Raw genomic sequence first — 113,233 nt, forward strand, 5'->3', positions numbered from 1 at the left:
CAGACTCACCAGGCTCAACATCGCGCCGAGCGTCGCGGTCCGAGGGAGGAACAGCAGCAGCCCGCCGAGGACTTCCGCACTGCCGAGCAGGATCTCGTACGGATGTGAACTACCGACCTGCATCCACAGCACCGACATCGGGCTGAATTCGCCGTACGGCTGGAGCAAGGCAGCCAACGGCGGGCTCGACATCTGCGTCGGAATGACTTTCGCCATTCCGTAGAAGATCATCTGACCGGCCAGGCACAGGCGGATGAAGACCAGGAACCAGGCACTCGACCTGGTGTACTCGCTTCGGCCGCGGTCGAGGGCGGTCCAGAGGGCGGTGATCACCGCCGCAACCACCAACAGACAGAAAACCAGCACCCAGATGACCGCTTGATCACCACTGCCCGAATCGTGCAGGACGGCGTCGACCCCGAATACCTGTCGGCCGACCCAGCCGGTGACCGGGTCGAGTGCCTGCATCTGCCAGAGGATCGCGTCCTCGGGAAGCCACCGCCCTGCGATCCCAGCGAAGACGAAGGTGATCTGCGCGAACACCAGGCAGAACAGCCCGAAGTAGGCCACGCACATGCGGAAACCCACCCGCGTGATCGGATGCCAGCGCAGGTCGGTGGACGAATCCCATTGCGGCCGACCATGAGCCCGTTCCGGACTTACTACCGCACCCACGCGGACTCCCTGTCTGACGATGAAACTGTGTGGCTCGAAACTATCGAGACCCAGCGCACGTCGTCCTCAGAGCGAACCCCCGTCTCTGTCGTGGGGTTAACCGAACCATGATCGGGGTGCCCGCACGCTGTCACCGGAAGTACGGGTAGTCCTGCACCCAGTTGAATCCACGGCTACGCAGGGGGAATCGGTCGAGATCGACCTGTTCCAGGAATTCCCTGATTTCCACCCCTACCTCAGCGGTATGGGATATAGCCGAAAGGATGACTATTACGGTGCTGTCAAGCCCCGATGCCACCCAGTGAGCGGGTTACATTTTCTTGCCGTTTTCCTGGTCATTCATAACTAGAACGCGTTACATTCTGGCCGAGAGTTCATGGTGCAGGAGGACAAAATATGGCCGACGATCCCGATCCCACCGCGCAGCGGCAGCTGACTGTCAGCGACCGCGATCTCGATGCCCTCGCCGAGGATTTGTCCCGGTGGCTCGATTCGAAGGTCTCTGCCGACCATCCGCCGAAGATCTCGGCACTGTCGAAGCCGCAGGGCGCCGGGATGTCGAGCCCGACGGTGCTGTTCGACGCCGAATGGAGCGTGGACGGCAGGCACGAGGCCGGATCGTTCGTCGCGCGGATGACGCCGGAGGCCGAGTCGTTTCCGGTATTCGAAAACTATGATCTGGAAACGCAATACAAGATCATGGCCGGCGTCGCTGAGGCCTCCGATGTGCCGGTGCCCGAGCTGCGCTGGCTGGAAACCGACGAGAAGCCGCTCGGCACAAAGTTTTTCGTAATGAAGCGGATCGACGGCCGAGTGCCCGCGGATAACCCGCCGTACGTGTTCACCGGCTGGCTGTTCGACGCGACCCCCGAAGAACGCGCCCAGCTCACCGCCAATACCGTCGAGGTCATCGCCAAGGTGCACGCGATCCCCGATCCGGCCGCCCGATTCCCGATGCTCGACGGACCTGGCCAGGCGCTGCGCAGGCACGTCGAGTGGCATCGCAAATGGTATCGGTGGGCGCTGGCCGACGACGGGTACCCGATCCCGATCATCGAGCGCGCGTTCGACTGGCTCGATGCGCACTGGCCCGCCGATCCCGGCCCCGATGTGCTCTCCTGGGGTGACTCGCGACCGGGCAACATCCTCTACAGCGGATTCGAACCGGTCGGCGTGCTGGACTGGGAGATGGCCGGACTCGGCCCGCGCGAACTGGATATCGCCTGGCTCATCTTCATCCACCGATTCTTCCAGGACATCGCCACTCGCTTCGATCAGCCGGGTCTCGCGGACTTCCTGCGTCGCGACGACGTCGTGGCCGAATACGAAGAGATCACCGGATATACGGTTCGCGATCTCGACTTCTACATCGTCTACGCCGCGCTGCGGCACGCGATCGTGATGGCCAGGGTCAAGCGCCGGATGATCCATTTCGGCGAAGACACCGACACCCCCGACCGCGACGACTACGTGATGCACCGGGCGAGCCTGGAGGCGCTGCTCGCCGGAACCTACGAGTGGGATTGAGATCAGCAAATGCCTGTGCCCTTGGACGAATACCCGATCCATCAGACACACCTGTCGCTGGCCCGAGTGGCCAGTAGCGACCGGAACTTCTACGACAGAAGCTATTTCAACGGCCACGACCGCGCCGGTGGCACCTTCTTCGTCACCGGATTCGGCGTGTATCCGAATCTCGGCGTGATCGACGCCTACGCCGCCGTCCGGCGCGGTGACACCCAGCGCTCGGTCCGCTTCTCCGACGCGCTCGGCGATCGCAGCTTGGACCAGCGGGTCGGCGGCTACCGCATCGAGGTGCTCGAGCCGCTGCAGCGGATCCGGGTGATCTGCGAGCACGACGACCTCGGCTTCGATCTCACCTGGGAAGGCTCGTTTCCCACGGTTCAGGAACAGCCGCACCTGATCCTCAACGGCAACCGCCCGATCATCCAGGCGACCCGCTTCGCGCAGGTCGGCTCGTGGGCGGGGACGTTGCATGTCGACGGCACGGACTTCACCGTCGACCCGGATATCTGGATGGGCACCAGGGACCGCTCCTGGGGTATCCGCCCGGTCGGCGAGCCCGAACCGCCCGGCCGTGCCGCCGCAGAGCCGTCCGGTGGATTTTGGTGGATGTATGTGCCGATCCGCTTCGACGACTTCGCCATCGTCGTCATCGTGCAGGAGGAGCCGGACGGCACCCGCACCCTCAACGACGCGGTCCGCGTCTTCCCCGACGGCCGCACCGAGCAGCTGGGCTGGCCGCGCATTCACATCGATTACCGTTCCGGCACAAGGCATCCCGTTGGCGCACGGCTGGAACTCACGACACCCGACGGCAAACCGCTAGAGGTGGAAATCAAGACCGTCACCAACGTCGCCCTACATGTCGGCTGTGGCTACGGCGGCGACCCCGACTGGCTGCACGGCCGCTGGATGGGCCGCGACTGGTCCTCCAGCAGCACCTACGACCTCACCGACCCGGCCATCGCGAGCCGAGTCCCCTTCGGCGTCATCGACCACGTCGCCCACGCCCGCTGCGGCGACGCCGAAGGATGGGGCCTGTTCGAGCACGCCAGCCTCGGTCGCCACGACCCCACCGGCTTCGCCGACTGGGGCTCCGTCACACCGTAATCCGCACAACGCCGTGTGCGGGCACTCCAATGCGTGCCCGCACACGGATCACCCCCGCGCCCGTGCGGGTTCAGTTCTCGGGTCGAGCCAGGTCAGGGCGTTTGACGTAGTCCGTCAGCCCGATCACATTGCCCCACGGGTCGGCGACCTCGACGCTCCACCCAGTACCCACCTCGAACGGCGGGCCGAGCAATTGCACGCCATACCCTTCGAGTTCGGCTGCCGAGGCCAGAGCATCGGGCACCTCCAACCACAACCGCATCCCCGACAAGCCATTCGCCCCCGCACTCGGATCCGCCCGCACCATCACCCCGGCCACCTCGCCACCGACATCGAACACCGCGATACCTTCCTCCGGCAGCGTGAACTTCACCGCCATCCCCAACGCACCTTCGTAGAACTCCACCGCCGCACCCAGGTCGCCGACCGGAACAAGCACGTTGTCGATACCTCGGATCTCCATCCCGCCATGAAACCACGTCATACCGACCGCATAGGCAGTGCCGAGGAATAGCGATGTGCACCGAGCCGACCAGGCTGTCGGCACGCAACGTTTCGGGCTGTGGTGCAGTGGATTCCAGCCGGGCGGGTGTGGTCAGGCGGTGGGCGGGGCGGATTCCGGGACGGGCGGGTGCAGAGCGGCTGCGATGACGATGCGGTCGATGGTGCGCTTGGGGATCACGAGTGGGCCGCTGGCTGCCAGGATTGCGGCGGCTTCGGCGACGCTGGGGGTGCCGAGGAGGCTGCGGGTGCGGGGTGATGGGTTCGGGACTGGGACTCGAGCTAGTTCGGTGGCGGTGTAGGCGCGGATCGGGGTGTTCAGCTGGGCGGCTGCGGCGCGTACTCCGGGCTCGGTGGCGCGGCGGTCGAGGGTTGCCAGGCAGGCGATGAGGTTGTCGCCCAGTGCTTCTCGGATGGCGGACAGGATGCGCTCGGCCGAGGTCCCTGGGCGTATGCCCAGGCCGACAGCGAGCTCACGTGGCTGCACGGGTGCGTGCGTAGTCGACTGCGGCGGCGACGAAACGGCCTATGGCTTCGGGGTTTCCGGCCGGATGGGTGTGTAGGTAAGAGGCATGTACGCGATGGACGAGTGCGCCTTCGCGGACTCGTTCGCCGCCGGCGTGCCAGCCCCAGGCAGGAGTGTCCGTGTCGGTCGCGATCAACCGGGTGCGGTGGAACTCGTGTCCACGGACCCGCTCCCCCGCTCGCCATAGCGGAGAATCGGTCAGCGCCACCGCATCTCGATAGCCGAGGGTCAGGCGCGGTCCGAATTCCGCGGCCGCATCGACTACACCGGCCATCGTGTGGCCGTCGAGCGATCGGGTGAGATACAGCAGTCCCGCACATTCGGCGTGCACCGGCATCCCACGCCGAGCCTGCTCCGCCACCTGCGCGAGCAGCCTGGCGTTGGCGGCCAGATCAGCGGCGTGCTCCTCCGGGAATCCACCCGGCAACACGAGACCCGCTGTGCCGGTGGGCAGTTCGTCGTGCATCGGGTCGAAAACGACCGCCTGTGCTCCCGCCGCGATCAGCAGCTCGCGATGCTCGGCGTACCCGAAGGTGAACGCAGGCCCCCCGGCGATCGCGATCACCGGCTCGAACCCGGCCACCGCGGCAGCCTCGGCGGTGGGCCTATCTTCGGCAGGTATCGCCAGTTCCATTCTCGGATCCCATGCCGGACCGGCAACTGTCGAGTGGGCGAGTGCCGCGATTGCGCGCAGATCGAGATGGGCGGCAACGAGGTCCGTCATTGCTTCGACCGCGGCAGTCGCGGCCGCGCCGTGCTCGACGGCGGGGATGAGGCCGAGATGGCGGGAAGGGACTTCCAGTTCGGCCATCCGCGGCAATGATCCGAGGACAGGAAGGCCGACGCGGTCGCAGGCCGCGCGCAGCACCTGATCGTGGCGTTCGCTGCCGACGCGGTTGAGGATCACGCCGCCGAGGCGGATCGTGCTTTCGAAGGTCGCGAATCCGTGCAGCAGTGCCGCGAGGCTTTGGCTGTGACCGCGGGCGTCGACCACCAAAACCACTGGCGCGCCGAGTAATCCGGCGACCTGTGCGGTAGATCCCTCGGCAATCGGCCCGGCCTGGTTCTCATCGATGCGGCCGTCGAACAGCCCCATCACACCCTCGACCACCGCAAGGTCACACCCCTGCGCACCGTGCCGATACAACGGCACGACACGATCCATGCCGACGAGCACCGGATCGAGGTTGCGCCCCGGCCGCCCCGCGGCAAGTCCGTGATACCCGGGATCGATGTAGTCGGGCCCGACCTTGAACGGCGCCACCCGATGCCCCACCCGCCGCAGCGCCCCGATCAACCCCGTCGCCACCGTCGTCTTCCCGCTCCCCGATGCCGGCGCGGCAACAACAACCGCCGGAACAGTCCCCGCATTCGCAGCGAGGGTCACCATTCGATGCCTCGTTGGCCTTTTCGGCCTGCGTCCATGGGGTGTTTGACCTTGGTCATCTCGGTGACGAGGTCGGCGGCGTCGATGAGGGCTTGGGGGGCGTCGCGGCCGGTGATTACGACGTGTTGGTTGCCTGGGCGGTTTTGCAGGGCTTTGACCACCTCGTCGATGTCGACCCAACCCCATTTGAGCGGGTAGGTGAATTCATCCAGGACGTAGAAGCGGTGCTGCTCGGCTTCGAGCCTGCGGGCGATCTCCTGCCAGCCCGCCAGCGCGGCGGCGGCGTGGTCCTCGTCGCTGCCCTGCTTGCGGGTCCACGACCAGCCTTCGCCCATCTTGTGCCACTCGACCGAGCCACCAACGCCGGTCTCCTCGTGTAGACGGCCGAGCGTCCGAAAAGCGGCTTCCTCGCCCACTTTCCATTTGGCGCTCTTCACGAACTGGAACACCGCCACATCGAAGCCCTGGTTCCAGGCACGCAATGCCATCCCGAACGCCGCGGTCGACTTCCCCTTGCCCGCCCCGGTGTGCACCGCGAGCACCGGCTGATTCCGCCGCTGCCGCGTGGTCAGCCCGTCATCCGGAACGGTCTCCGGCACACCCTTAGGCATCGAAACTCCTTGGTAGTCCATTGATCAGAATGTCCACGCTCACGCTGGCTGTACCGCCATGCCTCCGCCCGCCGCGGGTTCGACCTCGAGCAGTCGGGGAGCCACGGTCAGGCGGCTCGTGTTCCGGTGTACGCGCCGAGACGGCCGGAGCCCGCGCGGACGACGTCGGCTACCGAATCACCGGTGAGCTCGCCGAGTCGCAGGTATCCGGCGCGGAGGATGTGGGCCAGGTCAGCGGCGAGACCGAGGCGGATCATGCCGCGTTCACAGTCGACGACGATGGAGGTCACCGCCTCGAGGGCCAGCATGGCGGCGGCTGCTCGGGCGCGTGGCACCGGATCGACGCCGCCGGTGGCGCGACCGTCGGTGAGGAGCACGAGCATGGGGCGACGGCGGGGATCGCGGACTCGTTCGCGGTGCACTACCTCGCGGGCCTTCAACAGGCCTGCGGCGAGCGGGGTTTTGCCACCGGTGCGCATGCCGGACAAACGGCGGACCGCGATATCGACCGAGGAGGTTGGGGGCAGCACGAGTTCGGCTTCCTGCCCGCGCACGGTGACCACGGCGACCTTGTCGCGGCGCTGGTAGGCGTCGCGCAGCAGGGCGACGACGGCGCCGGTGACCGCCGACAGCCGGTCCCGTGCGGCCATGGATCCGGAGGCGTCGACCACGAAGATGACCAGATTTCCTTCGCGCCCTTCGCGATACGCACCGCGCAGATCGTCGGCCGCCAGTTTCAGCGGGCCGTCGGCGCGGCCACGGGCGCGCTGGTGCGGGGCGGCGGCAAAGACGGTGCCGAGCAGGTGCAGTCCGGTGGAGGTGTCGGCGCTGGATCGGACCGTGCGGCCCTGTCTGGTCTGCGCCCGAGAGCGGCGGCCCGCCGCACCCTCGCCGACGCCGGGCACTTCCCAGCGCGGCGGTGTCACGACCGACGAAGCGGGAGCACCGGTTCGGCCCTCGCGAGCGGCAGGCGACTGCCCGCCGCCAGGCCCGCGGTCAGGGGAATCCGGACCACCGTCGGGACCGTCATCCGGACCACCGTCGGGTCCGTCGTTCGGAGAGTCCGACCCCTTGTCCGGGACGGGATCGTCATCTCGGCTCCGGTCGGCACCCTGATCGCCCGATGGAGGCTGCTGCGCCTGTTCCGATCCGAATTCGTCTTGTTCCGTGGCGTTTTCACTACCCGGCTGCCGCGCACGCGCCGCTTCCTCGCCTGCGTCGCGCATCGCGTCGTCGAGCTGCTCCTCGCTGATGCCGGGCTCATCGAACGGATCGCGGCGACGGCGGTGCGGCAGTGCCAGCTCGGCGGCGACGCGCACGTCTTCTTCGCTCACGGTGTCAGCGCCACGCCACGCCGCGTGTGCGGTCGCGGTCCTGGCCACCACCAGATCCGCCCGCATTCCGTCCACATCGAAAGACGCGCACAGCGCGGCGATCCGGCGCAGCTCAACGTTGTCGAGTGTCACTGCGGCGACGCGATCACGTGCGGTGAGGATCCGCTCGGCGACACCCCGGTCAGTGGCGGCATAACTCGAAACGAACCCGGCCGGGTCTGCCTCGTAGTCCAACCTGCGGCGCACCACGGCCATCCGCACATCCACATCGCGCGAGGCGGCGACATCGACGGTGAGCCCGAACCGGTCCAGCAGTTGCGGACGCAGCTCACCTTCCTCCGGATTCATGGTTCCCACCAGCACGAACCGCGCCGGATGCGAATGCGAGACACCGTCGCGCTCGACGTGCACCCGCCCCATCGCCGCCGCATCGAGCAGCACGTCCACCAAGTGGTCGTGCAGCAGGTTCACCTCGTCGACGTAGAGCACGCCGTGATGAGCGGCCGCCAGCAGCCCCGGCCGAAACGCCTGTTCTCCGTCCCGCAGCACCCGCTCCAGATCCAGCGAGCCGACCACCCGGTCCTCGGTAGCGCCGACCGGTAGCTCCACCAACCGAGCGGGCCGCGCCCCGGTCTCATCGACAACAGGCGGCAACAACTGCGCAAGCGCCCGTACCACGGTCGATTTCGCAGTGCCCTTCTCGCCCCGAACCAGCACGCCGCCGATCCCGGGATGCACCGCGCACAGGATCAGCGCCAACTGCAGCCGCTCCTGCCCCACCACCGCCGAGAACGGAAAACCCACCTCACCGTCCGCCCGCGAACGCGACCCGGTCAACGAAGCAGCTGATGATGCAGTTTCGGCGTGGGACAAAGACACGCCCCAACTCTATTCGCGCCACCCCGACCTTCCGGCAGCGCCCTCTCCCCGGGCCGGAAACGCCGCACCCGCCCCGGGAACCCGGGGCGGGTGCGGGCCCGGCGGGGCTACCCCTTGCGCATGGGGGTGTGCATGATTCCGCCGTCGTCGAATTCTTCGCCGTCGGGCTTGAAGCCGAACTTGGTGTACATGTCAACCAGGTAGGTCTGTGCGCTCAGTCGCACAGTTGCCGAACCGACCTCGGCCAATGCGGCTTGTACCAGCCGGGTGGTGTAGCCATGGCCCCGGGCGGGGACCACGGTGCACAGGCGGCCGATGCGGAAGGACTTCACGCCGTCGTGGTGCTCTTCGAGCAAGCGCAACGTCGAGATGACCTCACCCTCGTCGTCGAGCCAGAAGTGTCGGGTTTCCGGCAGCAGATCGAGCCCGTCCAGTTCCGGATAGGCGCACTTCTGCTCGACGACAAAGACTTCGACGCGAAGTTTCAACAGCTGATAAAGGGTGGCGGTGTCGAGATCCTGCGCCCATGACCGTTTGAGTGCAACCGTTGACATCATCGCGTTTTGGTACCACACCTACGCCGTCGGCGCGACCCCCATGCGATTCGGCGTGTTGGCCGACACGCCGGTGAGGTTCAACGTCTTGGACGTCCAATCCCACACTTCGCGGTACAGAGCCTGGTTCTCCGACAGCTTCACGCCCAGCGAGGGGACCATTTCCTTCAGCTTCGGCGTCCAGTCGGCGTACTCGCGGGGGAAGCACCGCTGCAGCACGTCGACCATGGCGCTCACACAAGTGGACGCGCCGGGCGAAGCGCCGAGCAGACCGGCGATGGAGCCGTCCTCGGCCGCGATCACGGCGGTGCCGAGCTCGAGCACGCCGCCCGCACCCTGGCGCCGGATGATCTGCACGCGCTGGCCCGCGGTGATCAGCTCCCAGTCCCGGCCTTCGGCCTTCGGGACGAACTCCTGCAGGGTGTGCACCTTGCCGGCCTCGGACTTCAACAGCTCGCTGACCAGGTACTTGACCAAGCCCAACTCGGTCACACCGACGCCGAGCATCGAGAACAGGTTGCCCGCCCGCACCGACTTGATCAGGTCGGTCAATTTGCCGTCCTTGAGGAACTTCGGCGTCCAGCCCGCGTACGGGCCGAAGAGCAGCCCGGGCTGGCCGTTGATGACGCGAGTATCCAAGTGCGGCACCGACATCGGGGGCGCGCCGACAGCGGCCTTGCCGTACACCTTGGCCTCGTGCAGCTTGATCAGCTCCGGGTTGGTGCAGCGGAAGAACTGGCCGCTGACCGGGAACCCCCCGAAACCGGCGATCTCCTTGATGCCCGACTTCTGCAGCAGCGGCAGCGCGCCACCGCCCGCCCCGACGAAAACGAATTTGCTGATGATCGTGCGGGTTTCACGGGTCCGCAGGTTGCGCACCTTCACCAGCCACGTGCCGTCGGACTGCTTGGTCAGGTTGCGCACCTCGTGGCCGAAGGCCAGATTCGCGCCGGACTTGCCGAGGTAGGCGAGCAATTCCTTGGTGAGCGAACCGAAGTCGATGTCGGTGCCCGCGTCGGTCCAGTTCAGCGCGACCGGGTCGGAGAAGTCGCGGCCCTTGGCCATCAGCGGTAGCCGCCGGGTGAACTCCTCGGGGCTGTCGATGTACTCCATGCCCTCGAACAGCGGGTGGCGCGACAGCGCCTCGTACCGCTTGCGCAGGTACTCGACGTCGTCGGCACCGTGCACGAAGCTGACGTGCGGGATGGGGTTGATGAAGCCCGACGGATCGCTGAGCAGTCCGTTCTCCACGCCATAGGCCCAGAACTGCCGGGAAACCTGGAAGCGCTCGTTGATGTCGATAGCCTTGGAGACATCGACCGAGCCGTCCGGCTGCTGCGGGCTGTAGTTCAACTCACACAGTGCCGAGTGGCCGGTGCCCGCGTTGTTCCACGGATCGCTGCTCTCCGCCGCCACGGCGTCGAGCCGCTCGAACAGGGAGATCGACCACTCCGGCTGCAGCTGACGAAGCAGCGCGCCGAGGGTGGCACTCATGATGCCGGCACCGATGAGTACCACATCGGTCTTTTCAGTCATGGCAGCGTTCGGCACGGGTAGATCGACTTCCTTGTCACTTCTGCGGCAGTTCACCGGCACGGTGGCCTGCCTGGGCACGGGCGCTATGTGGTTTTTTGCGAGCCTGGCGTGACTCGGCGGTGAGAAGGTTACCCGCCGTTCACCTCTTGCCAATTGTGCACCTCACCGGTTCGATCACCAGCAACGAACCTGCCGAATGTGACATAGATTCCTCCCCCGGCCCCAGCGACAGTGGAACTTCAATCCGACGCAAACGTCGCCTAGATTGGTTGTCGTGACGAACGAAACCTCGCTAAGCGTGTCGGACATCACGACCGGTGTGCAGTGGCAGCCCGACGTCCTCGGCGCGGGCTACGAGCAGCGGACACTGAACTTCGGCCCTGATCCCGATGGCGAAGGTGACGCCGTCGCCACACTGGTCAGGTACACCCCTGATTCCGCCACCACCACCGAGGCCGCGGTGCTGTATGTGCACGGCTTCACCGACTACTTCTTCCAGCAGCATCTCGCCGAGCATTTCGCCGAGCGCGGGCACCGGTTCTACGCCCTGGATCTGCGCAAGTGCGGACGTTCGCTGCGCGACGGGCAGACACCGCACTACGTGACCGATCTGGCGCTCTACGACGACGAGCTGAACGAGTCCCTGCGGATCCTGCGTGAGGAGACCGGCGGCGAGGTGCTGCTGGTCGCGCACTCCACCGGCGGACTGATCGTGCCGCTGTGGCTGGACCGGCTCAATCGGGCACGGGGCACCGTCGCGTCCGGCATCACCGGCTTGGTGCTCAACAGCCCGTGGTTCGACCTGCAGGGCCCCTCGTACTACCGGACCATCGGCACTCCCGTGATCAAGGCGCTCGGCAAGTTCCGATCGATGATCGAGCTACCCGGCGGGCAGATCAGCTCGTACGGCGACAGCCTGCACCACAGCGTCGCGGGCGAATGGGATTACAACCTCGATTGGAAGCCGCTGAGCGGCTTCCCGGTCCGCTTCGGCTGGCTGCGGGCGATCCGCAATGGGCATGCCCGGCTACAGGCGGGTCTCGATATCGGGGTGCCCTCGTTGATCCTGCGGTCCCGGATCACCAAGTTCGCGCGCAAGTACGGCCCCGCCGTCGATGTAGCCGACGCGGTACTCGATGTCAGGCAGATCCAGCGCTGGTCAGGTTGCCTAGGCGATCGCACCAATATCGTCCCGATCGACGGCGCGCGACACGATGTGTTCCTGTCCTCGGCCGAGCCGCTTGCGCAGGCCTTCACCGAGCTCGACAACTGGCTGGACTGGCTGGCTATCTACCTGCGCAAGTCCGGGTCACCAGAGGCTGGTGCGTAGCACGATCTCGGTGGCCATCTCGTGGTCGGCTTCGGTCGCCACGTTGTCGACGTCGATCTCCACCACCCGGAATTCGCCGTAGACGTAGCGACCGGAAGTGTCGGCGACCACACGCGGCAGGTTCTTGGTGACCAGCACGGTGACGGCCAGCTCGACGGGCCGGCACGCTGCGTCGAGCACGGTGCCGTCCGCGGCGGGTACCGCGGGGTGACCGCGATCGGCGACCACCAGGCTGATGAAGCGGCCGAAGCCACCCGCGCACAGCTGCCAGGCCAGCTCCGCGCCCGACCCGCGCCCGGCGACGTTCACCCATGGCACGCCGAGCTCGTCGAGGATGCCGTGCACAGCCGCGGGATCCAGGTCCGCTATCGATTCCACCGCGATCGTGCGCAGGTCCGAATTGTGCAGTCGAGCACAGACCTGGTCGTACACGTCGACCGGATCACCCGCGTCGGGCAGCAGCAGCACGCTGTGCCGAGATTCGGGCCCGTCGACCCGCACGGTCCAAGCCCGGTCACCGACCGTGATCCGCCGAGATTTCATGCCGGAGTACGGTACACGGCCTGGTTGAACAGAACCGCGTGTCGAACCTCACGTGCGAGTCAGACGTGGGAATCACCACTATCCGGTGGCGCTGCGCTCAACCGTTCGCCCAGCTCAGTGCCTCGCCTGTACGGCCGCGGCGGTGAGTGTGGGAAGGTCGGCGGGCGCACCGTCGACGATCAGACGTTCCAGTTGCGCGCCGTCGAGGTGGTCCTCTACGAGATCAGCGAGCAGATCCAGTTGGGCCGAGCGAATCGCGGCGACCGAAACATCATCGGCGACAACGAAACCCGTGCGTCCGGCGGCAACGGCGATCCGCCGCAGCCACATTCGACGGAACCCGTCCGACTCCAGCAGGCCGTGCAAGTGGGTACCCCAGACCGCGCCCCTGACGCTGCCCTCCAGTGCGCCGTCCAGCTCGAGCCAGCCGGGGTCGGTGCTGCGCCGCACCCTTCCGTGGTGAATCTCGTAGCCCCGCAGGGGTATTCCCTCCGCACCCGGCAGCTGGGTGCGACCGGAGACACGGCGCAGCACCTTCGGGTCGGCGAATTCGATGTCGAGATCGAGCAGCCCGAGGCCGTCGACGACACCCGCACCGGATTCGACAGTGTCGCAGATCCGACGGCCGAGCATCTGGTAGCCCCCGCAGATACCGAGGATCGGTTTGCCCACGGCAGCGCGAGCCGTCAACGCGTCGGCGAGCCCGGCGCGGCGCAACCAGGCCAGATCGTCGACCGTCGCCTTGCTGCCGGGCAGCACCACCAGATCCGCGTCGGAAAGCCGCGAGGGCTCGCTCACCCAGCGCACCGAGACGCCCGGCTCGCAGGCCAGGGCTTCGACGTCGGTGGAGTTGGAGATGCGCGGCAGTCTGATGGCGGCGACGGTCAGCCACTCGGCGCCGACGGGTGGGAGGGGACGGCCGACCGGTGCGTCCGCGACGGTGCCGAGCGAGTCCTCTGCGTCGATCCAGAGATCTTCGGCAAAAGGAATCACACCGAGCGTCGGACGGCCCGTGAGTTCGGTGAGTCGCTCGAGTCCCGGCCGGAGCAGTTCGACATCGCCGCGGAACTTGTTGATAACGAAGCCCGAAATCAGTTGCTGGTCTTCGGGATCGAGTACGGCCACGGTCCCGAACAGGTGGGCGAGCACCCCGCCGCGATCGATGTCGCCGACCACGAGCACCGGCAGTCGAGCCGACTGCGCCAGGCCCATGTTCGCCAGATCGGTGGCCCGCAGGTTGATCTCGGCGGGCGAGCCGGCGCCTTCACAGATCACCACGTCGAATTCCGCACGCAGGGAAGCTAGTTCGGCGGCAACGACCTCCCGCAATTCCTGTCGGTGTCGGAAATAGTCGCGGGCACCGACCGTGCCGACCGCCTGTCCCCGCACCACCAGCTGGGAGCGGCGATCGCTGCCGGGCTTGAGCAGCACCGGATTGAACCGCACGCTCGGCTCCAACCCGCATGCCAGCGCCTGCAGCGCCTGCGCACGCCCGATCTCCCCGCCGTCGAGGGTGACGACGGAGTTGTTCGACATGTTCTGCGCCTTGAACGGCGCGACCCGCACGCCCTGCCGCGCCAGCATCCGGCAAAGCCCGGCCACCACAACGCTTTTGCCCGCATCGGACGTGGTGCCCGCGATGAGCAATGCGCCCTTCACGCCGCGGCTGCCATGCCGCCCGAGTGTTCCGGCCTCGAACTGCGCGGTCCACCACTCACGGCAAGGTCAGGATTTCGGCACCGGTGTCGGTGACTACCAGGGTGTGCTCGAACTGCGCGGTCCACTTGCGGTCCTTGGTGACCACGGTCCAGTGGTCGTCCCAGATGTCGTAGTCGATGCCGCCGAGGTTGATCATCGGCTCGATGGTGAAGGTCATGCCCGGCTCGATGATCGAGTCGACGGCAGGCTGGTCGTAATGCAGGATGACCAGGCCGCTGTGGAAGGTGGGGCCGACGCCGTGGCCGGTGAAGTCACGGACTACGCCGTAGCCGAAGCGGTTTGCGTAGGACTCGATCACCCTGCCGATCACATTGAGCGCGCGACCGGGACGAACGGCCTTGATGGCCCGCGCGGTGGCTTCCTCGGTCCGCTCGACCAGCAGCCGGACCTCTTCGTCGACATTGCCCGCGAGGAACGTCTTGTTGGTGTCGCCGTGCACACCGTTGATGTAGGCGGTGACGTCGATATTCACGATGTCGCCGTCTTCGATCACGGTCGAGTCCGGAATCCCGTGGCAGATCACCTCGTTCAGCGAGGTGCAGCACGACTTCGGGAATCCCTTGTACCCGAGGGTCGACGGGTAGGCTCCGTGATCACACATGTATTCGTGTGCGATCCGATCCAATTCGTCGGTCGTGACGCCGGGCGCGACAGCCTTGCCCGCCTCTTCCAACGCCTGCGCCGCGATCTTTCCCGCGATCCGCATCTTGTCGATCGTCTCGGCCGTCTGCACCCAGGGCTCATTACCCTCGTTGACGGACTTCTTCCACGCATACTCCGGACGCTCGATCGAGCGCGGAACTTCCCGAGTCGGCGAGAGGGTCCCGGGAACAAGCGGCTGACGGGTGCGCACAGACATGGAAACCAGACTATCTGCACCACCGATTCCATACCCTCCGACATCCGCCCGCCGAGCCGCCGCCTATCGCTTGGACCATCCGAAACGATCAGACGGAATATCACCGGACCGTGGTCCGGGACTCCAGCCGTGGAATTGGGCCCTTGACGTTTGCCGAGTTGTACGCGGTCGGCGATCGCCCCGCGCCAACCGCCGGGGAACGGCTGCGAGGTGGTCGAGGAGGCGGTGGCGACCGAGACATCGGACCTCGACGTCTATGCCGTCGGCGAGCATCATCGCAGGGATTTCGCGGCGTCCTCGCCCGCGGTGGTACTGGCAGCATCTGATGCTGAGTTCGCCGGTCGGCGCGTGATGTCCGGCGAGCTGGTTGCTTACACTTCCTGCATGCCGGGAACGGACACCGCTGATGATGCCGAGTTGCTGGCGCGGTTGCGGGGTGGTGACGAGGCGGCGTTCGAGTTCTTGTTGGATGTGTGGTCGGGTGGAATGTTACGTCTGGCACGGGATTTCGTGTCCACCGCAGATTCCGCGGCCGAGGTTGTGCAGGAGACTTGGCTGGCGGTGGTTGTGGGTATCGACAAGTTCGAGGGGCGGTCGTCGCTGAAGACGTGGGTGTTCCGGATCCTGGTGAATATCGCCAAACGCCGTGGACTTGCCGAGCAGCGTTCGATGCCGTTCAGCAGCGTGTTACCCGCCGACGACGATGCGGGGCCGTCGGTCGATCCCACCAGGTTCCAGGGGCTGGGCGAGCCGTTCCCGCATCACTGGCGAGCGTTCCCGGCGCTGTGGCCGTCGCCTGAGCAGGCGCTGCTCGATGGGGAGTTGCGTGCGTGTGTCGCGGCAGCTCTGGAGGAATTACCGCGTCGGCAACGTATCGTCATCGGGCTACGCGATGTGCACGGATACGGTGCGGACGAGGTCTGCTCGATACTGGAGATCTCCTCGGCCAACCAGCGGGTGCTGCTGCACCGCGCCCGAGCATTCGTCCGGGGCAGAATCGAGGAGTACTTCGCTGATGTCGGGCCGCGGGGCCGCGGAGGAGAGGAGGTGTCGTAATGGCGGAGATGAATTGCGACGAGTTCGTCGAAGTGGTCACTGCCTACATGGAAGGCAGCCTCGACGAGTCGAACGAGCGCCGGTTCATCGACCACCTCGGGTCCTGCGACGGCTGCGATAGCTACCTCGACCAGATCCGGGACACCATCAGGGCGCTGCGGGAGCAGCCACGAGCCGCCCTGACGCGCGAGTCCAGGGACGCGTTACTGGCCGCCTTCCGCTCCCGTTCGAAATAATATTCGCGGCAGGTGTAACGCCCGGGGCCGGTTTCGACACTGTGCTGCCATGTTCTGTCAACGAACCATGGAGGCAATCGTGTCCACGAATAGGCTCGGTCCGAGCGAGAGTTTCCGGTCGGCATTCGCTGCGACGGTCAGGAGTTCCGATACGGCGCGGCGTGTCGAGGGTGCGGGGTTTCTCCTGGCTCGGTTCGGCCTCATCGTCACTCTTGGGTGGATCGGCGCGATGAAGTTCACCGTCGCCGAAGCCGCTGCGATCGAGTCGTTGATCAGCGGTAGCCCGTTCATGTCCTGGCTGCTCGATGTCGCCGACCTGCGAACGGTGTCCGCGTGGATCGGGGTGGTCGAGATCGTGACAGCGGTGTTCATCGCGTTCGGTGTGAAGAGCAGCCTGGCAGGCGTGATCGGTGGGCTGATGGGTACCGGGACGTTTCTTGTGACCTTGTCGTTCCTGTTCACCTCGACCAGCTACGAGCACACGATCCCGTTCCTGTCCCCGGGAGGCTCGTTCATCGTGAAAGACCTGGTGTTGCTCGGCGCGTCACTGATGGTGCTCGCGCGCTCCTGGGCGTGGCTCGCGGATTCGGCGGTGCGGGCATGACACACGTACTCGACGGTATCGAGCCCTCGACCCGCGCGACCCGCCGCGAGTGGTGGGGCCTTGCGGTATTGGCGCTGCCCTGCATCCTCTACTCGATGGACTTCACCGTCCTGCATTTAGCTGTGCCCGCCATGACGGCGGCGCTGCGACCGTCGAGCACTCAGCTGTTGTGGATCATCGACAGCTACGGTTTTTTGCTAGCGGGAGCACTGATCGCGATGGGTGTCCTCGGCGACCGGATCGGCCGCCGCAGGCTACTGCTCATCGGCTCGACGATATTCGGTCTGGTGTCGGTCCTCGCTGCGGTAGCGCCGACAGCTGAGCTGTTGATCGCGGCACGTGCATTGTTGGGTCTGGCGGCGGCGACGATGGCCCCGTCGACGCTGTCGCTCATTCGCAATATGTTTCTCGATCCCAAACAGCGCCGTGTCGCTATCGGCATCTGGGTTGCGAGTTTCTCTGCCGGCGCAGCGCTCGGACCGGTTATCGGTGGAGCTTTGTTGAGCGTCTTCTGGTGGGGATCGGTGTTCCTGGTCGCTGTCCCGGTGATGGTCGTGTTGCTGATCGTGGGCCCGAAGCTGTTGCCGGAATACCGCGACGACCATCCGGGACGCATCGACCTCACCAGCGCTGCCCTGTCGTCGACCGCGATCGTGGCGCTGGTGTTCGGGATCAAAGAATTCGCCACAGCAGGGCCCACGGGAGCCGCCGTGCTCGCCGCACTGACCGGTGTCGTGCTTGCCGCACTGTTCGTCCGCCGCCAGCAGACACTCTCCGTGCCGTTCATCGATCTGAAGCTGTTCCGGTCGGCACCGTTCGCCACGATGTTCGTCGTCTACCTGCTGGTCTTCGTGGTCAATTTCTCGGCGTTCTTTTACATCAGCCAAGACCTGCAGATCCTGCTCGGACTATCACCGATGCAGGCAGGGCTGTGGACCCTTCCTTGGGCGGTCAGTTTCATCGCCGGCTCGTTCGCCGGCCCGGCACTGGCAAAACGCATCCGGCCAACCTTCGTGGTCGCGAGTGGGCTCGCGGTCGCCGGAGCCGGTTTCGTGGTTGTAACCCTCGCTGCTGCCCACTCTTCGCTCGGCCTGTTCGTGCTCGGGTCGGTGGTGTTCCCGCTCGGACTGGCACCTGGCATCGCCTTGATCACCGACCTCATCGTCGGCAGTGCGCCACCGAAACGCGCTGGCATGGCCTCGGGACTCAGCGAAGCGGGAGCGGAGTTGGGTGGCGCACTGGGCATCGCGTTGATCGGTAGCGCCGCCACGTTCGCTTACCGTCGGGATCTCGCACCGATCGCCGACCGGCTGCCGAACGACGCTGCCACCGCTGCCCGCGACACCATCGGCAGCGCACTCACCACCGCCCAACACCTCGCTGCACCGGTCGGCAACGAGCTCGTGACCGCCGCCACAGCCGCTTTCGCCTACGCATCAGTGCTCGCGTTCACCCTGTGCGCGCTCGCCTCGTTGATCGGTTCCCTGTTGGCCGGCTTCGTCGGACGAACGAAGCCGGCAGCCGGTACGACCGAATCGACAGATGTCCCCTGCGTCGACGGTAGCGACGACCCGCCGTCTGCGAGGGTCGAACCATGACACGCCTCCCGCAGAGGTACGCCACGCGCCGTGTCGTCACCGCGACAACAGATCTCGCCCGCCGGCTCGGGTGTCGGGTCACCGACCCGCACGTGTTGTCCGACGGCAGCAATGTGCTGATCCATTTGAGGCCCGCACCCATCGTGGCCAGGGTCGCCACCACGAGCGCCCTGATACGCCCTGGCGTTGCGGCCTGGCTGGCCCGCGAGATCGATCTCGCACGCTACCTGCACGCACACCGCATGCCCGTCGCAATGCCGGCCTGCGACCCGCCTGCCGGCCCCCATCACCACGCTGGGCTCGACATCTCTTTCTGGCAGTACATTCCGCACGAACCCGAGCGGACACCAAGCGCGGCGGAGTTGGCGCCCGCATTGGCTGAACTCCACGAGGTGCTACGCGGATACCCGGGTGAACTGCCGACCGACGGACCGCTCGGGGACATCACACGGTTGGTCGACCTCGTCGACCGGCAACAGCTGCTGACCGGCACCGAATTGTCGACATTACGAGCCGAAACCGAAACGCTCCGCGACGCACTCGCCGGATTCCCGGTCCAGCCGCTGCACGGTGACGCACATCAGGGCAACGCACTGGCCACACCGAATGGTGTGGTTTGGATCGACTTCGAAGACACCTGGCGCGGACCGATCGGCTGGGATCTCGCCTCCCTCGCCGACCAGGGCGGCACGAATTTCGCGGTGTCGGCATGGCAAGCCTATCCCGACCGCCCCAGCGACGATGAACTCACAACCTGCATTCATCTTCGGCAGCTGTTCGGCCTGTGCTGGCGACTGCTGATGCTGCACCGCTACCCCCACGGCGAAGCAAACGCTCGTGCCCACCTCGACGCGTGGCTCGACACAGCACACGCCCGCCGGTGAGACCAATCACGTCAGCCACTCGTACGGCGATCCTCACCCCATCGAGCTGCGCGAGCTTGCTGATCACCTCCGCCCGCCGCACCGCGATCCGCCACCGAGGTTCCGCTGCGGTCACCACACCCCAGTCCACCACCACCTGGCTCGCCCGCCATCGGGCAACCCCTACCGTCGTGAACATGAGTACGAGCGAAAAGCGCTGTACTGCACACGAGTTAGGGACAGCCCGATGTTCGAAGTCCCGTTCATCGGTGAACAGATTTGTGCGACGACACGTCACAGGCCGGGAGTTCGGGCCGGAGGACTGGCGGCCGCGGGATGCTCGATCGCCCAGGCGCAGATGGCTGCCAGAGGTGTCTCCAGGGATTTCCCGAGTTCGGTGAGGGAGTACTCGATGTGCTGCGGGGCGGTCTGCTTGTAGACGTGCCGCTCGACCAGGCCGTCGGACTCCATGCCGCGCAGAGTCTCGGTCAGTACCTTCTGGGTGATGCCGGGTAACCGTTGCCGGAGTCGGGCCGGGCGATGCGGTCCGTCCAGCAGCGCGTAGATCAGCAGGATCCGCCACTTCGCTGCTAGCCGCTCCAACGTCTGCCGGGTCGTGCACGATTCTTCGAGCACATCCGGGATCAGCAGTGACATCTTGCCTCCGTCCCGAAGGGCACCGCAAAGTGCCTTCTACCAGTGGCCGCCTACCGCGCCTACCGTCTCCACCGTAGTGGAGGGAATCTCCGACAATGACCGACGAGAGAACGGCAGAAATGACAGTCAGTACAGTTCCGTTCACCTTTACCCGTGCAGGCGATCGGCTTGCGGGCACGCTGTACCTGCCGACGAACGCGCCGACCGCGGTCGTGGTCACGACTGGGCCGTTGACCTCGGTCAAGGAGCAGGCGGCGGGTGTATACGCGGCGGCGATGGCGCGACGGGGATTTGCGGCGCTGGCTTTCGATCACCGAACCTTTGGTGAAAGCGAGGGCGCGCCACGGCAGTTGGAGGATCCGCTGGGCAAGGCTTCAGACATCGGTGCGGCGGTGTCGGCACTGCAGGCCGATGAGCGGCTCGCGGGGAAGGCGGTGGTCGCGCTCGGTGTGTGTGCCGGCGGCGGTTACATGGCGCGGGCGGTCGCCGACGACTCGCGGATCCGGGCATTCGCTGGGGTGGCCGGGGTCTACCCGGACGCTGCGGCCGCTGCGCCGGACCCAGCCGTGGTCGAGCGCGGCCGCCGGGCCCGGGAACGCCGCCTGTCCACCGGTGTCGTCGAGACGATCCCGGCGGTGGCGGCGGACGACGGCGACGTGGCGATGCCGCTGCGCGAAGCGTTCGAGTACTATGGCACTTCGCGCGGTGCGGTACCCAACTACACCAACGCCTTCGCCGTCGAATCCTTCTGGCACACTGCCGGTTTCGACGCCCACGAGGCGGCCGCACGGCTGGTGGTCCCGTTCCTGCTCACGCACTCCGATCACGCTCTGGTCCCGCCACTGGCCCGCACGTTCTACGCCGCCGTGACATCCCCGAAGTCCGAGCTTTGGCTGGACTCGATCGGCCAGATCGACTTCTACGACGATCCCCGCTTGATCGAGCCCGCCGCAGACGCCGCAGCCGCCCTGTTCGGCAGCGTGGTGGGCTGACCACCCATGCTCGGACTGTCCCGTGCGGATCGCTGAAGGTCACCAAAAGATGAGCACTGACAGAGCGGGGCTCAGCGAGCAACGGGTGACCTGGGCCGAGTTGTTCTTCGACCTGGTCGACCCTTCGGAGCGAGGTGGTTGCCTACCTGAACAGCTGGGCCTCGAAAGCGATCCTGTCGCCGCGATACAGCGACCGCACCCGCTCGATCGGCTCACCCTTCCCATCGACACTACGGCGGTTCAGCAGCAGTAGCGGTAGGGCTGTGGTGCATTCGAGTAAGGCGGCTTCGCGCGGGGAGGCGAGGACCGTTTCGATGCGTTCGGTCGCCTTGCCCAACTCGACTCCGGCCGCACGCACCGCCGCATACAGCGACGTGGTCGGGTCATAGATGTCGTACAGGGCGCGAAATCGGGACAGCGGAAGGAAGGTGCTCTCCAGTCCGATGCGCTCCCCGTCGGCCAGCAGTACACGCTCGAGATGCATCACCGGAGCGCCGAGCGCGAGGCCGAGCGCGCCGGCGGTGTCGGCGTCGGCGGGCACGTCCTCCCAATTGACGAGCAGTCGGCCGGGCACCCGGCCGAGACTGATCGCACCTTCGGTATAGGACCGCAACGACAAGGGCTGCACCATCTTCGGCCGCGACACCACGGTGCCACGGCCCTGCCGCCGAATCCTGCCCTCCACCAACAGCTCTCGCAGCGCCTGCCGGACGGTTTCGCGCGCGACCTCGAACCGGATGGCCAGATCGCGCTCGGAGGGGACGGGATCGCCCTCGGACATGTCGCTCAGGATCTCTTCGAGCTCCGTGCGCACCAGATACGACTTCGGCAATCTTGGCTGAGCCGAATCAATACGCCCACCGCGCCTTTCATCGACTTCAGGTGTCGCCGCCGCTCGGGCGTCGACCCCCGCCACGTCCGCTCCGTTCATGCCGACAGCCTACCCGCAATTGGTCTATACCAATTGTTAACCTGGCGTTTGCGTAGGAAACACCCATCGGTCTAGACCATTGCCCAGTATGTGTCCATGCGATTGGTCATCATCGGAGGCGGAATCCTCGGCACCGCTCATGCCCTGGCCGCGATCGGCCGTGGGCACGAGGTCGTGCAGTTGGAGCGGGAGCCGGAGGCTCGCGGGGCGACGGTACGCAACTTCGGTCTGGTGTGGGTCTCCGGGCGCTCGGCTACCGAGCTCGATCTCACCCTGCGTTCTCGGCAGCTGTGGGAGGAGATCGGCGGCCGCGTCCCCGGCGTCGGATTCCGCCCCGCCGGATCGATCACCCTGGTGCGCACCCCCGCCGAGCTCGCCGTCGCCGAGGCCGCCGCGGCCGACCCGAGCGCGGACGCCCGCGGCTTCGAATTGCTGGAGCCGGTGCAGGTGCGCGCGGTCAACCCCGCGCTGCGTGGCAAATTCGTTGCCGGACTGCATTGTTCGACCGATGCCGCAGTGGAGTCACGCCAGGCGCTGCCCGCGCTGCGCGCCCACATGGCGGCGTCGAGCCGCTACACCTTCCACGCGGGCACCGAGGCCAGGTCGATCACCGACACCGGGACCGGCGCCACCGTCATCGACGACCAGGGCCGCAGGTACGACGCCGACCTGGTGCTGCACTGCCCGGGCGCGGCGCACTCCGGCCTGACCCGCGAGCTGATCGGAGCCATTCCGGTCCGCCGCGTCCGGCTGCAGATGATGCAGACCGCGCCGCTGGACGAGCCGCTCACCACCGCCATCGCTGACGGTGACAGCTTCCGGTACTACCCCGGATTCGCGGGCGCCGAAACCGACGCGCTGAACCTGGAGCAGTCACAGACCGCTATCGCCGCCGAGCACAAGATGCAGCTGCTGTGTGTGCAGCGCCTGCACGGCGGCCTCACCATCGGCGACACCCATGAATACGACGAGCCGTTCGACTTCGACGTGGACGAGGCGCCCTACGAGCACCTCACCGCGGTCACCGAGGAACTACTCGGTCGCAAACTGCCGCAGGTGGTTCGACGCTGGGCCGGGGTCTACAGCCAGAGCATCGACCCCACCACGATCGTCACCCGCGCCAAGGCCGACGAGCACGTCTGGGTCATCACCGGTCCCGGCGGGCGCGGCATGACCCTCGGCCCCGTCATCGGCGAGGAAACCGCCGACTTACTCAACCTGTGAGGTTGCTTTGTCGAACAGAAACATCCAGCTCGCCGTGCTCGACATGGCCGGGACCACGGTCGCCGATGGCGGACTCGTACTGCGCGCCTTCGACATCGCCGCCACCGCCGCGGGCATCGAAACCGAAGGCCCAGAACGCGATAGGGCTCGCCGGTACGTGCTCGACACCATGGGTCAGTCGAAGATCGCGGTGTTTCGCGCACTACTCGGCGACGAGGACCGCGCCCAGCAGGGCAACCTCGCCTTCGAAGCCGCCTACGACGCACTGATCGACGAGGTCGGCGTCACGCCCATTCCCGGTGCGGCCCAGGCGATCGACGCGCTCCGGACCGCGGGCGTCAAAGTCACGCTTACCACCGGCTTCAGTCGAGGCACCCAGGACCGTCTGCTGAATGCGCTGGGCTGGAACGACATTGCCGATCTGACGTTGGCGCCATCGCAGGCAGGGCGTGGTCGCCCCTATCCCGACATGGTGCTCACCGCGCTGCTGCGCCTCCGCATCGACGCCGTCGATCAGGTTGCGGTGCTCGGCGATACGACCAGCGATATCGGCAGCGGCCTCGCCGCGGGCGCCCGGATCGTGGCGGGAACCCTGACCGGCGCACATGACAAAGACCAGCTGCGTGCCGCTGGCGCCACCCACGTGCTGCCCTCGGTCGGCGAGTTCGCGGAACTGATCCTCGCCAGCCGAATCTGAGCCCCGTCGCCCAGCGACGGAGGACCCCGCCCCTTCGACACCCCATTCGACACGAACCGAAAGTTGCAGCAATCGTGCGTATTTCGAACACGCAGGGCCGACTGGCACGCACCATCTCCCGCACCGCGCTGACCTTGGGGTCCGTCGCCGCCGTCGCGCTCACCGCGGCATGCGGTGGCACGGGCACCGATAGCGGCGACGGCAAGACCATCACCGTCTACTCCGCCGACGGCGTCGGCAGCTGGTACACCACCCAGTTCGCCGAATTCGAGAAGCAGACCGGCATTTCGGTCAACCTGGTCGAGGCGGGCTCCGGCGAGGTCGTCAACCGGGTGGACAAGGAACAGTCCAACCCGCAGGCCGATGTGCTCGTCACGCTGCCGCCGTTCATCCAGAAGGCGAAAAGCGCTGGACTACTGCAGGACAGCGGTGTCGACACCGCAGCGGTCGCGGCCGCCGACAAGGACGCCGACGGCAAATACGTCACCCTGGCCGGCAACTACCTGAACTTCATCGCCAACCCTTCGGTCGACACCACCAACCTCACCTGGGACGACCTGCTGAAGCCGGAGTTCAAGGGCAAGCTGCAGTACTCGACCCCCGGACAGGCAGGCGACGGTACCGCGGTGCTGATCTTGCTGCAGAACCTGCTCGGCAAGCAGGGTGCGCTGGATTACCTCGGCAAGCTGCAGGCCAACAACGTCGGCCCGTCGTCCTCCACCGGCAAGCTGCAGGCCAAGGTCGACAAGGGTGAGCTGGTCATCGCCAACGGCGACATCCAGATGAACCTGGCCAACGTCAAGGACAAGGGCTCCAAGTTCACCCTCTTCTTCCCCGCCGCCGCCGACGGCAAGCGCTCCACTGTGGCCGTTCCGTACGTAATGGGCATGGCCAAGGGCGCTCCGCACAAGCCGGAGGCCAAGAAGCTGATTGAGTTCCTGCTGTCGGCCGATGCGCAGAAGACGCTGCCCGACGCCTTCGCGGTGCCTGCCCGCGCCGAGCTGCGTGACGCGCCCGCGACCGGCACCGGGCCCTCGGCAGCCGCGACGCTCAAAGGTGTCGAGATCGTGAATGTCGATTGGAACAAGGTGCTTCGAGAACTGGACGGCGATGTTGCCGCGTACCAGAAGGCCACCGGTAGCTAGTTCACCAGAAGTGAGGAGCCGCAACATGTCCGACGGTGACGCGCCCCCGAAATCGTCCCCCGTGACCACCACCATGACCGCGACCGCACCGGTCACCGTGCCCACAAGCGTCGAACCCGCCATCGTGTTCGACCGAGTCGGGGTCAGCTACGGCCGCGGTCGCAAGACCGCCGTCGCACTGACCGATTTCACCCTGCGCGTCGCCGCCGGCGAGACGGTCGCGCTCCTCGGACCGAGCGGCTCGGGCAAGTCGACCGCGCTCAAGGCACTGGCCGGATTCGTCCGGCCTACCTCGGGTGCGGTGCGACTGTCCGGCCGCGACGTCACCGATCTTTCCCCCGCCAAGCGCGGGCTCGGCGTCGTAGTGCAGTCCTACGCACTGTTTCCGCATATGAGCGTGCACAGCAATGTCGCCTTCGGCTTGAAGTCACATCACGTGCCGCGCAAAGACATTGATGGGCGGGTAGCCGAGGCGCTTGCCATGGTCGGTATGGCCGCCTACGCCGAGCGCCTGCCCCGTCAGCTGTCCGGTGGCCAGCAGCAGCGCGTCGCGATCGCCCGGGCACTTGCGATCCGACCGAAAGTGCTGCTGCTGGACGAACCGCTGGCCGCGCTCGACGCCCAGCTGCGGCAGTCGATGCTCGGCGAGCTCCAGGAGCTACGAAAGGCGTTGCCGGACACTGCGATGCTGTATGTCACCCATGATCAGTCCGAGGCGCTGGCGCTGGCGGATCGGATCGCGGTGATGCGCGATGCGCGGCTTGTCGATATCGACACCGCCGAAAACCTGTGGCAGCGCCCGCCCACCAGGTTCACCGCCGACTTCCTCGGCGGCGCAAACCTGGTGCCGTGCACCGTCAATCGAGTGTCCGGCACCTCCGCTCTCGTCACGGTCGGCACACACACCCTGCGCGCCGATGCGCCGCAGCCGGGTGTCGGACGCCCCGGTTGGGCGGTGGATTCAGCAGCGCTGCTGTGCATCCGGCCGCACACCGTGCAGATCGGCGCGACCTCGGAGCGCAGTGCCGTGCGCGGCACCGTGGCTTCCAGCGTCTGGCGCGGCGCGGCCACGCGCGTGAATCTGACGATCGACGGACTCACCGACCAGATCAGCGTCGACGTACCCGGCCACCTCGACACCGAAGCCGGAGCGGTACTCGGCGTCCGGTTCCCGGACCCGGCCGGCGTACTGATCCCACCTACGCTCGGAACCGAATCTGAGTGTTCCACAACCGATTCCGTTGCGGACGAGCTGGGAGCGCAAGTATGAGGGGCTGTGCGCTCCCGGACCGGCCGGTCGGCGCGCCCGCGTCCGACCCGGCCGGTGCCCCGACTCTCCCCCGACCGAGCTCGGACTCGGGCCGATGCAGTGGACCGGATCTCCGACTCGCGACGCCTGCCGCCATGACCTGTGTCCCTGCGGGCGGCGGGTGGCGACCATGAGCGCCTTCGCGGTCCTCGAGTCCCCTGCCGAGACCGTCCCCGCGCCGTCGCCCACCCGGCGGCGTACCTGGCGGCCGGTGCTCTGGAGTCTGCCGCCGCTGGTGGTGGTCCTGGTCATCGCGGTGTACCCGATCGTGCGAGTGCTCGCCGAATCCACGGTCCCCCCGGAAGGTCACGGCACGGCCGCCTGGTCACAGGTACTCGGCTCGGAGTCGTTCCGTGATGCCTTGTGGCGCACCATTTCCATCGCGGTCTTCTCGACGGCCGGGTGCCTGGTCCTCGGCACCTTCCTGGCGGTCGTGCTGGCTTTCGTCCCTTTCCCTGGTTCCGCGCTGGTCGGCCGCCTGATCGACACGATCCTGACCATGCCGTCATTCCTCATCACACTGGCCTTCACCTTCCTGTACGGCACGGCGGGCGCGGTGAACGCACTCGTCACCGCGATCACCGGCCGCACGACGCCGCTGCGGGATTTCCTGAGTACCCCATCCGGGGTGATCCTCGCCGAAATCACCTTCTTCACACCGTTCGTGGTGCGGCCGCTGCTGGCCGGTTTCGCCCAGCTTGCGCGCGAGCAACTGGATGTCGCAGCCAGCCTCGGCGCATCGCCATGGCGAGTGTTGCGTCAGGTGGTCGTGCCCGAAGCGTGGCCCGCGCTGGCCGCGGGCGGCAGCCTCGTACTTCTGCTGACGCTCAACGAGTTCGGCATCGTGCTGTTCACCGGTGCAAAGGGCGTGACAACGCTGCCCGCCTTGATCTACACCCGCGGCATCGTGACCTTCGATCTGCCGGGCGCGGCGGTGCTCGCCACCATGCAGGTGCTGCTGTCGCTGAGTCTGTACATCGGCTATCGGTTGATCTTCGCCCGGTTCTCCGGCCGAACCAGGAAGGAGAGCTGACCCATGCTGGTGTGGACACGACGCGGCCGGGCAGCGGTGCTCACGGTCTTCGCGCTCATCGTGCTCGTGGTGTTCGTTGCCCCGATCGTCACGGTGGTCGCGGCGGCGCTGGCCGGTAGCTGGACCGGTCCGCTGCCCTCCGATCTCGGCCTTGCCAACTTCCGGCGGGCACTGTCCGGGCAGGAAGCGGCCAGCCTGTCGGTGAGCCTGCAGACCGCCTTGCTTGCCGGCGGAATCGCTCTCGTGCTCGGCACCTGGGCAGCGCTGGCCGCCCGCGAGGCGCCGAGCTGGTGGCGAAAGTTCACCGATGCGGTGTTCCATCTGCCGGTCGCGGTGCCCTCGGTGGCCATCGGTCTCGGCGTGCTGATCGCGTTCAACGAGCGGCCGCTGCTGCTCGGCGGCACCAAATGGATTGTCATCGTGGCTCATTCGGTGCTGGTGCTCGCCTACGCCTTCAGCGCCGTCAGCGCGGCACTCGACCGCCTCGACCCCGCGTACCGGCAGGCCGCCGAGTCACTCGGTGCGGGCCCGGTCCGAGTGTTGTTCCTGGTGACCCTGCCGCTGCTGCTCCCCGCCCTCGGCGGCGCCGCCGGCCTGGCGATCGCCCTATCCATGGGCGAACTCGGCGCAACCGTCATGGTCTACCCCGCGACCTGGAAGACGTTGCCGGTCACCATCTTCGGGCTCACCGACCGCGGCGAGGTATTCAGCGCGGCCGCGAGCACCTGCCTGCTCCTACTGGTGACACTGATTGCCCTGGTCGCCCTCGGTCGCCTGAGGGGCCGTGCTGCACTGCGCTGAACCCGAACCGCCCTACGATGACCAGGTGGAAGCACTTCCTCTGATCTTCACCGCGGGCTGGGCGAGCGGGGTCAACGCCTATGCCGTGGTCTTCCTGCTCGGGATATTCGGCGCCACCGGCATCTCCGACGACGTGCCGGAAGCGCTGCAACGAACCGACGTGCTGATCGCCGCGGCGGTGCTGTTTCTCATCGAAGCCATCGCCGACAAGATCCCGTACCTGGATTCCTTCTGGGATGCGGTACACACCATCGTGCGGCCCGCGTCGGGCGCCGTCGTCGCGGCGCTGTTGGCCGGTCAGGACGGTTCCCTCCCTGAGCTCGCCGCGGCTGCGGTGGGCGGGACTACGGCGCTGGTGAGCCATGTGGTCAAGACCGGAACTCGGATGGCGATCAACACCTCCCCCGAACCCGCGAGCAACATCGTGATGAGCGTGGCCGAGGATGCCGCCGTCGGCGGCATCATCACCCTCGCCATTTTCTACCCGATCGCCGCCGCCGTATGCGCGGGCATACTGCTGGTCATCGGCGTGATTCTGGTGGCCTTGCTCGCCCGGCGAATTCGTCGCTACATCCTGCGTCGCCGGCAGCGCCGCGCCGCAAGACATGGCGCACCGGCCTGAGCCCGCGCGGCGGTAGGCGCTGAACTGGACGTCGGGTTGCGAACGCAGATCCGCAGCGGGCGTGCCGCGCCAGTCGACCACGCGGCACGCCGGGCGGGGCGCCTCGTTGCGCCCGCCGTCACTGCCGACGACGTAAACATCCGAATGGAGTCACTGGTCGGATGACTCGACATCCGGGACGTCGCCTTTATGTCAGTGACGCTGTTGGGCAGTGTCACCAATTCGCTGTGTCACTAGTACGAAACCATCGGTCGCGCAGTTCACTGCTCAGGCAAACGGCGGCGGCCTCCGGCCACGTCGGTCACGAGATCAGTGTACCCGTCAACTAGTTCGGCCAGGTGGTACCAATGTTTATGGGTGTTATCGCTACGCGCGCCATCGACATCAATCGCCTGGTTCGCATCCACCCAGCTACGTGCCATCCGGTCGACCACCGCACCGAGACTTTCGGTATGTAGTGATGCACCGTTGCGATGCTGCGGGATCTCCTGCGCGATCCAATCGTTGATATCGTCGACGAGTTCGCTTCGACGACAATCTATTTCAGATATCAGGTGCGCGTCGCGTACTTGCCCGCGCCGCGCGTGTAGCTCGGCGAGCGCATGCGCGGACCGCAGCAATTCACGATCTTGGAAACGGCGCCCCTGGAAGGCACACAATATTTGCGGAGCGGTCGGCAGTACCCCTACCGTCGGCGCGCTCATCCCCATACCCCGAATTCACCCGACACCAACGCGCTTTGTACCAACATAATTGGCTCTCGATTCGGTTATCCCGGTCATCGGATCGGTTGTTCAAAACTAGGCTAGCTGGATCATGCTCTTACAGATGCAAGAACGCAAGAGTGCGTCTGCATTGCTGCGCTTAGCGTGTTCTCACGCCTTTCCGATGCCCGTATCCACAGCAGCACAACAACTTCGACGCGCCGCGGACGGTGGCGGCGCCCATTGGGCGCAAGCGACGCTAACCCGCTGGTCCTGCGGCAAATAGCGCCCAAGCTCACCCGCACACGGACCCGTTCAACCCTGCCGATCCCGACGCTGGAACCGCCGCCGGCGAAGACTGAACCGAGGTTCGTCTACGGCGTGCGCACCCTCGACACGCCGGGACGAATCGTCGATCGGGCGATCCTCGATGTCCTCGGGTGGGCATCTGGGGACGGTTTGGACTGGCACGCCGGTAACGCTCGGATCACGCTGCGCTGAGCTGACAACGGCGCAGTGCGTGTCGGCACGGTCTGGCGGTTCTGGCTTCCGCTGCAAGCACGCACCCTCGCCGGACCGACTGTCCGCGACCAAGTGCTCCTGGCCGCGGACACCTCCCATACCGTCTTGGACATCCTCGGGCCAACCCCCTCGACGAGATAGCCGTTCGATTGCCATCTCTGTGTGCATGCGAGGGCGAGGTGGTGTCGTGAGCGTGTCCCTGACAGCGACACCCGCAGCGTCGGAAGCTGATATCGCGGCAGCGAAGGCAGTCCTGGATCGGTTCAACGTAACCGTCGCCGATCTGGTCGCGATGCCGCAATCACGCCCACTGGCACCGACTTTCGCTGAGCACACGGTGAAGGTATTCGAGGCGATGAAACCCACCCGCAGCCGGGCGGATGCTCAACACCGAACTGCTGCACCACATTTCGTGAACAGGTGCCTGACGTTGTGGAACGTTGCCAGCGGCGGACGGTTCGTCTGACTCGGCAGGTACGGGCGGTGGCATGGGAGCTGGCCCGACGGGCTGCCACGCGGCCGCTGTCGCGGCCGGCGGTGCGGTTGTCCCGCCGAGCCACAGCGGGTTCCGCCGGACATAGTCGACTGGTTACGAGAACTGGTCGAGGCATGCGACCTCGTCGGTGTGTAGCGGAGTGTCGTGGTCGAATCCGGCCAGCGATATATAGCATTTCCGCATCAGCTCTGTGGTCTCGACCATCGTGTTGTTGGGGTTGATCCACTGCACCAGGACCCAGGCATGCCCGCGGGTAACAGCCGGTCCGACCGCGCCGGAGAAGTGCCGTCGGCGCATACACGTCGAAAGGTTTGCGCGATGACCATCATGTCCTCGACAGCACGGTGTCTCGGGTTGGTCGCGTTGCTACTGGGACTGACCACACCTGCCGCGGCGACACCGACGGCTCCGGAACTGGGGCACGCGGGTCGCTGGCTCACCGACGAACTGGGCCGGGTGGTCATCTTGCACGGCGTGAATATGGTCTACAAGAACCCGCCGTACTTCCCCGCAGCGGGAGGTTTCGGCGAGAACGACGCCCAGTTCCTGGCGGAGAACGGTTTCAACGCGGTGCGGCTGGGTTTCGCATGGAACGCGGTCGAGCCGCAGCCCGGCGTTTACGACGACAACTACATCGCGCAGATCAAGCAGACCCAGCAGCTACTGGCCCGGTACAACATCTACAGTCTTGTCGATTCCCATCAGGACGCGTTCAACGAATCGGTGGGCGCGAGTTGGAGCGGGTTCCCCGCCTGGGCGACGGTCACCGACGGGTTCCCCTTGCAGCCCGACCCCGGCTTCCCGTTGGTCTACTTCACGAGCCCCGCACAAAATCAAACGTGGGCGAACTTCTGGCACGACCACGCTGCGCCCGATGGCGTCGGCCTGCAGGAACACTATGCGGCGATGTGGGCGCATGTCGCGCAAAGCTTCGCAGACGAGCCGTACGTGCTGGGCTACGACCTGATCAATGAGCCGTGGCCCGGTTGGGAATACCCGACCTGCTTTCCGCAAGGCTGCCCCCAGTTCGAACGCGGTGCGCTCGCGACGTTCGAAGCCAAAGTGATGAACGCCATCCGCCGAGTCGACCCGAAACACCTGCTGTTCTACGAGCCGTCCGTGACCAACGACCTCGGCACGCCTAACTGGATGCCGAATCCCACCGGCGATCCGAACGCGGGGTTGAGCTTTCACGACTACTGCCTCGGCCCGATCGACACCTGCGTGACCAACGGATTGGCTCGCGCCGACGCTGACGGCGTTGTCGGGCTGGTGACCGAGTTCGGCGCGACCAAGGATTGGGCGAAGCTGACTCGTCTCGCCAATACATTCGACGACAACATGGCTTCCTGGCTGTTCTGGTCCCAACCACAGGATCAGACACCTGGTCATGCCCAGGAGCCACCGACCGGCCCCAACCTGATGGACCCGGCGATCGTCCGGCCATATCCACAGGCAGTCGCAGGCACCCCGTTGCAGTGGCACTACGACAGCGCGACTGGGACGTTCACCCTCCGATACAGCGCCCGCCGCGCAGATTCCGGTCAACCGTTCCCCCGTGAAGCCCGCACCGACGTATATCTGCCGCAGAGCAACTACCCCGACGGCTACCAGGTCGAAATCCAGGGCGCCGACGTCGTGTCGGTTCCCGATGCCCGGCTACTTCAACTCACCACCAGCCCCGGACAGGACATCGTGCAGGTGACGGTGAGTCGACGATGATCGGCACCGAGGCCACCCGGTCTTAATAGGGCGCCGCCGCGGCCGTTAGCGTGCGCGGTCGTAGACCAGGGCGATCTCGCCCAGCTCGCCGGTCTCCTGGTGCGTGAGCTTCCACTTCGAACTGGGTAGGCCGTCGTCGAACAGTCGCTGCCCATCTCCGGCGATCTCGGGGCAGATCATGAGGTACAGCCGGTCGAGCAGGTCCGCGGCGAGGAGTGCCTTGGTGATGGTCGGGCTGGTGTTGACGAGGATGTCGCCCTCTCCGGTGGCCTTCAGTTCGGCGATGACGTCGGCGGCGGGGGCGTTCACCACGCGGGTGCGTTCCCACGGCGCTTCGGTCAAGGTGGTCGACAGGACTACCTTTTCCGTGTCGACCAGCCACTTCGCGTATCCGCGATCGCGCGGATCGGCGTTATCGTCCGTGGCGACCGTCGGCCAGTACCCCAGGAACCCCTCGGCGTTGAGCCGGCCGAGCAGCGCCGTCGTCGCGCCCTCGTAGATGCGGGTGAGGTGGTCTCGTGCGACCTCGGTGGTTGCGTAGCGGACGATCGCTTCCGCATCGGTTGGCCCGCCGGGGCCGTTGTAGCGTCCGTCGAGGGTGAGGGCGATGTTCGCGGTTACCTTGCGTCCGGTGGAGGTGGTCATGTTTGTGTGTCCTTTCCCTTGGTATGCGCTGCGGTGGTTGTGCGCGTAGATGTACCGACTGTGTCGGCGAGGTGGTCGAGTACCTGGCCCCAGCCGGTTTCGATCCCGGCGATGTAGGGGACGGCCTCGACGGTCGTTTCGGTGATGGCCAGGCCGAGCCGCAGCCGGGTGCCGTCCGGGACCGCGGCGAGAGTCAGGTCGTAGTGGCCGGTGAACGAGACCGCCCCCGCCGCGTCCAGCACCGATAGGTCGAATACCAAGTGCTCGGGTTCCTTCGCGGCGTGGACCCGTCCCTCGGAGCGGTACCGCCGCCCCTCGGCATCGCGGTACTCGAGGACGGCGCGACCACCCGGCTCGGGCTCGACGGCGCAGTCGATGACCGTCATCGACGGCGGCGCCCACCAGGACACGAGCAGGTCCGGGTCGACCCAATGCCGCCAGACAGCGTCCAGGGGCGCGGCAAGCACGCGCTCGAACGAGAAGGTGCGTCCGTCCGCCCACCGTTCCCGGTCCGCGACAACGGATTCCGCTTCGATTGCGGCACGGTAGCGCGCGATGCCGTCTCGCTCGTCCCTGTGCGCCTCGGTGGTCTCGACCAGTTCCCGCAGTCCGCGCTCGAGGGCTTTCAGCGGCGCCGCCTCGACCGCGTAGACGCGACGTTGTCCCAGCGGGAAGACCGTGACGAGGCCGGCGCGGGCGAGGGTCTGGAGGTGTTTGGTGGTTTGCGGCTGCCGTAAGCCGGTCAGTTCAGCCAGTTCACCGACAGACCGGGGCCGCTCGGCGAGGAGCTCGACAATGCGCCACCGCGCGCCGTCTCCAAGTGCTGATGCGATCTCATCCACGTCTCAAAGTATTCACCTCCAAGAATATTCTTGTCAAGGAATACATCAGGCGAGGTCAGATCGGCCGCGGATGGCGAGACGTCGCGGCGCGTCGAAATGCACTGCCATTCCGCTTGGCGCGCTGCCGGTCGGCCGCCAAAAACGGCTCAGCGGGTCCGTGAAAGCCGCTGAGCCGTATGGATCCGCATCAGGCGTGTGCCAGTTCCTCCGACAGCCGGGCGGTAATAGTGGTCAGCACGCGAGCCGCGAGGGCCAGTTCCTCAGCAGGCACCACACCGTAGGCACGAGAAACGATCGCGCCGGACTCGGCGCGAACCTTGGCCACCAGGACGCGGCCCGCTTCGGTGACTTCGATCCTGTCATCAGGCAATTCGCTCACCAGCCCGGCGCCTGCCAGCGCAACCAGGGCTGCCTCGACGGCCGCCGGGTCCCATTGCGTCATACCGGCGATGTGGGCGACGTAGTCCGCACGCTCGGCGGGAGCACCTGGGACCACCGCCTGATTCAGGGTGATCCACCGCTTCTCGTCGAGTGCGGTTCCAGCCAGTACGCGGTTCAGGATCGCCGTGTGGTGCTTCTCGACCTGGCCGATGATCGACGGGTTCAGGGCGGCGGGGGCAGTGGTGGTCATGTCGAACTCCTCGATCCAGATGATTCTCCGTTGCGATTCATATTATGACACTCAGTTCCATTCGTGCGCAAGTCCCATTAGATACTCAGTATGTTTCGTGCATGAGGTTCGTTAGCGGTATCATTCGGACATGCCTACGACCGACGACCGCTCACTCCCCCTTCGCGAGCGCAAGCGGCTGCGCACCCGTCGCGCGCTCGCCGATGCGGCGCTTCGTCTCTTCACCGAAAAGGGTTACGACGCAACCACATTGGAGGAGTTGGTCGACGCAGCCGAGGTGTCTCGCAGCACGTTCTTCCGCGCTTTTCCTGCCAAGGAAGCGGTAGCGATCGAGGCCGAGACCGAAATCTGGTCGAACTACCTGGCAGCGCTCGCGGATCGCAAGTTGTCCGGGGTGATCCTCACCGATCTGCGAGATGCGCTGACCGATACGGCCACCGCGCTGGAGCCGGATTGGGACCACCGCTACGTCAGCACCCGGCGACTGGTCCGCACCGCACCCGCGTTGCTTGCGTACGTGGAGTACTACCGCACCGGCGTGCAGAATGATGTAATCACTTGCCTGGCAAGCAAACTCGTCCTCGACACCGATGACCTGCGGCTCCACATCCTGGCAGAACTGACCACTTCGGCATGGAGCGTGGCCGGCCGAGATTGGGTCCGCAACGAGGGGAAGGGCGGACGAAAGGGCCTCATCGAGCGCCTGCACGGGGCATTCGCGGCAATCCCCGCCAGCCTGGAGCTGTCAGCACCGAACAGCCTGGACCCGAGCAGGATCGGCGGCGGTAAGCTCGGACGAAATGACCACACTTCGGCGTGAATCTGCTGCACAGAGTGAGCTCTTGCCGATGCGAAGAACGTAATCGTGCGTTCTGGGTGGTGCGCCTGGCGAAAGGGTAGTTGTCATGGCAGGCAAGCGGACGGTCCTGACCGCGGGATTGCGCCGACTCTCGGTGCTGCTGTTCGACATGCGCGAACAGGCCGGTCTCTCGAAGGAGGACGTCAGCAGCAAGACCGGAATCAACATCACCACCCTGTATCGAATCGAGACCGCACAGGCCCGTCCGCAGCGACGCACCCTGATGGCGATGCTCGAGCTATACGGTGTCACCCAGCAGCAACGCGAGGATGCGCTGGAGTTGCTATCGGACGCGCTCAAGCCCGGCATGTCCCGGCCGTACGAGGCCAGCCTGACCGATGTGTACGCCGCGTACATCAACTTCGAGTCCGAGGCGCTCTCGGCCAGGCACTACCAAACCTCGTTCATCCCAGGGCTGTTGCAGACCGAGCAATACGCCATCGCGGTCATCGACACCTCCATGCCGAAACTGGAGGCATCGGCATTGGAACGCCGTGCCCGCGCCCGCCTCGACCGGGCCGCCGTACTGACCAAGACCGATCCGCTCGAACTATGGGTGGTGCTCGACGAAGCGGCGATCCGCCGGATGGTCGGCGGGCCAGAGGTCATGAACGGCCAGCTGATGCGGCTGCTCGAGGAGATCAAAAAGAAGAATGTGATCCTGCAGATCCTGCCGTTCGAAGCGGGCGCCCACCCCGGCATGGCGGGATCCTTCACGCTGCTGGACTTCCCCAACCCGGCGGACCCCGAACTGGTGTACGTGGAAGGCATCGCAGGCGACGAACTGATCGAGGGACACACCGAAATCCGCCGCTTCGGCGTGATTTTCGACCAGCTGCGTGCGATGGCACTGAGTCCGCGCGACTCCGTCGCCCTCATCAACGAGGCCGCGGCACATATGCGCTAGGTGCGGCTGGCCCGCCGGTAACCGATCACCGCGGGAATCGCGAAGACCACGATGGCGGCGACCGACCAGGCGATGGTCGCCAGCAGTGGCGCGCGCACCGGGCCGCCGAGCGACAGTCCTCGCATCGCGTCGATGGCGTAGGTCATCGGCTGGTGTTCGACGATCGGCCGAGCCCACGCCGGGTAGGCGATCAGCGGAACAAACCCGGTGCAGAAGAACATCATGAGCGACGATCCCAGCGAAACCGCTTCGACCAGAACAGCTTTCGCGCTGAACACCGCGACGGCGATGACCACCGTCGCGAACGCGAGCCCGAACAGCAGCGGCACACCGAACAGCGCGAACCCGGCCGCCGCCCCTTGCTCGAACCGGAAGCCGAGCGCCACCCCGACCGCGAAGATCACCAGCGTGCACAGCAGAATTCGTACCCCCTCGGCCACGATCCGTGCCGCAAGCCCGGAGGCGCGGTGCACCGGCAGCACCCAGAACCGAGCAAGCAGCCCCTGGTCACGTTCCCTGCCGAGGGTGACGGCACCGGCCACCGACCCCGACATCACACCGACCAACGCCACCATCGGCACCGATCCGTACAGCGAACTCGAGCCAGCGAACGACGAAATCTGGCGGCCGAGAATCGTATTGAGCATGATCAGCAGCAGCGCCGGGTAAACGACCGACTGAATGACCGTCAGTGGATCCCGCCACCAGCGCACCAACAGCCGTTGGGTCTGAATCATCGTCTGCGGCAGCAGCAACCGCCAGTTCTCGGTCTCGCCGGAGACCCGCGACACGGCTACGGCCGGAGTCGGCGTCGATGTCATGCCGACCGCCGCATCGCCACGCTCGTTGCCGCGCCACCGAACAGCACGGCCATACCGAACGCCCACGCCAGCGGCGGCCCGAGCGTCGACCAGTCCACCTCGCCCGCGTTCGGTGTCGAGTCGCCCGCCAGCGCGCGCAACCCGTTCACGAATTGCGATACCGGCTGGTCGCGCGCGAAACCCTGTATCCAGGTGGGGAATTGGTGCGCGGGCGCGAACCCGGTCGACACCATGCCGAAAATCAGCTGCGGCAGGATCAATGCCTGGGACGTCGCCTCCGGGCTCTTGACGAGACTGCCGAGCAGGTCGGCGCCGAGGCACAGCGCCAAGGCGATCAACAACGCGTACCCGAGGAAACCCAGTGTGTGCCACCAGCTTCCATAGAATCTGAACCCGATGACATGCCCGCACACCACCGCCACCGACAAGGCGGCGAGTGCCCGATACAGCGCAGCGGCGACGCGCGCGGCCAACGGCATCGCCGCCGCCATCGGCATCGACCCGAACCGTTGATCGAGCCCGTCCTTGGCATCGGTGGCCGCGCGGAAGGCGGCCGAGATGGCGCAGAAGGCGACCGCCTGCATCACGATCATCGGCATCAGGAACTGCGCATAGCTGCTCAGTCCGTGGCCGTAGACGGTCATCACCAGATTCAGCGGCACATAGAAACCGAGGGTGAACAACGTCGGCGCCAGCACAGCGGTGAGCAGTTCACCGTTGCGCCACGACGGCAGGATCAGCCGCCGGGTCAACACCCACCACTGCTCCATGGAAGCGGTACGCGGTCGCGGCGCTGCGACCAGCCGATCGCTGCTCATCTGCACACTTCCATACTCCCGCGACAGCCGGGTCGGGCGGCGGCTAACACGGCACATGATCGGCGACTATTTTTCGGGCCGAAGGGGTATGTATAGGTATGGCCAGCACCGATGCCGTTCCCGAATCCGAATCCGCCCAGGAGCCCAGCCTGAAGCGGGTGATGGGACCGGGTCTTCTGCTTTTGTTCGTCGTCGGAGATATCCTCGGCACCGGCATCTACGCGCTCACCGGCAAGGTCGCGAACGAGGTCGGCGGTGCGGTGTGGGTGCCGTTCCTCGTCGCCTTCCTGATCGCGCTCGTAACCGGCATGAGCTACCTGGAACTGGTCACCAAGTATCCGCACGCCGCGGGCGCCGCCCTGTATACCCACAAGGCCTTCGGCATCCAATTCCTCACCTTCATGGTCGCGTTCACTGTGATGAGTTCCGGCATCACCTCGGCTTCCACCGCCTCGCGCGCCTTCGCAGCCAACTTCGCGGAGGCCTTCGAACTGGACCTCGGTACCGGTCTGGGCGTCACGCTGATCGCGCTCGCGTTCATGGCCGTGGTCGCCGCCATCAACCTGCGCGGCGTGAGCGAGAGCGTAAAGCTGAACGTCCTGCTCACCTGCGTCGAGCTGACCGGACTGTTGATCGTCGTCGGTATCGGGCTGTGGGCGCTCGGGTTCGGCACCGGCGATTTCGGACGCATCACCGAATTCGACACGGGCAATCGCAGTGCACTCGGTGGCGTCATCGTCGCCACCACGCTGGCCTTCTACGCGATGGTCGGCTTCGAGGATTCGGTCAATATGGCCGAGGAATGCAAGCAACCGAGCCGAATCTTCCCGAAGGTGCTGCTCGGCGGTCTGATCATTACCGGAACGATCTACGTACTCGTCTCGATCACCGCGATCGCGATCGTTCCCGCCGAGCAGCTCGGCACGGGTGATACCCCGCTGCTGCAGGTCGTCGAAGTGGGCGCGCCTGGATTCCCCACCGATATCTTCGCGTTTATCACGATGTTCGCCGTTGCCAATTCGGCACTTATCAATATGTTGATGGCCAGCCGCCTGCTCTACGGCATGGCCCGCCAGGGCGTGCTGCCCCGTCCGCTCGGCCGCGTACACGCGACGCGACGAACGCCCTACATCGCGATCGCATTCACCACCGTGCTGGCTCTCGGGCTGATCCTGTTCGTCGGCGAGGTGCCCGAACTCGGCGGCACCACAGCACTATTGCTGCTTGCCGTTTTCACCGTTGTCAATGTGACTGTCCTGGTGTTGCGCCGTGACACCGTGCCACACAAGCACTTCCACACACCCACCGTGCTGCCCGTCATCGGCGCCGTGGCCTGTGGATTCCTGGTCACCCCGTGGACGGATCGCAATCCGCAGCAGTACGCGATCGCCGGCGTGCTGCTCGCCATCGGCGTCGGCCTGTGGGTGCTCAACCACTTCGCGATCCGGAGCATGCGCGCCCAACCGTTGGCCGGAGGCGCGCCGCCGCCCGAGGACTAGTGCAGACCATTTCGAGCACCCGCAAGCAGTCGCCAGTGGGAGCGGCGGCCGGCGGCGAACGAATTGCATGACGTCCGAGTCGATCACGGTGGATATGTCCGAATCACAAGGTGACGACCGAGCAGGGTATCGGTAATGTGTGCCCCGATGACCAGCATGGAAGCCCGATTCCGTGACGCTGCCCGGACCGTGCCACCGCCCAACCCATGGAACCTGTCTGCCTATCTGGCGAGCGTCGCCGCGCATCGTGGCCGTTCGATCTCACTACACCCGGTCCCGGCGGGGGTGCTCGCGGAGACCGGCTGCCGCAGCAGCGGACTGTGGGTCGCACGCAAGCACGACGACATCATCGTTTACGACGCCGACGCCACCCAGCGCAATGCCGACCACATCATCCTGCACGAGGTGGGACACATGCTGTTCGGGCACGGCAAGGACGATTCCGATCCAGCGACGCCGCTACCACCGACCCTGGCCGCGCTGCTGCCCTCGCTGTCGCCCGTCACGATCCGGCATATCCTCGGCCGCAGCGACTTCGGCACCGAACGTGAGCGCGAGGCGGAGGTGTTCGCCGATATGACGATGGTGTACGCGACGCTGCCACAGCGCAGGGATCGATCCTTCCGCCTGTTCGGCCGCGGACGTAACCGCTAGCCGGTCCCGTCCGGCAGTCGCCTTGTCCCGGCGCGCAGTTCATCGATCAGGTCCTGGTAGATGTCCGCCAATTCGTTGACCCGCACCCACGCGTCGTAGAACACCGCATCGGGGGCCTGCGCCAAGGGCACGAACGCCTGGATCGTCATCTCGGCCAGGCGATCGACGATCTGACCGACCGTCTCGCTGTGCACGCCCACAGCGCCGAAGGGCACCGGCATCGCCAACGTCACCCACAAATCGATAGACCGGACCAACTTCGCCCGCCGCCGATCGAGCTTGTCCATCTCACGCACCGGTGTCCGCTCGCGAATCTCGTGGAGCTGAGCCAACTCTCCGGCAGCGTCCAACATCGGATGATCGTCGTGCGGCAGCCCACGGCACGCCGCGATCAGCAGATCCCGACCCGGGACCATCCGATCATTGTCCGGAAATCCCATCACGGCCTCCTGCCGACGCCGAACCCGCACCGCCCGACCGCACCCACCCCCAATCATCCCCTACACCCAGCAGATATCCCCTATGCCCACTTCCGCCCTCCCGTTCACCGGAGGGTGTCAGGCCGAGATGTCGCTGTCGAGGAAGTACAGAACGCTGGGCTGATCGTGAAGAAGTCCGATAAGTCCTACGAGCTGACCACTGCGGGACGAGACCTCGGCGGCGCACTGCAATCGGTGTGGGACTGGTCGCAACGGTGGGCGACTCTCGTCATGCCCACAACGGACGACTCCGAATAGGACCGAGCGAGTCACCTGCTGCCGGGACCCGATTCCCGGCCGGATACGACAAAGGTGGCTCCCGGCATAAGACCGGGAGCCGCCTTTGTCGCTGAGGACTACTTCAGGCGGAGCTTGCCGAAGAGTCCGTCTTTTTCGTCGTCGGGGCCTGCGGTGAAGTACAGAGAGTTGGTGTCGCCGAGGCTTTCACCGTTGCCGAACATCAGGGCCCACAGGCCCTCGATCTCAACGGGCTTGCCGTTGGCGTCGCGCAGGTAATCGACGAACTTGCCGGTGGTGTCGTCGTAGGCGAGGACGTAGCCGGCGCCACCGAAGTTGCCGACCAGGAGCTTGCCGCTGAGCGGGCCGAAGTCGGCGGGGGCCACTGTGACGGCCCATGGGGCGTTGAGGCGGCTGCCGTCGTCGAGGATGCGGACCAGCTTGCCGGTCTCGTCGAACTCGGCGACCTTACCCTTGGCGGGCTTGGCGTCGGCGTCCTTCTCCTGGTCCTTGTCGAGCGAATCCTCTTCGCCCACATCGAACTTGGTCGCGTCTTGCTCGTCCGGCTTGGTCGTCGCGTAGGAGACGAACACCCGCTTGCCGACGGTGCTCACGTTGAACGGGGCCGGGTCGCCGGGCTTGGCCTTCTTACCCTTGTCGGGGCTGGCCGGGTCGATCTGGTCGCCGGTGGAGAACGGGTTGGCGAAGCCGGCGGTCGGGATCAGCTGCCAGTTCTGGTCGAACGTGCGGACCTGCGGTTCGGCGCCGAAGTCGGCGGCGAGCAGCTTGTCACCAGATGGCGTGAGCGCGATGCCGAAGAACTGCATCCCCTGCGGCTCACCGTCGAACACCAGGTTGGCCGGGCCGTCGTGGCGGACGATCTGCCCCTCGGCGCCGAGTTCGGTCCAGGCCGAGATCTTGCCGGAGTCGGTGGCGAAGATGAACCGCGACGAACCGGTCAGCATCTGCGGAGCGCCGTCCACGTCGACCGGCTGGTCGCGCACGACGAACAGGTCGGAGGTGATCGGGGCACCGTTGAACACCACGCCGGTGGTCTTGCCGATGCTGGTGTCGGAGGTGTCGGAGTCGGCGCCGGGAATGGTGACGAGCTTCAGCTGATCCTGGAACAGCTTCTGCACATTGGGGTCCGACGAGGCGGTGACGTCGCCGACGAATTGGAACGATTTGCCGCCGCCGCCGACCCAGAAGTGGCCGCCAGCGCCCTTCGGGCGGTCGGCGAGGCCCCAGGCGTTCACCATGTCCGGGAAGGTGAACTGGGCCTTGTACTCGGCGTTGTTGGCGGCGAGGTTCGTCTGCGCGTAGTGGTTGCCATCGAGGGCAGGCACTTCGTCGTTCGACTTCGAATCCGAGCATGCGGCCGCGACGACCAGCGCGGCACTGAGCACAGATACGCGCAGACCATCGCGGGTCCGCGACCGCCACGCACCGTTGCGGCGCAATTCACTCCAGCGTCCGTTCAACTTCTTTGTCCTTTCAGCCACACACCACCCTCTTGGCGATTAGGCGACGCTAACCTTAGCGCGAGGAAAATTCGGGAGTATGGGAACACCACGCGATGGACGGGTTTAGGCTGACCGCCGTGGTCGAACCCCAACCCCCCGTCGCCCCCCATCCCGATATCGCTCCGCTGGCACCACTGCTCGGCACGTGGCGCGGTCCTGGGCACGGCAAATATCCGACCATCGAGCCGTTCGACTATATGGAGGAAATCAAATTCGGCCATCTCGGCCGACCATTCCTCACCTATCGCCAGCGCACCCGCGCCGCCGACGGCAGCAGGCCGATGCACGCCGAAACCGGCTATCTGCGCTGCCCGCAACCGGACCGGGTGGAACTGATCCTGGCCCACCCGACCGGCATCACCGAAATCTGCGAGGGCTCGCTGTCGGTCACCGACGGTGAAGTGCACATGGAGCTGGACTCGACCAGTATCGGTCGCAGCAGCACCGCGAAGCTGGTGACCGCGCTCGGCCGCTCGATCCGCCTGTCCGGCAACACCATCGACTACACGTTGCGGATGGCGGCCGTCGGCCAAGACCTCCAGCACCACCTGGCCGCAACTTTACACCGGGCCTGACGCGCCGGTCGGTGACGAGTGAAGTCCGGCTGCCTAGTCCCAGGAATGGCGAACCCATCCGCCTGATTCGACCTCGACGCGATCAGCGCGGCGCCGATTTCGGGTGTACTCGGCCTGCACGCGGGTCGGTGCGTATGCTAGGACCGATCGCAGGGCGCTCGACACCTGCGAAACAGCTCCGCGCACTGGGTGATTCGGAGGCGACATCGTGGCGGCTGCGAGTATCGGACGGGTAGCACTCGATCTGCGAGTGCTCGGACCGGTGCGCCTACTTGTCGGTGGTCGCCCAATTCCGTTGCGTGGGGCCAAACTGCGCGCCCTATTGGCCATGCTCGTTATAAATCGACGCAAAGCGGTGGCGAAAACAACTCTGGCCAAAGGCATTTGGGATGAGGGCCCGCCGAGTCGGTCGGTCGAGGGCCTCTATGCGTACGTGTCGAATCTGCGCACGGTGCTGCGCGGCGCCGGGGTGGACGACCGGATGATCCTGCGCACGGTCGGCGACGGGTATCTGCTGGATATCAGCGACGAACAGTGCGACGTCGGCCGCTTCGAGCGCGCGCGAAACCAAGGGGCACTCGCCGTCAGCACGGGCGATCTGGATACTGCGGCGCAGTGCTTCGCCCTCGCGCTGTCCGAATGGAGCGGCGAAGCGGTCGCCGGGCTGCGCGGACTGCGCTTCGCCGACAATTTCGCCACCGATATGGACGAGCGCAGACTGAACGCGGTGGCCGACCGCCTCGACGCGGACATCGCTTGCGGACGAGAGGGCGTGATCCTCGGCGAACTCACCGCGCTGACCGCCGAACACACGGTAAACGAGCGGCTGTGGCGACTGTTGATCACCGCCCTGTACCGCAGCGGACGCCAGGCCGACGCCCTGGCCGCCTGTCTGCGCATCCGCCGCAATCTCGCAGACCAGCAGGGCATCGACCCCGACCCGAAAACCGTCGCACTGGAGGAGGCGGTCCGCAGCCAGCAGACGCTGCCGACACTTTCCTCGGCACCGGGCGCCACCACCAGGGACCTGCCCGACATCCGCAGCCAGGCCTGGCTGCGGGTCGGCGATACGGAGCCGATGGCCATCCCGGCAGCGGGGCTGCGCATCGGCCGCGATGCGGACAACGACGTCGTGCTCGACGACTCGTGGGTCAGCCGCAAGCACGCCCGCATCGTGGCCCGTCCCGACGGCATCTTCATCCGAGACCGGGATTCGGCCAACGGCGTCTACGTGAACGGGTCCCCCATCGGCGCGGACACCGCCCTCTCGGACGGCGATGTGATCAGGATCGGGTCAACAACCATGCGGTACGAGATGCCCGATCGCAGGACCGAAAAGAGTCCTCCGTAAAATGTGACCCGCGCCACATGTCATGACCTCGCCATATACCAAGACCTGATGTGCGGCCAGATACTCCGGCTTGCTCGCCTGGTTGATTCCGTTCTATGGTTCACAGGCCAGCAAACAATCAGACAACTCTTCGCGGAACACCCATTCGCGGGACCGCTCGAACCTTCTCCGTCGTACCTCTGACCCGAGGGAGCCGAACATGAAGCGTTCTACCACCATTCTCGCCACCGCCGGTCTGATTCTGGGCGGCGCGGCCACTATTCAAGCACTCGACAGCGGTGATGCCGGGCGGGACGCGCCGATCGTGCAAGAAGGCAGCGACCGGGTAGAGCTGTCGGTGTCGGACATCGAGTGTCAATACCCCGAAGGCAGCGCCGCGAACATATCGCGGGTGACCGCGACCGCGTTGTCGGAGCTGCCGCCTCTGACCAGCAGCGTCGCGAACGCCATATCGCCACGGTAGCCGACGAACCACGAGTGCGACCCACCGTCGACCTCGGCCTCTCCGGTCTTGCCGTACACCTCGCCCTGGTCGGCGATCCGTTCGGCGGTGCCGCCGGTGACCACCTTGCGCATCATCATGCGCAACCCGTCGATCACCTCGGGCGCGATGGCCGGGCGCTCACCCTCGATCTCGGTTGTACGACCGGCGATCAGATACGGCACGGGCGCCACACCGTGCGCGATCGTCGACGCCATCACCGCCATCCCGAACGGGCTCACCACCACCTTGCCCTGGCCGATCCCGTCCTCGGTGCGCTGGATCAACCCGTCCGACGGCGGCACCGAGCCCGACGTGGTCGGTAGCCCGGCGATCGTATAGCCCGGTCCGACACCGAGTTTCGCGGCGGTCACGTGCAGCGCGTCACCAGGCAGCTCGCTGGCCACCTTCGCGAACGAGGTGTTGCAGGAGCGCTCGTAGGCGGTGGCCATCGGCACCTCGCCGAGGGTGAACAGGTTGTAATTGGGAATCGTCCGCTCCCCGATCACAATTCGGCTCGGACAGGGCAACAGCGTGTCCGGTGTCGCCATTCCGGCCGACATCGCGGCGGCCGCGGTGACCGTTTTGAATACCGAGCCCGGCGGATACTGCCCGATGGTCGCGACCGGACCATCCCGGTCAGCGGCCTTGTTCTGCGCGACCGCGAGGATCGCGCCGGTGGACGGGCGCAGCACCACCATCATGGTCTGCTCAGTGCGCCCACCGACGGCGCGCTGCGCGGCATTCTGCACGAAGCGGTCCACACTCAGCGAGAACGAGGGTGCAGGCTGCGCGGCCACCTCGGTGAGCACGTCGGTGTCGGCGCCATTGGCATTCATCGAGACAACGCTCCACCCCGCCTTGCCGTCGACCTCCGCGATCACCGTCTTGCGCACCTGCGCGAGCAGATCGGGCGCGAAATTACGGTCGGTGGGGACCATGTCCCACTGCTGGGTCAGCGTCACGCCGGGCAAGCCGATGAGATCCCCACTCACCTCGTCGAATTCGTTCTCGCTCAGCAATGCGACGGTATAGGCGCCGTTGGCCGATTTCGCCGCGCTCAGGATCGCTTCGGGCGTGAGCCGCTCGTCGAACCGATGCAGCGCCGCGGCCAGGGACGTCGCCACAAAACCGCGGTCGGGAGCGGTGGCCGCGGTGAACGCGACCAGGGAGACTTTGCCGGGCACCAGCACGTCACTGCCGGATTGCTCGTTGACCCTGGCGCGCGGAGCCGGGTTGGCGCGCAGCGCCATGGTCTGGGTGTTGCCGAGCTTCGGATGGATATCCGAGGAGGTCCAGCGCACCATCCAGCGCCCATCGCTGCGGCCCATCTGCAGCTGACCGGTATAGCGCCAGATCCGGTTCTTGGGCAGTCGCCACTCGTAGGTGTAGTCGACGGTCGCGGTGTCCCCGGTGACCCTGGCCGCGCCGGTGTGCGCGGACAACTGTTCGGCCTGCAGCTGATCCCATGCGGAACTCAGTGCGGCGGTTGCCTTCTCGGGTTGGCTGGTGAGCTGCGCAGCGGTGTCGAGGTCACGGCTCGCGAAGGCCGAGACGAAGGCATCAGCCGCGGGGACCGGACCCTGCGGGCGGGCCGAACAACCGGTTCCGGCCGCGATCAGCACCGCGACAGCCAGCGTGGTGAGCATGCGAATCGACATCGGCACCGATGCTAATGGCCAATAGCGAGCAAACGCCTGTGGCGCACCGATGTTCGGTCGATGTTCAATCGAGCAAGACCGTGGCGAAGGTCGCGATCTGGCGGAACCCGACCCGGCCGTAGGCGCGGCGGGCAATGTTGTTGTAGTCGTTCACATACAGGCTGGCGGTCCGCCCGGAAGCGACGACCGCATTGGCGACCGTCGCCGTACCGCCGGTGCCGAGTCCGGCGCCGCGGCGTTCCGGGTGTACCCATACGCCCTGGATCTGGCCGGTGCGCCGCGACAGCGAGCCGACCTCGGCCTTGAACACGACTTCGCCGTCCTCGAAACGCGCCCAAGCCCGCCCGGATCCGATCAGGCTCGCGATCCGGCGGCGATAGCCGCGGCCGCCGTCACCCGCGCGCGGGTCGACGCCGACCTCCTCGATGAACATAGCGATCGCCGCGCTGAGGTAGCGGTCCAATTCGTCGGGGCGGACCCGGCGGACCTCGACGTCCGCGGTGGCGAGGGCAGGCTGGCCGAGGGCAAGCAGCGGCTGCTCGCCACGCACTTCCCGCTCCGGTCCCCAATGCGAGGCGAGCATTTCCCACAGCGGCAGCGCCAGCTCTCGACGCCCGACCACCGAAGAACAGATCCGCGGCCAGCGCACCGCCCGCTCGGCGAAGGCGCGCAACGCGTCCTGATCGCCGCGCAGTGGCACCATGTTCGCGCCGGAAAAGCACAGCGACTCCGAGGGGCCGCCACGGCTCCAGAGCTCGCCGGTTCCGCTACCTGTTTCCAGTCCGAACTCCTGCAACCGTGCTGCGACCATGCACGAGGCAACAGGATCGGCATCGAGCACTCTCAGGACCTGTGCCAGATCCCGGTTCGCGAGCTGACGCGCGGGGGCATACTTCGCCCGTCGCGTCGGCTCCAGCAGACTCCGCACGAAAGACAGCCTGCCACGAATCACGCAGATGTGGTAAGCCGATGCCGAATAGCAATGCCGTAGTGGCGCAGCATGTGGCGGCTAACCGACGGTGACGACCGGTTCCCCCGCACCCGCGTCCTCGCCCATTTGCTCGGCCAGTCGCAAGGCCTCCTCGATCAGCGTCTCCACGATCAGCGCCTCCGGCACCGTCTTGATGACCTCACCCTTGACGAAGATCTGGCCCCTGCCGTTGCCGGACGCGACACCGAGGTCGGCCTCGCGGGCCTCACCGGGACCATTCACGACGCAGCCCATGACGGCGACCCGCAGCGGCACCTCCATGCCCTCCAGCCCGGCGGACACCTCGTTGGCCAGGGTGTACACGTCCACCTGCGCGCGGCCGCAGGACGGGCAGGACACGATCTCCAGCTTGCGCGGGCGCAGGTTCAGCGACTGCAGGATCTGCCCGCCGACCTTGACCTCTTCCGCGGGGGGCGCGGACAGCGACACCCGGATCGTGTCACCGATGCCCTCCGACAGCAGCGCACCGAATGCCACCGCCGATTTGATGGTGCCCTGGAATGCCGGGCCCGCCTCGGTCACACCGAGGTGCAGCGGGTAGTCCGATTGCGCAGCCAGCTGCCGGTAGGCCTCGACCATGATCACCGGGTCGTTGTGCTTGACCGAGATCTTGATATCGCCGAAGCCGTGCTCCTCGAACAGGCCTGCCTCCCACAGCGCCGACTCGACCAGCGCCTCCGGGGTTGCCTTGCCGTACTTCTCGAGCATCCGCTTGTCCAGCGAACCGGCGTTCACGCCGATGCGGATCGGAATACCCGCGGCGCCAGCGGCTTTCGCGACCTCGCCGACCCGGCCGTCGAACTCCTTGATGTTGCCGGGGTTGACGCGCACCGCGGCGCAACCGGCGTCGATCGCGGCGAAGATGTAGCGGGGCTGGAAGTGGATATCGGCGATGACCGGGATCTGGCTCTTGCGCGCGATGATGGCCAGCGCGTCGGCGTCTTCCTGACGCGGACAGGCTACGCGCACGATGTCGCAGCCCGAGGCAGTCAGTTCCGCGATCTGCTGGAGGGTCGCGTTGATGTCATGGGTCTTGGTGGTGGTCATCGACTGCACCGAGATCGGATGATCGCTGCCGACGCCGACGCCACCAACCATCAGCTGGCGGGTCTTGCGACGTGGCGCGAGGACGGCCGCGGGTGCGGCCGGCATCCCCAATCCGATTGTGCTGCTCACTTTCGGCTGCCTACTTTCGTACGTTCTTGGTGAGCCGTTCGCTTACCGAGCTTAGTCGCGCGGCAGCCGCTCACCCTGTGACGACCATGACATGTTGCTGTCCCCCAGTGCCCGCGACAGGGTACCTCGTCGAGACGAACAGCTGAAGTGGGTCGGCGAGTCGAACGTCAGGGGAACAGCTTGATCGGGTTGATGATGTCGGCGGCCAGCGTGAGCACCATGTACGCGCCACCGATCACCACCGCGACATAGGTCACCGGTAACAACTTCATGTAATCGACCGGGGCGCCGGGCGCGAGGCCCTTCCAGCCGCGCAGGACGTTGCGGAGCTTTTCGTACAGCACGACGGCGATATGGCCACCGTCCAGCGGCAGCAGCGGCAGGATATTGAACGCGCCGAGGAAGAAGTTCAGGCTGGCCAGCACCAGGATGAACACGCCCCAGAGTCCGCGCTCGGCGGTCTCGCCGCCGATCTTGCTCGCCCCGTAGACGCTGACGGGGGTTTCCGGGTCGCGCTCGCCGCCGGTCACCGCGCTCCACAGCGCCGTCACCTTCTGCGGCATCTGCGCCAGCGACTGGAACGTGCGCACAAACATGTCGCCGGTGAACGCGCCCGCGGCCGGAAGCGCCGCCAGCACGTTGTATTTGACGGGTTCGTAGTACTCGGAGCCGACGCCGACGGCGCTGACCTCACGGCCGGGCCCACCGTCGGCCGGATAGCGCATCACCCGCTCCGGGTTCACCGGAATGGTCAGGGTCTTCCCGTCGCGCTCGACGGTGTAGGCGAACGGACCGTTCTGCTTCTGGGTTTCGGCCTGGAACTCCGGCCAGGTCTTCACCTTCACCCCGTTGACCGCGGTCACCACGTCACCGGTCTGCAGGCCGGCCTGCTGTGCCGGGCCGGTGCCACTGCATGCCTGCAGCGTCCCGTCCACATTCTGCTGCGCGACACAGCTCATCTTGCCGATCGCGGTGGCAGGCGGCTGATCGAAGCGCGGCAGACCCCAGCCGATGGCAAGGATGACCACCAGGATGAAGCCGAGCAAGAAGTTCATCGCGATGCCGCCGGTCATCACCACCAGACGCTTCCAGGTGGCCTGCCGGTACATCGCCCGGTCGAGATCCTCCGGCGCCAGTTCGTCCAGCGCGGTCATGCCCGCGATATCGCAGAAGCCACCGAGCGGCAGTGCCTTGAGGCCGTACTCGGTCTCACCGCGCTGGAAGGAGAAGATCTTCGGGCCGAAGCCGACGTAGTAGCGACGCACCTTCATGCCGGTCGCCTGCGCGGCCCACATATGCCCGCATTCGTGCAGCGCGACCGATATCGTGATGCAGAGGGCGAACAGCACGAACCCCAACGCGAACACCATGTGGTTTACAGCCCTCCTGCATTTCGCAGCTCGCCTCGATGAAATGCGACCGCAGCCGCGAGTACCCGCACGCACGCGTCCGGTCTTGGCCGCGAGCACCCCGACCACAGTAACCGGATGCCGACCGACCCTCGCGGCTCAGTCTGCCAGGCCGCCGTCCAGCGGCGCGCCCGATCCCTTCGAACCTGGCTTCCGCGAGCTCTTGGAACTGTCCGGCGTCGAACGTGCGGATCAGCCGTGGACGAGCGCGCTGGCGTACTCGCGCGCCCAGGTGTCGGCGGCCAGCACCTCCTGCAGCGTTTCGGGTTCGGCGCGCCACTGCTCGGCGGCTTCGACCGCGCGCGCGACGGTACGCACGATGTCGGGGAACCGAATGGCACCGTCCAGGAAGGCTTGCACCGCAATCTCATTGGCCGCGTTGTAGACCGCGGTGACGCTGCCGCCCGCCATACCGGCCTGCCTGGCCAGCTCCACCGCGGGGAACACCGCGTTGTCGACCGGCTCGAACTCCCAGGTCGAGGCGGTACTGAAATCGCAGGCCGCGGCGGCGCCCGGCACCCGATCCGGCCAGCCGAGCGCCAGCGCGATGGGCAGCTTCATATCCGGCGGACTGGCCTGGGCCAGGGTGGATCCGTCGGTGAAGGTGACCATGGAATGCACGATCGACTGCGGGTGCACGGTGACATCTATGCGGTCGTAGGCGATGCCGAACAGCAGATGGGTTTCGATCAATTCGAGACCCTTGTTCACCAGCGACGCCGAATTCAACGTGTTCATCAAACCCATCGACCAGGTCGGATGCGCTTTGGCCTCGGCAGGATTCACCGATTCCAGCATTTCGGCGGTCCAGCCGCGGAACGGGCCGCCGGACGCGGTCAACACCAGGCGATCGACCTCATCGGCCCGACCGCCGCGCAGGCACTGCGCGAGCGCCGAATGCTCCGAATCGACCGGAACGATCTGGCCGGGGGCCGCGGCACGCGTCACCAGCGAGCCACCCGCGACCAGCGACTCCTTGTTCGCCAGCGCCAGCCTGGTGCCCGACTGCAGCGTGGCCAGGGTCGGCTCCAGGCCGAGCGAGCCGACCAGTGCGTTGAGCACCACGTCGGCCTCGGTGCGGCGCACCAGTTCGGTCACCGCACCCGGACCGCCGAGGGTGAGGTCGAGCCGCTGTGCCGCGGCGGGATCGGCGACGGCGACATTGCGAGTACCGGTCGCGGCCATCTGCGCGGCGAGCAACGCGGTGTTGCCACCACGGGCGGCGAGGCCGACCACCTCGAACTTGTCGGGGTTGGCCGCGATCACCTCGAGCGCTTGGGTTCCGATGGAACCGGTGCTGCCGAGCAGTAGGACTCTCACAATGTCGGACACGGCCCCATTGTGGCAGGGCCTGCTGGCTACGACGACCGGTCGTATGCCACGATATCGATAAGTACTCGACCCACCAGCTGAGGAGCGATCGTGGCCGCCACGGAACTCGAAACCACCCACAGTGACAGCGGCGTCCTCACCCATGTGGACACCGCCGAGGTTCCGTCCGCCGCGTGGGGTTGGAGCGGTGAATCGCGCCGGACCTTCCGTGTCGCGGGATGGATCGTCGCGTTCATCCTGTTGGCCATGATCATCGGCAACCACAAGGGCCGGGTCGAAGACGTCTTCCTCGTCGGCTTCGCCGCCGCGATCGTCGGCATCCTCATCCGCGACTCCGTCCTGCGTCGCAAGCCGCGGTAGTTCCGCGCCGAGGCCGATTGTGCCGAGTTCCGGCACGCCGCAGGTGTCTGGGCGATGAAGAACCTCCACGGTCTCGGTACCGGCCGCCTGCTGCCCGACGCGGTTAGACCGCGCCGGGTCCAGCTGATCACGTCGATAAAGGACCCTCGCCGCGCGCCGGTGAAGCCGAGACCGTCAGCTGGCAGGTGCCGTCGACACAGGACCGTTCCAGACGGCCCATCGAGATGGTTTGAGCCAACCCGATCGCCCAGCAGGTAGGGCAACCACGCAACGCAATCAAGCCGACCGGTGCCAGCAGCAGGCTGATCGGTCCTGTCAGCGGCAGCAAAACCACCGAACCGATCAAAGCGCCGAATCCCATTGCGCCACGCGCCAAGTGGCGAGGCAATGACCTGCTGGCAAAGCTCAGCTCGCCGCTCATGCTCGGCCTCCGAACATCGGATCCTGCAATGTGTCATGCACCGCGGACCTGGCGCGGTGCAGCCGCGATTTCATCGCCGCGGTGCTGAGCCCGAGCAGATCGGCGACCATGCGGCCGCTGTAGCCCTGAACATCGCGCATGATCAGCACTCGCCGTTGATCACCTGGCAGCGCGGCGATGGCCGCGGCGACTCGCTCGGCTTCCAGACGATGCATCGCCGCGTCCTCCGCCGACACCGTGCCCTCGTCGAATACCGGTTCGCTGCGGCGCGCCATCAGCCGCAACTGACGCAGGCATTCGTTGCGGACGATACGAAACATCCACGACGCCAACGCTCCTGACGCGCGCAATGTCCCGATCTTGCGATACAGGATGATCAGCGCTTCCTGCGCGGCATCCTCGGCGTCCTCCGGTGTAGCGCACAGCGAGTAGGCGAACCGGCGGACATGCGGATGCGCCCCCGACACCAAGGCGGCAATCGACTCGGTATCACCCGACTGCGCGGCCGTGACCAGATGCTCATCGGGCCAGCGCACCTCAGCCACGGGAACGCCCCCGCCCCCGCCGACGCAGCACGGCGACACTGCACGCACAGACCGCAAGCACACCAACAACAATCGCGGCAATAATCATGACGACCTCCCGATCTCGTGCCGACGGTGTTGCCGACACAAGTATGAGAGGCACCAGCCCTCCGAAAGGATTCGCGGCTGTCAACGCCGACCGAATCGTGGATCTGGCCCACTTTCCATGTAAATCTGGACCGCTGGATTGCTCAGTCGCGGGCGCCGGGCGTGCCCGCCGGATTGCTCAGTGATTCTGGACCGCTCGCCGGTCCCGCGGGCGCCCGCAGCCGACGAGCGGCACAGGCGCATCGCTAAGGCGGCCTGATTGCGGCGCGGATCCGGGCGACAAGGTCGTCGAGTCGCTGTTGATGCGAACCCTCCCAGTAGATCCGGCCGCAATCCGGGCACTGCCGGAAGGTGTCGTAGTAGCGGCGGGTGAGTGGCTCGAGCCGATCGACGATGTCCTGCTTGGCCACTTCGGTGACGATGCCGCCGCAGCGCAGGCAGCGACTGAACGGCACCAGCCGATCGGACAGGTCGAGCCGACGGATCACCTCGACGATCTGCTCGAACGGCCGGTCCGAACGCACGAACATGCCGTGGGTCACGTTGCGTCGCTTGAGAAGTCCATGGTCGCGGGTGAGCAGGACCCGATGCTCGGCGGCGGCTGCCTCGGCCAGGGCAGCATCGTCGGCATCCCACTCGCAGCGGGTGTCGAGTCCCATCAGTCGCATGAGCCGAGCGAGCCCGCCGAGGTTGACGTCGACGATGAAGCGCGGATCGCGCAGCGGACGGGGACGCACGCGGGACAGCGGCCCGATATCCAGCGTCTCGAACATCGGGTAGACCGCGAGCCGATCGCCCGGTTGTGGGTGGTGTCCGAAGTCGACGGATTCACCGTTCACCAGCATCAGGTCGACCTCAGTGTGCGGGATACCGGCGGCCTCGACGACGTCTTTCACGGTCTGATGTGGGCGGATCGGCCGGAGGTGCACCGTGTACCGCACGTCCGGGTGCAGGAAGTCGTTCAGCTCGGCGTACGCGCGCAGTTCGACACTGGCGGTCATACGACCATTGTGATCCCCGGACCAGCAATCGCGGTTGCACGCGTCAGGTCTCGAGCGAAGCGCGAGCGCGGGCGGCTCGCCTATGTCGTCGACCATCACCCGAGCCCGCTCGACCCCACCTTCGAGTTTCGCTTCGACGCGATGTCCGGATCAACAATCGCCGCCCCGGAGCCGCTGCCGCGGATCAGCGCCCACGACGCTTCGCCGGTTTCTTCTTGGAAGCGCTGGGGCGCCCACCACTAGCCCGTTTGGGCGGGGTCTTCTTGGGCTGCTGTGCGGGCTTACTGTGCGCGGCGGGTGATCGCGAGCTGCGTTCCGAGCGGCCGCGTACGACACCGACGAACTCTTCGACCAACTCGGTCGTCTTGTCGGTGGGCCAGGCCAACACGATCTCGGTGTCCGGGACACCGGTGACCGTCCGGTAGACGAGATCGCGGCGGGCGTGCAGGCGGGCGATCGAGTGCGGGACGATGGCGAATCCGCCGGCTGCCGCGACGAGTTCGATGGTGCCCGCGGCCGCATCGATATCGGTGGCATCCTGCTGCCGCTCATCGGCCAGGTCCGCCATACTCACCTGCTCGAACACCGAGAGTGGATGATCCTTCGGCACCACGGCGACGGGTAGCTCACGGTAGAGCGGGATCGCGCTCATGCCGTCCCGGTCGAAGGGCAGGCGAACGAAGCAGAGATCAACGCGACCGTCACGCAATGCCGCCGACTGATCGGCCGCCGCGATCGCGACCACTTCGAGCGGAGTACCGGGGAACCGCTCACCCCAGATCCGAGTCCATTTGGACACGGTGACGCCAGGGACGAAACCGACACGCAGCGTGGGCGTATCAGCAGCGGCTGGCTCGGCGGAACGCTCGTCGTCGCGGGCGATCAGCTCGCGCGCCTCCCGCAACAGCTCGTGCCCGTCGTCAGTCAGCTGTGTCGGTTGCGCGCCCGGCACGAACAATTTCGTCCCGAGCTCGTTCTCCAGATCAATGACCGTCTGGCTCAACTTCTGACGCGCGATATTCAGCGACTTCGCCGCCCGCGCGAAGTGCAGCTCCTCGGCAACCGCGACAAACCAGCGCAGCCGCGCCACGTCGATGGACTCGAACCGGCTCATTCGATCAAGGGTATTGCCCGGCCTGGTCAAGACCAGAGGGCGGGGCAGATACACGGCTACCGCGCCTTCGCTCGGCTCGGCACAGGCTTCGGACGGATCGCGCCCAGCGGGCGTACACCGGCGGCTGCCACACCTCTGCGGCACCCGGCGCGGACTCGATGTCGGCTACGTCCGGCAGCACTCAGAGGCGATGGCCTCGCCGACACCCAGCCCGACGCGGACTCCCGGCGGATTGTGTCCAGCAGCGCCCATTAGGATGTATCGGTGAGCCCGGACAAGAAACCGCAGACCATGAAGCCGCTGACCGCGGCGAACAAGCTCGGCATCTACCTTCCGGCGGCGCCCGAAGAATTCCGGAACTCGCCGATCTCACGTGCCGACCTCGAAGAGCTCCGCACCAATCCCCCGGAATGGCTGACCGAACTCCGCCGCACCGGCCCCTTCCCGCGCGACGTGGTAGCCCGCAAACTCGGCGTCTCCAACACCGGCCTGGCCCGCGCCGACGTCTCCGACTCCCTCACCACCGAGCAGATCACCGCTCTACTCGCGGACCCGCCGGAGTGGTTGATCCGCGAGCGCGAAAGCTACGCCGCGGTGCTGAAGGAGAACGAGCGCATCAAGGAGCAGCAGGCCGAGCGGCGAGCGGCGTCGAACCGGCCTGCGAAGAATTACCGCTAGAGCCGTCGGCCAGCCGAGCCGGTCGGGTGCTGCGGACTTCTTGATAGCTCGTTCGTTCGATCGACGCTGTGTGAAGCGCAACGACGCCAGCCACACTGGAACACGACGAGCCGCGAGCCGCGAGCCGCGAGCCGCGAGCCGCGAGCCGCGAGCCGCGAGCCGCGAGAAACTACAACAAGACCACGCTTATTCGAGGTTGAACCGTACAAACTAAAGTACGGTCGCCTGTAGCCGAGTTTCCTACCGCAAGTAGTTGCCACGAGCTGGCCCTGGCACCTAACCGACGAATGGATCGGGAGACGTTCGCAACCGCCAGGGCTCGCGCGCCGACCGCTCAGCGGACCTCTGTCCGTCAGCACCAATCACGCCGGTAGTCCGTCCAGTCCTCCGGCGTTGCAGTGAAGTCGACCCGACCTCTGCCGATCGGATCGAACGGAATCACTTGGACGCCAACGACTATCGCTTGAACGTTCCGAGTCCGTCTTCATCGAAGTACTCGAGCGTGAGCGTGTCGGCCGTAAACGATGCTTTGGAGATGGTTCCCGGCGGGGCGTTCTCGTCGCTCAGCTCGAAGGTGAAAATATCTCCGTCCCAGTGCTTCAACGGATATGTCTGTCCGGCGGGACCGATCGCGAGCACCAGCGTGCCGCCGGTATCCGACACCGTGACCGGTCCCCAGTAGTCATTCGAATACGTCCCTGTGTACGACGTAAGTGATTGTGGCGCTGCCGGATTAGACGGTGGTTGTTTGCCGACGAGCTCACCCTCGGGCTTATCCATACCCGCGAACACTTTTCGGTAGAGCGCACGCCAGTCTTCGCGCACCTTGCCGTACTGCAGGATGTCGGCGAACTCGGCGGTCAGTGTCTCCGGAACCCCGATGGGTGCGGCGTTGGTCAGCGCGACAATTGCCACATCGGCCGATGGTATGACCAAAAAGTTGGTAGCCGCCCCCAACGCGAAAGCGCCCGAGTGACTGTAAGTCACGCGACCGGCCGAGGTCGTCGACACATTGAACCCATACCCGTAGAAACCGGCCCGCGCATCCGGGGCGGACGCCGGTCCCGAGATCACCTGTGGCGTGATCGCAGGCAACAACGCCGCCTCCGGCGCGATCGCCTTTCCCCCGACCTCACCGTTACCGAGCATCATGGCAAGCCACTGCGCCATATCCCGCACAGACGAACTGGCCCCACCCGCGGGCGCCTGCGCATCCGGATTTCGCACGGCTTGCGCAACCCAGCTCCCATCGACCGACATATGCCCGACCGCCCGATTCGACCTGGCCCGGTAGTCGTCGAATCGTGAACTGGTGGAGCTCATTCCGAGCGGTGTGTAGAGAGTGTCAGCAGATAGCTGTGCCCACTCGGCGCCGGCGGCATCAGCAACCGCCTCAGCCGCAGCGGTCAGACCGAAGTTGGTGTAGTGGTACGTGTCTCGGAACGGATCGAGCGGGAGCATCCGCAACTTATCGAGCACTTGCCTGCGGTCGTAACCCACATCCTCCAACCGATCGCCCGCATGCTCGGGCAGCCCACTGCGATGCGCAAACAGGTCTCCGACCGTGACGTTCGCCGTGACATACGGTTCGCGCAGCGCGAACCAAGGCATCTTCGACACCACCGGCATATCCCAACTCACCGACCCCGCCCCGACTTGGTGCGCAACCACAGTCGCCGCGAGCGACTTGGAAACCGAAGCAAGCTGAAACACCGTGTCGGAATCCACTTTATCGTCGCGGCCAACTTCACGAAAACCGAAACCTTTGCTGTATACCGTCTTCCCGCCGTGCACGACGGCGACCGCCATACCCGGAATCCTGGTATCAGCCATCAACGACTCGACCAAGCCATCCAGTTTCTCTACCGCAATCTCCACCGCACGGTCGGGCAGCGCGAGACCGACAACCTGGTTGGGAGCGAGATCCACCGTCGTAGTCGTGGCGCTACCCGCCCCGTCGGTGGCCGACGAGCTGCAGCTCACAAGCAGCGCGACAGCGGGAAGGATGATCGCTCCGAACCAGCGTCCACAACGCGTCATGGATCCTGACGGTAGCCCGTGATAGCGACCGATGTGAGTCGTTCACAGGAGGTTGCAGCATTCCTTCAGCAAATTCACGGATGCGAACCCCTGTCCCCGTCTATGTCCACAAGACTTCGCGGCGACTCAGTCGAGTAGCGGTCCCGACACCTCTGTGTCCAGCTATTCGAGCGCACCCGCCGGGACACACGGATCATCTCCCGAAGGGTCCCTAAGACCACCTGCGGGACGGTTCGTCGCATTGCGAATATCGTCCTAACCGATCGGCCCACCGAAATCGAAGGTCTCCTCGTCGGTGAGCAGCGGAGTCTGCCACCGACGATGCCGCATCAGATAGGCCCGGACGGCGTCTCGGGTGACGTCGTTCTTGGACCACCCTTCCGCGTCAGCTTGCGCATTCAGCGCCGCCTTGCCACTGGCGATACCAGAAGATTAGAAATGCCCACATCAGGTAGCGATATCGAACGGAACACCTGGAACGGACACCAGCGCTTGCCGCATCGCTTGCGGGCCGGCCAAGCCCCTCGCGTCGCCAGATCAGTGGACCGATCTCGATGGAGGTCGTCGACGGGCAGCCACCGCCTCACAGGCCACGAACGAACTCGCGGTAGAGGAACTTCTGATGCAGACTCTCCAGGGTTCCCGAGTACCGGCGCAAAGGAACTAGCGCGAGCCGAAGCGACCGAGTGATCGGTATTCCTGTCCCCAATTCCGCCACCGAAGCAACGGCGTCGATCAACCCCGCCTCTGCCTCATTCCTCTCCGCCGACTCGAGACCGAGACGCCTGAGCAGCTGTTGAGTACGGCATCAAGGTCGGTCAGAGAGACGGTGGCATATTCGCCCGGCAGTCGCACAGCGCCGAACAGATCCGCGATTGCGCCTTGCTGCTCGGCGTCCAGCGGTCCTACCCGCACGCGCTGCACCGCCCGCCCCACCGAGAATCTTTCATACAGCGCCAGCCATAGAGGGGCCAACGCAGGTGAGAGCTGCCGAACCGGACTCCGGACAGTTACGCGCCGACTGCCCATTTCCATTGCCGGGTGACGCAGCTCCTCGACGCTCATCCGGCGATCCTAGTGCCTAGACGGCGGCGATTCCTGGCCGTCGAGTCCCGCGAGCAGGGACCGCCTGCACATGCCACGATCCTCATATGGCACTCAAACGTACATTGGTATACGCCGATGTCGGCGGCCACTCGGAACGCCCGTAGCAGTTGGCGCCTTAGCCGATTACGAAGCCGAAGCCGTCGGGGCCAGTAAGGTGCTGCGGCAGACCTGATCGAATGATGCTGCGCGATGGACAAAAATCGGCAGATCCGCCCCGCACTACTGTCGGCCGTACAGCTCGGCGAGCCCGACAAGCAGCACGTTCGGGTCCTTGTCGGCACGCTGCCGCAGCGCATCGCTGAACCCGGCACCGCTGAAACACGCCAGGCGGCAATTCGATACGTCCCAACCGCTGCCCGCCAACAACTCTCGCGCCCGGTCGAGCCGATCCAGGTGATTGACGCCCATGGTCACTCCCCATTTCGCCTCGCCGATCAGTGACACCGCCGCCTTTCGACCGCCGTCCCCCGAGTGGGTGACCGCGACATCGATCTGGACCTGCTTCCGGGCGACCGGGTCGGTGACAACGCCACAGCCGACATCGCCGAATTCCGCATCCGGCCCCAGCATCTCGATGCCATCGCCCAGCATGAACTCCCGGCACATCGCCTCGAAGTGCGGACCGGCGACCTGGGCCGCGAACCGCTCCTTCGATCGTGCCCAGACCTGTTGTGCCTGACCGCTTTCCAGGCGCGCCCATGCCGGGCGCATGACGGCCTCGTAGAACGTGATCAGCGGCTCGGTGATGCGGTAGACGGACTTGCCCGCCCGGAACACGTCCTGTTCTCGGGCCAGCAAATGGCAGTCCTCCAACACCGTCAACGGATGAGAGATGTCCACTGACTTGCGGCCGATATAGCCGGCGATTCCACCGCGAGTGTTGTTTCCCTGCGCCACGGCGGCCAGTACCGAGTGATACAGGGCGGTGTCTCGAATCTCGGCCTCTTCGGCCAGCAAGTACCGTGCTTCTCGGAACAACGGACTCAGTGGCGACAACACCGTGCGGCACATCCACGGATCGAAATCGTCGAGCGTGGCGGGTACATCGTCGGCCAGAAACTGCCGTCGGTATGCCGGAGTTCCGCCCAGCACCGCATACAGCCTTACCGCCAACGCCGGATCGGCCGCCACATCCCAGAACTCCGCGGCGTCGCGATATCCGAACGGCCGAACCACCAATTCCAACTGCGCTCGCCCGCGCAGTGGCGCGTTGCTGGCCAGCAGCCCGCCCATCACCGACATCGCCGACCCACACAGCAGCATCCGGATCCCACTCGACTCGGTCTGATACCGGTCGACCTCTCGCTGCACCAATGACGGCAACTCGGGCACCGCCTTCACCAAGTACGGGAACTCATCGATCACCACCAACATCGGTGCGTCCGCTCGATCGCGGGCCGCCAGCCCGAACAGGTAGGCCATCGCGTGATCCCAGTTGCCGAACGAGATCGGTACCTCGGCACCGGTGAACTCGGCGACCGCAGCACCGAACTGCCGCAATGACTCCGCGCCGGTGGCAGTCGTCGCTCCGAAATAGAAGCCGCCGCACCGCTCGACCAGCGCACGCAACAGATACGTCTTGCCCATCCGCCGACGACCACTCACGATGCCGAGCTGCGCAGTCCGAGCCCGCCGCGACGCAAACGACACCAGACCGTCCCACTCGACAGCCCGATCGAACAAATGCTCCGGCTTCGTCGCCACCACCCGCTTCGACACCTCCGTCAACTATTAGGACTACACCCCTAAGGAGCGTACTCCTAATGATCGGGAGCAGCAGTAGCGCGGTCCTGTCGACGTCGGCCGAGCCATTGGTCAGTGACCGTCCAGCACCGCCCGCAAGAATTCGCGGGTCCGGTCGTGCTCGGGATCGGTGAAAATCTTCTCCGGGTCGCCGTCCTCGAGGACCCGACCGGCATCGAACATCATCACGCGATCCGAAACCCTTCGGGCGAAACGCATTTCGTGGGTGACACAGAGGAAGGTGATCTCGGTGTCGGCCGCGATGTCCGCCAAGAGGTGTAGTACCCCGGTCACCAACTCCGGGTCCAGCGCCGAGGTCACCTCGTCCAGCAGCAGCACTTCCGGATCCATGGCCAGCGCCCTGGCGATGGCGACCCGCTGTTGCTGGCCACCGGACAGGTGTGCGGGGCGGGCGTCGATCTTGTCGGTCAGCCCGACCAGCTCGAGCAACTCCCGCGCCCGCTCTTCGGCCGCATCCTTCGTCTTCCCGAGACCACGTATCGGTCCTTCGGTGACGTTGCGCAGCACGGTCATGTTCGGAAATAGATTGAACTGCTGGAACACCATGCCGATCTTGCGGCGCATTCGGCGCAGATGCGCCTCGTCGGCTGGCACCAGCTTGTCACCCCGCTGCCGGTGACTCAGATATTCTCCGGCGACCTCGATGGTGCCCGCGTCTATCTGCTCGAGCGTCATCACCGATCGCAGAATTGTTGTTTTGCCGGAGCCGGACGGCCCGATCAAGGTGACGAATTCTCCTGGCGCGATGGAGAAGTCGAGTTTGTCCAGGCACACGGTGGCGCCGTAGCGCTTCTCCACACCGGTGAACCGGATCATCGGGGAATCGGGCTCGGCGCCGGCCGCGCGATCGGGCGAGCTCACGATCATCGGTTCAGACCTTTTCGACACGTCGTTCCAACTTTCGTACCAGGATCGAGCACGGATAGCTCAGCGCGAGGAAGGTCAGACCGGCCGCGAACCATGCCTCGGGTCCTGCGCCACCGGTGTCCGCCGCGTACTCGGTTTTGACCTGATAGACCATGTCGAGGATGACGATCGAGGACAGCAGCGGCACTTCTTTGAACATGGCGATCGTGTAGTTGCCCAGTGCGGGCAGTACCCGGGGCACTGCCTGCGGCAGGATCACGTCGGTCCAGGTACGCGTGCGCGGCAGGTTCAACGCCGTGGCCGCCTCCCATTGCGCCGCGGGCACCGCGTCGATACCCGCGCGGAATACCTCCGAGGTGTAGCAGGCATAGTGCACGCCGAGCGCGGTCACACCCACCACCAGACGTTGGGCGTCGACGGACAGCCCGCCGAGCAACTCCGGTCGCACCACCCAGTAGAGCACGAAGATTTGCACCAATAGCGGTGTGCTGCGGACGAATTCGATGAACGCCCACAACACTTGGTCGACGACCGGAATTCGCAGACGCCGGATGACGGCGAAAACCAGACCGAGCGCATACGCGACAAGGGAACCGAGCAGGGTGTATTGGATCGTGACGAGCAGCCCGTCCCAGATGAAGGGTAAGGCATCGAAGAAGCGGTCCCACCGCCATTTCTCCATCAGATCCCCACCTGCGCCGACAGTCGGATGCTCGCGCGCTTGGGTCGCCGGCCGACCCGCCGTGCCGCCAGTCGCTCCAGCACCCGCATGATCAGCGTGACAGCCACGGCGATGAGGAGGTACACGACCAGCTGGATCGCATAGATCAGGCCGAGCTCACGGGAGAACGCGGGCACCGCACGCAGTTCATCGGCCTTCTTGAACACCTCCGGCACCGCGATGAAGCTCAGTAGCGCAGTCGCTTTCACGAGCTGGATGAATAGGTTGTTGAACGACGGCAGCATCTCGACGACGGCCTGCGGCAGGATCACCCGCCACATGCGTTGGGCCGGTGAAAGATTCACCGCGATCGCGGCCTCGACCTGCGCCTTGGGCACGGATCGGATAGCGCCCCTGACGATCTCGGCGCCGTACGCACCGTGATTGAGGCCGAGCACGATGATTCCGATCACCAGCAGTCCCTTCGCTGTCGCCCCGAGCGATACCCCGAAGAAGATCGGTATCGCCACGGCGAAGAAGAACAGCTGCACGACTTCCGAGCTGCCCCGGAACCCCTCGACATACAGGCGGGTGACGAACCGCACCGGCAGCGAGCGCGACAGCATCCCGATCCCGGCAGCGAAGGAGAGCAGGACGGTCAGCGTGATGCCGCCGACCGCCGCCCACAGTGTGAAAGGCAGACCCTCGAGCACCCGCTCGAGGTAGATCGAAAAGTTCGACGACACGAGATCAAGCCGTGCAGTACTGCTCGGCCGTGGCTGCCGGGTCCGCTTCGTTCGCCTTGGTCAGGCCGAACGGCTCCACCAGCTTCAACCATTCGCCACTTTCGTGCAGTGCGCGCAGCTCACGGTTGAAGTCTTCACGGAACGTGTCGTCGCCGATCCGGAAGTTGAAGGTGCCGACGTCCGGGCGGCTGCCGAATCGGAAGGACGGACCGACCTCCAGCCCGGCGTCCGGATTGTTCTTCACCAGCCACGCAGCCGTGACATCGAGCATCGCGGCGCCGTAGACGTCCTTGTTGCGCACCGCACGCAGGATGTCGTCCTGCTTGGCCATCGGCTCGACGAGCTGGGACGGCACACCCGAGGATTGCGCGTAGCCGTTCTCGACCGCACCACCCAGGGTGGCGATCCTGACGTTCTCTCGCGTGATGTCCTCGAAGCGGGTGATCTTGCGTGGATTGCCTTCCGGCACAAGGAATGCCGATCCCACCTGGTAATCGGGCACGGCGAACGCCGAACTCTCGCACCGCTTCGGGTTGATGAACATGCCGGCCGCGACGAACGCGTAGTTCTTCGCCCTGACCCCATCGATCAGTCCGTCGAAATCGGTGACTACGCCCTCGATCTCGTTGATGCCGAGTCGTTTCAACACCGCGCGCGCCACGGTCGGCGCGTATCCGGTCAGCTGACCGTCCGCGCCGAGAAACGCCCACGGCGCTTCGTTGGCGAAGCCGACCTTGATCTTGCCCGACGACTTGGCGTCCTCGTAGGTCACCGCCGCCGCATCGTCGCCGCCCAACCCACAGCCTGACACCACCAACAGGGCGGCCGCGGCCGCGGCGGCCATGGCGCGACGCAAGCGCCCGCGCGCACCCCCGATTTCGATCTTCATGACCCGACTTCCCTTCTATCGGCCGCATCGACCGCGGGTCGACCTATGGTGGCGAATGAACTTTGCGATGGTCAGGTCGACTTCTTTACGCTCGCATGACGAATCTGGTCGTCCACATACCCTCGGCGCACTCGGAGAGGCCGCCCCGACGCCGAAATCCAGGCCGATCGGAAGCTGCCAGAGGTTGGACTCGTGCATGCGCGTGTATCCCGAGAGCTGTTGACCGCGAATGGCACAACGCTTCGGCTGGTCCTTTCGCCCGGCGATGACATGGTGCTTCGCGGCAACGAAGAACCGCATCTCACCCTGACCACATTCCGACTGCTGTGTCGCGATCAATGCGTCTCGACCGCCTCGCGCCCTGCGGCCGTCAACTCGGCCGCCCGGCGCGCGATGGCGCTACCGAGATCACCGGTCGTCGCAGTGCCGCCTAGGTCGGGCGTGCGGACACGACCCTCGCGCAGAACGTCGCAGACCGCGCGGTCCACCGCGGCGGCGGCGGTGTGCTCGCCGAGGTGGTCGAGCAGCATGGCTCCAGCAAGGATCTGCGCGACCGGATTGGCTATCCCCTGCCCGGCAATATCGGGCGCACTGCCGTGCACCGCCTCGAACATGGAGGGCGCCGTGCGGTCGGGATTGATATTGCCCGAGGGGGCGAGGCCGAGCCCACCGGTCACGGCGGCGGCGAGGTCGGACAGGATGTCGCCGAACAGATTCGACCCGACGATCACATCCAGCCGATCGGGGTGCAGCACAATTTCGGCGGCCAGCGCGTCGACATGCAGTTGCCGGGTCGCCACCTGCGGGTACTCCGCGGCGATTCGCTCGAACACGCTGTCCCAGTAGGGCATCGAGTGGAGCAGGCCGTTCGATTTGGTGGCCGAGCACAACCGGCCGTCGCGTTCGGTGGCCCGTTCGAAGGCGTAGCGGATGATCCGTTCGCAACCGACCCGCGTGAATACCGATTCCTGCAGCACGAATTCGTCCGGGCGGCCGGGGTTGTGCATGCCGCCGATCGCGGAGTATTCGCCCTCCGAGTTCTCCCGCACGATCAGGATGTCCAGGTCGTCGGCGGTGCGGTCGCGCAACGCCGATTCAGTGCCGGGCAGCAGCCGGACCGGACGCAAGTTGACGTACTGGCCGAAGGCCCGGCGCAGTGGAATCAGCAACCCCCACAACGACACATGGTCGGGGACACCGGGGAATCCGACCGCACCGAGCAGGATCGCGTCGCACTCGGCCAGGAGCTCGGGCGCGTCGGCGGGCATCATCGCTCCGGTGCGCAGGTAGTTCTCACACGACCAGTCGAATTCGGTCCATTCGATCCCGGGCAGCACCGCGTCGAGCACCCTGACGGCCTCGGCGGTCACGTCGACGCCGATGCCGTCGCCGGGAATGGTCGCGATGCGATGTGTGTTCACAGCTCCGCCTCTCTGGTGCTCGGCTCCGCTGCGCGGGCAGGCGTCGCCGTGTCGTCGGTTCGCTCGCTCACAACCGCACTCCTATGTACTTGGTCTCCAGGAACTCATCGATGCCGGTCAGGCCGCCTTCCCTGCCGAGCCCGGATTCCTTCACGCCTCCGAACGGCGCGGCGGGATTCGACACGACCCCTTGATTCAGGCCCACCATGCCGGTCTCCAGTGCCTCGCACACCCGCAATCCGCGCCGCAGATTCTCGGTGAAGACGTAACCCACCAATCCATACGGCGTGTCGTTGGCTCGCGCGACGACCTCGGCTTCGGTGTCGAAGGTGCCGATCGCCGCGACCGGTCCGAAGATCTCGGTGTGGCACATCTCGGCCTCGTCCGGCACACCGGTCAGCACGGTCGCGGGATAGAAGTTCCCCGGCCCGTCCACCGCCGCACCGCCGGTGCCCACAGTGGCGCCGCGGCCGACGGCATCAGCGACCAGGCTCTCCACCTTCGCCACCGCCGCGGCGTCGATGAGCGGACCGACGACGACTCCCGGTTCGGTGCCACGACCCATCGGCAGGGCCGCCAGCCGGGCCGCCAGCCGGGCGGCGAACTCCTCGGCGACGTTGCGCTGCACGAAGATTCGATTCGCGGCGGTGCACGCCTGCCCGATATTGCGCATCTTCGCCGCGACCGCACCCTCGACGGCCTCGTCGAGATCCGCGTCGTCGAACACGATGAACGGCGCATTGCCGCCGAGCTCCATCGAGGTGCGCATCACGGTCCGCGCGCACTGTTCGAGCAGTATCTTGCCGACGGCGGTCGAACCCGTGAACGACAGCTTGCGGGAGCGGCTGTCCAGAATGAGCGGCGTCATCACCGCACCCGGTTCGGACGTCGTGATCACATTCACGACACCCGCGGGGACGCCGGCCTGAGCCAGGATGTCGGCGAGCGCCAGCATCGAGAGTGGCGTCTGCTCAGCGGGTTTCACCACACAGGTGCACCCTGCGGCCAGCGCCGGACCGATCTTGCGGGTGCCCATGGCCAGCGGGAAATTCCACGGCGTGATGAGCAGGCTGGGGCCGACCGGCTGCCTGGTCACCAGAAAGCGCGATCCGCCCGCCGGAGCAGGGAGATATCCGCCGTCGAGACGGACGGCTTCTTCGGCGAACCAGCGGAAGAACTCTGCCGCATAGGCGATTTCACCGCGGGCCTCGGCCAACGGCTTGCCCATTTCCAGGGTCATGATCAACGCGAGTCGTTCGGTATCGGCGAGTAGCGCCCGGTGGGCGTCCATGAGGATGTCGCTGCGCTGCCGCGGCGGCGTCCGCGCCCACCCCGCCTGCGCCTGGTCGGCCGCGGCCAGGGCGTCCAGCCCGGTACCCGGATCGGCGTCGGCCACCTCGCACAGCAGCTGCCCGGTCGCCGGATCGGTGACCGGCAGCGTGGCGGAGGTACCGCGCCACTGTCCGCCGATGTACAGACCCGTCGGCACACTGTCGATCGCGGCACGTTCCGCCGCGGTCAGGGTGGTCTCGGTGAGCATGGCGCAGGGCCCCTTTCATCGCTGACGCAGCCTCCGTCTGATGGGAGCGCGCGGACGGAGTCCGCCCGCAGACCGCGCCGGGCCGAGCACAGGCCAGCCACCCATTGCTGCGACCCCCGCGCCCATGTTATGCATATTGTCGACAATCCGACAATAGACAATCTGCGGATACGCGCTCCACCCACGCCCCGGGAGGCGGATCACCATGACCGAGCTATCCCCCGTCCTCAAGCAGGCCACCCCGATCACCGTCGACCACGGCGCGGGCTGCTACCTGTACGGCACCGACGGACGCCGCTATCTCGACTTCACCGCGGGCATCGGCGTGACCAGCACCGGGCACTGCCACCCGCACGTGGTGGCGGCGGCCCAAGCCCAGGTCGCCAGCCTGATCCACGGCCAATACACCACCGTCATGCATCGGCCACTGCTCGAGCTCACCGAGCGGCTCGGCGCGGTACTGCCGGACGGCCTGGACACGCTCTTCTTCGCCAACTCCGGCAGCGAGGCGATCGAGGCCGCGCTGCGCCTGGCCCGCCAGGCGACCGGACGGCCGAACATCATCGTCTTCCACGGCGGATTCCACGGCCGCACCGTCGCCGCGGCGACCATGACGACATCGGGCACCCGCTTCTCCGCCGGGTTCAGCCCGCTCATGTCCGGCGTGCACGTGGCGCCGTTCCCCACCGCGTTCCGCTACGGCTGGACCGAAGAAGAGGCCACCGCCTTCGCGCTGCGCGAGCTCGACTACCTTTTCGCCACCGTCACCGCTCCCGCCGAGACCGCCGCGTTCGTAGTCGAGCCGATGCTGGGCGAGGGCGGATACATCCCCGGCAACAGCATGTTCTTCCGCGGGCTGCGCGAACGCGCGGATCGGCACGGCATCCTGCTCGTCTTCGACGAGATCCAGACCGGTTTCGGCCGGACCGGGAAGTTCTTCGGGCATCAGCACTTCGGGGTCCGCCCCGATGTCATCACCATCGCGAAGGGACTGGCCAGCGGGTTCCCGCTGTCGGGGATCGCGGCGTCACGCGAGCTGATGGCCGAGGCGTGGCCGGGATCCCAAGGCGGAACCTACGGCGGCAACGCCGTGGCCTGCGCGGCAGCGATCGCCACGCTCGACGTGATCGAATCGGAGCGGCTGGTGGACAACGCCGCCGCGCGCGGCGCACAGCTGCTGGCCGGCCTGCGGGAGAGCGCCACCAAGGCGATCGGTGATGTGCGTGGGCTCGGACTGCTCGCTGGCACCGAATTCACCACTGCGACAGGCGAACCCGACCCCACCACCGCCACCGCCGCCCAGCGGTCGGCGGTCGAGAAGGGGCTGCTGCTGCTCACCTGCGGTGCGCATATGAACGTGGTGCGGATGATCCCGCCGCTGATCGTGACCGATACTCAGATCGACGACGCGCTCGCGATCTGGTCGGCAGTTCTCGCCGAACTGTGAACCGACCGCATGTGCACCATCCGCTAGCGACTGCTTGCAGGTCGCTCGAAAGGATCAGCTAGCGACTGCTTGCAGGTCGCTCGAAAAGATCAGCTAGCGACTGCCCCTCCCCTACCCGCCGAGCTCACCTCGGAGCGATGACCAGGAAGCAGGACCGATGGCCCGCTACATCACCATCACGCTGACGAAGGCAGGCGTGACCTGCCGCGCCCGACTACTGGACGCGGAAGCACCCCGAACGTGCGACGCGGTGTGGGACGCGCTGCCGCAGGAGGGCGATGCTTTCCACGCCAAGTACGCCCGCAACGAGGTGTACACCCTCGTGCCACGGATCGGCGCGGCCCCGCATCGGGAGAACCCGACCGTCACCCCCATCCCCGGCGATGTGTGCCTGTTCGATTTCGAACCGTGGGAGATCGGCAACCCGGCCTACGGCTACGAGCCGGGCTCGACGGCGCACCACGACCAGGGCGCCACCGATCTGGCTCTCTTCTACGGCCGCAACAACCTACTCATCAATGGCGATATGGGCTGGGTTCCCGGCAATGTCTTCGCCACCATCGAAGTCGGCCTGACCGACATCGCGACTGCCTGCAACACCCTCTGGCTACACGGCGTCCAGGGCGAAACCCTGGCGTTCGCCCGCGCGTAATCGCCTGCGGGCTCCTACGATCCGATCCCAGCGGTCAGGCAGCCAACACCTGCTCGGCGTAGCGCGCGACGGCGAGGATCAGATCGTCGGAGTGGCGCGGCCCGATAATTTGCAGGCCGACCGGCAGCCCCGCGCGAGTGGTGCCCGCGGGGATGCTGATCGCGGGTTGCTGGGTGAGGTTGAACGGGTAGGTGAACGGTGTCCACTGCGGCCACCCGTCCAGCCCGCTGCCTGGTGGGACATCGCGGCCCGCCTCGAATGCGGTGATCGGCATCGTCGGGGTGATCAGCACGTCGTAGGTGGCGTGGAACGCGCCCATGGTGATACCGAGTTGGGCGGCTACATCGCGCGCGTCGAGATAGTCGACGGCACCGACGGATTCGCCACGTTCCCAGACCGCGCGCAGGCCCGGGTCCACTTGTTCGCGCGCGCCGTCCGGGAACTTCGCCAGCATGGTCGCCGCACCGGCGGCCCACAGCAGTTCGAATGCCTCGCGCGGGTCGCCGAAGCCCGGGTCGGCCGCGATGACCCGCAGCTCGGCCTCGGCCAACTGCCGCACCGCCGCGTCCACGATCGCGGCGACCTCCGGATCGACCTCGGCATAACCGAGGGTCGGCGAGTAGGCGACGGTGAGCCCGCGCACGTCGCGCAGCATCTGGCCGCGGAAGGTCGTCACCGTGGGCGGCAGCGCGGTCGGGTCGCGCGGATCGGGCAGCGACAGGATGTCCATCAGCAGCGCCGCATCCTCGACTGTCCTGGTCATCGGCCCCGCGTGCGCCAGTGGACCGAATGGGCTCGCCGGGTACAGCGGAACCCTGCCGTGCGTCGGTTTGAAGCCCACGATGCCGCAGAATGCGGCCGGAATGCGGATGCTGCCGCCACCGTCGGTGCCGACCGACACCGGGCCCATGCCTGCCGCCACCGCGGCGGCACTGCCGCCGGAGGAGCCGCCTGCCGTCGTCGCCGGATCGGCCGGGTTGCGGGTGATACCGGTCAGCGGGCTGTCGGTGACCGCCTTCCAGGCGATCTCGGGCGTCGTCGTCTTCCCGAGAAACACCATGCCGTCCTCGCGCAGCCGGGCCGCGACCGGGCTGTCCACCAGCCAGGGACCGCTCGGATCGACTGCGGTGGACCCGCGGCGGGTCGGCCAGCCCTCGGTCAGGAAGATGTCCTTGATCGAAATCGGTACACCGTCGAGCAGCCCACGGGCGTAGCCGGAATGCCAGCGCGCCTCCGAATCCTTGGCCTGCACCAGCGCACGATCGGGATCGACCAGGCAGAAGGCGTTCAACTCGCCGTCACGGGTCGCGATCGCCTCCAGGATCGCTTCGGTCGCCTCGACCGGCGAGAGGGCTCCGGCCGCGTAGGCCGAGACCAACTCGACGGCGCTCATCGCATCCGGTTGAGTGGCGCTGTTGATGTCGGGGTAGCTCATGCCTGCGCTCCTTCAGCCGGGAACGTAGCCCAGCTCCTTGTCGACCACGTTGTCCAATGGCCGGCCGGCGATCCATTTGTCGAAGTTCTCGGTGAACGCTCTGACGATCTCGGTTCGCCAGCCGATGAAGTCACCCGAATTGTGTGGAGTGATACGGACATTCGGCAGATCCCACAGCGGGTGCAGCGCCGGCAGCGGCTCCGGATCCACCACATCGAGTGCCGCTGCGGCGATCGATCCCGTACTGAGCGCGGCGACGAGGTCGTCGGTTACAACGAGTTCCCCGCGACCGACATTGACAAACCTGGCATGCGGTTTCATCGCGGCGAATGCCCTGGCATCGAACATTTTCCGGGTCTGCGGCGTCAACGGCGCGACCGCAACGACATAGTCGGCCGCGGGCAGCTCGGCATGCAGATCGGTGCCGACGGCGCCGAAATCGGGATCGGTCACGCGCGCCTGTCTGCCCACTGCGCGCACGGTCATTCCGGCCGCGCGCAGCAGCCGAGCGATGGCGCGGCCGATCGTGCCGGTTCCGACAATCAGGACGCTGGCGCCCGCGATCCGCTCGGACTCACGATGGCGCCATTCGTGCTGTTGTTGCAGGTGCAGCGATCCGGCCAGATCCTTGGCGAAACCGAGGATCTGGCCCAGCACGTATTCCGCGATGGCCGTGTCGAATACGCCGCGTGTGTTGGTGACCATCACTTCGCTTTCCCGTAGCTCGGGGAACATCACCGGATCCACTCCGGTCGACCCCATGTGCAGCCAGCTCAGCCGATCGGCCGCGTGCCACGCGCCAGGAACCGCGCGAGTCGAGAAGTCGTAGACGAACAAGACGTCGGCACCACGCACCGCGTCGGCGAGCCCGGGCGCTTCGGTGTAGCGCACTTCGGCCCGACCGGCCACCGGGGCCATAAGATCCGCGCCGGGCACAATGTCACTGTGCAGGACGGTGACAATCGGGCCCTGTTCCACATTGACACACTAAAATCGCATCGTATGATTGTCAACAATCCGATCGTTCTCGGAGGTCTATCCGGCTGAGCGCGAGAGGGGCCGCATTGCATCTGAGCATTCCCGATATCGAAGGGCCCGTCGCACAGCGGGGTATCGGGATCATCGCACCGTTCGACCTCGCGCTCGAACGCGAACTGTGGCGCTGGGCGCCCCTGGACGTCAGCCTGCACCTCGCCCGCACACCCTACGAGCCGGTCCCGGTTTCACTGGCAATGGCCGAACTGGTATCCAATGCCGCGCACCTGACCGCGGCGACCCGCGACGTGCTGCATGTGGAGCCGGAAGTGGTCGCCTACCTGTGCACCTCGGGCAGTTTCATCAGGGGGTTGGCGTACGAGAAGTCACTGCGCGACACGATCTGCCTGGCCGGGGCGCAAGATGCCGTCACCACCTCCGGTGCGCTCGTGGAGGCGATTCGGCATCTGGACATCAGCAGAGTCTCGGTGATCACTCCCTACGACGAGATCCTCACGCACAAGCTGCACGACTTCCTCGCCGAGGCCGGCTGCACCGTAATCCGTTCCGACCACCTCGGATTGGGCGGCGGCATCTGGAAGGTCAACTACCGCACCATCGCCGAACGCATCGTCGGCGCCGATGACCCTCGCGCCCAAGCAATTTTCGTCAGCTGCACCAACCTGCCCACCTACGACGTCATCGAGCCACTCGAACAAGCCCTCGGCAAGCCCGTACTCACCGCGAACCAGCTCACCATGTGGGCCTGCCTGGGTCGGATGAAGCTGCCGATGACGGGTCCGGGAAAGTGGCTACTCAACGTTTTCTGACCGGAAGAACAGCACATGCAGGCACCCACCGTCGGTTTCATCTACCCCGACCACGCGGCCGAGGACGACTACCCGCTGGCCGCGGCGATCCTCGACGCACGGCTTCCGGTGGCCCACATCTATGGCACCGATCTGCACGCCATCCCCGAACTGCTCGATCTGGGCAGCCCGGACAAGCTGCGCCACGGCGCCGAACTGCTCGCGACACAACGGCCCGCCGCGGTCGTTTGGGCCTGCACCTCAGGCAGTTTCGTGTACGGACCGCAGGGCGCCCGTGACCAGGCGCGCGCGCTGTCTGCGGCCGCGGGCGTATCGGCGTCCAGCACCAGCCTCGCCTTCGTCGCGGCCGCGCACGCGCTCGGCGTGCGCCGCGTCGCCGTCGCCGCCAGCTACCCCGATGAGGTCGCACGACTGTTCGTTGAGTTCCTGGCCGATGCCGGAATTCAGGTGGTCTCGCTGTCGAGCGCGGGCATCGACACCGCCGCCGAGGTCGGAACCCTGACCCCCGCGCAGGTGCGCGAGTTGGCGGTGACCAACGATCACCCGGACGCGCAGGCGCTGCTGATTCCCGACACCGCCATGCACACCATTGCGGTGCTCACGGAATTGGAGGCAGCCCTGGGCAAGACGGTGCTGACCGCCAATCAGGTCACCATCTGGGAGGGCCTGCGACTGGCCGGCGGCGCTGCGGCAGCCACGGCTCTTGGCACTCTCTTCTCGGAAAGGCACACATATGTCGCTCGTTGATTTCGAGCCGGTGAACCAGCAGTCGACCGCGGAGATGATCGCCGACCGGCTGCGAGCGGCCATTATGCGAGGCAATCTCGCGCCAGGCGCCCAGCTCGGGGAAGCCGACCTCGCGGCGCGGTTCGGGGTGTCACGTGGTCCGGTGCGCGAGGCGATGCAGCGACTGCTCTCCGAGGGTCTGCTGTACGCCATCCGCAATCGCGGCATCTTCGTCATCGAACTGACCATCGACGACGTCGTCGACATCTATCGGGCCAGGACCGCCATCGAGGGCGGAGCGCTCGCGCTCATCCTCGACGGCCGCAGGGACGTCGCCTACACCGCCCTGGGCCCCAGCGTGACCGATATGTGCGCACGCGCCGAAAGCGGCGACGCCGTCGGGGTATCCGACGCCGACCAAGCCTTCCACGAGGCCCTGGTCGACAGTGCGGGCAGCCCGCGACTGGTGCGCGCGGCCCGCACGCTGCTGATCGAAACCCGAATGTGCTTGGGCGCCTTGCAGACAACCTATCCGGACCTGCGCGAGCAAGCCCAAGAACACGTCGAGCTGCGGGAGGCAATCGGAGCCGGACCGGCATCCCGTGCCCGCACCCTACTGGTCGAGCACATGGACGATGCGGTTCAGCGGCTACGCCGCTGACACACCAGCGGAACCGATCGGTCAGTACACCGGTGCGAGAACCGGCCGGAAGGTCCTAGCCTTCCGCAGCCAACTGCCCGCAAGCCGCGGCGATTTCTTGGCCGCGAGTGTCACGGACGGTGCAGGGGACGCCCTGGGCGTTGACGCGCCGAACGAATTCCTGCTCAACGGGTTTGGGGCTGGCGTCCCACTTGCTGCCAGGAGTCGGGTTCAGCGGGATCACGTTGACGTGCACACGCGACCCGAGCGCCTTGTGCAACTTCTGCCCGAGCATGTCCGCACGCCACGGCTGGTCGTTGATGTCGCGGATGAGGGCGTACTCGATGGAGACGCGGCGGCCGCTCTTGTCGGCGTAGTAGCGGGCGGCATCGAGGACCTCGGACACCGGCCAGCGGTTGTTCACCGGGACCAGGGTGTCGCGGAGTTCGTCGTCGGGGGTGTGCAGGGAGACGGCGAGGGTTACCGAAAGGTTTTCGTCGGCGAGCTTGCGGATGGCGGGGGCCAGGCCGACGGTGGAGACCACGACGTTGCGCTGGGAGATGCCGAAGCCGTCGGGAGCGGGTGAGGTGATGCGGCGGACGGCGGCGACTACGCGCTTGTAGTTGGCCAGCGGTTCACCCATGCCCATGAAGACGATGTTGGAGAGCCGGCCGGGTCCGCCCGCGACCTCGCCGTCGCGCATGGCCGCGGCCGCGGCGCGCACCTGGTCGACGATCTCGGCGGTGGACAGGTTGCGATTGAGGCCGCCCTGGCCGGTCGCGCAGAACGGGCAGGCCATGCCGCAGCCTGCTTGGCTCGAGATACAGAGAGTGGCGCGGTCCGGGTAGCGCATGAGCACGCTCTCCAGCAGGGTGCCATCCCCGGCTCGCCACAACGTCTTTCGCGTCTCGCCCGCGTCGCATGCCACGTGTTTGACGACCGACATCAGCGGCGGGAACAGTGCTTCGCCGATTTTTTCGCGCACCGGAGCGGGCAGATCCGTCATCTGCTCCGGGTCGGCCTGCAGCCGTCCGTAGTACTGCCTGGCGACTTGATCGGCTCGGAACTTGGGCAGGCCGAGCTCCTCGATCGCCGCGCGGCGCCCGTCAGCGTCGAGGTCGGCGAGGTGCCGAGGGGGCATACCACGGCGCGGAGCATCGAAGACAAGCGGCAGGGAGACGGTCATAGTTTCTCCAGTGTCCCATCCCTTGGGCGCGCTGCCGACCGGAGGTGACCATGACGACGTCCGACGCGACGAAGGTCACTGTTCGGGGATCGGATGACCGTGCCGGAAGACAGCCGGATTCCGATCCGGCGACATGCGGATCCCCCGCGCTCAAATGCGTGCGCGGGCCATGGCGATCGGCAATGATCGGACCATGACGAGCCACGCTGAGGAGTCGTCCGAACCGCCGCTCGGTCGGCCGACAGAACCTGTTGTCCCTCCCACGCCGCCGAAGCCCGTCGCCAGGACCTTGGAGAAATCCCGGACCGGATACACCTGGATCGGCCTCATCGTCGCGGCACTGATCGGCATTCTGGTGCTGGTCTTCATCCTGCAGAACCTCGAACAACAACGAGTGGAAATGCTGTTCTGGGACTTCTCGCTGCCGGTCGGCATCCTGGTGCTGCTGTCGGCGATCGCGGGTGCCCTGGTGATGGCACTTGTCGGCGGGGTCCGCATTGTGCAGCTCAGGCGGGTCGCCAAGCGCGCCTGACGGCTATTCGCCGACCATGCGCTCGAGCACCTCATGGAACTCCTCGTCGACGACGATGGCCAAACCCTCGTCGTCGATTCGGGTGAGCTGGGTCCACCGACCACGGCGCCACCAGAACACGTAGGGGCTGATCGAGCCGGGCTGATCGGCGTATTCGGCGGCTGCGAATCCGGCCATCGCGTTCAGCGACGGGATCAGCCGCGGCCCCTCGATCGCGTGGAAAGCGACCAGGTGCCGGAACGGTACCGCCAGCAGCGCGCCGTCGTCGCCGAGCGGCGCACCGCCGACCTTCGCTACCAGTTCGTCGAGCAGTAGCGCCCAGGATGCGGTCAGATACGAGTCGCCGACGACAACATCGAATTGCGTGCCGTCCTCATCCTCGATGACATCGTGCTGGTCGATCGGCAGCGCGCGCAGGTTGTCCATCGCCCGCGCCCGCACCTGCTCCAGATCACCGATGTCGGTCAGCGACTGCCATGGCAACGTGTGGACGCTGTCGGGCATATCCAGCGCGAGCGCCGCGTGCAGTCCGGGCGACAGCTCGGGGGCATAGCTGTATTCGTCGCCGCCGGTATTCAGCTGATCGTCGCCCACCATCTTGGGGTACAGCAGGGACCACAGCTCGTCGGTCGGCATCGAGGCCCGCTCGTCCGTCGAGTCGATGCTGCGCAGGACGAGTTCGACGTGGCGCTCGATCAGCTCGGACCACACCTCGGGACCTGCGGTGGCGTTGTGGCACGCGGCCGCGATGTTGAAGAGACCGAACTCGTTTCCCGAGTCATCGGTGACGTGCGTGCCGAAAACCGTGACCTCATAGCCTCGTTCGGCGAAGGCGCGATACACCGTCGCCCTCAGCCGACTGCCCTCGCCCTCCGACAAGAACCCGAACGCGGCGTCACGCGGCATTTCCGCCGAATCACGCTGGGGCACATCACGAAACAATCCCACTACAGCCACTCTCATCCGAAGATCATCAACGCGCCGAGCGTATCCGGAAGCTCCGGGCGCACGCGCGTCGACTGCGTCAGATGAGAGTGGAAAGCACCAGCCAGGAAACGAAGGCCGAGGGCAGCATCGAATCGAGACGGTCCATGATGCCGCCGTGGCCGGGCAGCAGCGTTCCCATGTCTTTGATGCCCAGTTCCCGTTTGATCTGGGATTCGATGAGGTCGCCGACCGTCGCGACAAGAACAAGGCCGACGCCGAGCACCACGCCGATCATCGAATTGGCGTCCAGCAGCAGGGTGACGGTCAGCAGGCCGCCGATGACGCTGAAGACCAGGGAGCCGCCGAAGCCTTCCCACGACTTCTTCGGGCTGATCGAGGGCACCATCGGGTGACGGCCGAACAGCACGCCCGCCACGTAGCCACCGACGTCGGAACAGACGACCAGGATCATGAAGGTCAGCACCCGCAGGTTGCCGTCCGGCTCCAGCAGCAACAGGGTGGCGAAAGACGCGAGCAACGGAATCCAAGCCAGCGTGAAGATTGTGATCGCGGTGTCCCGCAAGAAGTTTCGCGGCGCGGTTTGCAGTCCGTGATCGAAAAGGCGCCACACCATGCAAACCAGCGCCGTGCCGGCGAAGGCGCCTGCGACACCGCTCGCGCCCCATGGCCAGCCGAGCCAGAACACCGCCTGGCCGCCGACGATGAGCGGAATCCTCGGGACAAGCACGTCGGCCTCGCGCAGCCGCTTGGCGACCTCCCAGGTGGCGACACCGACCCCGGCGGCCGCGACACCGATGAACACCTTCGGCACGAAGAGCAGGATCGCGACGAGCGACAGGCCGAGGCCGAATCCGACGGCCAACGCGGCGGGCAGGTTCCGCCCTGCCCGCGACTTCGGTGCCGCGGGGACATTCTCCGGAGTCGCGTCGGCCGGGCCCGCGGTCGTCACGGCATCGCCCTGATCGATGGTCGCGCCATCGGAGGCATGTTCGGTAGTCGCGGCGTCACGCGCATCCCCGTGCGTCGCATCAGGTGTGCCGTTGGCCGGCGGCGGCGTTGCGGCCGCACCGGTCGCGGCGGCGTTGTCGGCCACGATTGTCCCGTCGCTCACTCGTCGTTCCGTTCGTCCCCCGCCCGGGCGGGCCCTCGACTGTGTCCGATGACATCGGCATGCGCCGAGGGCGTCAGACCTCGAGCAGTTCAGATTCCTTGTGCTTGACCAGCTCGTCGATCTGGCCGACGTACCTCGCGGTGGTCTTGTCGAGCTCCTTTTCGGCGCGCCCGACCTCATCCTCACCCGCCTCGCCATCCTTCTGGATGCGCGACAGTTCGTCCATGGCCTTGCGGCGGACATTTCGGATCGACACCTTGGCGTCTTCACCCTTGCTCTTGGCCTGCTTGACCAGTTCCCGGCGACGCTCCTCGGTGAGCTGCGGGATCGAGATGCGAATGATGTCGCCGTTGTTGGTCGGGTTCACCCCGAGATCGGAATTACGGATCGCGGTCTCGATCGGGCCCATCTGCGCCTGCTCATAGGGCTTGATCACCACCATCCGGGGCTCCGGCACCGTGATGCTCGACATCTGGGTGATCGGGGTCAGCGATCCGTAGTAGTCGACGACGATCCGGGAGAACATGCCCGGATTCGCGCGACCGGTCCGGATGGATCCGAGATCGTCCTTCGCAACCGAGACAGCCTTCTCCATTTTCTCCTCGGCATCGAAGAGCGCTTCATCAATCACGACCGTTTCCTCCACAGCGTCGTCAGCGTCATGATCCGCAGGTCGCGGGGTCAGGACCGAACCAATGTGCCGATCTTCTCACCGGCGACCGCCCGGGCAATATTGCCCTTCGTCAATAAATTGAACACCAGGATGGGCATCTGGTTGTCCATACACAAGCTGAAGGCCGTCGCGTCCGCGACCTTCAGATCGCGTTCGATGACTTCTTTATGGGTGATCTCGGTATACATGGTGGCACTCGTGTCCACCCGCGGGTCAGCGGTGAACACTCCGTCGACCGCTTTCGCCATCAGCACCACCTCGGCGCCGATCTCCAGCGCACGCTGGGCGGCGGTGGTGTCGGTGGAGAAATACGGCATGCCCATCCCGGCGCCGAAGATGACCACGCGGCCCTTCTCCAGGTGCCGCTTGGCCCGCAGCGGCAGGTACGGCTCGGCGACCTGGCCCATGGTGATCGCGGTCTGCACCCGGGTATCGACGCCCTGCTGCTGCAGAAAGTCTTGCAGCGCAAGGCTGTTCATCACCGTGCCCAGCATGCCCATGTAATCCGAGCGGGCTCGCTCCATGCCGCGCTCCTCGAGCTCGGCACCACGGAAGAAGTTGCCGCCGCCGATCACCACGGCGACCTGGACGCCGGAGGCTACGACCTCGGCGATCTGCTCGGCGACCGTCTGCACGACATCCGGGTCGAGCCCCACTTTGCCGCCGCCGAACATTTCCCCACCTAATTTGAGGAGCACCCGGCGATATCCTGGGCGGTCGATCCCCGGGTCCGTCATGGGTGTACTTCTCCTTCGGCGATGGATTCGGTCTCACGGCAAGCAGGTCAGCCGGACGGCAACGTAGAGCGAACCTATCCTGCCTTATTGGGATTCCGCGGTGGCATAAGGCCCCCTCGGAACCACCGGGCACGCCCGGTCAGACCATGGAATAGGGGGCAGACAGCCGAAACCCCTCGCACTCCGACGAGGAGCGCGAGGGGTCTCGAAGGTAAATCAGGCCTGACCGACCTCGAAGCGGGCGAAGCGGGTCACGGTGACACCGGCCTCGTCCAGCAGGGCCTTCACGGTCTTCTTGGAGTCGGTGACCGACGACTGCTCGAGCAGCACGACATCCTTGAAGAAGCCGTTGACGCGGCCCTCGGTGATCTTCGGCAGCGCGGCCTCGGGCTTGCCCTCTTCGCGGGCAGTCTCCTCGGCGATGCGACGCTCGTTGTCCACGACCTCGGCCGGAACCTCGTCGCGGGTCAGGTACTTGGCCTTGAGCGCGGCAACCTGCATGCCGACGGCACGCGCGGCGTCGGCCGCGGCGTCACCCTCGCCGGAGTACTCGACCAGCACGCCGACAGCGGGCGGCAGGTCGGTAGCACGCTTGTGCAGGTAGGTGGCGACAGGGCCGTCGAAGGAAGCGACGCGACGCAGTTCGAGCTTCTCGCCGATCTTGGCGGCCAGCGCCTGCAGGGCCTCGTCGGCGGTCTGGCCACCGAGGTCGAGAGCCTTGAGCGTGTCCAGGTCGGCCGGCTTCGCGGCCGCGGCGGCGGTCACGATCTTGTCGGCGAGGCCCTGGAACTCGTCGTTCTTGGCGACGAAGTCGGTCTCGGAGTTGATCTCGACGAGCACGCCGCCCTTGGCGGCGATCAGGCCCTCGGCGGTGGCGCGCTCCGCGCGCTTACCGACGTCCTTGGCGCCCTTGATGCGCAGCACCTCGACGGCCTTGTCGAAATCACCCTCGGTCTCGACCAGCGCGTTCTTGCAGTCCATCATCCCGGAGCCGGTGAGCTCCCGCAGCCGCTTCACGTCAGCGGCGGTGTAGTTCGCCATCGGTGGCGATCCTCCTGTGTGTTGTCAATGGGTGGTAACACCACCTTGCCGACCTCTCCCGTACAGGAAGAGGCCGGCAAGGTGAACAAAAGCCGTCGAGAGGCTCAGAAGTCGGCCGGAGTTGCGGTCGGCGGAACCTCGGCGATCTCGGCTTCGGCAGCGGTCTCGACCTCGGCCGGGGCATCGGCCTCGGCAGCGGCGGGGGCAGCCTGCGCGAGCAGCTCCTGCTCCCACTCGGCGAGGGGCTCGCCCGCGCCGGCTTCCGGCTTCTCGTCACCGGAGGAGACACCTGCCCGCGCCTGCACGCCCTCGGCCACCGCGGAGGCGACGACCTTGGTCAGCAGAGCGGCGGAACGGATCGCGTCGTCGTTGCCCGGGATCGGGTAATCGACCAGGTCGGGATCGCAGTTGGTGTCCAGGATCGCGATGACCGGGATGTTCAGCTTGCGCGCCTCGCCGACGGCGATGTGCTCCTTATTGGTGTCGACGACCCAGATGGCCGAGGGCACCTTGGCCATGTCGCGGATACCACCGAGGGTGCGCTCCAGCTTGTTCATCTCACGCGTGAGCATGAGGATTTCCTTCTTGGTGCGACCCTCGAAGCCACCGGTCTGCTCCATCGCCTCGAGCTCCTTGAGGCGCTGCAGGCGCTTGTGCACGGTGGAGAAGTTGGTGAGCATGCCACCCAGCCAGCGCTGGTTGACATAAGGCATCCCGACGCGAGTCGCCTCGGCCGCGATCGACTCCTGGGCCTGCTTCTTGGTGCCGACGAAGAGAACGGTGCCACCGTGGGCGACGGTCTCCTTGACGAACTCGTAGGCCTTGTCGATGTAGGTCAGCGTCTGCTGCAGGTCGATGATGTAGATGCCGTTGCGGTCGGTGAAGATGAACCGCTTCATCTTCGGGTTCCAGCGCCTGGTCTGGTGTCCGAAGTGCGCGCCGCTGTCGAGCAGCTGCTTCATAGTTACGACAGCCATAGCCCTCGTATCTCTCTTTCATTGCCGGTTGACGCAGCAGATCGGCGATCTACTGCCCTGGCGCCTCCGAATCATCGGACCCGAACCACAAAGATTCAGGACCAGCCGACGATTCCCTGCTCCGCACATGCACTGCCGCGAACGATCTCGAAATGAGCTTCGGTTCGAACAGCGCCGTTGCGAACAAGCACGGGGTGGCGCGCGAAGTCGGTCCATGCATGCACAGACCGCTCGATCAGTCTACGTCTTGGGCGCCCCAGTTCTAAATCGGCTGCTATGGAGCAGCTGCGAAGGGGCTGCTACGCAGGCGAAATGCGCGATGTCCACAGTTGCGAATGTTGTCCACAATCGGCGAATCGGGGGTACTGCGGAGGGCGCGGCCGGATGAGGGTTGAGGAATGAATCGCATCTGCATTTTCATGACAATGTTCATTCCACTGTTGTTCGCGGGGTCCCTGGTCATGGCGCACAGCGCGACGGCCGCGCCGCTCGAAGCCTACGGGCCTGCTGCGCCTGTTCCATCGGACATTCACGCGTCCTTGCCGCCGCGCCCCGCACCGAGCAGTTCGGAGGCAGTGCTCGCGACGGTCACGGGCTCGGCGGGAGCGATGGCGCAGTCGATCCCTGGCATTGGCTCATCGCCGGGTCTGCTGCGCCTGGACCCGCGGCTCTCCGGAGCCACACGCGGGGGTGGAACGGGTTCTGCAGCGGACCTGCCGCGCCTCGTCGGGAATCTGCTCCGGCTGCTGGAGCTTGTCCGGCAGGTTCCGCTTCCGCTGCCTACGCACTGACCGATGAACCGCATCGGCAGGGTGGGCAGGCGGCGTAGGTGCCAGATGGTGTCGGTTGTCGTCGGTGTGGCCGCCCTGCTGAGTGCGGTGACGGAGCGGCCGGCCGTGGCCGCTCCGGCCGGGCAGTTCGGGTGGCCGTTGCAGCCTCGGCCGTCGGTCGAGCGGCGGTTCGACAAGCCGGAGCACGATTGGTTGCCGGGGCATCGCGGCGTCGACCTGGTCGGAACGGTCGGTCAGGCGGTGTTGGCGGCCGGAGACGGGATCGTGGTGTTCGCTGGGACGGTGGCGGACAAGCCGGTGGTGTCGATCGACCACCCCGGTGGGTTGCGGACCACTTATGAGCCGGTCGAGGCAGCGGTCTCGACGGGAAGTCGGGTCGGACGTGGGACTCGGATCGGGAAGCTGGAGGCCGGTCACGAAGGCTGTGCGGCGGCGGCATGCCTGCATTGGGGTGCGCGGCGGGAAGCGGGCGGGCGCAATCGGCGTGAGTATGTGGATCCACTCGGGTTGGTGCATGCCGCTCCGTTGCGGCTCAAGCCTGTGGTCTCCCGCGGTTGACACCGGCACCTCCGCGCTGAAGCCGGTGAGTTTGCAGACGAATCCCTTCCGAACCCCTGTTCTGACGACGAAGATCGAGTTATGGACCACGTGCTCGGCGACCCTGCATTCACCTATTCCGAGGTCGGGGCCACCAAGGGACCGCTGCCGGACGGTTATCACCGGTTCCGACTGCGGCGTCGGATCGGTCACGGGCGAGCGCTGTTCGCGCACGCGGGCGCGGAGATCCTGGCGTATCGAATGCAGAAGGGCCCCGGCATCTTTCACGAGGCGAGTACACCGACCGCCGAGCCGGGCACCCACTTGACGGTGCGACTCGGCTTCGGCCCCTTGGCAATTACCGCGCCATGCCGGGTGGTGTACGTGCTCGACGAACCCGATCGGCGCGGCTTCGCCTATGGCACGTTGCCGGGCCATCCGGAGATCGGCGAGGAACTCTTCGCAGTCGAATACGACCCCGCCGACGACACCGTGTACGGGTTGGTTACCGCGTTCTCCCGCAATGCAGCCTGGTACGCGCGTCTCGGCGGACCGATGGTGCGACTCGTCCAGCGCTTCATCGCGAGCAGGTACATCAGCGCGCTACCGACGACCGTTCAGACGCACCGGTAGCGGCCCGGTGGACATGAACGCCGACCGTACGCACCGGGACCTGGCGGGTCGAGAGATTTACTGGAGCGACATGCGAGGGCGCCGGCGCACCGTCACGGGGTGACGATGGCGAAGTCCGGGTCGGGGTTGTCGAATACGCCGACGAGATCGGCGAGCTTGATGGGGTCACCGCCGAAGGCGATGTTGCGTGCGGCGACCGCGGCGCCGAAATCCTCGCCCGCCAGTAGGACTCGGATGAGGGTTGCGCGCGACAGGGTGAACGAGGCGTCGGGGTCGGGCATGGTCACGCCGCTGGGCAGGTCGTAGTGGGTCAGCAGACCGTTGCGCAGTTCCAGACGGTGGATGCGGGTCTCGTCGCTGATGTGCCAGTCGATTACCACGCGCTGGTTCCATGCTTTGGGTCCGTCGACACGCAATGCCATGGCGTCGAAGATCTGCTCGACGGTCAACGCGGCGAGCATGGTCGAGGCGTTGGTCTTGGTCGGGGTGCCGAAAGAGCCGTTGCGCAACTCGTGGGCGCCACTGAGGTAGAAGTTGCGCCAGGTGGCGTTTTCCGCCCCGTAGCCGAGTTGCTCGAAGGTGCTGGCCTGCAATATTTTCGCGGCCTCGTTGGTGGGGTCGGCGAAGATGACGTAGTTGACCACCTGCGCCACCCATCGGTAGTCGCCCGCATCGTAGAAGGTCTGCGCTTTGCGCAGCACCTCGTCGACGCCGCCCATGAATTCCACATGGCGCTTTGCGGATTCGACCGGCGGATGCTCCCACAGATGGGCCGGATTGCCGTCGAACCAGCCCATGTACCGCTGGTAGATGGCCTTGATGTTGTGGCTGACCGAACCGTAGTACCCGCGTGTGTGCCACACGTTCTCGATGGCTGGTGGCAGCGTGATCATTTCGGCGATCTCGTTGCCGACATAGCCCTGGTTGAGTAGCCGCAACGTCTGATCGTGCAGGTATCCGTACAGATCACGTTGCAGCGCAAGAAATTCCACGATTCGTTCGGTGTCCCAGGTCGGCCAGTGATGCGAGGCGAACACCACATCGGAGTCGCGCGCGAACAGGTTGATCGCCTCGGTCAGGTACTTGGCCCACACGTGCGGGTCACGTACCAGCGCACCGCGCAGGGTGAGCAGATTGTGCAGGGTGTGCGTGGCGTTTTCGGCCATACACAACGCCCGGTGGTCGGGGAAGTAGAAGTTCATCTCGGCGGGCGCCTCGGTACCCGGGGTGATCTGGAAGACGATCCGGACCCCGTCGACCGTCTCCTCCTGCCCGGTGGCGGTGATGTCGACGGTCGGTGGGATCAAAGTCACAGTCCCGAGCGAGGTGGTCTGGCCGAGCCCGCCGCCTACCTGCCCGAGCGGGCCCCGGGGCAGCGCGGCGCCGTACATATAGGCCGCCCGACGCGCCATGGCGGTGCCCGCGTAGACATTCTCGGCCACCGCGTGTTCCAGGAATCCTGCCGGAGCCAGCACCGGGCAGCGCCCTGCCGAAACATCTTCGGTGGTCGTCACACCCATCGAGCCGCCGAAGTGGTCGATGTGCGAGTGGGTGTAGATGAGCCCCGTCACCGGGCGGTCGCCACGATGTTTGCGGTACAGCGCCAGCCCAGCTGCCGCGGTTTCCGCGGAGATCAGCGGATCGATGACGATCACGCCGGTGTCACCTTCGATCAACGTCATGTTCGAAAGGTCGAGGCCGCGGATCTGGTAGATCCCCTCGGTGACTTCGTACAGGCCCTGCCTGACGACCAGCCCGGACTGCCGCCACAGGCTCGGGTTGACCGACGCGGGACAGGGCTCACGCAGAAAACCGTAGGAGTCGTTGTCCCAGACCACAGTTCCATCCGGCGCGGTGACCACGCCCGGCTCGAGCGCCGCGATGAACCCGCGATCGACATCCGCGAGATCGGCGGTGTCCGCAAACGGCTGCGCTTCGGCCGCCCGCTGCTGCTCGGCAATGATGAAGTCGCTCGGCTCGGTCGCTGTGCTCATGTTCATCCTCCTGTGTGGTAGACGAATTTGCTTGGGCCGGAAGGCATTAGGGTCGTGGATCCGCCATACCGATCGCGGCCGCCACACAGGCGACGGCGACAACTGCCACCACGGTCGCGGCGACGACGCGTTTTCCGTGGCCGAAGCGGCCCTCATGCAGACTGCGATTGCGCGAGTAGCAGATGCCCGCTAGCACGGCGAGGGTGATGGCGGCGGCGATCGGGGCGATCGCCGCCGCCCGCCAGCCACTGGTCGCGGCGTGATTGAGAAACAGTGCGGCAACGACCATCGCGGCGATCGCAGTGCGTCGCCATGCCAGCGCGGTACGTTCCGCGGCGAGAGTTGCCGGACTCATCGCAGCAGCACCGCCACGCACGCCAGCACCGACACCAGTGCGATGCCCGCCGACAGAATCGGCACCATGACGGTGGCGGGCAGCGGGTCGCCGCGCCGCATCGCCGCGCCGACGCGCCGCCAGTGTGAGTACGCACCGATTGCGACGATCACCGCGAGCAGGATGCAGCTCAGTGCGAGCGCTCGCCGCAAACCGGACAAGTGGAACGGCTGGACCAGGGTGTGCACGGCGACACCGCCGGCGAGCAGACCGAGCGAAGTACGTATCCAGGCCAGGAAAGTGCGCTCGTTGGCGAGGGTGAAGCGGTAGTCGAGTTCCTCTTCACCGTCACTGGACTCTTCGGCGGGGTTCGGGAGCGTCACGCCGCCTCGGCTCGGCTCGTCGGCTGACTCGTTGTGTTGCGGACCCACAGCCAGGTGACGGCGGATGCTGCGACGACGCGCACCGAATCGCCCCGCGCCAGACGGACCGCGGCGAGCGCGATGGCAATCAGAATCGCGACGAAAACACCGACCTCGGCGCCGGCGATGGAATAGCCGAGAAGAAACCCGATTGCGGGTGCGGCACCGTCGAAGATGTGTCGCGGACCGTGCATGGCGCGGAACCTGCCCCACATCTCGACGACCAATCCGCGATGTTCATCCAGTTCTCGGGCCCTCTCCGCGGTTCGGTGCCGATCGTCGGGGTTCACGGGCGCCACTCCATCTCCGGTCGGGTTTCGTGCCGTTAGCAAACAATCCGCAACGTCAGCGTAACCGCCACCCTGACGACCGTCCACGAACCCGCTGTGCGACAGCGAACCCGGGATGGGTTTCATTGCCTCACACGGGCACGGCGTCTTGGAAGGTCATGGCGAGTTGATCGACCACAGAGGTCATGAACGCGCGCTTGGGCAATCCCAGCGAGCTCAGTTCGGCAGCCCACGCATGGTCGCCGAGGGTCAGGTCGGCTCCGCCCGCACGGGCGCGCATACCGGAGGGTTCCATGTGCCACGGTGTGCAGCGCGTGACGCCGTCAATGTGCGAGTAGGCGTCGAACGACGACGAAGTGTTGCGCCGCGCAGGCAGTGCAACACCTGCGCGGACCGCCAGATCGACGACCAACTTGCGGTCTTGGTGCAGTACGCCGCGGCGCGAACCACCGTCGCGGTGCACGGTGAAGTCGGCGAGTTCCTTGGGGAATCCCCAGATGCCGCGACCGGCCGCGAGGGTGAATTCGCCGTCGACCGGGAGCCGGTGGATGAAGACTCCAGCACCGCCGGTCAGCAAGGCACGCAGGTCGCCGAACTTGGCGGTGGTCGTCGCGCGGTGGTGGCGGACCATGAAGGAGACACCGAATTCGTTGTACGGACCCAGGTCCCCGTCCAGGTAGTCGACGAAGACGAGCGTGCAGACGGCGCGGCCGCCGGGCAGGCGCAGGATGTCCAGGCCCGAATACTCGACGAGACGCTGTGCCGCCTCGGCGGGTACCAGGTAGGTCGCCATGAAGGTGCGCGCACGCCGGATTCGCACCGGCATGTGGATGTCTTTGCCGAGAATGGTGTGCGTGGTCATCGGCGCACCCGCCTGCGCGCGGCGGTGCGGGCTCCCCGGCGTGCGGCGACCGGCTGCTGATCACCGAATGATGCGGCGTCCACGAATCCTCCAAAACTAGAACTCGTGTCAGAATAGCGGCTTATTTCCGCCCACAACATGGCTTCCCGCTACAGGAACGCGTTTCAGAATAGGCTGTCTATTGATCCTGGCGGGCGACTCACGCACGTGGGTGAGCCTGGTCGTGCACCTTTTTCAGTCGCTCGATGGACACGTGTGTGTACAGCTGGGTCGTCGCCATGCTGGCGTGGCCGAGCAGTTCCTGCACCACCCGCAGGTCGGCGCCGCCCTCCAGCAGATGCGTAGCCGCCGAGTGCCGCAGCCCGTGCGGACCCATGTCCGGGGCCCCGGGTATCGCCGAAACCACCTCGTGCACAACAGCTCTGGCCTGGCGCTGATCGAGCCGCTTGCCACGGCGACCCAGCAGCAGCGCACGCCCGGAGTCCGGAGCGGCCAACACGGGTCGGCCGTGCTGCAGCCAATTACCGATGGCCTCGTCGGCAGGTACGCCGAACGGCACCGATCGCTCCTTGTTTCCCTTGCCGAGCACCCTGACCAGATGCCGCTCCCGATCGACGTCGTCGATATCGAGTCCGCATAGTTCGCTCACCCGAATCCCGGTCGAATACAACAGTTCCACGATCAACCGATCCCGTAAAGCCATCGGATCGCGTTGCACCGCACCGGATTCCGCCGCGTCCATAACCGCGACTGCCTGCTGTGCGCCGAGCACCGCAGGCAGTACCCGATGTGCCTTCGGTGACCCGAGCCGCAGCCCGGGATCGTTTACCAACCTGCCGGTGCTGGTCAGCCACGCCGTGAACGTCCGCGCCGACGACGCTCGCCGCGCCATCGTCGTGCGCGCAACACCAGCGCTCGCCTGTTGCGCAAGCCAGGACCGCAGCAGCGCCAGATCCAGTTCCCGAACAGCCGAATCCGCCGACCGCGCATACAGATGCGTCAGCAGCGATCGCGCATCGCCGAGATATGCGCGCACGGTATGCGCCGACCGGTTCCGCCCGAGCCGCAAGTGCCGCCCATACTCCCCCAGCAACGCCTCGAGATCCTCCGGCAACTCCTCCATACCCACTACCGTCACCGGCCGCGTGGCGATTAGCAAGCCAGCACGCCGACGCTCGGACGGGTGAACCCGCGTGGCGTTCTCGCAGCCCATGGCCCACCGCTGAGAAAGTTGTGTTTCGCGGCCGCCGGACCCCTCATGATTTTGTCGACTGTTCGATTCGGTACCAGCCGTTTTCATCCATGCCGGCCAGCCCGGACAGTTCCAGCGCGGGGAGGACGGCACGGACCATGGCCAGTGCCAGACCGGATTGCTCGGCAAGGTCTCGGGGCAGGCGGGAGCCAATTTTCGGCAAGGCGGCGAAGACCGCGGATTCGTCGCCGGACAGGTGGTCTCCCGGGTTGGATTTCTGATGGGTCGGTAGCGACAGGCGCAGCGGGCCGGCCTCGTCGATCACCTCCTCCGCGCAGGTGACGAGCAAGGCTTCTCCTTCTCGGATCATTCGATGGCAGCCGACCGAAGCAGCGGAGGTGACCGGGCCGGGGACAGCCAGTGCCGGGCGGCCGAGGCGCCGAGCCCATTTCGCGGTATTGCGGGAGCCGCTGCGCAGCCCCGCTTCCACCACAAGGACCCCGTCGGCCAAGGCGGCGATCAGACGATTGCGAGCCAAGAACTGGTGCTTGTGCGCGACCGTGCCGGGTGGGTATTCGCTGACGACCAGTCCGCGGTCGGCGATCTCCGCGAGGAGACGGGCGTGCTGAGCCGGGTAAGCCCGATCGACTCCACAGGCGAGCACCGCGATGGTCGGACCATCGACCGCCAGCGCTGCCCGATGCGCCATTCCATCGATCCCGAATGCCGCCCCCGAGACAATCGTCCACCCCTGGGCCGCAAGGTCGCCGACGATTTCCCCGGTAACGCGATCGCCATACCCGCTACTGCATCGAGCACCGACCACCGCCAGCGCCCGCTCGCTCGACTCCAACAGCGAGCGCCGACCACGCACCCACAACGCCAGCGGCACCGCACCATCCCGGTCACGCCCCGGCTCGAGCTGACTCAACCCCAACATCCGCCAGGCAGGCCACTCCGGATCATCAGGTGTCACCAATCGCCCTCCGATCCGCGCCATCACCTCGAGATCTCTCGCCGCACTGTCAATTCCGCGCCGCTGCTGGGTAGGACCACGCAATGATTCCGGCAGCACACACTCCCGCACGGCATGCGCGGCCTCCACCACCCCCACCGACTCGATCAGCGCCGACAGCGCCGCACACGGCCCTTGGACAACCCGAGACAGATAAGCCCACGCCAACCTCCGCTCCTCGACCTCACCCACACCAGCGCTCGCGCCCCCGCCCCACGCCACGCCCCCACCAACAACCACCTCGGACATCCCCGTGGCAGGCACCGCACTCCGCTCGGTAGCCTCGCCGACACCGCACGCCGAATACACAGCCCCATCGCCCATTACCGACGCATTGGAGGCAGGCCCTTCGTCTCGGTCACCGTGCGGGTCCGGCGGACTTATCACCGGTGCCTCGCTCACTGCGCGCCTCGCTGGCGGAAGTTCAACGCGGACATGACGTCCTGGGCGCTGGGCCGGTCGGCGCCGCGGAGGTCGCTGATGGTCCAGGCGACTCTGATGGCGCGGTCGGCGCCGCGGGCCGACAGGCGGCCCAGCCGCAGGGCGGCTTCGACCGGGGCGACTGACTCGCGTGGGAGTCGAAATTGTTGGCGCAATATGTGTCCGGGCACTTCGGCGTTGGTGACCCAGCCGTATTCGTGCCAGCGTTGCATTGCCAGCTTTCGGGCTGCGGCAACCCGATCACGCACTGTCGCACTGGTTTCGGCTGTCTCAGTGTCGAATCCTGCGCCGACATGGCCGTGCATCTGCACCCAAATATCTATGCGGTCCATCAATGGTCCGGAGAGTTTGCCGAGGTATCTGCGGCGCGCCAGCGGGGCACAGATGCAGTCGATGTCTCGGGCGGGAGCGCATGGGCATGGGTTCGCCGCGAGGATCAGCTGGAAGCGGGCCGGATAACGGGCCACGCCGTCGCGGCGTGCGATTCGTACTTCGCCTTCCTCCAATGGGGTTCGCATTGCTTCGAGAACCTTCGTTCCGATCTCGGCGCATTCGTCGAGGAACAGCACGCCGCGATGGGCCCGGCTCACCGCGCCGGGCCGGGCGGAGCCCGAGCCACCGCCGATCATCGCGGCCGCCGAAGTGGAGTGGTGCGGTGCTACGAACGGCGGCATCGTGATCAGCGGCTGATCGCCGGACAACGCGCCCGCCACCGAGTGGATTGCCGTCACCTCCAGCGCTTCGGCTTCCGACAGCGGCGGCAACAGGCTCGGAAGGCGTTGCGCCAGCATGGTTTTGCCGATGCCCGGCGGTCCGGTCAACAGCAGGTGATGGCCGCCTGCCGCAGCGACCTCCAATGCCCACCTGGCCTCTTCCTGGCCGACCACCTCGCTCAGGTCGCCGCCCGAACGAACGACGTCGGGCAGCACACCGTCCGGCTCGGCCAACACACCTTCACCGCGTAGCCACGCGACCAGAGTGCGCAGGCTCGCCGCCCCGTACACCGTTATTCCATCTACCAACCCTGCCTCTGCCATCGCGGATTCGGGCACGATCACCGTCTGCCAGCCCGCGTTGCGTGCGGTGATCACCGCGGGCAGGATGCCGCGTACCCGCCGAATCCGTCCGTCCAGCGCGAGCTCACCGAGCAGCACGGTCTTGGCGAGGCGCTCGGATGGGATCGCACCTGCCGCATCCAAAACCGCTGTGGCCAAGGCAATGTCGTATACGCTGCCGATCTTCGGCAGGGTCGCCGGCGACAAGGCCAGGATGACTCTGCCATCGGGCCACTTCTCCCCCGAGTTGGCCACCGCGGAGCGCACCCGGTCGCGGGATTCCTGTAATGCGGTGTCCGGCAACCCCACCAGGTGCACCGAGGGCAGCCCCTGCCCGATGTCCGCCTCGATCTCGACCAACAGTCCGTCCACCCCGGTGACGGCGACGGAATGAGCCCGTCCCAGCGCCATCAGAAGACGGCCTTCAGATGGTCGATGACAGGGCTGTTTCCGCGAGTCATCAAGACCGAGACGACATCGAACCGAATGTGCCGCCACGGACCGTCCTGTTCGGCCAGCCACATCAGGGCCAGCCGCTTGATCCGCTGTCTTTTTGCGAAGGTGACCGCTTCCGCTGGGGTGCCGAACTGCAGCCCCGATCGGGTTTTCACCTCCACGAAGGCGGTGATGCGGGTGTCCTGGGCGATCAGATCGAGTTCGCCGTACCTGCATCGCCAGTTCCTGCCGACGATTTCCATCCCGGCGGACTGCAGGAACCGTGCCGCCAACTCTTCCCCGTGCGCACCGAGCGCCTGTTTGTCTGTCACCGGGCCAGCGTGCGCCGCACCGCCCCCGGCTCAGCCGCGCCGACCTGCGCGGAAAGTACCCCTGTTGATAACGACTCAGCTGTGGACAACGCTGCCCGACCTCTGCTGGTCGAACCTGGATTGTCCGTGCACGGTGGTAGGGCGGGTGTCGCCCAACCGGCCTGGTCGGCGGCGAGCACACGTCGCTCGGACCCCCGAAATGACCCCGGCGATCGCCGACCGGCCTACTCAGGGAGGCGCAGGTCCGGCTTCTCCAGCTCTTCGATATTGACGTCCTTGAAGGTGATCACTCGGACGTGCTTCACGAAGCGGGCGGGACGGTACATGTCCCAGACCCACGCGTCGCTCATACGCACCTCGAAGTACACCTCGCCGTCGGCGTTCTGCGGCCGCAGCTCTACGGAATTGGCCAGGTAGAAGCGGCGCTCGGTCTCCACCACGTACGAGAACTGACCGACGATGTCCTTGTACTCGCGATATAGCGAGAGCTCCATCTCGGTTTCGTACTTCTCGAGGTCCTCGGCACTCATCGGGTGGGACGTCCTCCTTCTCGCCGCACTGCGTGTGCTGACATCATCGCGCATGGGCAGCGTCGGTAGCCACTCGGCTATCCCCACCCAAGGCCTGGGGATCTTCGGAAACCATGTCATCGGTGCCTGCCGCGAGCACCGCATCGGCGTAGGTGGACGCGCTGACGCCGGGCCGGAGGCCCGCGACCTCCCGTACGTTTCGCCACGACCGCCGGTGCTCGTTGCTCGGTCCGAGCCGCTCGAGTGCGGCCGTGTGTTCGGGCGTGTTGTATCCCTTGTGAGAGGCGAAGCCGTAGCCGGGGAACCGCGCGTCCAACTCGACCATCATCCGGTCCCTGGTGACCTTGGCCAGGATGCTCGCCGCCGCGATGCAGGCCGCCGCGGCGTCGCCACCGATGACCGGCAAAGACGGCACCGGAATGCCCGGCACCCGGAATCCGTCGGTGAGCACGTATCCGGGCGTCTGCCCGAGGCCCGCGACGGCCCGGCGCATGCCCTCGATATTGGCGACGTGGATGCCGATCGAGTCGATCTCCCAGGCCGGAATGACGACGACCTTCCAGGCCAGCGCCAGCCGGGTGATCACCGGATAAAGCTCTTCACGCACCGACTCGGTGAGCTTCTTGGAATCGTCGAGCCCGGCCAGCTTGTCGTAGGCCTTGGGCGCGAGCAGGCACGCTGCGACCACCAGCGGCCCCGCACACGGCCCGCGGCCCGCCTCGTCGACACCGGCGACCGGGCCTAGGCCGCTGCGGATCAGCGCCGCCTCCAGCGTGCGCAATCCGCCTGCCCGGCGCATCACGACACGCGGCGGCCAACCATTGCTCGGCGTCCCACCGTTAGCCTGTGCCACTCGACCTTGCCCCACCGTTCAATTATCCTGCGGCCGCGCCGATAACCTTGCGGCGGCCCGGTCAATTCGTCTGGGGATCCTCAGCGCGCACCGGACCGATCCGACCGGGCGGCCAGATCTTGAACACGGCCTTGCCTCGGATGTTGTCCACGGGGACGCTGCCCTGCAGTTCGTCGGAAACGTGGGCGCGCGAGTCCGCGGAGTGGTTGCGGTTGTCGCCCATCACCCACACGTTGCCGTCCGGCACCTTGATCGGGCCGAACACGCGGCCGGAGGGATAAGTCGCGTTCTTCTGGCCCGGCACCCAGGTGAAGTCGCTCTTGACGTACGGCTCGTCCAACGGCTTGCCGTCCACCAGGATGCGCCCCTGCTCGTCACAGCACTGCACGGTCTGACCGCCGACGGCGATCACCCGCTTCACCAGATCGTTCTCGTCCGGCGGCACCAGCCCGAAGAAGGAGAAGAAGTTCTGCACACCACGCACTACCGCGTTGCCAGACCGGATCGACTGGTAACGGGTGTTCCAGGACGGCGGACCGACGAACACCACGACATCACCCGGTGACGGCTCGCCCCAGTAGTAGCTCAGCTTCTCCACGTAGATGCGGTCGCCGGTGCAGCCAGCGCAGCCGTGCAGTGTGGGCTCCATCGATTCGGACGGAATCACATACGGACGTCCGATGAAACTGACCGTGAGGGCCGCGATGACCGCCGCGATCACGATGAGGATCGGCAGCTCCTGCCAGAAAGGGCGCTGCTTTTTCTTGGCTCGCCGCTTGCCGCGACCGCGACCCGATCCTTCGTCATCCGACTCGGACACCGTCATCGACCCACTTTCGTCTGCCACGCGGAACAGATTAGCCCGGCACCGCGACGAACCGCGTAGTGCCGGGCTAACCGAGTATTCAATTGGGTTCGCGGCTACCGGAAATCGCGAACCAGCCGTGCCGAAGGCCCGGCAAGATTCAGCGCTTTTCCTTGATCTTGGCGGCCTTGCCACGCAGATCGCGCAGGTAGTACAGCTTGGCGCGACGGACGTCACCGCGGGTCACGACCTCGATGTGGTCGATGTTCGGGGTGTGCACCGGGAAGGTGCGCTCCACGCCGACACCGAACGACACCTTGCGGACGGTGAAGGTCTCGCGGATGCCACCGCCCTGGCGCCGGATAACGACGCCCTTGAAGACCTGGATGCGCTCCTTCGAGCCTTCGATGACCTTCACGTGCACATTGAGGGTGTCACCCGGCCGAAAGTCGGGGACGTCGCTGCGCAGCGACTTCTCGTCTACGAAGTCAAGGGTGTTCATGTCCATCCTTCTGATGTTTGCGCGAACAGAGGACCCTGGCGGCACTGCACGTGCTCGACCGGTTCATGCTCCGAATAAGGGGGTGCGCCGGGTCGACAACCACCCAGGGCAACCTGAGCATTGTGCCAGATCAGCGGGTCGCGACGAAAATCGGCCCCTGTTGGCGACCGTTCCGAGCCTCGGCGACAGCGCGACAGCACCGCGGTATCCGAGGCAGCGCAGTCGAGTTTACCCGCGGGCGCAACGCTGCAATACCGCCGCCAACCTGTTGTTTTCCGGGGCGCTGAAGCCGAAGGCGGCGCGGCGGCGCGTGTAGCCGTAGGCCAGGCCGGTGTGCGGATCTGCGAACCCGTCGGCTCCCGCCGCGCCGGAATGGCCGAATGCCGTCGCACCGAGCACCGGATTGACCAGCCCCTTGGCCTCGAACCCGACCAGATATGGTGCGCGGTCCCCGCGCACCAGGTCGTGGCCGACCGTCTGCACGGTGGTGAACGCGGCGAGCGACTCGGGCGTCAGCAACGGCGCCCGACCGCCGATCTCGGAAATGGCGACCGCGTACATGCTCGCCAATCCGCACGCACTACCGACACCGCCCGCCGAGGCTTGGCCGAGCGCACGTACCTTCGCATCGTTCGGGAGCCCGAGCACATCGTCCGGGGTGAAGCCGGGCGCGTTCAGATTGTAGGAAATACCGGGAATGCTGTGCGAACCCGGCGAATTCGCCTCGAACGCCGACTGCATCTCCGGTGTCGCCAACCAGGGCAGTATCGGCAGGTACCGATCTGCCAGCACCGCGGGCAATCCCAGGTACAGGTCCAATCCGTAGGGCGTCCCGATGCGCTCGTCGAACAGCTCCTGGATCGAGCTGCCGATGACCCCGCGCACCACCTCACCGATGATCGCGAAGGTGACGAAGCCGCCATAGCCTTGCGCCGCACCCGGCCGGAAGAACGGCCGTTGCGCGGCTATGCGCTGCGCGATCAGTCGGTCGTCGGCGAGTTCGGCGACGGTGAATCCGCCGTCGACGCCGATCAGACCGGATTGGTTGGTGAGCACCTGCCGCAGGGTGATCGCGACCTTGCCCGCATCGGCGAATTCGGGCCAATACGCGGCAACGGTACGGTCGAGATCGAGCATTCCGTCCTGGACAAGCAAGGCGACGACCAACGTCGCGGCGCCTTTGGTTGCCGAGAGCAGGCCGGTCAACGTGTCGGCGGCGACCTGTGGACCGGACCACAGATCGACCACCTGCCTGCCGTGCACGAAAGCGGCGAGCTGAGCGCCGGATTCGCCGTTCTCCTCGGCCACCACCGCGGCGAATTCCTCGCGCACCCTGTCGAATCCCGCTGCGACAGTGCCGTGTACGTCGATATCGCTGTTCATGTCTGCTCCTGAGTCTATCGATGACGTCATGCGAAGGTCGGACGGCGAAGCAGTGCGCGCCGCTGTCGGGCCGCGGGCCGCAGTGCCCAGGACGCGAAGCTGAGACCTGCGAAACCGAGCGGACCGAGCCATGCCTTCGGCTCGTCGCCCACTGCGATGTGCGAGGCGGCCGCGCCGCCGTAGACGAAGGTCAGGCCCGCGTAGGCCCATTCCTCGGCGCGTGGGAAGCCGGGTGTCACGATCGCCGCGACGGCGGCGGCCTTGGCGACGCCGAGAATCGTCGCGAAGTACATCGGGTATTCGAGACGATCGAAAGCGTCACGGACATAGGAGATTCGGGCCAGATCCCAATACGAGCCGACCACGGATTCGGTCAGCAAGATCCCAGTTGCGCCCAGGTAGGCGACGCGCAACGCGCGAGACTTGTTTCGGGTGTTCATGATTCGCTCCTTCTCCGAATTGCGGTGGCGAGCGCCGCCGCCGTACTGCCTCCCTGACGGACGGCGGCGGGAGAAGGTAACAACGGCATGGTGATCCACGCCACACCGATGGCTGGGCTGTCACACCTGCGGCGTTCGATTCGTCGTCTATGCAGGCGACGTCGAGGAGATTCCTGTGAACGAACACGTACTTCTGGCCGACCGATTCGAGGCGCACCGCGCGCATCTGACGGCGGTGGCCTATCGGATGCTCGGTTCGCTGGCCGAGGCCGAGGACGCGGTGCAGGAGGCCTGGCTGCGGCTGGACCGCGTCGATCCCGCCGATATCGACAATCTCGGCGGCTGGCTCACCACGGCGGTCAGCCGGGTGTGCCTGGACATGTTGCGGGCGCGCAAGTCGCGCCGCGAGGACGCCTTCGAGGCCCACCTGCCCGATCCCGTCGTCGCACCGGACGACGGCACCCAGCCCGAACGGCAAGCGGTGCTGGCGGATTCGGTAGGCATGGCGCTGCTGGTTGTACTGGACTCGCTGAATCCGGCCGAGCGCGTGACGTTCGTCCTGCACGATATGTTCGCGCTGCCGTTCGACCAGATCGCGCCGGTCGTCGGCAAATCCGCCGCCGCGGCCAAGATGATCGCCAGCCGCGCGCGCCGACGTGTACAGGGCCGGACGCCACAGCCCGACCGCGACCTACCCCGCCAGCGCCGACTGGTCGACGCATTCCTGACCGCCGCCCGCGGCGGTGAATTCGAGTCACTGCTGGCGATACTCGACCCCGACGTCGTATTGCGCGCCGACGCGGGAGCTCTGCTGCCCGGCGGCATGCGGATGCTACGCGGTGCGGCCGCGGTGGCCGGTCAGCTCGACGTCTTCCAGCGTGCCGCCAATGCCTTTGCCTCGCACCCGGTTCTGGTCAACGGATTCGCGGGCCTGCTCAATACCGATGGGGAAAAGACGATCTCGTTGATCGCGTTCACCACCAGCGACGGCAAGATCACCGCGATCGACCTGCTCTCCGACCCGACCCGCCTCCCCCACCTCGACGCCGTCGCCGTCGGCAACCACTAGGTCCGTCGGCGAGCGGCACCTGACCGCGGCAAAGCGCGAGAGCGACTCTCCGTGGTGTGCCACTCGCCGGAGTAGCACACCCGGGTCAGGGCTGGGTTTCGTGCTCCGATGACCACGGAAGATGGTGGCGGTGGGGGTGGTGTGGGGCCGGCGGGGCGGGTACGACCGTCCTGGTCAGCTCCGCCTCGGCTGCCGTGCGGACGTGCTCGACATCGGGTTTGCCCGCTATCAGATCCTGCACGAAGATTTTGGCCCTGATCATCGGCCGTCGGTAGCGCCGCTCGCGCACGATCGATCGGTACATCATTCGCCGCCGGTCGCCGTAGCGCCAGCGCGCCCACGGTGCACCCGGCCTGCTCAGACGGAACGCGCCGACGAAAAGCAGTGGCAGGAAGAACATGCCGAACAGGCCGGTCCAGATCTTGCCCTTGGCGATGACGATGGCCGCGAGCGCCAGGTTCACCACCGAGAACGCGACGACGAAGATGCGCATCTCGATGCTGGGATCGCGGCGAAAGTCGTTGATATCCAACAACCACAGCGGGTGGAAGCCGAGCAGTAGCAGCCCGGTCACCGCCAGCGCGACGAATACCGCGTCCACCGAGGTACGGCCCTGTTCCTCCCAGTACACGTCGCGCAGATAGAAGATCAGCGCGAATTCGTCGAGGGTCAGGGCCGCCCCGACACCGAAGGCGGCCGCGAGCAGGCTCGCGGTCAGGGTGTCGGCGCTCTGGTACAAGGTGACCATCCCGATGCCCGACAGCAGCACCAGGATGACCCCGAACACCATGTGGTGGATATGCACCCCGCCGGAGCGTAGATTGCCCGGCCACCAGCGCACCTGTTTACGGATCAGCCGGACGCTGAGCCTGATCAACAGGAAACCGACGATGAACCCGAGCAAAAAGCACAGCAGCGGGAGCCGGCCCTGCGCGATCACATCGTCCTCGAGCCACCGTCGCATGGCCGCCTACATACCTCCGCCTCGTCCTACTGTCCGAAACCGGCCCGCCGCAGGGCATCGGCCATCGAGCCGGTCGGCGCGGGCGCGTTGCGGCGCTGGTTGCCACCCTGACCCTGACCACGGCCCTGTCCTTGCGGCTTGCCCTGTCCCTGCGGCTTGCCCTGTCCATTCTGCCGCTGCCCGCCACCGGCGGGCCCGCCCCGGCCCTTGTCGCTCGGGCCACGCTCGCCCTGGCCACGGCCGCGACCGTCGCCACGCTCGCCCTTCGCCGCGGTGCCCGGTTCGTCGTCCAGGCGCAACGACAGCCCGATGCGCTGGCGCGCCACATCGACTTCCAGCACCTTCACCTTGACCACGTCGCCGGACTTGACCACCTCGCGCGGGTCCTTGACGAAGTTGTGCGACATCGCCGACACGTGCACCAAGCCGTCCTGGTGCACGCCCACATCGACGAACGCGCCGAAGGCGGCCACATTGGTGACCACACCCTCCAGCACCATGCCCGGCTTCAGATCGCCGACTTTCTCCACGCCCGCCGCGAATTCGGCGGTCTTGAACTCGGGGCGCGGGTCTCGGCCCGGCTTCTCGAGCTCGGTGATGATGTCGGTGACGGTGGGCACACCGAACTTCTCGTCGGTGAACTCGGCGGGCCGCAGCGCGCGCAGCGTTCCGGTGTTGCCGATCAGTTCGGTGACGCCCTGACCGGTCGATTCCAGGATGCGGCGCACCACCGGGTACGCCTCAGGGTGCACCGCGGAAGTGTCCAGCGGGTCGTCGCCACCGCGGATGCGCAGGAAGCCCGCGCACTGTTCGAAGGCCTTCGGTCCCAGCCGCGGCACGTCGAGCAGTGCGGTGCGGCTGCGGAACGGGCCGTTCTGATCCCGATGCGCCACGATGCTTTCCGCGACCGATCCGGCAATACCGGACACCCGTGACAGCAGCGGCACCGACGCGGTGTTGACGTCGACGCCGACCGCGTTCACCGCGTCCTCGACCACCGCGCCGAGCGAGCGGGCCAACAGGGTCTCGGACACATCGTGCTGGTACTGGCCGACGCCGATGGACTTCGGGTCGATCTTCACCAGTTCGGCGAGCGGGTCTTGCAGGCGGCGGGCGATCGACACCGCACCGCGCAGCGACACGTCCATGTCCGGCAGTTCCTGCGTCGCGTAGGCCGACGCGGAGTACACCGACGCCCCCGCCTCGGATACCACGATCTTGGTCGGCTTGTGCTCCGGAATGCGCGAAATCAGTTCGACGGCAAGCGCATCCGTCTCGCGGGAGGCGGTGCCGTTGCCGATCGCGATGAGCTCGACGCCGAACCGGGCGACCAGCGCGCCGAGTACGGCAAGCGACTTCTCGGTCTGGCCGTGCGGCTTGTGCGGGTAGATGACCTCGGTGGCGACGGCCTTGCCGGTGGCGTCCACGACGGCGACCTTCACGCCGGTGCGGTAGCCCGGGTCGAGACCCATGGTGGTCCTGGTGCCCGCGGGCGCGGCGAGCAGCAGGTCGCGCAGGTTGGCGGCGAACACGTCGACGGCGTCCTTTTCGGCCGCCTGCCGCAACCGCATCCGGGTGTCGATGCCAAGGCTCACTTGCAGTTTGGTCCGCCACGCCCAGCGCACGGTGTCCAGCAGCCAGCTGTCGGCAGCGCGGCCACGCTCGGCGATATCGAACTTCCGCGCGATTCTGCCCTCGAAGACACTGCGCTCGCCCGGTTGGAGTTCCTCGGTGTCCGGCTCCAGCTGTAGCGAAAGAACGTCCTCCTTCTCCCCGCGCAGCAGCGCGAGAATCCGGTGCGACGGCAGCTTGGTGAACGGCTCGCTGAACTCGAAGTAGTCGGCGAACTTGGCGCCGGCCTCCTCCTTGCCCGCCCGCACCGCCGAGGTGACCTGGCCGCGATTCCACATCAGCTCGCGCAACTCACCGACCAGGTCGGCATCCTCGGCGAACCGTTCGACAAGAATGGCGCGGGCACCGTCGAGCTGCTCCGCGGTGTACTGGGCTGGGTCGGTGGTGGGATCGGTGATCAGCGCGTCGGCGACCGGCTCGTGGCCCGCCTCGCGCGCGATCTGCGCCTTGGTGCGCCGCTTCGGCTTGAACGGCAGGTAGATGTCCTCGAGCCGAGCCTTGGTCTCGGCGAGCATGATCTGCTGATGGAGCGCGGGCTCGAGCTTGTCCTGGCTGCGGATGGACTCGACGATCGCGGCCCGGCGCTCGTCGAGTTCACGCAGGTAGTGCAGGCGCTCGTCGAGCTGGCGCAGCTGCGCGTCGTCGAGACCGCCGGTCACCTCCTTGCGGTAACGCGCGATGAAGGGCACGGTCGAGCCGGCGTCGATCAGCTCGACGGCCGCGCGGACCTGACTCTCGCGCACCTCCAGCTCGTCGGCGATGCGACGGTTGACGCTGGCTTGGCTCGCAATGTCGAAACTGGGACTGGACTCTGCACTGGCGGTCTCGGGCGCTGTCGTCACGTCCGCAGACACTACCGTCGTCCGCTGACAACGAGCTCGCACCCAGGTGAACCGCCGTGTATGCGGCGTCTGACAGGCCGGTTCGGCACTACCGCGATCACCGCAGCATGGCCTTCGCCAGCTCCCGCATCTCGGCTTTGCGCACCTTGCCGGTGACGGTCATCGGGAACTCGTCGACGACGTGCACGTACCGCGGAATCTTGAAGTGCGCCAACCTGCCTGTACAGAAGGCACGCACGGCGTCGGCGTCCAACGGCGTCGCCCCTTCGCGCATCCGGATCCAGACCATCAGCTCCTCACCGTATTTCGGGTCGGGGACGCCGATCACCTGGGCGTCGAGAATGTCGGGATGGCCGTAGAGGAATTCCTCGATCTCCCGGGGATAGATGTTCTCGCCGCCGCGGATCACCATGTCCTTGATCCGGCCGGTGATGGCCAGATAGCCGTCGGCGTCCATCACCCCGATGTCGCCGGTGTGCATCCAGCGGGCGGCGTCGATCACCTCGGCGGTCTTCTCCGCCTGCTCCCAGTAGCCGAGCATCACCGAGTAGCCGCGGGTGCACAGCTCACCCGGTTCGCCGCGCGGCACCGTCGAACCGGTTGCCGGGTCGACGATTTTGACCTCCAGATGTGGCCCGACCCGGCCGACCGTCGCGGTCCGCCGCTCGATGCTGTCGTCGCGACGGGTCTGCGTGGACACCGGAGAGGTTTCGGTCATCCCGTAGCAGATGCAGACTTCACGCATGCCCATGCGGTCGATTACCCGCTTCATCACCTCGACCGGGCACGGCGACCCGGCCATGATGCCGGTGCGCAGGCTCGACAAGTCGGCTGCGTCGTCGGGAGCACTGTCCAGCGCGGTGAGCATGTCGATGAACATTGTCGGCACGCCGTACAGGGAGGTGCACCGCTCCTCGGCCACGGCCGCCAAGGTCGCGATCGGGTCGAACGATGGTGCTGGAATCACTACTGCCGCACCATGACTCGTGCTGGCCAGGTTACCCATGACCATGCCGAAACAGTGGTAGAAGGGGACCGGGACACAGATCCGGTCCTGTTCGGTGTAGCCGCAGAGCTCGCCGACGGCGTAGCCGTTGTTCAGGATGTTGTGATGACTGAGGGTGGCGCCCTTCGGGAAACCCGTTGTGCCGGAGGTGTACTGGATATTGATCGGGTCGTCCGTGGACAGTGTCGCCGCGACCCGCGCCAGTTCGTCGACGTCGATATCCCCTTGCGCCAACGCATCCCATTCCGGCGTGCCGAGCACCAGCACCTGTTCCAACCCCGCACACTCGGGGCGGACCTGCTCCATCATGGCAACGTAGTCCGACGATTTGAAGGCCTGCGCCGCGATCAGCATCCGCACCCCGGCTTGGCGCAGCACATACTCCAGTTCGCTGGTGCGGTAGGCCGGATTGATGTTCACCAGTATCGCGCCGAGCTTCGCCGTCGCGTACTGCACCATGAACCACTCCGGGCAGTTCGGCGCCCAGATCCCGACGCGATCGCCCTTGCCGACGCCACGCGCAGCCAGGCCGGTGGCCAGCGTATCGATCGCGTCGGCGAGTAGTCGGTAGGTCCAGCGCCGACCGGATAGGCAGTCCACCAACGCTTCCCGGTCGGGATGGGCGGCCACCGTCCGATCGAAGTCGGCGCCGATGGTGTCGCCGAGCAATGGTGTGTCCGAGATGCCGGACGCGTAGCTGGGCAGCGCTGCCGGTGCCATCACTTGCTCCCCCGCTGCCGCAGCACGAACCGCTGTACCTTGCCGCTCGGCGTCTTGGGCAACGCGTCCACGAAATGCACCTGGCGCGGATACGCGTGCGCGGCGAACTTCTCCTTGACCAGCGTCTGCAGCTCGGCGGCGAGCTGCGGGTCGCCCTCGGAACCGTTGCGCAGCACCACGAATGCCTCGAGCACCTCCCCGCGCAGCTCGTCCGGCATGCCGACGACCGCGGCCTCCGCGACCTGCTCGTGCAGCACCAGCACGCTCTCCACCTCGAACGGGCCGATGCGGTAGCCCGCCATGATGATCACGTCGTCGTCACGGGAGGAGAAGCGGAAGAACCCGTCGGCATCCCTCGATCCGGCATCGCCGGTGAGATACCAGCGCCCGTCCGCGGTGTAGCGCTGCGCAGTGCGTTCGGGGGCGTCGAGATAGCCGAGGAACCACAGCAGCGGGCTGTGTCGGGTGTCGATGGCGACCCGGCCCACCTCACCGGCGGGCGCCTCGACGTCCGCGTCGTCGGCGAGTACCGCGCACGACCAGCCGGGCAGCTGCTTGCCCATCGAGCCGAGCGGTGCGACGACATTCAGCTCGTCGTGCCAGGCATTGCAGATGACCATGCCGTGCTCGGTCTGCCCGTAGTGATCGCGCACAGCCACCCCGAGGTGCTGCGTGGACCAGGCGACGACCTCGGGGGTGAGCGGCTCACCCGCCGACGATGCTCGGCGCAGCGAAACTCCCGCGGGCACCGGAGTGTCGGCGGCCCGCAACGCCCGGTACACCGTCGGCGCCGCGGCGAAGTTGGTGACGCCGAAGCGCGCGAGCACCTGCCAGGTGAGCGCGGGTGAGAAGCCCGCGTGCAGCAGCAGACTGCGCCTTCCCGCGGCCAGCGGACCGAGGATCGCGTAGTAGAGCCCGTAGGCCCAGCCCGGATCCGCGGCGTTCCAGAACACGTCCTCCGCACGGACATCCAGCGCGAACTCCTGGTACGCGTGGAAGGACGCGAGCGCGCGGACCGGGATGGGCACCCCCTTCGGCGTGCCGGTGGTGCCACTGGTGAACAACTGCACCAGCAGTCCGTCGCCGCCGACGGTGACCGCCGCCGCGCGTGGGTCGTCGGCGGAGTGCGCGGCGAGCAGATCGGCGAACCGAAGCCGCGCCGTCGCATCGTCACCGGCAACAACGACCCGCCACGGCGCATCCGCCGGAATGTCCGCACCCGGCGCCAACTTTCCCGCTTGATCGGCGTCAGCGATGACGAGAACAGCGCCGCTGGCGGTCAAGCGGAACGCAATCGCGGGTGGCGCGAACGCGGTGAACAGCGGGACGTGGACCGCGCCGCGCCGCCAGATACCGAGCAGTGCCACCACCAGATCGACCGACTTGGCCATCAGTGTCGCGACCCGATCCCCCGGTCCGACACCCTGCTCCGCCAGCGCCGCGGCGAACCGCGCCGATCGCTCGCGGAGCTCACCGTAGGTGAGGTCGATCGAGCCCAGGTCGGCATCGACGACGGTGAATGCGACCCTGGCCTCCGAATGCCGGTCGCACAACAGCTCCGCCGCACACGCGTCGGGTCCGTCATAACGCTCCAGCAGCTCGCGCACCCGCGCATTCAGGTCCGTGCTCATGTCGCCTCTCCTCATCCGTGATCCACCTCACCCCTCGTCGAATAGGATGTGGCTCACATCATGCTCGCAACTACCCCCGAAAAGGGGTGAGTCGTTTGACCCACACCACCTCCCTGCTGCGCCCGCGCGACGGTGACGCGCTACGCGCCGAGATCCGCTGGGTGGCGAACAAGGCCGGGGTTCCGGTGGTATTCGGCGGCGAGGTACACAACGACGCGCTGCTGTTGACGGAGTTCGTCGGCACCATGACCAACGGGCTGCGCGGTCTGAGCGTGCTGCGCACCTCCGGACTCGGCGGCCGTGTCATGGACATGCGGCGACCGGCGTCGGTCGCCGACTATCCCAACGCATCCTCGATCACGCATCACTACGACGGGCCGGTGTCCGGCGAACGCATCCGCTCCGTTGTCGCGGTCCCGGTGGTAGTGGACGACCACTCCCGCGCGGTCATCTATGCCGCCAATCGCGGCGGCTCACCGCTCGGTGACCGCACCGCCGACCTCATGGTCGAGGCCGGGCGGCGGCTTGCCGCCGAGATCGCCATCCGCGACGAGGTGGATCGGCGTATTCGCCTGCTCGAACTTGCGGCGCCTACCCCGGACACCGCGCCCGCGGTCACCGAGGAGTTGCGCGATATCCACGCCGAGCTGCGCGGCATGGCGAGGTCCGCGGGCGACGAGCGGGTGCGCACGCGCCTGCACGAGGTGTGCGAGCGGCTGACCCGGGTGATGACCGGCGGCCCTGGGCCGGACGCACCGCGACTGTCGCGCCGCGAGCTCGACGTGCTGTCGCAGATCGCGCTCGGCTGCACCAATCATGAAGTCGCACAACGGCTTTCCCTCGGCGCGGAGACCGTGAAGAGCTATCTTCGCAACGCGATGACCAAACTCGATACGCATTCGCGGCACGAGGCCGTCGTGATCGCCCGCCGTCACGGACTGCTGCCTTGATCGCTGGGCATGCAATGACCTCCGCGTGAGATTCTGGGGGCGGCGCTCGGCTCCCCGGAGCCAGCGCGCTCGTCATGAACAGCATTACGATCGCGGAGAACACCGAGATGCGGCTGGAGGAGTCGGACGGACGGGTGCGCTGGAGCGCTGAGCGTGGCGCCGTGGGGCGCTCTGGTCCCCGACGCCGACGGCGGATTCGCAGTCATCCCGGCCACGTAGCCGGTGCCGCGAGCGGCGCGAAATCAGTCCGGCGGCAACAGATCCGGGCGGCGGGCGCGGGTTCGTTCGAGTGACTGCTCACGGCGCCACGCGGCGACCTTCGCATGGTCGCCGGAGAGCAGAATCGGCGGGACATCGAGACCGCGCCAACTCACCGGGCGGGTGTAGCTGGGGCCTTCCAGGAGGCCGTCGGAGAACGAATCCTCTTGGTGGGATTGCTGATTGCCGAGGACGCCGGGCAGCAGGCGGACGACGGCCTCGGCCATGACGAGGACGGCGGCCTCGCCGCCGATGAGGACGTAGTCGCCGATGCTGACTTCTTCGACACGGACCCGGCGCGCCGCGTCATCGAAGACGCGTTGGTCGATGCCTTCGTAACGGCCGCAAGCGAATACGAGGTGTTGCTCGGTTGCCCAGCGCTGCGCGGTCGCCTGGGTGAAGGGGACGCCGGCGGGGGTCGGCACGACGAGCAGGGCGTCGTCGGGGCAGACCTCGTCCAGGGCGTCGCCCCAGATGGTCGGCTTCATGACCATGCCGGGCCCACCGCCGTAGGGGGAGTCGTCTACCGACTTGTGCACGTCGTGGGTCCAGCGGCGCAGATCGTGCACGTCGAGGGAGATCAGGCCCTTGTCGATCGCCTTGCCGAGCAAGGCGGTGCGCAGCGGTTCCAGATACTCCGGAAAGATCGTGACGACATCGAGTTTCATGCCGACCTCGGTACCTCGCGGAAGTTCCCCGTTGGTGCCTTCATTCCGGATCGAGAAGACCTTCGGGCGGATCAATGACGATGAGCCGATCGGCCAACGACACCGTTGGCACGATGGCATTGACGAACGGGATCAGGATCTCCCGCCCGTCTTCGGCGGCGCGCACCGAAAGCAGTTCTCCCGCAGCGGAATGCAGCACCTCGGTGACGGTGCCGACGACGCTGCCGTCGGTGAGCTGGACTGTCAGTCCTTCCAGCTCGTGGTCGTAGTACTCGTCCGGATTCTCCGACGGCGGCAGGTCCGCGCTGTCGACGAAAAACAGCGTGCCGCGCAGTGCGTCGGCGGCGGTGCGGTCGGCGACCCCGGCGACATGCACGAGAAGCCGGCCCGAATGCTCTCGGGCCGACTCCACGATGAAGTCACGGACTTCCTTGGACCGCGCCAGGCGGCCACGCAGAGTGGCGCCCGGCGCGAAACGTGCCTCGGGTTCGTCGGTGCGGACCTCGACGACGAGTTCGCCGCGCACACCGTGCGACTTGGCGACCCGCCCTACGACGAGTTCCATCTAGGCGTCGGTGTCGACCACGTCGACCCGGATGCCCCGGCCGCCGATACCGGCGACGAGGGTGCGCAGCGCGGTCGCGGTACGACCACCGCGCCCGATCACCTTGCCCAGGTCCTCGGGATGGACGTGCACCTCGACGGTGCGCCCGCGACGGCCGGTGATCAGCTCGACGCGGACGTCATCGGGATTGGCGACGATGCCGCGAACCAGATGTTCGACAGCATCGGCGACGACGGCGCTCATTACTCAGCAGCCTCGGTGGCGGCCTCGGCGGCAGCCTCGTCCTTCTTGGCGGCCTTCTTCTTCGGGGTGACGGCGGCGGCGACCGGCTCGTTGTCGGCGGCGGCCAGCGCGGCGTTGAACAGGTCCAGCTTGGAGGTCTTCGGAGCCTTGACCTTCAGCGTGCCCTCGGCGCCCGGCAGGCCCTTGAACTTCTGCCAGTCACCGGTGATCTCCAGCAGACGCTGCACGGCTTCGGTCGGCTGCGCGCCGACACCCAGCCAGTACTGCACGCGATCGGAGTCGATCTGGATCAGCGACGGCTCTTCCTTCGGGTGGTACTTGCCGACGTTCTCGATGGCGCGGCCGTCACGACGGGTGCGGGCGTCGGCGATGACCACGCGGTACTGCGGGTTGCGGATCTTGCCGAGGCGGGTGAGCTTGATGCGAACAGCCATGTACTGATCTGCCTTTCATAGTTCGGTCACGGCGCAATTCAGCGACCCGCATGGTCTGCGAGCCCGGTTTTGCGCTTGGAGTGTGTGACCGCCGCGCGGTACGTAACCGGAGACGGGCTGACACTGTCCAGGAAGGACGGTTTTCCATTGTGCCAGACACCCCCATCTCCCCTGAAATCGCCTCTTCGAGCCCGACCTGGTGCATGGCGCACGGTGGAGAGCCGGTCTCGGCGTTCACCGCAGCCATGTGCCACTCGGACGGCCGGTGGATCAGTGCGGACGGTAGCGGAGCAGGACGACGCCGGAGCGAAAGGGCCGGGCTTCGACGAGGCGGAGTTGGCGGAGATTTGTCGCTTCGAGGAATAGGCGCGCGCCTTCTCCGACTACGGCTGGATAGACGAACAGGCGGAATTCGTCGACCAGGTCGGCCGCGATCAGTGCGTGGACCAGCGTGATGCTGCCGGTGGCGACGATGTCACGACCTTGCTCCGCTTTGATCGCGGTCACCACCTCCGTGACCCGGCCGAGCAGCACGGAATCCGACGCCGCGCTCTGCGCCTGTAATTCCGCCACCAGATCGGACTGATCGACCTGCTCGTCATCGGCGGCGCTGAACCAATCCGCCGCCTCGATTACCCCGTCGAGGGTGATGTTCTCGGTAACGATCAATTCCCGTATCTTCCGGCCTCCCGCTCGGCAGTGCGTTTACCGATGTAGACACGCGCCGACGCCGGAATTCATCGCTGAGCCAGCTCGGGGCGGTGGCCGTGACCGTGCACATCGGCCAGCCGCGCGGTGATCCGCACCGGGCCGAGGTCGGCGAGTACGGCGCTGGTGTTCACCGATGCCCGGTCACCGGGTTACGTGTCTTCATCACCCGGCCACGCAGCACTACCGCGTAGGGATCAGTAAGAGCATCCGGGCTGACGCGCGGATCGTCCACGTAGACAACGAAGTCTGCCGGTGCGCCGTGCTCGATGCTCGGACGGCCGAGCCAGGTGCGGGCGTGCCAGGACGCTGCGCCGAGGGCATCGTGCGCGGAAAATCCGGCTCCGGACAGGGCCGCGATTTCCTCGGCGATGCGGCCATGGCGGATGGAGCCGCCCGCGTCGGTGCCCGCGAAGATGGGGACGCCCGCGTCATGGGCGTTGGCGACGGTGGTACGGACGCGCCGGTGCAAGTCGCGCATGTGGGCGGCGTAGGTGGGGAATTTGGCGGCGCTGTCGGCGATCTCGGGGAAGGTGTCGATATTGACGAGAGTGGGGACGAGGGCGGTGCCGTGCTCGACCATCAGCTCGATGGTGTCGTCGGTGAGGCCGGTGCCGTGTTCGAGGCAGTCGATGCCTGCGTTGATCAGGCCGGGCAGCGCGTCCTCGCCGAAGACGTGGGCGGTGACGCGGGCGCCGTTGGCGTGGGCGGCGTCGATGGCTTCCTTCAGGATGGCGTCGCTCCACAGCGGGCGCAGGTCGCCGACGGAACGGTCGATCCAGTCGCCGACGATCTTCACCCAGCCGTCGCCGAATCGGGCCTGCTCAGCGACGATCTCGGGCAGGTCGCGCTCGTCGTCGAGTTCGATACCGAGCTCGCGGACATAGCGGCGCGGGCGGGCGATGTGGCGGCCTGCTCGGATGATCCGAGGCAAGTCCTCGTGGTCATCGATGAATCGAGTGTCGATCGGCGAACCGGCGTCGCGCAGCAGCAGCGCGCCTGCGTCGCGTTCGATCTCGGCTTGCGCGATCGCACCGTCGCGGTCCTCGACTCCCCCGCCGTACCGGATACCGACGTGGCAATGCGCGTCGACCAGCCCTGGCACGATCCATCCTGAGTCGCACAGCGTTTCGGCACCCGGCACCAGCTCGAACGACACCACCCCGTCACGCACCCACAGGTCGCGCACCTCGTCATCAGGGAGAACCACCCCTCGCAGATGCACAGCTACCTCCTGGACGTCGTCGGCTGCCTCCAACCTACTGTCCATGCCTCATGACAGTCAGGCCTACCGCAGGCGAGGCCACCGCCACAGTGCGACACCCCGACCTACGACCACAGTGCGTCCGGTGGCGGCACAGAGCAGTGCGCCGCACTCGAAATCGAATGCGGCGCATCGGGATCTGTGAGTGCGGCCCTACTTCTTGGGGAACTTCAGCTGGGACAGGTCGATGCCTTCCAGACCGGGAGGCAGCTGGTCGAGTCCAGCGGGCATGCCCGACAGGTCCGGCATACCGGCGGGCATGCCAGGCATTCCCGGCATCCCGGCGGGCAGGCCGGGGAAACCACCGCGCACCTTCGGCGGCGTCGGTCCGCGACCGCCCTTCTTACCCTTCTTGCCCTTCTTGGCGTTTGCACGCCGGGAGCCGGGCAGGCCCATCTGACGGCCCATCGCGGCCATCATCTTCCTGGCCTCGAAGAAGCGGTCGACCAACTGGTTGACCTCGGAGACCTGGACACCGGAGCCATTGGCGATGCGCAGCCGCCGGGAGGCGTTGATGATCTTCGGGTTGTCCCGTTCGGCCGGGGTCATGCCGCGGATGATCGCCTGGACCCGGTCGAGCTGTTTGTCGTCGATCTGGGCAAGCGCGTCCTTCATCTGGCCCGCGCCGGGCAGCATGCCGAGCAGGTTGCCGATGGGGCCCATCTTGCGGATGGCCAGCATCTGGTCGAGAAAGTCCTCGAGGGTCAGCTCGCCGCTGCCGATCTTGCGCGCGGCGTCTTCGGCCTGCTGCGCGTCGTAGACCTGCTCGGCCTGCTCGATCAGGGTGAGCACGTCGCCCATGCCGAGGATGCGGCTTGCCATCCGGTCGGGGTGGAAGACGTCGAAATCGTCGAGCTTCTCACCGGTGGAGGCGAACATGATCGGCGCACCGGTCACGTTGCGGACCGACAGCGCGGCGCCACCGCGGGCGTCACCGTCGAGCTTGGTGAGCACAACGCCGGTGAAGCCAACGCCGTCACGGAAGGCCTCGGCAGTGTTGACGGCGTCCTGGCCGATCATGGCGTCGAGCACGAACAGGGTCTCGTCCGGCTTTACCGCGTCGCGGATGCCCGCGGCCTGCGCCATCAGCTCGGCATCGATACCGAGGCGGCCCGCGGTGTCGACGATGACGACGTCGTACTGCTTGCCACGCGCCTCCTCGATACCGGACTCGGCCACCGCGACCGGGTCGGCGGCCGAGACACCGAGCGCGTTCTCGCCGCCGCCGATGGAGGTACCCGGGTGCGGCGCGAACACCGGCACGCCCGCACGCTCGCCGACCACCTGGAGCTGGGTGACGGCGCCGGGGCGCTGCAGGTCGCAGGCCACCAGCAGCGGCTGATGTCCTTGTCCCTTCAGCCATTTCGCGAGCTTGCCCGCGAGGGTCGTCTTACCGGCACCCTGCAGACCGGCGAGCATGATCACCGTCGGCGGGTTCTTGGCAAGTGTCAGCCTGCGGGTTTCGCCGCCGAGGATGCCGACGAGTTCCTCGTTGACGATCTTGACGACCTGCTGCGCGGGATTGAGCGCCGCGGAAACCTCGGAGCCCTTGGCTCGTTCCTTGATCTTGGCGATGAATTCGCGCACGACGGGCAGCGCGACGTCCGCTTCGAGCAGAGCAAGACGGATCTCACGACAGGTGGCGTCGATGTCGGCCGGTGACAGACGCCCCTTACCGCGAAGATCCTTGAGGGCACCGGTAAGCCGGTCGGACAGGGATTCGAACACCGATCGCGCTCCTGATCTCGAGGGACGTCACTTTGGTATCCCAGGGTAATGGGGCCGCCGACGTGTTCGCGCAGGCGGTGTGTCCTTCGAGGTAGAAGAGTGCTATTCGAGGAACGGTTATTCGAGGGTACGGCGGCGCGGTTTGGCCGTCTTGCGGTAGTCGTGGTTCTCGATGGCCACCATGTAGACCGCCTCGCGGGCGGTCAGGCCGAGGTCGAGGGCCAGATCGTCGAGCATGGCCCACGCGGCATCGGTCGGCTCATCGTGCGCCGCGACCGTAGTGGCAATCGTCATCGCGGTCACGGCTTGCTGTCCGGTGAGAGTCCGGCCGGGCAGCCATGAGACAACCCAGCGGTCTCCGCCGACACACCGCGCCATATGTGTGGTCTCGTCACTCGTCATCATCGACGCCGAAACGACTTCAATTGCCACCGACCTGCTCCCCTCATGCTCGCGATAGCCAGACGCTCTGATACTAGGGCTCGCCGATCCCTCTGCATATAACTTCCAGCAAATCGCGCGCAACAGATTTGTCATTCGACCGACGGCGTCAGGAGTCCGTCGATGAACCGGGCGGACCCACCCCCTCCGGCGGCTTCGGCGCGGGCCGCGGAACCACGCCCATAATGGCCTTTTCGATGGCTTCGCGCCGGCCGGGACCATCCTCGGCGCCGAGATCCAGACAGAAGGCGTCGACCACCGCGGAACCCATGGTGACCACCTTTGCCCAGCGCACCTCGGCCCCGCAACCGGACAGCGCCGCGGCCAGTCGGCTCAGCAGGCCGATCCGGTCCTCGGCACGCAGCTCGAGGATCACCTGGCCTGGCACCGAAGTGTTCGACCAGATCAGCCGCGGTTGCGCCTGCGCGTACAGGCTCGGTCCCACACCGGTGGCTTCGCGCTCCCGCTTGGCCAGCAACGCGGGCAGGTCCAGATCGCCCGCGATGGCGCGGATCAGTTCCTGCCGCAACAGGCCGGCATCCGGCGGGTCACCGAACTTGGGCGACACCACGAACGTGTTGACCGCCGAAGCGCCTTCGCCGCCGAGAGCGGCCGAGAGCACCCGCAGCGAGTGCAGCGCCAGCACACCCGCGGCATCCGACAGCAGGCCGGGAGTGTCCGGTGCGATGACGGTGACGGTGTAGATGTACTTGCCCTCGCCGGGCCGCAGATCGACGTGCACCCCGCCCGCCGCGGCCTTGGCGAGCAGCTCCGGCGCGATCGGCTCGGGTGTCGGCAACTGTCCGCCCGCCATGACAAGGCGGCAGCGGCGGACCAGTTCGCCGATCAGCGAGGCCTTCCAGTCACCCCACACGCCGGGCCCGGTGGCCAGTGAGTCGGCCTCGGCCAGGGTGTGCAGCAGTTCCAGCAGTTGCACATCACCGCCGAGCGCGTCGACGACGAACTGCACCGTGTCGGGATCGGCGAGGTCACGGCGGGTCGCGGTGTCGGGCAACAACAGGTGGTTGCGCACGATGGCGCTGAGTGTCCGCACGTCCGAGGGCCACAGGCCGAGGCGGCGCCCGATATGAGTGGCCAGCTCGGCGCCGACGACACTGTGGTCGCCTGCACGACCCTTGCCGATATCGTGCAGCAGCGCACCGAGCAAGAGCATGTCCGGGCGGGCGACCCTGGTGCTGAGCGCGCTCGAGTAGGCGACCGTCTCCATCAGGTGACGATCGACGGTCCACGTGTGCATGGCGTCGCGCGGCGGCAGGTCACGCACGGCGCCCCATTCGGGAAGTAGCCTGCCCCACAGTCCCGTTCGGTCGAGTGCCTCGATGGAGTCGACGACACCTCGGCCCGTGCCGAGTAGCACGAGCAGATCGTTGAGCGCGTCCTTCGGCCACGGCTCGCGCAGCTCCGGCGCATCTTCGGAGAGCCGGTTCAGCGTGGTCGCCGACATCGGCAGCCCCGTCTGCGCCGAGGCGGCGGCCACCCGCAGTATGAGCCCGGGATCACGCTGCGGGCGCGCATCCCGTGCCAGCACGACCTCGCCCGCGTGCTCGACCACCCCCTCATCGAGTGGTCGACGCACAGGCATCCGCCGCAATCGGGCGAGGCCGCGCCGGGGCAGCGCATTGGCTGCGGTCCGTAGTCCGACGTCGACGGAGTAACTCACCGTCCGCGCGGAATCGCTCAGTGTGCGAGCGAGATCGAAGCGATCACCGATCCGCAGCGCGCCGCCGATCTCGTCGGCGTCCTGTGCGCGCAACTGGTCGCGGGCGCGACCGGCAACTCGATGCAACTCGGTGCGAACATCCAGCAAACGTCGATGGGCCTGCTCGAGCCCACCTCCCGGCACATCGGGACCGAGCCCAGGCATGGCGTCGGTCAGCTGGGCGATGGCCAGCGCGTCGAGAAGCTGGATGTCGCGCAGACCGCCGCGGCCGTTCTTCAGATCGGGCTCGGCGCGATGCGCGATCTCGCCGCTGCGCTGCCATCTTGCCTCGGCCTGCTCGATCAGTTCGTCGAACCGGGAACGGATCCCGGTCCGCCATTCGCGGCGGACTCCGCCGATGAGCAGGTTGCTCAGTTCCACATCGCCGACGATGTGCCTGGCCTCGAGCATGCCGAGCGCGGCGATCAAATCGTCGGAGGCCACCCGCAGCGCCTGCGGGACGGTACGCACACTGTGATCGAGCTTGATGTGGGCGTCCCACAATGGATACCAGAGTTGATCGGCCACCTCGGCGACCCGGGCCGGGTCGACGTCGTCGTGCAGCAGCACCAGATCCAGATCGGAATACGGCAGCATTTCCTTGCGGCCGAGGCCGCCGACGGCCACTACGGCCAAACCACTGTCCGCGGTGATACCGAGTTCGGCGCCTTTACTGGTCAGCCAGAGTTCGTACAGATCGACCAATGCCAGCCGCAGCGATTCGGCATCGAGTCGGGGATTGCGGGGCAACCCGCCGTCGAGCAATTGGGTCCGAGCGCGGACCAGATCTGCCGCGCCATTGGAAACTTTTCCGTCTCTGGCGTCCTGACTAGCCACAAACCCACCGCCCATTTCAATACGTGCGGCCCCGCCCCGACCGGGCAATCCGGTGGGAGCGGGGCCGCCGCTCGATTCGATTTTCCGTTTTACAGAGCGTCGGTACCGCGTTCGCCGGTCCGGACCCGGATGATCGATTCCACCGGGGTTACCCAGACCTTGCCGTCACCGATCTTTCCGGTGCGGGAGGCTTCGACGATCACCTCGACTACCTTGTCGACCGAGGCGTCGTCGACGACAACCTCGACCCGAACCTTCGGAACGAAATCCACGGAGTACTCGGCTCCGCGGTAGACCTCGGTGTGGCCCTTCTGGCGGCCGTAACCCTGTACCTCGCTGACGGTCATGCCCAGCACGCCTGCCTG

At 66.4% G+C, this 113,233-nt stretch carries 113 protein-coding genes (2 of these 113 running past the window's edge); 36 read left to right on the top strand and 77 right to left on the bottom strand.

Translation table 11 applies throughout. The annotated features are described in order from the left end of the window. Positions 1-675, bottom strand: the start of a protein-coding gene (locus ACFQZZ_RS23435) for a DoxX family protein (protein ID WP_378684552.1). Its footprint begins 684 nt before the window's first position; 675 of the gene's 1,359 nt are visible here — the first part of the coding sequence; the start codon lies at positions 673-675; its stop codon lies off the left edge, out of view. Between the two features lie 396 nt (positions 676-1,071). On the opposite strand from ACFQZZ_RS23435, the gene ACFQZZ_RS23440 reads away from it, so the two are divergent. Both ACFQZZ_RS23440 and ACFQZZ_RS23445 read left to right on the top strand, forming a co-directional pair. Continuing rightward, positions 1,072-2,202, top strand: a complete 1,131-nt coding sequence (locus ACFQZZ_RS23440) for a phosphotransferase family protein (protein ID WP_378684555.1) — start codon at positions 1,072-1,074, stop codon at positions 2,200-2,202. A gap of 9 nt (positions 2,203-2,211) precedes the next feature. Further along, positions 2,212-3,309, top strand: coding sequence for a hypothetical protein (locus ACFQZZ_RS23445; RefSeq protein WP_378684558.1), 1,098 nt, complete (start codon positions 2,212-2,214; stop codon positions 3,307-3,309). 70 nt (positions 3,310-3,379) lie between these two features. Here the strand turns inward: ACFQZZ_RS23445 and ACFQZZ_RS23450 are convergent, their stop codons facing one another. The 7 genes from ACFQZZ_RS23450 to mqo form a co-directional block, all read right to left on the bottom strand. Then, positions 3,380-3,793, bottom strand: a complete 414-nt coding sequence (locus ACFQZZ_RS23450; RefSeq protein ID WP_378684560.1) for a VOC family protein — start codon at positions 3,791-3,793, stop codon at positions 3,380-3,382. A gap of 111 nt (positions 3,794-3,904) precedes the next feature. Continuing rightward, a complete protein-coding gene (locus ACFQZZ_RS23455) occupies positions 3,905-4,297 on the bottom strand; it encodes a cobalamin biosynthesis protein (protein WP_378684563.1) in 393 nt (130 codons plus the stop codon). Further along, positions 4,284-5,726: a cobyrinate a,c-diamide synthase gene (locus ACFQZZ_RS23460; protein ID WP_378684566.1), complete on the bottom strand. Its 1,443-nt coding sequence runs from the start codon at positions 5,724-5,726 to the stop codon at positions 4,284-4,286. Before ACFQZZ_RS23460 ends, ACFQZZ_RS23455 begins: the two co-directional genes overlap by 14 nt. Then, positions 5,720-6,334, bottom strand: a complete 615-nt coding sequence (gene cobO / locus ACFQZZ_RS23465; protein WP_378684569.1) for a cob(I)yrinic acid a,c-diamide adenosyltransferase — start codon at positions 6,332-6,334, stop codon at positions 5,720-5,722. Before cobO ends, ACFQZZ_RS23460 begins: the two co-directional genes overlap by 7 nt. A 107-nt stretch (positions 6,335-6,441) precedes the next feature. After that, complete coding sequence (locus ACFQZZ_RS23470) at positions 6,442-8,505, bottom strand: magnesium chelatase subunit D family protein (RefSeq protein ID WP_378684572.1); 2,064 nt, start codon at positions 8,503-8,505, stop codon at positions 6,442-6,444. A 149-nt stretch (positions 8,506-8,654) separates the two neighbouring features. Next, positions 8,655-9,104, bottom strand: coding sequence for a GNAT family N-acetyltransferase (locus ACFQZZ_RS23475; RefSeq protein ID WP_378684575.1), 450 nt, complete (start codon positions 9,102-9,104; stop codon positions 8,655-8,657). 18 nt (positions 9,105-9,122) lie between these two features. Then, positions 9,123-10,637: a malate dehydrogenase (quinone) gene (mqo, locus tag ACFQZZ_RS23480; RefSeq protein WP_378684578.1), complete on the bottom strand. Its 1,515-nt coding sequence runs from the start codon at positions 10,635-10,637 to the stop codon at positions 9,123-9,125. Positions 10,638-10,911: 274 nt separating this feature from the next. On the opposite strand from mqo, the gene ACFQZZ_RS23485 reads away from it, so the two are divergent. Further along, entirely contained in the window at positions 10,912-11,967 is a 1,056-nt protein-coding gene (locus ACFQZZ_RS23485) for an alpha/beta hydrolase (RefSeq protein ID WP_378684581.1), read from the top strand. On the opposite strand, the gene ACFQZZ_RS23490 is transcribed toward ACFQZZ_RS23485, so the two are convergent. The 3 genes from ACFQZZ_RS23490 to map all read right to left on the bottom strand — a co-directional run bounded on the left by ACFQZZ_RS23490 (position 11,947) and on the right by map (position 15,088). Continuing rightward, entirely contained in the window at positions 11,947-12,510 is a 564-nt protein-coding gene (locus ACFQZZ_RS23490) for an alpha/beta hydrolase (protein WP_378684584.1), read from the bottom strand. The genes ACFQZZ_RS23485 and ACFQZZ_RS23490 overlap by 21 nt on opposite strands. Positions 12,511-12,624: 114 nt before the next feature. Next, entirely contained in the window at positions 12,625-14,169 is a 1,545-nt protein-coding gene (locus ACFQZZ_RS23495; RefSeq protein ID WP_378684587.1) for a cobyric acid synthase, read from the bottom strand. Positions 14,170-14,224: 55 nt separating this feature from the next. After that, positions 14,225-15,088: a type I methionyl aminopeptidase gene (map, locus tag ACFQZZ_RS23500; protein ID WP_378684590.1), complete on the bottom strand. Its 864-nt coding sequence runs from the start codon at positions 15,086-15,088 to the stop codon at positions 14,225-14,227. 225 nt (positions 15,089-15,313) lie between these two features. Between map and ACFQZZ_RS23505 the strand changes: the two genes are divergently transcribed. The 5 genes from ACFQZZ_RS23505 (at position 15,314) to ACFQZZ_RS23525 (ending at position 19,466) form a co-directional block, all read left to right on the top strand. After that, positions 15,314-16,144 carry an RNA polymerase sigma factor gene (locus ACFQZZ_RS23505; protein WP_378684593.1) on the top strand — a complete coding sequence of 277 codons (831 nt, stop codon included), beginning with the start codon at positions 15,314-15,316 and terminating at the stop codon, positions 16,142-16,144. Continuing rightward, positions 16,144-16,380: a zf-HC2 domain-containing protein gene (locus tag ACFQZZ_RS23510; protein WP_378684596.1), complete on the top strand. Its 237-nt coding sequence runs from the start codon at positions 16,144-16,146 to the stop codon at positions 16,378-16,380. Before ACFQZZ_RS23505 ends, ACFQZZ_RS23510 begins: the two co-directional genes overlap by 1 nt. A 79-nt stretch (positions 16,381-16,459) precedes the next feature. Continuing rightward, positions 16,460-16,984, top strand: a complete 525-nt coding sequence (locus ACFQZZ_RS23515; protein ID WP_378684598.1) for a DUF417 family protein — start codon at positions 16,460-16,462, stop codon at positions 16,982-16,984. After that, positions 16,981-18,582, top strand: a complete 1,602-nt coding sequence (locus ACFQZZ_RS23520) for an MFS transporter (protein ID WP_378684601.1) — start codon at positions 16,981-16,983, stop codon at positions 18,580-18,582. The genes ACFQZZ_RS23515 and ACFQZZ_RS23520 overlap by 4 nt, the downstream gene beginning before the upstream one ends. Beyond that, positions 18,579-19,466, top strand: a complete 888-nt coding sequence (locus tag ACFQZZ_RS23525) for a phosphotransferase family protein (protein ID WP_378684604.1) — start codon at positions 18,579-18,581, stop codon at positions 19,464-19,466. The genes ACFQZZ_RS23520 and ACFQZZ_RS23525 overlap by 4 nt, the downstream gene beginning before the upstream one ends. A gap of 273 nt (positions 19,467-19,739) precedes the next feature. On the opposite strand, the gene ACFQZZ_RS23530 is transcribed toward ACFQZZ_RS23525, so the two are convergent. Further along, positions 19,740-20,102, bottom strand: a complete 363-nt coding sequence (locus ACFQZZ_RS23530) for a winged helix-turn-helix transcriptional regulator (protein ID WP_378684607.1) — start codon at positions 20,100-20,102, stop codon at positions 19,740-19,742. Positions 20,103-20,221: 119 nt separating this feature from the next. Between ACFQZZ_RS23530 and ACFQZZ_RS23535 the strand changes: the two genes are divergently transcribed. After that, entirely contained in the window at positions 20,222-21,094 is an 873-nt protein-coding gene (locus tag ACFQZZ_RS23535; protein WP_378684610.1) for an alpha/beta hydrolase, read from the top strand. Between the two features lie 142 nt (positions 21,095-21,236). Here the strand turns inward: ACFQZZ_RS23535 and ACFQZZ_RS23540 are convergent, their stop codons facing one another. Next, the gene (locus ACFQZZ_RS23540; protein ID WP_378685096.1) at positions 21,237-21,875 is read right to left on the bottom strand and encodes a GntR family transcriptional regulator; all 639 of its coding nucleotides are present in this window, start codon (positions 21,873-21,875) and stop codon (positions 21,237-21,239) included. 246 nt (positions 21,876-22,121) lie between these two features. Here ACFQZZ_RS23540 and ACFQZZ_RS23545 point away from each other — a divergent pair, with 246 nt between their 5' ends. From ACFQZZ_RS23545 to ACFQZZ_RS23575, 7 genes are all read left to right on the top strand, one after another. Beyond that, positions 22,122-23,249: a TIGR03364 family FAD-dependent oxidoreductase gene (locus ACFQZZ_RS23545; protein ID WP_378684613.1), complete on the top strand. Its 1,128-nt coding sequence runs from the start codon at positions 22,122-22,124 to the stop codon at positions 23,247-23,249. Between the two features lie 7 nt (positions 23,250-23,256). Next, positions 23,257-23,946, top strand: coding sequence for a phosphonatase-like hydrolase (locus tag ACFQZZ_RS23550; RefSeq protein WP_378684615.1), 690 nt, complete (start codon positions 23,257-23,259; stop codon positions 23,944-23,946). Between the two features lie 74 nt (positions 23,947-24,020). Next, complete coding sequence (locus ACFQZZ_RS23555; RefSeq protein WP_378684618.1) at positions 24,021-25,091, top strand: 2-aminoethylphosphonate ABC transporter substrate-binding protein; 1,071 nt, start codon at positions 24,021-24,023, stop codon at positions 25,089-25,091. A gap of 25 nt (positions 25,092-25,116) precedes the next feature. Further along, complete coding sequence (locus ACFQZZ_RS23560) at positions 25,117-26,361, top strand: ABC transporter ATP-binding protein (protein ID WP_378684621.1); 1,245 nt, start codon at positions 25,117-25,119, stop codon at positions 26,359-26,361. Positions 26,362-26,530: 169 nt separating this feature from the next. Continuing rightward, a complete protein-coding gene (locus ACFQZZ_RS23565) occupies positions 26,531-27,433 on the top strand; it encodes a 2-aminoethylphosphonate ABC transporter permease subunit (RefSeq protein WP_378684623.1) in 903 nt (300 codons plus the stop codon). Positions 27,434-27,436: 3 nt separating this feature from the next. Next, a complete protein-coding gene (locus ACFQZZ_RS23570) occupies positions 27,437-28,234 on the top strand; it encodes an ABC transporter permease (protein WP_378684626.1) in 798 nt (265 codons plus the stop codon). Positions 28,235-28,259: 25 nt separating this feature from the next. Then, the gene (locus ACFQZZ_RS23575) at positions 28,260-28,856 is read left to right on the top strand and encodes a DUF4126 domain-containing protein (RefSeq protein WP_378684629.1); all 597 of its coding nucleotides are present in this window, start codon (positions 28,260-28,262) and stop codon (positions 28,854-28,856) included. A 260-nt stretch (positions 28,857-29,116) separates the two neighbouring features. Here ACFQZZ_RS23575 and ACFQZZ_RS23580 read toward each other — a convergent pair whose 3' ends face one another. Both ACFQZZ_RS23580 and ACFQZZ_RS23585 read right to left on the bottom strand, forming a co-directional pair. Continuing rightward, positions 29,117-29,476 (bottom strand): DUF4254 domain-containing protein, encoded by a 360-nt coding sequence (locus ACFQZZ_RS23580; protein ID WP_378685098.1) that lies wholly within the window; start codon positions 29,474-29,476, stop codon positions 29,117-29,119. Positions 29,477-30,671: 1,195 nt separating this feature from the next. After that, positions 30,672-30,875 (bottom strand): hypothetical protein, encoded by a 204-nt coding sequence (locus ACFQZZ_RS23585; RefSeq protein WP_378684632.1) that lies wholly within the window; start codon positions 30,873-30,875, stop codon positions 30,672-30,674. Between the two features lie 21 nt (positions 30,876-30,896). On the opposite strand from ACFQZZ_RS23585, the gene ACFQZZ_RS23590 reads away from it, so the two are divergent. After that, positions 30,897-32,300 (top strand): cellulase family glycosylhydrolase, encoded by a 1,404-nt coding sequence (locus tag ACFQZZ_RS23590; protein WP_378684635.1) that lies wholly within the window; start codon positions 30,897-30,899, stop codon positions 32,298-32,300. Positions 32,301-32,345: 45 nt separating this feature from the next. On the opposite strand, the gene ACFQZZ_RS23595 is transcribed toward ACFQZZ_RS23590, so the two are convergent. The 3 genes from ACFQZZ_RS23595 to ACFQZZ_RS23605 all read right to left on the bottom strand — a co-directional run bounded on the left by ACFQZZ_RS23595 (position 32,346) and on the right by ACFQZZ_RS23605 (position 34,418). Then, on the bottom strand, positions 32,346-32,945 hold the full coding sequence (locus ACFQZZ_RS23595; protein ID WP_378684637.1) for a dihydrofolate reductase family protein: 600 nt from the start codon (positions 32,943-32,945) through the stop codon (positions 32,346-32,348). Continuing rightward, positions 32,942-33,787, bottom strand: a complete 846-nt coding sequence (locus ACFQZZ_RS23600; RefSeq protein ID WP_378684640.1) for a metalloregulator ArsR/SmtB family transcription factor — start codon at positions 33,785-33,787, stop codon at positions 32,942-32,944. The genes ACFQZZ_RS23595 and ACFQZZ_RS23600 overlap by 4 nt, the downstream gene beginning before the upstream one ends. A gap of 187 nt (positions 33,788-33,974) precedes the next feature. Beyond that, positions 33,975-34,418: a hypothetical protein gene (locus tag ACFQZZ_RS23605; protein ID WP_378684643.1), complete on the bottom strand. Its 444-nt coding sequence runs from the start codon at positions 34,416-34,418 to the stop codon at positions 33,975-33,977. A gap of 130 nt (positions 34,419-34,548) precedes the next feature. Between ACFQZZ_RS23605 and ACFQZZ_RS23610 the strand changes: the two genes are divergently transcribed. Then, the gene (locus tag ACFQZZ_RS23610) at positions 34,549-35,238 is read left to right on the top strand and encodes a TetR/AcrR family transcriptional regulator (RefSeq protein ID WP_378684645.1); all 690 of its coding nucleotides are present in this window, start codon (positions 34,549-34,551) and stop codon (positions 35,236-35,238) included. Between the two features lie 85 nt (positions 35,239-35,323). Beyond that, entirely contained in the window at positions 35,324-36,184 is an 861-nt protein-coding gene (locus ACFQZZ_RS23615; protein WP_378684648.1) for a helix-turn-helix domain-containing protein, read from the top strand. Here ACFQZZ_RS23615 and ACFQZZ_RS23620 read toward each other — a convergent pair. Continuing rightward, complete coding sequence (locus ACFQZZ_RS23620) at positions 36,181-37,005, bottom strand: ABC transporter permease (RefSeq protein WP_378684651.1); 825 nt, start codon at positions 37,003-37,005, stop codon at positions 36,181-36,183. The genes ACFQZZ_RS23615 and ACFQZZ_RS23620 overlap by 4 nt on opposite strands. Continuing rightward, positions 37,002-37,823 carry an ABC transporter permease gene (locus ACFQZZ_RS23625; protein ID WP_378684654.1) on the bottom strand — a complete coding sequence of 274 codons (822 nt, stop codon included), beginning with the start codon at positions 37,821-37,823 and terminating at the stop codon, positions 37,002-37,004. Before ACFQZZ_RS23625 ends, ACFQZZ_RS23620 begins: the two co-directional genes overlap by 4 nt. A 98-nt stretch (positions 37,824-37,921) precedes the next feature. Between ACFQZZ_RS23625 and ACFQZZ_RS23630 the strand changes: the two genes are divergently transcribed. Next, positions 37,922-39,322, top strand: a complete 1,401-nt coding sequence (locus ACFQZZ_RS23630) for an APC family permease (protein ID WP_378684657.1) — start codon at positions 37,922-37,924, stop codon at positions 39,320-39,322. 147 nt (positions 39,323-39,469) lie between these two features. After that, positions 39,470-39,976 (top strand): hypothetical protein, encoded by a 507-nt coding sequence (locus tag ACFQZZ_RS23635; protein ID WP_378684660.1) that lies wholly within the window; start codon positions 39,470-39,472, stop codon positions 39,974-39,976. Here the strand turns inward: ACFQZZ_RS23635 and ACFQZZ_RS23640 are convergent. Further along, positions 39,973-40,416 carry a DUF4254 domain-containing protein gene (locus ACFQZZ_RS23640; protein WP_378684663.1) on the bottom strand — a complete coding sequence of 148 codons (444 nt, stop codon included), beginning with the start codon at positions 40,414-40,416 and terminating at the stop codon, positions 39,973-39,975. The two genes, ACFQZZ_RS23635 and ACFQZZ_RS23640, sit on opposite strands and share 4 nt — an antisense overlap. Before the next feature lie 114 nt (positions 40,417-40,530). On the opposite strand from ACFQZZ_RS23640, the gene ACFQZZ_RS23645 reads away from it, so the two are divergent. Next, positions 40,531-40,713: a hypothetical protein gene (locus ACFQZZ_RS23645; protein ID WP_378684665.1), complete on the top strand. Its 183-nt coding sequence runs from the start codon at positions 40,531-40,533 to the stop codon at positions 40,711-40,713. A 98-nt stretch (positions 40,714-40,811) separates the two neighbouring features. Here the strand turns inward: ACFQZZ_RS23645 and ACFQZZ_RS23650 are convergent, their stop codons facing one another. Next, the gene (locus tag ACFQZZ_RS23650) at positions 40,812-42,110 is read right to left on the bottom strand and encodes a TIGR03118 family protein (RefSeq protein ID WP_378685101.1); all 1,299 of its coding nucleotides are present in this window, start codon (positions 42,108-42,110) and stop codon (positions 40,812-40,814) included. A gap of 158 nt (positions 42,111-42,268) precedes the next feature. Between ACFQZZ_RS23650 and ACFQZZ_RS23655 the strand changes: the two genes are divergently transcribed. Both ACFQZZ_RS23655 and ACFQZZ_RS23660 read left to right on the top strand, forming a co-directional pair. After that, positions 42,269-42,790, top strand: a complete 522-nt coding sequence (locus ACFQZZ_RS23655; protein ID WP_378684668.1) for a peroxynitrite isomerase — start codon at positions 42,269-42,271, stop codon at positions 42,788-42,790. 208 nt (positions 42,791-42,998) lie between these two features. After that, positions 42,999-44,141 (top strand): BTAD domain-containing putative transcriptional regulator, encoded by a 1,143-nt coding sequence (locus ACFQZZ_RS23660; RefSeq protein ID WP_378684671.1) that lies wholly within the window; start codon positions 42,999-43,001, stop codon positions 44,139-44,141. 354 nt (positions 44,142-44,495) lie between these two features. Here the strand turns inward: ACFQZZ_RS23660 and ACFQZZ_RS23665 are convergent, their stop codons facing one another. The 5 genes from ACFQZZ_RS23665 to dxr form a co-directional block, all read right to left on the bottom strand. Continuing rightward, positions 44,496-46,283, bottom strand: coding sequence for a penicillin-binding transpeptidase domain-containing protein (locus tag ACFQZZ_RS23665; RefSeq protein WP_378684674.1), 1,788 nt, complete (start codon positions 46,281-46,283; stop codon positions 44,496-44,498). Between the two features lie 64 nt (positions 46,284-46,347). Then, positions 46,348-47,211, bottom strand: coding sequence for a GNAT family N-acetyltransferase (locus ACFQZZ_RS23670; RefSeq protein ID WP_378684677.1), 864 nt, complete (start codon positions 47,209-47,211; stop codon positions 46,348-46,350). A gap of 81 nt (positions 47,212-47,292) precedes the next feature. Continuing rightward, positions 47,293-48,450, bottom strand: coding sequence for a flavodoxin-dependent (E)-4-hydroxy-3-methylbut-2-enyl-diphosphate synthase (gene ispG / locus ACFQZZ_RS23675; protein ID WP_378684680.1), 1,158 nt, complete (start codon positions 48,448-48,450; stop codon positions 47,293-47,295). 167 nt (positions 48,451-48,617) lie between these two features. Continuing rightward, positions 48,618-49,820: a M50 family metallopeptidase gene (locus ACFQZZ_RS23680; protein ID WP_378684683.1), complete on the bottom strand. Its 1,203-nt coding sequence runs from the start codon at positions 49,818-49,820 to the stop codon at positions 48,618-48,620. Between the two features lie 231 nt (positions 49,821-50,051). Beyond that, positions 50,052-51,191 carry a 1-deoxy-D-xylulose-5-phosphate reductoisomerase gene (gene dxr, locus ACFQZZ_RS23685; protein WP_378684686.1) on the bottom strand — a complete coding sequence of 380 codons (1,140 nt, stop codon included), beginning with the start codon at positions 51,189-51,191 and terminating at the stop codon, positions 50,052-50,054. A gap of 90 nt (positions 51,192-51,281) precedes the next feature. Here dxr and ACFQZZ_RS23690 point away from each other — a divergent pair, with 90 nt between their 5' ends. Beyond that, the gene (locus tag ACFQZZ_RS23690) at positions 51,282-51,551 is read left to right on the top strand and encodes a DUF2631 domain-containing protein (protein WP_378684689.1); all 270 of its coding nucleotides are present in this window, start codon (positions 51,282-51,284) and stop codon (positions 51,549-51,551) included. Between the two features lie 127 nt (positions 51,552-51,678). Here ACFQZZ_RS23690 and ACFQZZ_RS23695 read toward each other — a convergent pair whose 3' ends face one another. The 4 genes from ACFQZZ_RS23695 to ACFQZZ_RS23710 all read right to left on the bottom strand — a co-directional run bounded on the left by ACFQZZ_RS23695 (position 51,679) and on the right by ACFQZZ_RS23710 (position 54,719). Continuing rightward, positions 51,679-51,972 carry a hypothetical protein gene (locus ACFQZZ_RS23695; protein ID WP_378684691.1) on the bottom strand — a complete coding sequence of 98 codons (294 nt, stop codon included), beginning with the start codon at positions 51,970-51,972 and terminating at the stop codon, positions 51,679-51,681. Continuing rightward, a complete protein-coding gene (locus ACFQZZ_RS23700) occupies positions 51,969-52,517 on the bottom strand; it encodes an RNA polymerase sigma factor (protein WP_378684693.1) in 549 nt (182 codons plus the stop codon). Before ACFQZZ_RS23700 ends, ACFQZZ_RS23695 begins: the two co-directional genes overlap by 4 nt. A gap of 332 nt (positions 52,518-52,849) precedes the next feature. Continuing rightward, positions 52,850-53,605: a Mut7-C RNAse domain-containing protein gene (locus tag ACFQZZ_RS23705; RefSeq protein WP_378684696.1), complete on the bottom strand. Its 756-nt coding sequence runs from the start codon at positions 53,603-53,605 to the stop codon at positions 52,850-52,852. A 184-nt stretch (positions 53,606-53,789) separates the two neighbouring features. Further along, on the bottom strand, positions 53,790-54,719 hold the full coding sequence (locus ACFQZZ_RS23710; RefSeq protein ID WP_378684699.1) for a LysR family transcriptional regulator: 930 nt from the start codon (positions 54,717-54,719) through the stop codon (positions 53,790-53,792). A 264-nt stretch (positions 54,720-54,983) separates the two neighbouring features. Here ACFQZZ_RS23710 and ACFQZZ_RS23715 point away from each other — a divergent pair, with 264 nt between their 5' ends. Continuing rightward, complete coding sequence (locus tag ACFQZZ_RS23715; protein ID WP_378684702.1) at positions 54,984-55,397, top strand: DUF5997 family protein; 414 nt, start codon at positions 54,984-54,986, stop codon at positions 55,395-55,397. A gap of 456 nt (positions 55,398-55,853) precedes the next feature. Here ACFQZZ_RS23715 and ACFQZZ_RS23720 read toward each other — a convergent pair whose 3' ends face one another. The 8 genes from ACFQZZ_RS23720 to ACFQZZ_RS23755 all read right to left on the bottom strand — a co-directional run bounded on the left by ACFQZZ_RS23720 (position 55,854) and on the right by ACFQZZ_RS23755 (position 66,432). Beyond that, positions 55,854-57,437, bottom strand: a complete 1,584-nt coding sequence (locus tag ACFQZZ_RS23720) for a serine hydrolase (protein WP_378684705.1) — start codon at positions 57,435-57,437, stop codon at positions 55,854-55,856. Between the two features lie 1,326 nt (positions 57,438-58,763). Beyond that, the gene (locus tag ACFQZZ_RS23725; RefSeq protein ID WP_378685104.1) at positions 58,764-60,263 is read right to left on the bottom strand and encodes an ATP-binding protein; all 1,500 of its coding nucleotides are present in this window, start codon (positions 60,261-60,263) and stop codon (positions 58,764-58,766) included. Between the two features lie 96 nt (positions 60,264-60,359). Then, complete coding sequence (gene ehuA, locus ACFQZZ_RS23730; RefSeq protein WP_378685107.1) at positions 60,360-61,124, bottom strand: ectoine/hydroxyectoine ABC transporter ATP-binding protein EhuA; 765 nt, start codon at positions 61,122-61,124, stop codon at positions 60,360-60,362. Positions 61,125-61,179: 55 nt separating this feature from the next. Beyond that, entirely contained in the window at positions 61,180-61,857 is a 678-nt protein-coding gene (ehuD, locus tag ACFQZZ_RS23735; RefSeq protein WP_378684708.1) for an ectoine/hydroxyectoine ABC transporter permease subunit EhuD, read from the bottom strand. Beyond that, positions 61,857-62,582 carry an amino acid ABC transporter permease gene (locus ACFQZZ_RS23740; RefSeq protein WP_378684711.1) on the bottom strand — a complete coding sequence of 242 codons (726 nt, stop codon included), beginning with the start codon at positions 62,580-62,582 and terminating at the stop codon, positions 61,857-61,859. The genes ehuD and ACFQZZ_RS23740 overlap by 1 nt, the downstream gene beginning before the upstream one ends. Before the next feature lie 4 nt (positions 62,583-62,586). Further along, positions 62,587-63,471, bottom strand: a complete 885-nt coding sequence (gene ehuB / locus ACFQZZ_RS23745; protein ID WP_378684714.1) for an ectoine/hydroxyectoine ABC transporter substrate-binding protein EhuB — start codon at positions 63,469-63,471, stop codon at positions 62,587-62,589. 335 nt (positions 63,472-63,806) lie between these two features. Beyond that, on the bottom strand, positions 63,807-64,892 hold the full coding sequence (locus ACFQZZ_RS23750; RefSeq protein ID WP_378684716.1) for a tartrate dehydrogenase: 1,086 nt from the start codon (positions 64,890-64,892) through the stop codon (positions 63,807-63,809). 67 nt (positions 64,893-64,959) lie between these two features. Then, positions 64,960-66,432, bottom strand: coding sequence for an NAD-dependent succinate-semialdehyde dehydrogenase (locus ACFQZZ_RS23755; protein WP_378684719.1), 1,473 nt, complete (start codon positions 66,430-66,432; stop codon positions 64,960-64,962). A gap of 205 nt (positions 66,433-66,637) precedes the next feature. Between ACFQZZ_RS23755 and ACFQZZ_RS23760 the strand changes: the two genes are divergently transcribed. Further along, positions 66,638-67,879, top strand: coding sequence for an aspartate aminotransferase family protein (locus ACFQZZ_RS23760; protein ID WP_378684721.1), 1,242 nt, complete (start codon positions 66,638-66,640; stop codon positions 67,877-67,879). 157 nt (positions 67,880-68,036) lie between these two features. Beyond that, positions 68,037-68,531 carry a DUF3830 family protein gene (locus ACFQZZ_RS23765; protein ID WP_378684724.1) on the top strand — a complete coding sequence of 165 codons (495 nt, stop codon included), beginning with the start codon at positions 68,037-68,039 and terminating at the stop codon, positions 68,529-68,531. Between the two features lie 34 nt (positions 68,532-68,565). On the opposite strand, the gene ACFQZZ_RS23770 is transcribed toward ACFQZZ_RS23765, so the two are convergent. Both ACFQZZ_RS23770 and ACFQZZ_RS23775 read right to left on the bottom strand, forming a co-directional pair. Continuing rightward, the gene (locus ACFQZZ_RS23770) at positions 68,566-69,966 is read right to left on the bottom strand and encodes an amidase (RefSeq protein WP_378684727.1); all 1,401 of its coding nucleotides are present in this window, start codon (positions 69,964-69,966) and stop codon (positions 68,566-68,568) included. A gap of 12 nt (positions 69,967-69,978) precedes the next feature. Continuing rightward, complete coding sequence (locus tag ACFQZZ_RS23775; RefSeq protein WP_378684729.1) at positions 69,979-70,944, bottom strand: D-2-hydroxyacid dehydrogenase; 966 nt, start codon at positions 70,942-70,944, stop codon at positions 69,979-69,981. 86 nt (positions 70,945-71,030) lie between these two features. Between ACFQZZ_RS23775 and ACFQZZ_RS23780 the strand changes: the two genes are divergently transcribed. From ACFQZZ_RS23780 to ACFQZZ_RS23790, 3 genes are read left to right on the top strand one after another with little or no spacing between them, the layout of a single operon-like run. Continuing rightward, positions 71,031-71,771, top strand: coding sequence for an Asp/Glu/hydantoin racemase (locus ACFQZZ_RS23780; protein ID WP_378684731.1), 741 nt, complete (start codon positions 71,031-71,033; stop codon positions 71,769-71,771). Between the two features lie 15 nt (positions 71,772-71,786). Continuing rightward, positions 71,787-72,518: a maleate cis-trans isomerase gene (locus ACFQZZ_RS23785; RefSeq protein ID WP_378684734.1), complete on the top strand. Its 732-nt coding sequence runs from the start codon at positions 71,787-71,789 to the stop codon at positions 72,516-72,518. Further along, the gene (locus ACFQZZ_RS23790; RefSeq protein ID WP_378684737.1) at positions 72,505-73,158 is read left to right on the top strand and encodes a GntR family transcriptional regulator; all 654 of its coding nucleotides are present in this window, start codon (positions 72,505-72,507) and stop codon (positions 73,156-73,158) included. The genes ACFQZZ_RS23785 and ACFQZZ_RS23790 overlap by 14 nt, the downstream gene beginning before the upstream one ends. A 55-nt stretch (positions 73,159-73,213) precedes the next feature. On the opposite strand, the gene rlmN is transcribed toward ACFQZZ_RS23790, so the two are convergent. Then, on the bottom strand, positions 73,214-74,323 hold the full coding sequence (rlmN, locus tag ACFQZZ_RS23795; RefSeq protein WP_378684740.1) for a 23S rRNA (adenine(2503)-C(2))-methyltransferase RlmN: 1,110 nt from the start codon (positions 74,321-74,323) through the stop codon (positions 73,214-73,216). A gap of 193 nt (positions 74,324-74,516) precedes the next feature. Here rlmN and ACFQZZ_RS23800 point away from each other — a divergent pair, with 193 nt between their 5' ends. Continuing rightward, entirely contained in the window at positions 74,517-74,855 is a 339-nt protein-coding gene (locus tag ACFQZZ_RS23800; RefSeq protein ID WP_378684742.1) for a lipopolysaccharide assembly LapA domain-containing protein, read from the top strand. A 3-nt stretch (positions 74,856-74,858) separates the two neighbouring features. Here ACFQZZ_RS23800 and ACFQZZ_RS23805 read toward each other — a convergent pair whose 3' ends face one another. The 6 genes from ACFQZZ_RS23805 to rpsB all read right to left on the bottom strand — a co-directional run bounded on the left by ACFQZZ_RS23805 (position 74,859) and on the right by rpsB (position 80,342). Then, positions 74,859-75,818: a hypothetical protein gene (locus ACFQZZ_RS23805; RefSeq protein WP_378684745.1), complete on the bottom strand. Its 960-nt coding sequence runs from the start codon at positions 75,816-75,818 to the stop codon at positions 74,859-74,861. A gap of 61 nt (positions 75,819-75,879) precedes the next feature. Next, on the bottom strand, positions 75,880-76,770 hold the full coding sequence (locus ACFQZZ_RS23810; protein WP_378685109.1) for a phosphatidate cytidylyltransferase: 891 nt from the start codon (positions 76,768-76,770) through the stop codon (positions 75,880-75,882). 217 nt (positions 76,771-76,987) lie between these two features. Beyond that, positions 76,988-77,545 carry a ribosome recycling factor gene (frr, locus tag ACFQZZ_RS23815; protein WP_378684747.1) on the bottom strand — a complete coding sequence of 186 codons (558 nt, stop codon included), beginning with the start codon at positions 77,543-77,545 and terminating at the stop codon, positions 76,988-76,990. A gap of 50 nt (positions 77,546-77,595) precedes the next feature. Next, positions 77,596-78,324, bottom strand: coding sequence for a UMP kinase (gene pyrH / locus ACFQZZ_RS23820; protein WP_378684750.1), 729 nt, complete (start codon positions 78,322-78,324; stop codon positions 77,596-77,598). Between the two features lie 216 nt (positions 78,325-78,540). Then, positions 78,541-79,365, bottom strand: coding sequence for a translation elongation factor Ts (gene tsf, locus ACFQZZ_RS23825; protein ID WP_378684752.1), 825 nt, complete (start codon positions 79,363-79,365; stop codon positions 78,541-78,543). A gap of 104 nt (positions 79,366-79,469) precedes the next feature. Beyond that, entirely contained in the window at positions 79,470-80,342 is an 873-nt protein-coding gene (rpsB, locus tag ACFQZZ_RS23830) for a 30S ribosomal protein S2 (protein WP_378684755.1), read from the bottom strand. An 836-nt stretch (positions 80,343-81,178) separates the two neighbouring features. Here rpsB and ACFQZZ_RS23835 point away from each other — a divergent pair. Both ACFQZZ_RS23835 and ACFQZZ_RS23840 read left to right on the top strand, forming a co-directional pair. Continuing rightward, a complete protein-coding gene (locus ACFQZZ_RS23835; protein WP_378684758.1) occupies positions 81,179-81,691 on the top strand; it encodes a M23 family metallopeptidase in 513 nt (170 codons plus the stop codon). Between the two features lie 81 nt (positions 81,692-81,772). Then, the gene (locus ACFQZZ_RS23840; RefSeq protein WP_378684761.1) at positions 81,773-82,303 is read left to right on the top strand and encodes a DUF1990 family protein; all 531 of its coding nucleotides are present in this window, start codon (positions 81,773-81,775) and stop codon (positions 82,301-82,303) included. 92 nt (positions 82,304-82,395) lie between these two features. On the opposite strand, the gene ACFQZZ_RS23845 is transcribed toward ACFQZZ_RS23840, so the two are convergent. From ACFQZZ_RS23845 to ACFQZZ_RS23915, 15 genes are all read right to left on the bottom strand, one after another. Further along, positions 82,396-84,297, bottom strand: a complete 1,902-nt coding sequence (locus tag ACFQZZ_RS23845; protein WP_378684764.1) for an alkyl/aryl-sulfatase — start codon at positions 84,295-84,297, stop codon at positions 82,396-82,398. A 46-nt stretch (positions 84,298-84,343) separates the two neighbouring features. Further along, complete coding sequence (locus ACFQZZ_RS23850; RefSeq protein ID WP_378684766.1) at positions 84,344-84,652, bottom strand: DUF202 domain-containing protein; 309 nt, start codon at positions 84,650-84,652, stop codon at positions 84,344-84,346. Continuing rightward, complete coding sequence (locus ACFQZZ_RS23855) at positions 84,649-85,014, bottom strand: YidH family protein (RefSeq protein ID WP_378684769.1); 366 nt, start codon at positions 85,012-85,014, stop codon at positions 84,649-84,651. Before ACFQZZ_RS23855 ends, ACFQZZ_RS23850 begins: the two co-directional genes overlap by 4 nt. Continuing rightward, positions 85,011-85,343, bottom strand: a complete 333-nt coding sequence (locus ACFQZZ_RS23860; protein ID WP_378684771.1) for a hypothetical protein — start codon at positions 85,341-85,343, stop codon at positions 85,011-85,013. Before ACFQZZ_RS23860 ends, ACFQZZ_RS23855 begins: the two co-directional genes overlap by 4 nt. A 130-nt stretch (positions 85,344-85,473) precedes the next feature. Continuing rightward, the gene (locus ACFQZZ_RS23865) at positions 85,474-86,205 is read right to left on the bottom strand and encodes an acetoacetate decarboxylase family protein (RefSeq protein ID WP_378684774.1); all 732 of its coding nucleotides are present in this window, start codon (positions 86,203-86,205) and stop codon (positions 85,474-85,476) included. 199 nt (positions 86,206-86,404) lie between these two features. Beyond that, complete coding sequence (locus tag ACFQZZ_RS23870; protein ID WP_378684777.1) at positions 86,405-87,328, bottom strand: tyrosine recombinase XerC; 924 nt, start codon at positions 87,326-87,328, stop codon at positions 86,405-86,407. Positions 87,329-87,461: 133 nt separating this feature from the next. Then, positions 87,462-88,580: a DNA-processing protein DprA gene (gene dprA / locus ACFQZZ_RS23875; RefSeq protein ID WP_378685112.1), complete on the bottom strand. Its 1,119-nt coding sequence runs from the start codon at positions 88,578-88,580 to the stop codon at positions 87,462-87,464. Positions 88,581-88,810: 230 nt separating this feature from the next. Then, positions 88,811-90,319, bottom strand: a complete 1,509-nt coding sequence (locus tag ACFQZZ_RS23880) for a YifB family Mg chelatase-like AAA ATPase (RefSeq protein WP_378684780.1) — start codon at positions 90,317-90,319, stop codon at positions 88,811-88,813. Beyond that, the gene (locus tag ACFQZZ_RS23885; RefSeq protein WP_378684783.1) at positions 90,319-90,675 is read right to left on the bottom strand and encodes a YraN family protein; all 357 of its coding nucleotides are present in this window, start codon (positions 90,673-90,675) and stop codon (positions 90,319-90,321) included. Before ACFQZZ_RS23885 ends, ACFQZZ_RS23880 begins: the two co-directional genes overlap by 1 nt. A 224-nt stretch (positions 90,676-90,899) precedes the next feature. After that, a complete protein-coding gene (locus ACFQZZ_RS23890) occupies positions 90,900-91,205 on the bottom strand; it encodes a DUF2469 domain-containing protein (protein WP_011210678.1) in 306 nt (101 codons plus the stop codon). Positions 91,206-91,248: 43 nt separating this feature from the next. Further along, positions 91,249-92,058: a ribonuclease HII gene (locus tag ACFQZZ_RS23895; protein ID WP_378684786.1), complete on the bottom strand. Its 810-nt coding sequence runs from the start codon at positions 92,056-92,058 to the stop codon at positions 91,249-91,251. 61 nt (positions 92,059-92,119) lie between these two features. Further along, positions 92,120-92,884: a signal peptidase I gene (gene lepB, locus ACFQZZ_RS23900; protein WP_378685115.1), complete on the bottom strand. Its 765-nt coding sequence runs from the start codon at positions 92,882-92,884 to the stop codon at positions 92,120-92,122. Positions 92,885-93,023: 139 nt separating this feature from the next. Beyond that, on the bottom strand, positions 93,024-93,365 hold the full coding sequence (gene rplS, locus ACFQZZ_RS23905) for a 50S ribosomal protein L19 (RefSeq protein ID WP_029893064.1): 342 nt from the start codon (positions 93,363-93,365) through the stop codon (positions 93,024-93,026). A gap of 228 nt (positions 93,366-93,593) precedes the next feature. Further along, positions 93,594-94,748, bottom strand: coding sequence for a serine hydrolase domain-containing protein (locus ACFQZZ_RS23910; protein ID WP_378684789.1), 1,155 nt, complete (start codon positions 94,746-94,748; stop codon positions 93,594-93,596). A 26-nt stretch (positions 94,749-94,774) separates the two neighbouring features. Continuing rightward, positions 94,775-95,188 carry a DoxX family protein gene (locus tag ACFQZZ_RS23915; protein ID WP_378684792.1) on the bottom strand — a complete coding sequence of 138 codons (414 nt, stop codon included), beginning with the start codon at positions 95,186-95,188 and terminating at the stop codon, positions 94,775-94,777. Positions 95,189-95,363: 175 nt separating this feature from the next. Here ACFQZZ_RS23915 and ACFQZZ_RS23920 point away from each other — a divergent pair, with 175 nt between their 5' ends. Next, positions 95,364-96,257: a sigma-70 family RNA polymerase sigma factor gene (locus ACFQZZ_RS23920; protein WP_378684795.1), complete on the top strand. Its 894-nt coding sequence runs from the start codon at positions 95,364-95,366 to the stop codon at positions 96,255-96,257. Positions 96,258-96,342: 85 nt separating this feature from the next. Here ACFQZZ_RS23920 and ACFQZZ_RS23925 read toward each other — a convergent pair whose 3' ends face one another. The 4 genes from ACFQZZ_RS23925 to ACFQZZ_RS23940 form a co-directional block, all read right to left on the bottom strand. Beyond that, positions 96,343-97,221, bottom strand: coding sequence for a hypothetical protein (locus tag ACFQZZ_RS23925; protein WP_378684798.1), 879 nt, complete (start codon positions 97,219-97,221; stop codon positions 96,343-96,345). Between the two features lie 26 nt (positions 97,222-97,247). Next, positions 97,248-99,644: a Tex family protein gene (locus tag ACFQZZ_RS23930; RefSeq protein WP_378685118.1), complete on the bottom strand. Its 2,397-nt coding sequence runs from the start codon at positions 99,642-99,644 to the stop codon at positions 97,248-97,250. 148 nt (positions 99,645-99,792) lie between these two features. Further along, positions 99,793-101,421: an AMP-binding protein gene (locus tag ACFQZZ_RS23935; RefSeq protein ID WP_378684801.1), complete on the bottom strand. Its 1,629-nt coding sequence runs from the start codon at positions 101,419-101,421 to the stop codon at positions 99,793-99,795. Then, positions 101,421-103,052, bottom strand: a complete 1,632-nt coding sequence (locus ACFQZZ_RS23940; RefSeq protein WP_378684804.1) for an AMP-binding protein — start codon at positions 103,050-103,052, stop codon at positions 101,421-101,423. Before ACFQZZ_RS23940 ends, ACFQZZ_RS23935 begins: the two co-directional genes overlap by 1 nt. Before the next feature lie 95 nt (positions 103,053-103,147). Here ACFQZZ_RS23940 and ACFQZZ_RS23945 point away from each other — a divergent pair, with 95 nt between their 5' ends. Continuing rightward, positions 103,148-104,002, top strand: coding sequence for a response regulator transcription factor (locus ACFQZZ_RS23945; protein ID WP_378684806.1), 855 nt, complete (start codon positions 103,148-103,150; stop codon positions 104,000-104,002). Positions 104,003-104,244: 242 nt separating this feature from the next. On the opposite strand, the gene trmD is transcribed toward ACFQZZ_RS23945, so the two are convergent. The 10 genes from trmD to ACFQZZ_RS23995 form a co-directional block, all read right to left on the bottom strand. Continuing rightward, on the bottom strand, positions 104,245-104,928 hold the full coding sequence (trmD, locus tag ACFQZZ_RS23950; protein WP_378684809.1) for a tRNA (guanosine(37)-N1)-methyltransferase TrmD: 684 nt from the start codon (positions 104,926-104,928) through the stop codon (positions 104,245-104,247). A gap of 40 nt (positions 104,929-104,968) precedes the next feature. Next, positions 104,969-105,493, bottom strand: coding sequence for a ribosome maturation factor RimM (rimM, locus tag ACFQZZ_RS23955; RefSeq protein WP_378684811.1), 525 nt, complete (start codon positions 105,491-105,493; stop codon positions 104,969-104,971). Next, on the bottom strand, positions 105,494-105,736 hold the full coding sequence (locus ACFQZZ_RS23960) for an RNA-binding protein (protein ID WP_163822793.1): 243 nt from the start codon (positions 105,734-105,736) through the stop codon (positions 105,494-105,496). It lies immediately after the preceding gene. Beyond that, positions 105,736-106,170, bottom strand: coding sequence for a 30S ribosomal protein S16 (gene rpsP / locus ACFQZZ_RS23965; protein ID WP_378684815.1), 435 nt, complete (start codon positions 106,168-106,170; stop codon positions 105,736-105,738). The genes ACFQZZ_RS23960 and rpsP overlap by 1 nt, the downstream gene beginning before the upstream one ends. 270 nt (positions 106,171-106,440) lie before the next feature. Further along, a complete protein-coding gene (locus tag ACFQZZ_RS23970; RefSeq protein ID WP_378684818.1) occupies positions 106,441-106,839 on the bottom strand; it encodes a dihydrofolate reductase family protein in 399 nt (132 codons plus the stop codon). A gap of 169 nt (positions 106,840-107,008) precedes the next feature. Continuing rightward, on the bottom strand, positions 107,009-108,148 hold the full coding sequence (locus tag ACFQZZ_RS23975; RefSeq protein WP_378684821.1) for an amidohydrolase family protein: 1,140 nt from the start codon (positions 108,146-108,148) through the stop codon (positions 107,009-107,011). A gap of 147 nt (positions 108,149-108,295) precedes the next feature. After that, positions 108,296-109,870 carry a signal recognition particle protein gene (ffh, locus tag ACFQZZ_RS23980; protein WP_378684824.1) on the bottom strand — a complete coding sequence of 525 codons (1,575 nt, stop codon included), beginning with the start codon at positions 109,868-109,870 and terminating at the stop codon, positions 108,296-108,298. 117 nt (positions 109,871-109,987) lie between these two features. Next, the gene (locus ACFQZZ_RS23985) at positions 109,988-110,302 is read right to left on the bottom strand and encodes a hypothetical protein (RefSeq protein WP_378684827.1); all 315 of its coding nucleotides are present in this window, start codon (positions 110,300-110,302) and stop codon (positions 109,988-109,990) included. Between the two features lie 118 nt (positions 110,303-110,420). Beyond that, positions 110,421-112,883, bottom strand: coding sequence for a [protein-PII] uridylyltransferase (locus ACFQZZ_RS23990; RefSeq protein WP_378684830.1), 2,463 nt, complete (start codon positions 112,881-112,883; stop codon positions 110,421-110,423). Between the two features lie 74 nt (positions 112,884-112,957). Then, positions 112,958-113,233: the 3' portion of a P-II family nitrogen regulator gene (locus ACFQZZ_RS23995; RefSeq protein WP_040780799.1), read on the bottom strand. The gene runs 63 nt beyond the window's last position; the window shows 276 of its 339 coding nt (coding positions 64-339); the start codon falls outside the window, past its right edge; its stop codon occupies positions 112,958-112,960.

It is taken from the genome of Nocardia sp. GCM10030253 (genome assembly GCF_042675075.1).
GTDB lineage: Bacteria > Actinomycetota > Actinomycetes > Mycobacteriales > Mycobacteriaceae > Nocardia.

Excerpts from the sequence above, each read along its gene's own strand:
- ACFQZZ_RS23440 (WP_378684555.1), top strand. The coding sequence starts at position 1,072 with ATGGCCGACGATCCCGATCCCACCGCGCAGCGGCAGCTGACTGTCAGC.
- ACFQZZ_RS23445 (WP_378684558.1), top strand. The coding sequence starts at position 2,212 with ATGCCTGTGCCCTTGGACGAATACCCGATCCATCAGACACACCTGTCG.
- ACFQZZ_RS23450 (WP_378684560.1), bottom strand. The coding sequence starts at position 3,793 with ATGACGTGGTTTCATGGCGGGATGGAGATCCGAGGTATCGACAACGTG.
- ACFQZZ_RS23460 (WP_378684566.1), bottom strand. The coding sequence starts at position 5,726 with ATGGTGACCCTCGCTGCGAATGCGGGGACTGTTCCGGCGGTTGTTGTT.
- cobO (WP_378684569.1), bottom strand. The coding sequence starts at position 6,334 with ATGCCTAAGGGTGTGCCGGAGACCGTTCCGGATGACGGGCTGACCACG.
- ACFQZZ_RS23475 (WP_378684575.1), bottom strand. The coding sequence starts at position 9,104 with ATGATGTCAACGGTTGCACTCAAACGGTCATGGGCGCAGGATCTCGAC.
- mqo (WP_378684578.1), bottom strand. The coding sequence starts at position 10,637 with ATGACTGAAAAGACCGATGTGGTACTCATCGGTGCCGGCATCATGAGT.
- ACFQZZ_RS23490 (WP_378684584.1), bottom strand. The coding sequence starts at position 12,510 with ATGAAATCTCGGCGGATCACGGTCGGTGACCGGGCTTGGACCGTGCGG.
- map (WP_378684590.1), bottom strand. The coding sequence starts at position 15,088 with ATGTCTGTGCGCACCCGTCAGCCGCTTGTTCCCGGGACCCTCTCGCCG.
- ACFQZZ_RS23510 (WP_378684596.1), top strand. The coding sequence starts at position 16,144 with ATGGCGGAGATGAATTGCGACGAGTTCGTCGAAGTGGTCACTGCCTAC.
- ACFQZZ_RS23520 (WP_378684601.1), top strand. The coding sequence starts at position 16,981 with ATGACACACGTACTCGACGGTATCGAGCCCTCGACCCGCGCGACCCGC.
- ACFQZZ_RS23525 (WP_378684604.1), top strand. The coding sequence starts at position 18,579 with ATGACACGCCTCCCGCAGAGGTACGCCACGCGCCGTGTCGTCACCGCG.
- ACFQZZ_RS23530 (WP_378684607.1), bottom strand. The coding sequence starts at position 20,102 with ATGTCACTGCTGATCCCGGATGTGCTCGAAGAATCGTGCACGACCCGG.
- ACFQZZ_RS23535 (WP_378684610.1), top strand. The coding sequence starts at position 20,222 with ATGACAGTCAGTACAGTTCCGTTCACCTTTACCCGTGCAGGCGATCGG.
- ACFQZZ_RS23540 (WP_378685096.1), bottom strand. The coding sequence starts at position 21,875 with ATGTCCGAGGGCGATCCCGTCCCCTCCGAGCGCGATCTGGCCATCCGG.
- ACFQZZ_RS23545 (WP_378684613.1), top strand. The coding sequence starts at position 22,122 with ATGCGATTGGTCATCATCGGAGGCGGAATCCTCGGCACCGCTCATGCC.
- ACFQZZ_RS23560 (WP_378684621.1), top strand. The coding sequence starts at position 25,117 with ATGTCCGACGGTGACGCGCCCCCGAAATCGTCCCCCGTGACCACCACC.
- ACFQZZ_RS23565 (WP_378684623.1), top strand. The coding sequence starts at position 26,531 with ATGAGCGCCTTCGCGGTCCTCGAGTCCCCTGCCGAGACCGTCCCCGCG.
- ACFQZZ_RS23570 (WP_378684626.1), top strand. The coding sequence starts at position 27,437 with ATGCTGGTGTGGACACGACGCGGCCGGGCAGCGGTGCTCACGGTCTTC.
- ACFQZZ_RS23585 (WP_378684632.1), bottom strand. The coding sequence starts at position 30,875 with ATGCGCCGACGGCACTTCTCCGGCGCGGTCGGACCGGCTGTTACCCGC.
- ACFQZZ_RS23590 (WP_378684635.1), top strand. The coding sequence starts at position 30,897 with ATGACCATCATGTCCTCGACAGCACGGTGTCTCGGGTTGGTCGCGTTG.
- ACFQZZ_RS23595 (WP_378684637.1), bottom strand. The coding sequence starts at position 32,945 with ATGACCACCTCCACCGGACGCAAGGTAACCGCGAACATCGCCCTCACC.
- ACFQZZ_RS23605 (WP_378684643.1), bottom strand. The coding sequence starts at position 34,418 with ATGACCACCACTGCCCCCGCCGCCCTGAACCCGTCGATCATCGGCCAG.
- ACFQZZ_RS23610 (WP_378684645.1), top strand. The coding sequence starts at position 34,549 with ATGCCTACGACCGACGACCGCTCACTCCCCCTTCGCGAGCGCAAGCGG.
- ACFQZZ_RS23615 (WP_378684648.1), top strand. The coding sequence starts at position 35,324 with ATGGCAGGCAAGCGGACGGTCCTGACCGCGGGATTGCGCCGACTCTCG.
- ACFQZZ_RS23620 (WP_378684651.1), bottom strand. The coding sequence starts at position 37,005 with ATGACATCGACGCCGACTCCGGCCGTAGCCGTGTCGCGGGTCTCCGGC.
- ACFQZZ_RS23625 (WP_378684654.1), bottom strand. The coding sequence starts at position 37,823 with ATGAGCAGCGATCGGCTGGTCGCAGCGCCGCGACCGCGTACCGCTTCC.
- ACFQZZ_RS23630 (WP_378684657.1), top strand. The coding sequence starts at position 37,922 with ATGGCCAGCACCGATGCCGTTCCCGAATCCGAATCCGCCCAGGAGCCC.
- ACFQZZ_RS23635 (WP_378684660.1), top strand. The coding sequence starts at position 39,470 with ATGACCAGCATGGAAGCCCGATTCCGTGACGCTGCCCGGACCGTGCCA.
- ACFQZZ_RS23640 (WP_378684663.1), bottom strand. The coding sequence starts at position 40,416 with ATGGGATTTCCGGACAATGATCGGATGGTCCCGGGTCGGGATCTGCTG.
- ACFQZZ_RS23655 (WP_378684668.1), top strand. The coding sequence starts at position 42,269 with ATGGACGGGTTTAGGCTGACCGCCGTGGTCGAACCCCAACCCCCCGTC.
- ACFQZZ_RS23665 (WP_378684674.1), bottom strand. The coding sequence starts at position 46,283 with ATGTCGATTCGCATGCTCACCACGCTGGCTGTCGCGGTGCTGATCGCG.
- ACFQZZ_RS23680 (WP_378684683.1), bottom strand. The coding sequence starts at position 49,820 with ATGGTGTTCGCGTTGGGGTTCGTGCTGTTCGCCCTCTGCATCACGATA.
- ACFQZZ_RS23695 (WP_378684691.1), bottom strand. The coding sequence starts at position 51,972 with ATGAGCGGCGAGCTGAGCTTTGCCAGCAGGTCATTGCCTCGCCACTTG.
- ACFQZZ_RS23705 (WP_378684696.1), bottom strand. The coding sequence starts at position 53,605 with ATGACCGCCAGTGTCGAACTGCGCGCGTACGCCGAGCTGAACGACTTC.
- ACFQZZ_RS23710 (WP_378684699.1), bottom strand. The coding sequence starts at position 54,719 with ATGAGCCGGTTCGAGTCCATCGACGTGGCGCGGCTGCGCTGGTTTGTC.
- ACFQZZ_RS23720 (WP_378684705.1), bottom strand. The coding sequence starts at position 57,437 with ATGACGCGTTGTGGACGCTGGTTCGGAGCGATCATCCTTCCCGCTGTC.
- ehuA (WP_378685107.1), bottom strand. The coding sequence starts at position 61,124 with ATGATCCGGTTCACCGGTGTGGAGAAGCGCTACGGCGCCACCGTGTGC.
- ehuD (WP_378684708.1), bottom strand. The coding sequence starts at position 61,857 with ATGGAGAAATGGCGGTGGGACCGCTTCTTCGATGCCTTACCCTTCATC.
- ehuB (WP_378684714.1), bottom strand. The coding sequence starts at position 63,471 with ATGAAGATCGAAATCGGGGGTGCGCGCGGGCGCTTGCGTCGCGCCATG.
- ACFQZZ_RS23755 (WP_378684719.1), bottom strand. The coding sequence starts at position 66,432 with ATGCTCACCGAGACCACCCTGACCGCGGCGGAACGTGCCGCGATCGAC.
- ACFQZZ_RS23760 (WP_378684721.1), top strand. The coding sequence starts at position 66,638 with ATGACCGAGCTATCCCCCGTCCTCAAGCAGGCCACCCCGATCACCGTC.
- ACFQZZ_RS23765 (WP_378684724.1), top strand. The coding sequence starts at position 68,037 with ATGGCCCGCTACATCACCATCACGCTGACGAAGGCAGGCGTGACCTGC.
- ACFQZZ_RS23770 (WP_378684727.1), bottom strand. The coding sequence starts at position 69,966 with ATGAGCTACCCCGACATCAACAGCGCCACTCAACCGGATGCGATGAGC.
- ACFQZZ_RS23785 (WP_378684734.1), top strand. The coding sequence starts at position 71,787 with ATGCAGGCACCCACCGTCGGTTTCATCTACCCCGACCACGCGGCCGAG.
- ACFQZZ_RS23790 (WP_378684737.1), top strand. The coding sequence starts at position 72,505 with ATGTCGCTCGTTGATTTCGAGCCGGTGAACCAGCAGTCGACCGCGGAG.
- rlmN (WP_378684740.1), bottom strand. The coding sequence starts at position 74,323 with ATGACCGTCTCCCTGCCGCTTGTCTTCGATGCTCCGCGCCGTGGTATG.
- ACFQZZ_RS23800 (WP_378684742.1), top strand. The coding sequence starts at position 74,517 with ATGACGAGCCACGCTGAGGAGTCGTCCGAACCGCCGCTCGGTCGGCCG.
- ACFQZZ_RS23805 (WP_378684745.1), bottom strand. The coding sequence starts at position 75,818 with ATGAGAGTGGCTGTAGTGGGATTGTTTCGTGATGTGCCCCAGCGTGAT.
- pyrH (WP_378684750.1), bottom strand. The coding sequence starts at position 78,324 with ATGACGGACCCGGGGATCGACCGCCCAGGATATCGCCGGGTGCTCCTC.
- tsf (WP_378684752.1), bottom strand. The coding sequence starts at position 79,365 with ATGGCGAACTACACCGCCGCTGACGTGAAGCGGCTGCGGGAGCTCACC.
- rpsB (WP_378684755.1), bottom strand. The coding sequence starts at position 80,342 with ATGGCTGTCGTAACTATGAAGCAGCTGCTCGACAGCGGCGCGCACTTC.
- ACFQZZ_RS23835 (WP_378684758.1), top strand. The coding sequence starts at position 81,179 with ATGGTGTCGGTTGTCGTCGGTGTGGCCGCCCTGCTGAGTGCGGTGACG.
- ACFQZZ_RS23840 (WP_378684761.1), top strand. The coding sequence starts at position 81,773 with ATGGACCACGTGCTCGGCGACCCTGCATTCACCTATTCCGAGGTCGGG.
- ACFQZZ_RS23845 (WP_378684764.1), bottom strand. The coding sequence starts at position 84,297 with ATGAGCACAGCGACCGAGCCGAGCGACTTCATCATTGCCGAGCAGCAG.
- ACFQZZ_RS23850 (WP_378684766.1), bottom strand. The coding sequence starts at position 84,652 with ATGAGTCCGGCAACTCTCGCCGCGGAACGTACCGCGCTGGCATGGCGA.
- ACFQZZ_RS23865 (WP_378684774.1), bottom strand. The coding sequence starts at position 86,205 with ATGACCACGCACACCATTCTCGGCAAAGACATCCACATGCCGGTGCGA.
- ACFQZZ_RS23870 (WP_378684777.1), bottom strand. The coding sequence starts at position 87,328 with ATGGAGGAGTTGCCGGAGGATCTCGAGGCGTTGCTGGGGGAGTATGGG.
- ACFQZZ_RS23880 (WP_378684780.1), bottom strand. The coding sequence starts at position 90,319 with ATGGCGCTGGGACGGGCTCATTCCGTCGCCGTCACCGGGGTGGACGGA.
- ACFQZZ_RS23890 (WP_011210678.1), bottom strand. The coding sequence starts at position 91,205 with ATGAGTGCCGAGGACCTCGAGAAGTACGAAACCGAGATGGAGCTCTCG.
- lepB (WP_378685115.1), bottom strand. The coding sequence starts at position 92,884 with ATGACGGTGTCCGAGTCGGATGACGAAGGATCGGGTCGCGGTCGCGGC.
- rplS (WP_029893064.1), bottom strand. The coding sequence starts at position 93,365 with ATGAACACCCTTGACTTCGTAGACGAGAAGTCGCTGCGCAGCGACGTC.
- ACFQZZ_RS23910 (WP_378684789.1), bottom strand. The coding sequence starts at position 94,748 with ATGAACAGCGATATCGACGTACACGGCACTGTCGCAGCGGGATTCGAC.
- ACFQZZ_RS23915 (WP_378684792.1), bottom strand. The coding sequence starts at position 95,188 with ATGAACACCCGAAACAAGTCTCGCGCGTTGCGCGTCGCCTACCTGGGC.
- ACFQZZ_RS23925 (WP_378684798.1), bottom strand. The coding sequence starts at position 97,221 with ATGCGACGGTGGCTCGAGGACGATGTGATCGCGCAGGGCCGGCTCCCG.
- ACFQZZ_RS23935 (WP_378684801.1), bottom strand. The coding sequence starts at position 101,421 with ATGGCACCGGCAGCGCTGCCCAGCTACGCGTCCGGCATCTCGGACACA.
- ACFQZZ_RS23940 (WP_378684804.1), bottom strand. The coding sequence starts at position 103,052 with ATGAGCACGGACCTGAATGCGCGGGTGCGCGAGCTGCTGGAGCGTTAT.
- trmD (WP_378684809.1), bottom strand. The coding sequence starts at position 104,928 with ATGAAACTCGATGTCGTCACGATCTTTCCGGAGTATCTGGAACCGCTG.
- rimM (WP_378684811.1), bottom strand. The coding sequence starts at position 105,493 with ATGGAACTCGTCGTAGGGCGGGTCGCCAAGTCGCACGGTGTGCGCGGC.
- ACFQZZ_RS23960 (WP_163822793.1), bottom strand. The coding sequence starts at position 105,736 with ATGAGCGCCGTCGTCGCCGATGCTGTCGAACATCTGGTTCGCGGCATC.
- rpsP (WP_378684815.1), bottom strand. The coding sequence starts at position 106,170 with ATGGCTGTTCGCATCAAGCTCACCCGCCTCGGCAAGATCCGCAACCCG.
- ACFQZZ_RS23975 (WP_378684821.1), bottom strand. The coding sequence starts at position 108,148 with ATGGACAGTAGGTTGGAGGCAGCCGACGACGTCCAGGAGGTAGCTGTG.
- ACFQZZ_RS23990 (WP_378684830.1), bottom strand. The coding sequence starts at position 112,883 with ATGGGCGGTGGGTTTGTGGCTAGTCAGGACGCCAGAGACGGAAAAGTT.